Origin of the sequence: Mesorhizobium sp. M0018, assembly GCF_040323955.1 — a bacterium.
GTDB lineage: Bacteria > Pseudomonadota > Alphaproteobacteria > Rhizobiales > Rhizobiaceae > Mesorhizobium.
Genome location: NZ_JAMYVL010000006.1, coordinates 56,427 through 171,769 on the forward strand (window position 1 = coordinate 56,427; position 115,343 = coordinate 171,769).

Genomic DNA, 115,343 nt, shown 5'->3' on the forward strand with positions numbered 1-115,343 from the left:
AGCAAAATCGCCTTCGCCGGCCAGATGATCAGCCCGCCGGAATTGTTCGACATCTCCCCGCTGCGATACGACAGCGACACATAGGGAACGAAATAGACCACCATCAACGTCACGAACGGCATCAGGAAGAAGACGTGACCGAAAAGGTCGATCCAGTGCTGCACGCGGCGCGAGAACATGCCGTAGACGATATCGATGCGGATATGGTCGTTCTGCTTCAGCGTGTAGGCGGCGGCCAGCATGAAGGCGGCGCCGAACAGATACCATTGCAATTCCAGCCAGGCGTTCGAGGACATGTCGAACACCTTGCGGATGACGGCGTTGGCGGCGCTTACCAGGATCGCCAGCAGGATCAGCCACGAAACCCATTTGCCGATGAATTCGTTCAAACGGTCAATGGTTCTGGAAAGAGCGAGAAGCCCTGCCATGCATTCCTCCCTTGTGTCAGAGCGCGGCGGTTCCCTGTCCGTCGTGTCGCTGTGGACCAACGGTATGCAGTGCGTGGTCCGGCGGGTCAACACGGGACAGCCCGCATAAACACAGTTGTGAGATGACGGGCGGCAAAATGCTGCCGCGTCCTTTGCATGTCCAAGGACATGCGGCGCTTTCACCCAAGCAAAGTCGGGTGCGGCTCAGGCGATCTTCTGTTGGTCGCGGCCGGCGCCGATCAGCACAAGCATGGCGACGAGGAACAGGTACATCCAGCCGTCCCGCCATTCGAGCGGAAAATAGCCGGCCCATAGCGATTCGGCCATGCCGAAAGCGGCGGCGCCCAGTGCCGCCCGCAAAGGCGAAAGATAGCCGCCCACTGCGGTCACGAACAGGATTTTCAACCCGTAGACCAACCCTGTGCCGAAGCTGATGTTGCCGTAGTAGAAGGCGGCGAGCACGCCGGCCAGTGCCGCGCAAAGGCCGCCGAAAAGCACCGCACGCCGAAACACCGCACGGACATCGACGCCGCACATCGCAGCCGCCTTGGGATCGTCGGATACGGCGCGCCAGCTCCGGCCGAAGCTCGAATATGCGAAGCCCCAAGCAGCCAGCGCTATGGCCGCCAGTACGGCGGCGCAATCGAGCAATTGGATCAGCGTCAACGTCGCCTTGAAGCTGGCATTCTGCGCGAAGACGATGGTCTGGGCCAGCATTGGCGGCAACCATAGGTCATGGGTATCGGCGGCGATGCGGCTGGCTTCCGACAAGACCAGCAATATGCCGAGCGTCGTCACCACGATGGCGTTGGGCGAGCGGTCGGCCAGCGGTTCGAAGATACTTCGCGACAGGACATGGCTGAGCAGCGCCGCATAAAGGAATGCCGCAGCTACGCCGAGCGCGACCGATGCAAACAGCGTCAGCCACAGCGCCTGATAGCCGAACGCCGCAGTGAGGATCATCGTATGCCCGCAAAAGGCGAACAGCGCGCCATAGGCAAGATTGGTACGGTGCAGGATGCCGTTGGTCAGCACGTAGCCGAATGCAAGCAATGCGTAGAGCGCGCCCGAATGCAGCCCGTTCAGAACCTGCTGGAAGAAATAGAGCATGCAAGACCCTCTATGCATGCCCCGCAATCGGGGCAGAGGTTTGGGACGAACGATATTCTCAGTACGGCGATCGCCTCAGTGACAAGCGTTGCACCCGGAATCTAACTTGTCAAACGCGAGTTATCAGTTAGATTCGCCATATGACAGTATCCTGGACTCCGCACCGCTTTACCGGTGGCATGCTGGCGCTCGATACGGCGAACACCGTCGTTTTGCGGAACGATCCGGAGAAAACTTTCGACCGTTTCGACGATCCGGCCGAGATCGCCCGCTTTGCCGAAGCCGCGAGTGCCTTTCGCGCCGCCGAGCTCGGTGGCAGGCGGCTCGTAGCGCCGGCGCCTGAAAAGATCGCACCGGTGGTGCTGTCGATCCGGGAGACGACCGATCGGCTGTTTCGCGGCGCGGTATCGAAAGGTGCGATCGCGACCGGCGATATGCCGAAATTCTTGGAAGCCTGCGCCGATGGCCTCGCTCATAGCCGCACCGAAATCGGCACGCCTGGAAAACCGTTCGGTGATCCGGCGACGCCGATTGCCTTCGAGGCCGCGCTTGCGGTCTCGGCGTTGTCGCTGCTGCGTAGCGACACCATTGCCAGGCTGAGGATATGTCCGAACTGCAGCTGGCTGTTTGTCGACAAAAGCCGGAATTCCAGCCGCCTCTGGTGCGACATGGCGGTGTGCGGCAACCGCCAGAAGGCAAACCGACACTATCGCCGCCGGACCGCGGCCAGGGAGGTCACCAATGTCTAGAAGATTCTCACGCGCGATGATTGTCGTCGCGGCGTTGTTCGCGGCGGCCGCGCTCGGCGCCTGCCGTGATTCCGGCAAGGACCAGTTGTTCGCCATTTCCGGGAAGCTGTTCGAGTTCAACTACCGGCTGGGTATCGCCACCTATGTCATCACTCTCAATCCGCTGCGGCCGGTGGGTGAGGGGCAGGTCGCTGTGGTCTCCTTCCAGAACCCGGCCGACGGTGATCCGATCATCGTCACCCAGAAAATATGGCCGAAGCTGCCGCATGTGACGCTCACCAGCCCGCCGCTTACCTGCGTTGTCAAGGACAAGCCCTATGCGGTGTCGATCCGCATCGAGGATTCCAGCGGCAAGTTGCTGCAGAGTTTCGCGACCACTCTGACGTCCTCACTCGACCAGTCGGTCCTGCCCGACCGGCCTCTGGTGGTCGGGCCAGTCTACGAGCTCAACAAGGACCTGGCCGGCCATGTCGACGGCAAGCTGCCCGGTGAACCGAAGCCCAGTTGCCCAAAGGCTGCATGATGCATCACCAGCGGCACTGACCGCCGCCGGAATTTTTCATGCTCGGCCATCCTCCCCGACAGGCGTTTCGTGGCGCCACACGGCCGCGCACGGATCGTTTGTTGCGGACCGCCTGGCACCTTCGATTTTGTTTGACCTCCCCGGCAAGGGAAGAAAGACTGTGGGCACTCGACTCCGACGTTGGCCGCGCACCTCCAGGCGCGGCCTCCGCACAGGAAATGCCTGATGACGCTGCACAATGTCGCGCTCGACGACAAGTTCGACCTGGCAAAGGAGCGCATCTTCCTGTCGGGTGCCCAGGCAGTCATCCGCATGCTTCTGATGCAGCGCGAGCGCGACCGCCGGGCTGGCCTGAACACCGCCGGTTTCGTCTCCGGCTATCGCGGCTCGCCGCTCGGCGGCCTCGACATGCAGCTGTGGAAGGCCAGGAACCAGCTCGCGCAGTCGGACATCGTCTTCCAGCCCGGTCTCAACGAGGAGCTCGCCGCCACCGCCTGCTGGGGCTCGCAGCAGGCCGAATTGCTGGGCGAGGGTACCCATGACGGCGTTTTTTCGGTCTGGTACGGCAAGGGTCCGGGCGTCGACCGCTCCGGCGACGTGTTCCGCCACGCCAATCTCGCCGGGTCGTCGAAACATGGCGGCGTGCTGGCTCTGATGGGTGACGACCACATGGCCGAATCCTCGACCAACGCGCATGCCACCGAGTTCCTGTTCGTCGACACCATGGTGCCGATCCTTAATCCGGCCGGCGTCCAGGAGATCATCGACTACGGCCTCTACGGCTTTGCCATGTCGCGCTTTGCCGGCACCTGGGCGGCGATCAAATGCGTCAAGGACAACATCGAATCGACAGCCTCGGTCGATGCCGCGCTCGACCGGCTAGATATCGTCATCCCGGACTTCGACATGCCGCCCGGCGGCCTCAACATCCGTAATGAGATCGACATGCTCGGCCAGGAGGAGCGGTTGCATGAATACAAGCGCGCCGCCGCTTCAGCGTTCATCCACGCCAATGGGCTGAATCGGATCGTCTATTCGGGCGGCACCAGCGCCAAGCTTGGCATCGTCACCATCGGCAAGAGTTATCTCGATGTTCGCCAGGCGCTGGAGGATATCGGCGTCGACGAAGCGGCCGCCAGTCGTATCGGTATCAGGCTGTTCAAGGTCGGCTGCCCGTGGCCGCTCGACCTGCAACACATCGCCGACTTTGCTCGCGGCCTCGATACTATCGTCGTCGTCGAGGAGAAACGCTCGCTGATCGAGGTACAACTGCGCGAGAACCTTTACGGCACCGCGACGCAGCCGGTCATCGTCGGCAAGAAGGACGAGCGCGGCGACTGGCTGTTCCCGGCCAAGGGCGCGCTCGACCCCAACGATATTGCCATCGAGCTCGGCGAGAGGATTTTGCGAACGATCGGCCCGTCGGAAGAAATCGCCGCGCGGGTGGCGAAGTTGCGCCAGTTCCAGGCGATGCTGGCCGACACGTCAGACATCGCCTCGCGCACGCCGTTCTTCTGCTCCGGCTGCCCACACAATTCCTCGACCAAGGTTCCGGACGGCTCGCTCGCCGCCGCCGGAATCGGCTGTCATTTCATGGCGCTGTGGATGGACCGCAACACCGTCGGCTTCACCGCCATGGGCGGCGAGGGCGCGCAGTGGGTCGGCCAGGCGCCGTTCTCGAAGCGCGAGCACATCTTCCAGAATCTGGGCGATGGCACTTACAACCACTCGGGTGTGCTGGCGATCCGTTTCGCGCTGTCGACCGACGCCAACATCACCTACAAGATCCTCTACAATGACGCCGTCGCGATGACCGGTGGGCAGCCGCACGAGGGCGGCCTGACGGTAGACATGATCGCAAGGCAGGTGCGCGCCGAGGGCGTGGAGCGCATCGCCATCGTCACCGACGAGCCGGACAAATATACCGGCAAGGTGGAATTTCCCGCCGGCGCCACCATCCATCACCGCGACGACCTCGATCTCGTCCAGCGCGAGTTGCGTTCGGTCAAAGGCGTCTCGGTGCTGCTCTACGACCAGACCTGCGCCGCCGAGAAGCGCCGCCGCCGCAAGCGCGGCACCTTCCCCGATCCCGACAAGCGTATCTTCATCAACGAGCTGGTCTGCGAAGGCTGCGGCGATTGCGGCGTGCAGTCGAATTGCGTCTCGATCCAGCCGGTCGAGACCGAATTCGGCCGCAAGCGCAAGATCGACCAGTCGAGTTGCAACAAGGACTTCTCTTGCGTCAACGGTTTCTGCCCCTCCTTCGTCACCGTTCACGGCGCCAAAATCAGGAAAGCCGAAGGCATAGCCGGCGCGGCCGACCCGCTCGCGGGCGTGCCGGTGCCGGCGCAATTTACGCTCGGTGAACAAGGCTGGGCGGCGATTATCGACGGTGTCGGCGGCACCGGCGTCGTCACAATAGGCGCGGTGCTGGGCATGGCCGCGCACCTGGAAGGCAAGGGCTGCGGCATGATCGACATGGCCGGCCTCGCCCAGAAGGGCGGCTCGGTGTTCACCCATGTCCGCATCGCCCGCACGCCGGACGACATCCACGCCATTCGGGTATCGGCCGGCAAGGCCGATCTCGTGCTCGGCTGCGATCTCGTCGTTTCAGGTGCCAAGACGGTGTTGGCCGCGGTGCGCGAAGGCCATACCATCTTCCTCGCCAACACTGCCGAGATCATGCCGGGCGAGTTCGCCCGTTCGGCCGATTTCTCGCTGCCCGTCGAGCGGCTGAAGAAGGCGATAAGAACGGCCGCGGGCGACGACAGGACGCATTTCTTCGACGCTACCCGCACCGCCACTGCCCTGTTCGGCAGCTCGCTTGCTACCAACATGTTCATGCTCGGATTCGCCTTCCAGCATGGCGGCTTGCCGCTGTCGGCGGAGGCGGTCGAGAAGGCGATCGAGCTCAACGGCGAGGCAGTAGCGATGAATGTCGCGGCATTTCGCTGGGGCCGCCGCGCCGCCCACCAGCCGGATTTCGTCCGCAGCCTTCTCGCCCAGCCGGGCAAGGCCACGCAGCATGCCGCCATTGCCGAGACGCTGGACGATATCATTGCTCGCCGCGTCGGCTTCCTGACCGCCTACCAGAACGCCGCCTATGGCAAGCGCTATGCCGACAGACTGGCGGCGCTGCGCAAGGCCGAAACCAATGCTGTGCCCGGGTCGACCGTGGTGACCGAGGCTGCCGCAAAGAACCTGTTCAAGCTGATGGCGATCAAGGACGAATACGAGGTGGCGCGGCTTTATACGGACGGCTCCTTTGCCGCAGAGCTCGCAAAGCAGTTCCAGAGCTACGGCAAGCTTGAATTCCATCTCGCACCGCCGATCATGGGCAGGCGCGGCAGTGACGGGAAGCCGAAGAAATCGAGCTTTGGCCCGTGGATGATGAACGGGTTCCGCCTGCTGGCGGCGATGAAGGGCCTGCGCGGCACCGCTTTCGACCTGTTCGGCTACAGCGCCGAGAGGCGTATGGAGCGGCAGCTTCTTGCCCTCTATGAAGCCGACCTGGAACTTGTCGCCGGCGCGCTGGCGCCGGGCAAGATCGAGGTTGCTGCCGCGCTTGTTTCGGTACCGGCGCTCATCCGCGGCTTTGGCCACGTCAAGCAGGCCAGTGCCGAAAAAGCCGCCGGCGAACGCCAGCGTCTGCTCGACCGCCTCTCGACGGCGCCGCTGCGGCCGCAACTTCAAGCCGCCGAATAATTCAGCGCTGTGATACGCCTTGTTTACCTGAACTGTAGTTTCCCTGCTTCCGCGGCGTCACCAATGGATGCCGGCAGGGCTCGAAACGCCGCTCTAAACCTTTCTTAAGGCCAATGTGACACTGCTGGGTTCCCCAGGGTTGGGATCCAGGCGTGAATCTGAGACGAAAAAACGAGATTCCGGTCGACGTTTACATTCCGTTCGTGGAAACGCTGTTTCGCGACGGGTTCACGCTGTCGATCGGCCTTGTTGCGCAGACACTCCTCGTCATTCTGGTCTATTGGAAGACCATGGACTTGGCGTATCTTCTAGTTGCCGCTGGGCTCATCATTGTCGGTACTCTGCGCCTTCGCAACATCCGAAAATACGGGAGACTTCCTTCCCCGACGACGTGGGAAGAAGCCCATGATCGCGAAAACGATTACATAATTTTCGGTTCGATGCATGGTTTCATGCTTGGCGCGTTCTGTTTCGTCAGTATCTATCTGGCAAATGACAGCCACGACAACTATGCCGAAATAGCCTCTGTCTGCGTCACTCTGGCATCGGTCACGTCAATTGCCGGCCGCAATTATGGGTCGCCGCGCATGGTCATGATTTTTATCATAACCACCACATGGCCCATATCGCTTGGCTTTATCCTGCGCGGCGATATCTACCACATCATCCTCGGTCTGATGTCGGCCCCTTTTCTGTTTGCGATCAAGCGGTTCGCCGACATCGTCCGCGAAGTCCTGTTTACCGCCCTGTCGGAGGAAAAGAAGGCGAACCGCATCGCGCAGCGTTTCAACCGCGCGCTCAACACCATGTCGCATGGCCTTGTCATGCTTGGTCCCGACGGCCGGGTGGCGGTGGCCAATGCCGAAGCCGCGCACCTGATGTCGCTCAAATCGGCCGATGCGCTGCTAGGCCGCTCGATCCACGGTCTGCTGATGCGCGGCGCTGCAGGCGGCATGCTGGCGCCGAAAGATTGCCGTTACATCGAAGCCCAGCTGACGCGTGCGTTGCGCGAGGGCCGCGACCGCAAGGTCCTGGTCTCGCTCACCAACGGCCAGCACTATGAATTTTCGGCGCGCGAAGGCAGCCAGGAACTGGGCGTCGTCACTTTCGAGGATGTGACCGCCCGGGTCGAGGCGGAAGACAAGATCCGCTTCATGGCGCGCTACGACAGTCTCACCGGCCTGCCCAACCGCGCCTACTTCCACGAGTTGGTGGTGGAAGCCATGGCCTCAGGGGATCCCGAGCGTCTCTGCGGGCTGGTGGTGCTCGATCTCGATGATTTCAAGAGCGTCAACGACACGCTCGGCCATCCGGTCGGCGACGGATTGATCTACGCCGTTGCCGAGCGGCTGGCGGCAGTCGCTGGGCCAGGCATCACCGTCAGCCGCTTCGGCGGCGACGAGTTCATGATCTTCTTCGAGCGCATCGAGGATGAAAGCCACCTGACCGGCCAGGTTGACGAGATCTTTGTCAATCTACAGGGCGAGGTCGATGTCGCCGGCCACGGATTACGCATCCAGGCCTCCGGCGGCGCGGTGCTGTCGCGGGTCAAGGATACCGACGTTGACGCCATGATCGTCAAAGCCGACCTTGCACTCTACAAGGCCAAGGAGCTTGGCAAGAACGGTTGGCGGCTGTTCGAGGCCTCCATGGATGCTGCCTTCCGCAGCCGTCAGCTGATGAAGGCGGACCTGCGCAGCGCCGTGGAAAACAACGAATTGCGGGTGGTCTATCAGCCGATCGTCGCGATGAGCACGATGCGTATCGCCAGTTGCGAAGCGCTGTGCCGCTGGGATCATCCCGATCTCGGGCCGATTTCCCCCGGTATCTTTATTCCGCTGGCGGAGGAAATGGGGATTATTTCCGACATCAGCACCTTCGTCCTGCATGCGGCCTGCACGGAATGCGCCAAATGGCCGGCCCAGACCAGCGTGTCGGTCAATCTCTCGGCCAAGGATTTCCGCAACCGTGATGTCATCCAGAAGGTTCGCGACGCGCTGGCTGAATCCGGTCTCTCCGCCGGACGTCTGGAGATTGAGGTCACCGAGACGGCGCTGCTCGACGACAAGTCGCTGACACGCCAATATATAGAGGAGTTGAAGCGGCTCGGCGTGCGCATTGCGCTCGACGATTTCGGTACCGGGTATTCGAGCCTCAGCTATCTCCACAAACTGCCGCTCGACAAAATCAAGATCGACCGCTCGTTCCTGATGGATGTCACTCAGAACAGCCGGTCGCTCGAATTGCTCAAGGGCATCGTCAACCTGTCACGGCCGCTGGGACTTTCGGTTACCGTCGAAGGTGTCGAGACCTTCGAACAGCTCAAGATCCTGGCATTGCAGGTCAAGCCGGACCTGGTCCAGGGCTTTCTGTTCGGGTCGGCACTCAGCGCGTCCGGCATCGAGACGATGTCGAGCACCGTCTGGCCCTTTGCCAAGGACATCCAGACGGCAAGGAAGGCGCCGCGGCGCTGACTTCGCGCTGAAAACCCGCGTATTTTAGTATAATTTTATTAATTGTTAACCTTAACGAGCGGTAAACGAGCTCCTACTTATTTTCATCTTTACATCTCATGACCCGTCCGTAGTGTCGGCTGGTGGCGGTAATCGCGGGGAATAGAGTTCATGTGTGCCCAGTTGAGTTCGCTCGGCCATGCGGCGGGCGCTGGTGGGAAAGATGCGTCCGAGACCATGTCCAGCTTCGCGCAACATGTTTATGCGCTGCTTGACCGGACGGAGTACCGACGCTGTGAAAGCGGCGAGGACTTCGAAAACATTTACAGGCTGCGCTACAATTCCTATCGGATGAACGATCTGGTGCCCGAGAATGCGTCTCGTCAGGTCCATGACGAGTTTGACGAACTGCCCAATTGCCATACGTTCGGAATCTATATCGAGGGGCGGCTGGTCAGCACAATGCGCCTGCATAACGTGTCTGCTGATAACGCCACATCACCAGCGCTCAGCGTCTACAAGGACTTGTTGATGCCGCGTCTGGCGGCCGGCGAAGTCTTTATCGACCCGAGCCGTTTTGCCGTGGACGCCGAATGGTCACGGCTTTACCCGCAGATCCCGTATGTGACGCTGCGCCTTGCGGGCATGGCTTGCTTCCATTTCGGCGCGCCTTATTGCATATCCATGATCCGCGAGGACCATGCGGCTTTCTACAAGCGCATCTATCGGGCGCGACCGATTGGCGATGCGCGGCCCTATGCCGGCGTGATCAACTGTTTCGCGCTGCTTTATCAAGCCGATGTCCTGGCGATCAAGAATGAAACCTACGCTCGCTTTCCGTTCTTCCGTTCGACGCCAATGGAGCAGCGCATGTTGTTCGATACGCCCGGTGCCGGCGAACTCGCCCCGCTGACCATCCTGCCCACCGCCAAGTATTTTCGCGAAGCCGCCTGAACGAGCCCATGGAGCCTTCCGGTCGCTTCGGCGTTCTGGGCAAGGGTGCTGGTGGTAGGTCGGCATGGCCGGCATCCACCAAGCATCGCTTCGATAGCCATCCGATCAAAGGAACCGACATGACCATTTCCACGCTCGCCCTCACCCCGCTCATCGCCCTGATCGCAGGCGTGCTGATCCTGGTGATGCCGCGGCTGCTCAATTATATCGTCGCCCTTTATCTGATCGTTGTCGGCCTGCTCGGGCTGTTCCCGCATCTCGCCGGCTAACGGCATCGGCAATAGCGGACCTGCCATCCATTGTGATTGGTATCGCCGCGCTCCGCGCAGCGATTTCAAGTTTTACTTGAGATTGTTGGCTGCGGCGATGCGGCAATAGCGCCATTGCCCTTAACGCGGCTTTTCGCTATGTGCCTGAAAGATGTCTTCGAAGGGGTATTCCAATGGCTGAACACACGCCGACCGGTCCTGTCGAACTGGGCGCGAAGATGGACTATGCCGAGCACGACCGCACCTATGCCGGCTTTGTGATGCTGGCCAAATATGGGTCGCTATTTTGCGCCGCCGTGCTTCTTGCCATGGCGTTCGGCTTCTTTGTGGGCGGCTTCTTCTCGGCGACTATCCTCTTCGTGCTGATCCTGGCCATCGGCGCCTTTATTCTCCGATAACTCCTCCAACCTTTGTCGAAGGCGCCGCCGGGGTCGGTCGGTGTCTTGCGGTAACAGGGTTCCGGCCGAAAGGATCGTGCGGTGGGACAGACGGTTTTCATCCCTCGTGAGCTCGACGCAAACGAGCCTCGCGTCGCGGCCTCGCCCGATACGGTGAAGCGGCTGGCAGCACTGGGTTTCGACGTAATCGTGGAAACCGGCGCCGGCACGGCGTCGCGCGTTCCCGACGAGGAGTTTGCCAAGGCGGGCGCCGCGATCGGCAAGGCCGGCGATGCAGCCAGGGCCGATGTGGTGCTGAAGGTGCGCCGCCCCACGGACGCCGAGCTGAAGGGCTACAAGGCCGGCGCCGCTATCGTTGCGATCATGGATCCTTACGGCAACGACGCTGCCGTCGCAGCCCTTGCCAGGGCCGGTGTTACTGCCTTCTCCATGGAGTTCATGCCGCGCATCACCCGGGCGCAGTCGATGGACGTTCTATCCAGCCAGGCCAACCTCGCCGGCTACCAGGCGGTGATTGATGCGGCTGCCGAATATGACCGGGCGTTGCCGATGATGATGACGGCGGCGGGCACGGTGCCGGCTGCGAAGGCGTTCGTCATGGGCGTCGGGGTCGCCGGTCTGCAGGCCATCGCCACCGCGCGCCGCCTCGGCGCCGTGGTCACCGCCACCGACGTGCGCCCGGCCGCCAAGGAGCAGGTCGCCTCGCTCGGCGCAAAATTCCTGGCCATCGAGGACGAGGAGTTCAAGGCGGCCGAGACGGCCGGCGGCTACGCCAAGGAAATGTCGAAGGAATACCAGGCCAAGCAGGCGGCGCTGACTGCCGAGCACATCGCCAAGCAGGACATCGTCATCACCACGGCGCTGATCCCCGGCCGGCCGGCGCCGAAGCTGGTTTCGGCGGCGATGGTCGCCTCGATGAAACCCGGCTCGGTGATCGTCGACCTTGCGGTCGAGCGCGGCGGCAATGTCGAGGGCGCCGTGCCCGGGCAGGTGATGACCACCGCCAACGGGGTAAAGATCGTCGGCCATCTCAACGTTCCCGGTCGCGTCGCCGCCTCGGCCTCGCTTCTCTATGCCAGGAACCTCTATGCCTTCCTCGAGACGCTGGTCGACAAGGCGGCGAAGACGCTGGCCATCAACCGCGACGACGAGCTGGTCAAGGCAACCATGCTGACCGATGCCGGCAAGATCGTGCATCCGGCTTTCGCAAAGGCTGAGCAGGAGCCGCCAAAGGGCCAATATGTCGAGCCACCGGCCATTCCGGCCAGGACGATGGTTGCCGAGGCTTCGGCGAAGCCGGCTGCGAAGAAAACGGCCGCTGCGAGGAAGCCTAAGACCACCGGAGGGATCGCGTGATGGATAAGACGCTGCAGAAAGCCCTCGACCAGCTCGACCAGGCGACAGCTGCCGTGCGGCTCGCTGTGCAGAACCTGGCGGCCGCGCCCGGCACCGAGGCGGCGGGTGACGCCGCTCACGCGCTGTCCGGCGGTGCCATCGATCCCTTCGTCTTTCGCTTCGCCATCTTTGTCCTGGCGATCTTCGTCGGCTACTACGTCGTGTGGTCCGTCACACCGGCACTGCACACGCCGCTGATGGCGGTCACCAACGCCATTTCCTCGGTCATCGTCGTCGGCGCGCTGCTGGCCGTCGGCATCTCGGCCTCAGGGCTTGCCACCGGCTTCGGCTTCGTTGCTCTGATGCTGGTATCGGTCAACATCTTCGGCGGCTTCCTCGTCACCCAGCGCATGCTGGCCATGTACAAGAAGAAGGAAAAGTAGGCCGCTATGAACGCCAACTTCGCCTCCTTTCTCTATCTGGTCTCCGGCATCCTGTTCATCCTCGCATTGCGCGGCCTGTCGCATCCGACCACCAGCCGCCAGGGCAACATGTACGGTATGATCGGCATGGGCATCGCCATCGCCACGACGCTGGCGCTGGCGACCCCTTCGGCCGGGCGCTTCGGCCTCATAGTGCTCGGGCTGCTGATAGGCGGCTCGGCCGGTGCGGTCACGGCACGGCGCATTGCCATGACCTCGATGCCGCAGCTGGTCGCCGCCTTCCACTCGCTGGTCGGTCTTGCCGCGGTCATGGTGGCGGCCGCCGCCATCTATGCACCGGAAAGCTTCGGCATCGGCACGGTCGCCGATATTCATGCCCAGGCACTGATCGAGATGAGCCTCGGCGTTGCCATAGGTGCCATCACCTTCACCGGCTCGGTCATCGCCTTCTTGAAGCTTGACGGCCGCATGTCGGGCAAGCCGATCATGATCGGTGGCCGCCACTTCATCAACGCGGCCCTGGGCATTGCGCTGATCGTGCTGATCGTGCTGCTCGTCACCACCGAGTCCAAGGTGGTGTTCTGGCTGATCGTTGCCGCCTCGCTGGCGCTGGGTGTGCTTCTCATCATCCCGATCGGTGGCGCCGATATGCCGGTGGTCGTGTCGATGCTGAATTCCTATTCGGGCTGGGCCGCGGCCGCCCTGGGCTTCACGCTCGGCAATCTGGCGCTGATCATCACCGGCGCGCTGGTCGGCTCGTCGGGCGCCATCCTGTCTTACATCATGTGCAAAGGCATGAACCGGAGCTTCATCTCGGTCATCCTCGGCGGCTTCGGCGGCGAGACATCAGCCATTGCCAACGACGGCATCGAGCGCACGGTCAAGCAGGGCTCGGCCGAGGACGCCGCCTATCTGATGATGAATGCGCAAAAGGTCATCATCGTGCCGGGCTACGGCATGGCCGTCGCCCAGGCGCAGCACGCGCTGCGCGAGATGGCCGACAAGCTCAAGGCCAACGGCGTCGACGTCAAATACGCCATCCACCCGGTTGCCGGCCGCATGCCCGGCCACATGAACGTGCTCTTGGCCGAAGCCAACGTGCCTTATGACGAAGTGTTCGAGCTGGAGGACGTCAACTCTGAGTTCGCGCAGGCCGACGTCGCCTATGTCATCGGCGCCAACGACGTCACCAATCCCTCGGCCCGTGACGACAAGTCGTCACCGATCTACGGCATGCCGATCCTCGATGTCGACAAGGCCCGCACCTGCCTGTTCGTCAAGCGCTCGCTCGGCTCCGGCTATGCCGGCATCGACAACACGCTGTTCTACAAGGACGGCACCATGATGCTGCTCGGCGACGCCAAGAAGATGACCGAGGAGATCGTCAAAGCGATAGATCACTGAAACGGCGTCGCTGCCAACTCACTGCCGATCGTCGAATACAGCCCGGCTCCGCACCGGGCTTTTTCTTGGCTGCTACCGGTTCTGAAGCTACGATGCCGACCCGTCGTCGTGCTAACGGCGTCATCGTGGAGGTGCTGGTGCCCGACCCTGGTTCTGCTGCATTGCCGGCCGCCGATCTGACCGCAGCAGAGAAGGCGCCACGCAAGCGCAGCCAGGCGGTAGTGGTCGTGCACGGCATGGGCGAGCAGCGTCCCATGGACACGTTGAGGGAGTTTGTCCAGGCCGTATGGAGCCACGATCCGGCCCGTGCACCGTTCTATGCCCATATCCCCGATCCGGCCGACCCGATGGGTGCGAAGATCAACCAGAGCTGGATCACGCCCGACAGTCGGACCAATTCGCACGAACTCCGCCGGATCACCACGCCCTATGATGTCGATGGCCGCCGCACCGATTTCTACGAGCTTTACTGGGCCGACATCACCCAGGGCACGACCCGAAGCCGCCTTGCTGCCTGGGTGACGACCCTGCTCTGGCGCAAGCCGGCCGATATTCCGCGCGATGTGCTCAAACTCTATGTCGTCACGCTTTTGGCCACCATCGTCGTCCTCGGCGCGGCGCTGGCGCTCGCAACGTCGACCTGGCAAGGCTACATCTCCTGGACGACCGGTGTGCTTGTCACGGTTCTGGCGTCGTTCGTCATCTGGTCGGTGGACCAGTTTGGCTTGCCTTATTTCGGCGACGTCGCCGCCTATGTGCGGGCCGAAGCGGCAACGGTCGAGAAGCGGGCGCTGGTCCGCGAGCGTGGCCTCAAGCTGCTGAAGCGTCTCATGATGGACGATGCCTATGACCGCATCGTGCTGGTCTCGCACAGCCTCGGGTCGATCATCGCCTATGATCTGTTGCAGATATTGTGGGCCGATTTCAGGCCTAGAAAGTTGGAAGCCATTCGCGACAAAGCGAGGCTGAAGGCGATCCACGCCGTCGACAAGGCGACGCTGGCCGCCGATGCCTCCGCTTGGCCCGACAGCCTCGATGACCTCCCCGCATTCCGGCGCAGCCAATGGGAGCTCTACCGGCAGCTTCGCGTCGGCGACGCCGATCATCCGCTGCCGTGGAAGATCAGCGATTTCGTCACGCTCGGCAGTCCGCTGACCCACAGCGAGTTTCTGGTGACCTACAACCTCGCCGAATTCAGGCGCGGCATCGCCGAGCGCCTGTTTTCGGCATGCCCGCCGATCGCCGACAGGGCGGCGGGCGGGACCATGCTCTACCAGGAAGGGCGCAGCCATTCCGGCAAGCCGCAGCGGGCGGTGCATCATGGCGCGGTGTTTGCCGCGACGCGCTGGACCAATATTTTCGACAGGGGCAATGGCTGGCTGACCGGCGACCCGATTTCAGGGCGGATGACGGAAAATTTTGGTCCCGGCGTGGAAAACATCCAGGTCGAGCTGCGCGGCTCGGGCGGCCGCGTCTTCACGCACAGGCTCTACTGGTCGCTGACGGCGAGCGGCGTCGAGGTCAACGCGCCGGCCGGCGTACAGCCGCGCTCGCACCTTGCCGTGCTGCGCGATGCGGTCGATCTCGGCCGCAAACTGGAAGCTGAGCTGTAAGCGGCGAGCAGCGCACGACAATGCCGCGGCGGCAGTTCAAAGCAAGGTCCCCTTCGGGCGTAATCTTCCCGAAGCGGACCGAGTTCGCTTAGTCACCGATCAACGATTGGTCAGGAAAATCGCTTCCTCGTCGTCGCGCTGCCTGCCGCCAAGTGCTGCAGCCGCGCTGGCAATGAAGGCCCCGACGACCAGCGACAGCGCGCCAATCAGCGAGAAGGTGGCGCCTGCCTTTCTGGCGGTGTCGGCCGCCTGCTGGGCCTTGACCTTGGCGTCCTGCGCTCTGGCGATCACCGTATCGACGCGAGCGGTGGCATCCGCTTCGGACAGGCCTGTGCGGGCGGCCACCAGCCGCGACAGATAGGTCTTGTCGTCGGCCGATATTTCGCCTGCTGCGGCACTCGCGATTAGAATGCGCGATGCCTGCGCCGTTGCCGCAGCGTCGCTCTCCGGATTGGCGGCAGCGAGCCTTGCCGGATCGGCCGGGCGGAACAGCGTATCGACGAAATACGATGTGGCGTTGTCAGTCGAGGCGCTACCCGCGTTTGCAGCAGCACCTGCCGAAGCGCCCATTGCCGCGCCCGATGCCACAGTCGAAGCAGCCTGGACACCGGTACCTATCGCGGCCGAAAGCGCCGTGCCGAGCACGCCAGCGACGAGCAGCGTCGCCAGCGCCCAGGCCAGGAAGCCGTGAGCGGTATCGCGGAAGAAGACTTCATCGGTGTGGATGCCGACCCATTTGGTGCGCAGGCGCCCGGCGAGGTAGCCGCCCAGGGCCGACGACAGCCACTGCACGACGATCAGCCAGACGGCGGTGGAAACGGCGAAAGTGGTGACTGACGCACCCGAGCCGGACCATGGCGACACCATGCTCAGCCCAAGCCCGGAGCCGAGCAGCATCAAGATGAAGGTAAGCGTTGACGCAGCAAAGGCGCCGGCGACGATTGGCCCCCAGCTGACAGCAGTGGAAGCGGATTCCGTCGGGGCGGAAACGTCGACAGCTGTTACGGTGGACTGCATCGAAGCCTCCCTACCGTGCGAACAGCATGATCAGAATAATGATCGGAATTGGGACTCCGAGAAGCCAGAGCAAAATGCCACGTCCCATGGATGCCTCCTGCGGCGATTGTGATCAACTACAATGCCTTGAAAGCCTTTCCGTTCCGGCGGTCCTGGTGATCTTTGTTGCGTTGCAGCAGTCGTATTGGTGCGCCAAGGCGCACCAATACACTTCATGCCTGCTGGCTGGGTATCTGGATGGCGGCTCAGATGTCCAGATTGGCAACCGACAGCGCGTTCTCCTGGATGAATTCGCGCCTTGGCTCGACCTCGTCGCCCATCAGCCGTGAAAACAAGCTGTCCGCATCAGTCGCGTCATTGACCTTGACCTGTAACAGCGAGCGCACATTCGGGTCGAGCGTCGTTTCCCAGAGCTGCTCGGCGTTCATTTCGCCAAGGCCCTTGTAGCGCTGCATGGTCAAGCCCTTGCGGCCGGTGGCAAACACGGCATTGAGCAGTGCCAGCGGCCCCGAAATGGTTTCCGAGACATCCTTGCGGCGCAGCACCGGCGGCTCGCCGTAGATTTCCGCCAGGCGCGGCGCATAGCGGTCGAGCTGGCGTGCGTCGGCGGAATTGATCAGCGCCAGGTCGAGATGCGCGAACTCCTTGACGCTGCGCACCGTTCGCTCGAAGACATAGCCGCCAATGCCCTCGTTCGAGGTCGACATGCGGCCGATCCAGCCGCGCTCGGTATCCTCGGCGATAATGTCGAGACGACGGGCAACACGCTCGGCCGTCTCGTTGGCGCGGCGGAGGTCGGTGAATATCTCCGGGTTGAGCGCGCCGGCAATCGCTGCCTGCTCGACCACGCCTCTGTTATAGCGCGTGTGCAATCCGTTGATGAGCTGGCGGACAGCCAAGGCGTCGTCGATGGCACTGCGCAGGTCCTGCCCGGCCCGCACCTCGCCTGTGCTGAGCGCAAGCGACGCTTCTTCCAGCCCGGAGCCGATCAGGAATTCCTCGAAGGCGGCTTCGTCCTTGATGTATTGCGAGCTCTTCCCGCGCGTCACCTTGTAGAGCGGCGGCTGCGCGATGTAGAGATGACCGCGTTCGATCAGTTCCGGCATCTGGCGGAAGAAGAAGGTCAGCAGCAAGGTGCGGATGTGGGCGCCGTCGACATCGGCGTCGGTCATCAGGATGATCTTGTGGTAGCGCAGCTTGTCGGCGTTGAACTCGTCCTTGCCGATCGAGGTGCCGAGCGCGGTAATCAGCGTGCCGATCATGTCGGAGCCGAGCATGCGGTCGAAGCGGGCGCGCTCGACATTGAGGATCTTGCCGCGCAGCGGAAGAATGGCCTGGTTCTGGCGCGAACGGCCGCCTTTGGCCGAGCCGCCGGCGCTGTCGCCCTCGACGATAAAGATCTCGGATTTCGCCGGATCGCGCTCCTGGCAATCGGCCAGCTTGCCGGGCAGCGAGGTGACGCCGAGCGAACTCTTGCGGGTGATGTCGCGTGCCTTGCGCGCGGCTTCGCGCGCGGCAGCGGCCTGGATGACCTTCTCGATGACCGCCTTGCCCTCGGTCGGGTGCTCCTCGAGCCAGGTGCCGAGCGCTTCGTTGACAAGCCCTTCGACCACCGGGCGGACCTCGGACGACACCAGCTTGTCCTTGGTCTGCGAGGAGAATTTCGGGTCGGGAACCTTGACCGACAGCACCGCGGTCAGCCCTTCGCGGCAATCATCGCCGATCAGCGCCACTTTTTCCTTCTTGGTCAGGCCCGAGGAGTCGCCATAACCGGTTATCTGGCGCGTCAGCGCACCGCGGAAGCCTGCCAGATGCGTGCCGCCGTCGCGTTGCGGGATGTTGTTGGTGAAGGCCAGCACGTTCTCGTGGTAGCTGTCGTTCCACCACATGGCGACTTCGACCGTGATGCCGTCGCGCTCGGCGCGGATCGAGATCGGCTTGTCGAGCAACGGCTTCTTCGTCCGGTCGAGATATCGGACGAACTCTTCCAGCCCGCCATCGTAGTGCAGTTCATGGCGCACGATGTCGGCATGGCGGGCATCGGTCAAAACGATGCGCACGCCGGAGTTCAGGAAGGCGAGCTCGCGCAGCCGATGCTCCAGCGTACCGTAGTCGAATTCGACCATGGTGAACGTCTCGGACGACGGCAAAAACGTGATTTCGCTGCCGCTGCGCCCTTCATAGGTGCCGGGGACCTTGTCTTGTTCATAACTGCCGGTGATCCGCAGCGGCGCGTCGGCATTGCCATGCGTGAAACTCATCTCGTAGATCTGGCCGTTGCGGCGGATCTTCAGTTTCAGCCAGGCCGACAGGGCGTTGACGACCGACACGCCGACGCCGTGCAGGCCGCCTGAGACCTTGTAGGAGTTCTGGTCGAACTTGCCGCCGGCATGCAGCTGCGTCATGATCACTTCGGCCGCTGAAACGCCTTCGCCGGTGTGGATATCGGTCGGAATGCCGCGGCCATTGTCGATGACCGTCACCGATCCGTCCGGATTGAGCGTCACCGTCACCAGGTCGGCATGGCCGGCCAGTGCTTCGTCGATGGCGTTGTCGACCACCTCATAGACCATGTGGTGCAGGCCCGAGCCGTCGTCGGTATCGCCGATATACATGCCCGGCCGCTTGCGAACGGCATCCAAGCCCTTCAAAACCTTGATGGAATCGGCGCCGTATTCGGCTTCAACGCCGTTGGCGATGTCGGTCTGGTCGCTCATGAAAACCTGTCTGATTGATGCCGTGTGCAGAGCGCGAAAAATCGGCTTCGAATCGCGCATTTCTAATGTCGTAGATATAGGCGCAAAAGGCGGTTTTTCCAAGGTTTGCAGGCATTTCGGAACGGAATGACCATCGCGTGAGCAGGCTATCGGCGCCTGGCTTCGATCCTGGCCAGCCGCTCACGTAAAAACTTGATCATGAACTTGTGGCGCGGTGCCAACCGCCCGCTCCGGTCGAGCTCGAGCGTCATGTCGAGCGCCTTGGAAAGCACAGCCTTCGGGTCCTTTGCGACTTGGGCGTAGTCGATATAGGCGACCACCAGGTCGCGCTGCCAGGTGGCGTTGTCCGGATCGGACCGGGCAAGTTTCTCGCGAATGGCCAGACTGTCCTGAAGGGCTTGCCGGGCGCCCCTGACGTCGCGCTGCCTGAGGCGCAGCGTGGCGACTTCGGACAGCGTTATCGACAAGTCCCGCTGCCAGTCGGAATTGGCGGGATCGAGCTTGGCCAGCCTCTGCGCAATCGCGTAGCTGTCCAGATAGGCTTTCAGCGCGCCTTTGTGGTCGCCCTGTATCGCCAGGACGCCGGCGACTTTCTCGATGCACACGGAAAGGTCGCGCTGCCATTCGGTGTTGTTCGGGTCGCCGGCGGCGAGCGCGCTGGCCTGCGAAAGTGCCTCACGATAAGCCGAAAGTGCCGCCGGCCAATTCTGCTGGTCGCTCAGCGCATTGCCGATCTTGGCGTTGCCGACCGACAGGTCGCGCTTCAACTCGGTGTCGTCCGGATCGCGTTTCGCCAGTTGCTTGACGATCGCCAGACCTTCCTTGTAGGCCGCCAGCGCCCCGGCGGCGTCGCCGCGTTCGCGCAGCAGGTCGCCTATCGTATCGTGGCTGACCGAGACGTCACGCTGCCGGTCGGCGTCTCCCGGTTTGTCCGCCGCCAGCGCCAGCCGCACCTTCAGGCTCTCTTCATAGGCCGCCTGTGCGTTGTCCAGTTGGCCTGCGATATGGGCAAGGTGACCGATCTCATCGTAGGTGATGGTCAGGTCGCGCTGCAGTTCGGCACGGTCCGGCTCTCCGGCGGCGAGCTGCTTCTTGATCGACAGGCTTTCCTGGTAGACCTCTGCGGCGCCGGCCAGATCGCCTTGCGTCGCCAATACGTTGCCGATCTTGTCGTCGGCCATGGCGAGGTCGCCGAACCACTCCAGATTAGCCGGTTCTGCCTCGGTCAGGCCCTGCAGAATGGTCTTGGCCGTCTCATAATTCTGCAGCGCTGTCGGCAGATTGCCTTGCGCAATCCGCACGTTGCCGAGCTTGACGTGGCTGACGGCGAAGTCGCGCTTCACGTTGGGATCGGTTTCATGATGCGACCGCCGCTCAAGATCGGCTTGCAGCGCCTCGAACGCGCGGCCGGCCGCATCGATATTGCCGATCGTGGTATAGAGCTTGCCGAGCTCGTCCAGCGTGCGGATCAAGCGGTCGGCATCGTCGAGCGACAGCACCACCTGTCCGGCTTCGCCATAAAGCGCGAGCACGGACTCATAGTCCTTGATGGCTGTGGCGTAGTCGAGGTCGGCGCGCGCCGCCCCGCCGGACAAATAGCGCGTTGCGGCCTCGGAGAGCGTGCGGCTGACGAAATTGGCCTTCAAAGCGTTGCGAGAGACACTGTCGATCTCGGCTGCCTCGGCGAGCTTTTTCCGCGCCGCATCGAACGCTCCCAGCGAAAGCTGCTCTTCGGCCTGCCGGCGCAACGCCGACACTCTGAGATCGTCGGATCCAAGCGTCTGCATTTCGCTCCGCACCTTGACGAAGGCGTCGGCTGCCTCACGCAGCCTGGCGTTCAGACTGTCCGCGGAGAGGTGGCCGGCATCGGAACTGATCAACGCGCCATAGAGCGGTGCCAGCGGCATGTCGGCGTCGCTGGCGATCTTCTCCACTTCGCCGCGCATCTGAGGCGTCACCTCGGCCATGGCCAGCAACAGGCGTTCGCGTTCCGGCAATTTCTCCTTGGCCGAGGCGGCAAAGAACAGCTGCGGCAGGCCGCTCTCGACATAGGGCAATTGCTTACCGCGCGAGAGGTCGTAGACCTCCTGCTGCACGAGCGTCAGCACGGAGCGGATCTCGAGACCTTCGGTGCCGAGATATTTCGTCAACGCCGCGGTGAACGGCGAATTCTGGCCGGTCCCATCCACGGCGGTCTCGCCGGGCGCCGCCGAGAAGGCAAACAGGATGTTTTCTGCCCGCCCGATGCGGCCAAGACCCGGCCGGACCTTGTCGCTGACCTCTTTTACCAGCGCCGTTGCGCCGCGGCCTTCGCCGCCCGTAGCCGCAAACGGATCGCTGCGGCAGGCATCGAGCACGATCAGTCCGACCTTGCTGGTGGCGGCGACGGTCGCGCGGATCTCCTCCAGCGGCAGGCTGGTCCGTTCCAGCGTAGCGAGCGACGACGCGTCTGCATCGACCGGCAGGAGCCGATTCTCGCCGGCTATCTCGACGCCGTGGCCGGAGAAGAACACCAGTGCCACGTCGGCGCCTTTGGCATCCTCGCGGAAATCGTCAAGCGCCCGGCGCATGCGCCGCAGGTCGCGGTTGGTTTCGAGGAAGACCTCGAAACCGAGCTTCCTCAGCACCGTTTCCATGATCTCGCCGTCATTGACGGGATTGGCGAGCGGCCGGATCAGCCGGTAGTCGTTCTCGGCGATGACCAGCGCAGCGCGCCGTTCCGCCATTGCAGCGGAGGCCGTCGAGAGGATCAGCAGCAAGGCAAACAGAAAACGCAAATCGAACCGCCCCGGCCCGGTCATTTGCCGGAGCATTCCATCTCTTTATGGCATGAGCAAGTTTTGGCATCGGCCAGTTCGGCCGTTCGCGTTGTTAGCTGGCGCGCATTGGCCTCAGCGCTTCGCTCCAGCGGAACAGCTCGTCCAGCATGGTCCTGGCCCCGCCGAGCACCTGCTCGCTGGGCAGGAAGGCGCCGGTCTCGTCGAGCAGCTTCTGGTACATCGGCAGCGCCACGCCTTCCGGAATCGGCATGACACCGACGGCGGTCAGCAACGGTTTGACCGCCTGCGCCGCTCGCAAACCGCCGGAGACACCGCCGTAGCTGAGGATGGCGGCCGGCTTGTATCGCCATTCCCTGAGCAGGTAGTCGACCGCGTTGACGATCGCGGGAGCGGTGAAATAATTGTATTCCGGCGCTACGAAGACGAATGCGTCGGCGGCGTCGATTGCCTTCGACCACGCTTTCGTGTGGCTGTTTTCGTATTTGGCGAGTCTCGGATGATGCGGCTCGTCCAGCACCGGCAAGTTGAAGGCGGCGATGTCGGTGAGCACCGGCTCGAATTTCCCGTGCTCGCGCGCAAAGCTCTCCAGCCAATTTGCGAAAACCGGCCCGGCGCGGCCCGGCCGCGTGCTGCCGATGATGACGTTCAACTGGTGCTTCAAGGCAGGCTCCCGCCGGTTCTGACATCTGTGGTGCTGCCACCTAAGACACGCAGCCGGACACAGCAAGCAGGCACTTTCCGGTGCCCGGGTCACATTCCAGAGAGCGGATGCATCACCTTGTCGTCCGGTCACATGGACGCCTGCCTTGCCCGCCACTACATTGAGGTGTCAGCGGAGCAAGCCATGGACAGTCAGCCCGTCCCCTTCGTCCCGCCGGCGCCGAAGCCGCGCACCGCGCCGCCTTCAACGCTGGAGATGATCCGCATCGTCTACCGCAATCCGCTCGAACTGTGGGGTGAGGCGACCTACAACGAGCCCTGGATTTCGGTGAACGGCGTCGGGGGACCGCTGGTCATCGCCAACGATCCCGGCCTCATCCGCCATGTGCTTGTCGACAACGCCAAGAACTACAAGATGGCCACGGTGCGCCAGTTGATCCTGCGGCCGATCTTGCGCGACGGGCTGCTGACCGCCGAGGGCGAAGTGTGGCGGCGTTCGCGCAAGGCGATGGCGCCGGTGTTCACGCCGCGCCACATCTTCGGCTTCGCCGAGCCGATGCTGAAACGCACGCTCGAATTCGTCACCCGTTACGAGCAAGGTGGCACGTCGGATATCGCTCACGACATGACGCTGCTCACCTTCGATATCCTGGCCGAGACGCTGTTTTCGGGCGAGATATCGGGCGAGCCCGGTAGCTTCGCCAAGGAGATCGATCGCCTGTTCGAGACGATGGGCCGGGTCGATCCGCTCGACCTTTTGCGTGCGCCCGACTGGCTGCCGCGCCTGACCCGCATCCGCGGCCGCAAGACCATGGCCTACTTCCGCAAGATCGTTACCGACACGGTGCAGATGCGCGAGGCGCGGCTGAGGCGCGCTCCGGACACCGTGCCGCAGGATTTTCTCACGCTGCTGTTGAAGGCGGAGGGACCGGGCGGGCTGACCCGGGCCGAGGTCGAGGACAACATCATCACCTTCATCGGTGCCGGCCACGAGACTACGGCCAGGGCGCTCGGCTGGACGCTCTACTGCCTTGCCGAAGCGCCGTGGGAGCGCGAAAAGATCGAGCACGAGATCGATGCGGTGTTGGCGCGTGAGCCCGACCCGACGAAATGGCTCGACGCCATGCCGCTCACCCGCGCCGCCTTCGACGAGGCGCTCAGGCTCTATCCGCCGGCGCCGTCGATCAACCGCGAACCGATCGAGCCCGAAACCTGGAACGGCCTCTACATACCGCGACGTGCTGCGGTGCTGGTGATGCCGTGGGTCGTCCACCGCCATCGGAAATTGTGGGACCGGCCGGACGCTTTCATGCCGGAACGCTTCCATCCGGGAAACCGCGAAAAGATCGATCGTTTCCAGTATTTGCCGTTCGGCGCCGGCCCCCGCGTCTGCATCGGCGCCAGCTTCGCCATGCAGGAGGCAATCATCGCGTTGGCGATCATGCTGTCGCGCTACCGTTTCGACGCCACCGCGGAAACCCGCCCCTGGCCGGTGCAGAAGCTGACGACGCAGCCGCAAGGCGGCCTGCCGATGCAGGTCACCCGGCGCGCCTCGTAGGCAACCGGACGTCCGTTCGTATTATGCGGCGGACTTGCGTTGGAACTGGCCGGCGGCGCGGTAGCGCCAGAGATAGCTGGGCAGGATGGTTCCGATCGACCGTGGCTGGATCCCGAGGCCGGCGAGCGTCCGGTTGTCCTTGACGGCGGCTTCCGACACGACATTGTGCTGGCGCAACAGCAGGACCTGGTCCTTGGTCAACAACGGATTGGGCAACAGCCCGAGAATTGATGCCTGGAGGTTCGCCAGCCACCATGGCACGGGCAGCAAAAACCGCTTGCGTTCGATGATGATAAGCAGCTGTTGCATGCATTCCTTGAAGGTAAGCACTTGCGGCCCGCCGAGTTCATATATCCGGCCGCCCTGGACCTTGCCGTCGACCGAATGCGCCACCGCTTCGGCGACGTCGCCGACATAGACCGGCTGGAATTTCGTCTGCCCGCCGCCGATCAGCGGCAGCACCGGGGAAAAGCGGGCCATGTTGGCAAAGCGGTTGAAGAAACCGTCCTCTGGCCCGAAATTGATCGATGGCCGCAAGATCACGGCGTCTTGGACCGTCTCCAGAACGGCCTTTTCGCCGAGCGCCTTGGTACGCGCGTAGTCCGATTGCGCGTGGAGATCCGCTCCCAGCGCCGAGATGTGGGTGAGGCCGGCGCCGACGGCGCGCGCCGCTTCAGCGACAGCGCGCGCGCCGAATTCGTGGACGGCAGTGAATTTCTGCCGGCCGGCCTCATGCGCGATCGCAACCAGATTGACGACATGGTCCGCGCCTTGCACGGCGCGGTCGACCGACCAGCGCACCCGGACATTGGCCTGCACCGGCTGGATCTGCCCGACATTGCCGAGCGGCTGCAGGTGGCCGGCGAGATCGGGCCGACGGCAGGCAACCCGGATGCGGTAGCCGCGCTTGGCCAGCGCCCGCACGACATGACGACCGACAAACCCGGAGCCGCCGAACACGACCACGAGCTTTGGGGTCTGCAGGATTTCGGTCATGGCTGGCTCCGGCGGCTATCCAGATGGCTTGGTTGAAGCCGTTTCATAGTCGGTTTCGCGCCAAAGGCAAAGGGTGACCATCGGTCGCCCGGCATTGTTGAAGCATGATTTCCAGTATCCGTTGGAAACGGCAGAAAACCCGCCGACGCCGGGCTTTAGGTAACTCCATTCGGGACAGGAACCTTTGTTCCGGCCGGCGATTTTAGGATGTATGGTTTGATTCCGAATGGAGGATATTGCCGATGACGACAAAACGCGTTGCGATCTTCGCTCTGGCTTTCGCAACAGGCTGCAGCATTGGTGCCTCGGCATTCGGGGCAAACCGGCATCACCACCAAGCTCAACCCGAACGCTACGTTCCGGCCAACGGCAACATCATCGACATTCTGTTCGGTGGCCCGCGCTACTATGACAACCACCTGTTCACGACGGCCGCCGAACCCTGCTCCTACAACAGGGTAGGGCCGGACGCGAATGCGGCGAACGTCATCAACGATCATTATTGCGGGAAGTAGGCTCGCGCTGCCGGATCGGCCGGCGTTCTCAGCCGCTCATCGGACAAACGAATTTCTTCAGGACGAATAGCGGGCGGCGAATTCGGAAATGCGCTGCACCACGGCTTTCGGCGCGCTTATGCCGCGCGCCGCCGCCTTCTCCGCGGCCTCGGCCCGGGCACGCCCCGGCACATGCACGCCATAGCGCCGCCGCAGCCGGTCGAGTTGATCCTTCATCCGCTTTTCGAAGTCCGGATCGAGCAGCTTGGGCTCGACGGCAAGCACGAACAGGCCGGTCCCCGGACTGTCCGGCCCGCCGCTGAACCATGGCGCATCGAGCGACCAGTTGGCGCCCGACAGGCCCGCAGCCAGCACCTCGACCATCAGCGCGATGTTGGCGCCGCGCTGGCCGCCGAAGGCAAGCATGGCGCCCTTCATTGCAGCTGCCGGGTCCGTGGTCGGATTGCCGCTCGCATCCAGTGCCCAGCCTTCGGGGATCTTCTTGCCGTCCTCGGCCGCCTTGCGGATGTTGACGAAGGCGGTGGCGCTCGACGACTGGTCGATGACCAGCGCCGCCCCGTCCGCGGCGGGTGCCGCAAAGGACATCGGGTTGGTGCAGTAGACCGGCTTGACCGAGCCCGAGCCGGCAAGCACGGCCGGGCCGTTGGTGGCGGCGAACGACACCAATCCCTGCGCGGCCAGCCGTCCGGTGAAATAGCCGAGCGCGCCGCACGTATAGGCATTCTTCTGCGAAAAAATCGCGACGCCGAACAGCCGCGCCGCCTTGGCGAGTTCATCGATCGTGCGGTCGAAACCGGTATGCGCCAGTCCGCCGCGCGCATCGGAGAGATAGACCGCGAGCGCCGGCCTGGTGATCACCGGATCGGCGTTGCCGTCGATGCGGCCGGCTTCCAGCGCTTCGAGATAATCGATGAAGTGCGACAGCCCAACGGTCGACAGTCCTTCCGCCTCGGCCGCGACGATCGAGGCAGCCAGCGACTGCGCGGCCTCTTCGTTGGCGCCAGCGCCAAGTGCGGCCATCCGGCACAGCCCTGTCGCCTGGTCGAGACTGAGTTGCATCGTAGCTGCCCTGAAATTTCAGCGAGTAGCGAATAGGGAGTAGCGAGTAGGGAAATCAGCAAAACTATTCGCTATTCACTACTCCCTATTCGCTAACCGATCTTGTTCGGAATCCGCGCCTCGATCTTGCCCAGGGTGAAGACGAGGATGCCGGTGATCGCCATATAGATCAACGCCAGGAGCAGCAAGGGTTCATAGGTGAGGTAGGTATCCTGACGCACCTTTGAAGAGACGGCGAATATGTCGATCACGCTGATGGTCGCCACCAGCGGCGTCGATTTCAGCTGCAGCACGATTTCGCCCGTCAGTGTCGGCAGCGCGCGGTAGAAGGCCTGCGGCAGCCAGATTCGCCGGAAAATCCTCCAGCGGCTCATGCCGAAGGCGCGGGCGGCTTCCAATTGGCCTTTCGGTACGCCGGCAAAAGCGCCTCGCATCACCTCGCCCTCATAGCCGGCGAAGGACAGCGTCAGCCCGAGCACGCCATAGGGCCATGCCTGCCTCAGATAGGGCCACATCCAGGACTCGCGAATCCATGGATATTGTGGAAACAGCGAGCCCAGCCCGTAATAGAGCAACCAGAGCTGCAGCAGCAGCGGCGTTCCCCTGATGACCGTGCAGAAGGCCTTGGCGGGCGCCGCGAACCAGAAAGAGCCTGCGGCTTGTGCCAGTCCGAGCGGCATGGCGAGCAGGAAGCCCAGCGTGCAGGTGACGGCAAGAATCCACAGCGCGCGCCAGATGCCGAGCAATCCCATCCCGTAATATTTCGGCAGCCAGTCCCAGCGCATGAAGACGGCCGCCGCCAAAACCAGCCCCAGCGCGATCAGGATCAGCGCGATACGATGCGGCTTCAGCCACAGCGAAGCGCGTGCGGCTATCTCGACGGCCGCTTCGCCAGTCATCGCCGGGCCAGCCATCACCGGGCCTCCTTGAGCGACGGCATGCCGCGGCGGGCCCATGTCTCGATGCGGCCGATGATCAGGTTCGAAACCAGCGTCAACAGAAGGTAGATCGCGCCGGCGGCGATAAAGAATGTCAGATAGGCTTTGGTCACGCCGGCCGCCTGCCGTGTCGCCAATGTCAGCTCGAAAAAGCCGACGACCGCCAGCAGGGCTGTGTCCTTGGTGGCGATCAGCCAGAGATTGGCAAGGCCGGGTATGGCGAACGGCAGCATCGCCGGCAGCGTGATGCGCCGCAGCAGCAGGCCGGGAGACATGCCATAGGCGCGCGCGGCTTCGATCTGGCCCTGCGGAATGGCGAGGATCGCGCCGCGGATCACCTCGGTCGAATAGGCGCCCTGGACGAAGCCGAGCACGGCAATGCCGGCCGCCAGCCCGCTAATGTCCATACGCTGATAGCCCGTTGCCGTCAGCATCTGATTGATCAGGTCGGTGCCGGCGTAATAGAGCAGAAGGATCAGCACCAGCTCCGGCACGGCGCGCACGACGGTTGTATAGACTGCCAGGAGATCGCGCACCACCGGACCACCATACAGCTTGCCGGAGGCGCCGCCGATGCCGATCAAAAGGCCGAGACAGGTGGCGCCGACCGCAATCTCGATCGTATGGAGCAGCCCGACGATGAGCGTTCCACCCCAGCCCGGCGGCACGGGCGAGAGAAGCGCGATGGCAGAGGCGGCCCAAGCCGGAACAAATGCGTCGATCAGCGTCGCCCTCGAATTGCTGGCGCTAAAACCGCCGGCGATTTCCGCCCGCGGAAGCTCGCGTCGATGGATTTCGACCAACCACGCGGCTCTATCGGGGCCGCGTGGTTAATCGCTCATGGATGCGGCCGTCAGTTCGACTGCGTGTCGGAGCCGTAAATATCAAAGTCGAAGTACTTCTTCGAAATCTCGTCATATTTGCCGTTGGCGCGGATGGCCTTGATACCGGCGTTGATCTTTTCCTTCAACTCGGTGTCTTCCTTGCGGACGCCGGCGCCGACGCCGGGTCCGAGAATGGCCAGATCCGGCGCGACCATGCCTTTCAGATCGCAGCATTGCTTGCCCTGGTCCGATTTCAGGAAGGCGTCGAGGGCGATGGAATCGGCCTGCACCGCGTCGACCCGGCCGGCGGCAAGATCCTGGTTGGCCTCGTCCTGGGTCTGGTATTCCTTGATTTCCGCCGCGTCAGCGAAGTGCTTCTTGGCGTAGTCGGCGTGTACGGTCGAGACCTGGACGCCGATGATCTTGCCCTTGAGGTCCTCCGGTGTCGAGCCGAACTTCTGGTCCTTCGGCCCGATGATCGCAGTCGGGGTGTTGTAATATTTGTCGGAGAAGTCGATCGTCTTCTTGCGTTCGTCGGTGATCGACATCGAGCTGGCGATGACGTCGATCTTCTTGGTCGTCAACGCCGGGATGATGCCGTCCCAGGCGACCGGCGTGATGACGCAGTCGAGCTTCTCTTCGGTGCAGACAGCGTCGATAAATTCGATTTCCCAACCGACCCATTTGCCGGAAGCATCCGGCGAGGTGAACGGCGGATAGGGCTCGGCAGCGACACCGATCTTGACCGGATCGGCCTTGGCCACGCCCACGGCGGCAACGCCAAGCAGCAGCGCTGCCGCAAAGGTCTTGAGAATAATCTTCATCGTCATGACTCCCAGTTTGTTGTTGTTCCCGGTTTTCGTCCGCCCACGGTTTAACTGATGTTGCGGATGAACTGCTTCAGCCTTTCGGATTTTGGTGCGCCGAAGATCTGTTCCGGCGGCCCTTCTTCCTCGACCAGCCCATTGTGGAGGTAGACGACATGCGTCGCGACCTCGCGGGCAAACTTCATCTCATGGGTGACCAGCACCATGGTGCGGCCTTCGCGCGCCAGGTCGCCGATCACCTTCAGCACCTCGCCGACGAGTTCCGGGTCGAGCGCCGAAGTCGGCTCATCGAACAGCATGACGCGCGGATTGATGGCCAGCGCCCTGGCGATCGCGGCGCGCTGCTGTTGGCCGCCCGACAGATAGGCAGGATAGACGTCGCGTTTTTCGGCCAGGCCAACGCGGGCGAGCAATTTTTCCGCCTCGCCGATCGCCACATCGCGCTTGACGCCGAGCACATGCACGGGAACCTCGATGACGTTCTCGATCAACGTCATGTGGCTCCACAGATTGAAGTTCTGGAAGACCATGCCAAGCTTGGAGCGGATGCGTTCGATCTGCTTGCGGTCTGCGGGCACGGTGTGGCCGTAGCTGTCGGCCTTCAGCTTTATCTCTTCGCCATTGACCCGGATAATGCCGCTGGTCGGGTTCTCCAGGCAGTTGATGCAGCGCAGCAGCGTCGATTTGCCCGAGCCGCTTCCGCCAACGATGGCGATCACCTCGCCATCGCGCGCCGACAGCGAAACGCCCTTCAATACATGCAGCTTGCCGAAATTCTTGTGCAGGTTCTCGACGTGGATGGCTTCGGCAGCGCCGTTCTGCGCCGTATGCTTCAGGGCGGTGGCCGGCGCTGTCATCGTCGCGGTGCCCCGCGGAGCAGCCGAGGCAGTCCTTGCTGGAATTTTTTACCCATTACCCGTCACTGGACAGCGTTCCGATTCTCAAGATGGACCGTTCCGCTTGTCTCCGTCAACCGCAGTTTTTGGACCATTGATCACCGCCTGCCGAGTGGCTATTGGCAGGAGGGGCGCGTTTCAGGAGAATTTAGTGGGCAAAGCATACGGGTCGCAGTCGATGGCCGGGACGCTGCAGCGCGTGCTGATGCGCTCCGCTGCCGGCGCCATGCGTCGGGCCGAAGCGCTGGAGTGGCACTATGGCCCCGGCTTCAATTCGCAAAAAGCGGCGGTCCAGCATGATGCGCTGGCCAGGCTGATTTCGGCCTCAGGCGCTGAGATCGAATGGCTGAGTGACGCCGACGACGGGCTTGCCGATTCGGTTTTTACCCACGATCCCTCGCTGATGACCGATCATGGCGCGGTCATCCTTGCCATGGGCAAGGCGCTGCGCCGGCCCGAGCCCAGCCTCCACGAGGCAGCCTATGGGCGCATGGGCATCCCCGTCCTCGGCCGAATCGAGGCTCCCGGCCAGGTCGAGGGCGGCGACTGCGTGTGGGTGGATGCAAACACGCTGGCCATCGGCCGCGGCGTGCGCACCAATCAGCACGGCATCCAGCAGCTCTCCAACCTGCTTTCGCCCAAGGGCATCCAGGTCTATGGCTTCGACCTGCCGCTCTGGCAAGGCGAGGAGGCCTGCCTGCACCTGATGTCGGTGATCAGCCCGCTCGCAGACGATCTGGCGCTGGTCTATGCGCCCCTCCTGCCGGTCGCCTTCCACCAGATGCTGCGCGAACGCGCCATTCGGCTGGTCGAGGGCGACGCCGACGAATTCTTCGCCTCGAATGGGCTCAGCCTCAACGTGCTGCCGACCGCGCCGCGCCAGGTTATCGCCGTTGCCGGTTTTCCGAAGACGGCGGCTGCCATGCAAGCCGCCGGCTGTACGGTCTCGACATTCGAGGCCGATGCGCTGTGCATTGCCTGCGAGGGCGGCCCTACCTGCCTCACGCGCCCGGTGTTAAGACAATGACGACCATCGGCGAAGCGCTCATCACCTTGCTCGAAGCGCACGGCGTCGACACCGTCTTCGGCATTCCCGGCGTACACACGGTCGAGCTCTATCGCGGGCTTGCGCGATCGAAGATCCGTCACGTCACGCCGCGCCACGAGCAGGGCGCCGGCTTCATGGCTGACGGCTATGCGCGCGCCAGCGGCAGGCCGGGTATCGCCTTCGTCATCACCGGGCCGGGGCTGACCAACACCATCACCGCCATGGGTCAGGCGCGCGCCGATTCGGTGCCGATGCTGGTGATCTCGGGCGTCAACGCCACGCCGACGCTGGGCAAAGGCCTTGGCCATCTGCATGAACTGCCGGACCAGCGCGGCATGATGGAGAAGGTGGCGCTGTTTTCGCACCGTGTCACCGAGGCCGGCGAACTGCCCGGCGTGCTCGCCCGCGCCTTTGCGCTGTTCTCATCCTCGCGTCCGGGTCCCGTGCATATTGAGATCCCGACCGATGTCATGACCATGCCGGCCAACGGCATCGTGCCGCTGCTGCGGAATTCAGCGCCGCCCGAGCCGGATGTAGCGGCGATTGCCGAGGCGGCAAGGCTATGCGCGTCTGCCCGCCGGCCGCTTATCCTTGCCGGCGGCGGCGCCAAAGCTGCCGAAGCGCCGTTGCAGCGCCTGGCCGAGAGGTTGGGAGCGCCGGTCGTCCAGACTGCCAATGCGCGCGGCCTGCTCTATCGCCATCCGCTTGGCGTGCCGGCCAGCCCCAGCCTGAAGGCGGTGCGTGCGCTGATGGCCGGCGCCGACCTGGTCATTGCCGCTGGCACCGAATTCGGTCCGACCGACTATGATGGCTATGGCAACGGCGGTTTTGTCCTGCCTGCCAATCTGATCCGCATCGACATCGGCGCCGACCAGCTTGCCCGCCGGCCGGCTCGGATTTCGATCCAGGCCGATTGCGGTGCAGCGCTCGAGGCGCTGCGTGCCGAACTCGGCACGGGCCAGGCGCAATCGGTCGACGGCGCCGCTCGCGCCGCCGCGACGCGGCAAGCGGCCTTTGCCGAGATCGGCCCGGCTATGCAGGCGCAATTGCGCGCCGTCGAGACGATCCGCGATGCGCTGCCTGGCGCGATCATCGTCGGCGATTCGACCCAGCCGGTCTACGCCGCTAACCTCTATTACGATCACGACCGGCCGGGCGGCTGGTTCAACGCCGCCACCGGCTTCGGCGCGCTTGGCTATGGCCCGCCGGCGGCGATCGGTGCCGTCCTTGCCAGGCCTGAGGCACCGGTCGTTTGCCTCACCGGCGACGGCGGCTTCCAGTTCACCCTGCCGGAACTGGGCGCCGCGCTCGACGCGGCGGCGCCGGTGATCTTCGCCGTCTGGAACAATCGTGGCTACCGCGAGATCGAAACCTCGATGCTCGACGTCGGCGTCGAGCCGGTCGGCGTCTCCCCGGCACCGCCGGATTTCTGCAAATTGGCCGAAGCGTACGGCATTGCCGCCGAGCGGATTTCCGGCACCGGCGGCTTGGCGGACGCGCTTGGGCGCGCGCGGGCGACTGGACGACCTTACGTCATCGAGATTTCGGTTGAGTGATCGCGCGAAAGGCGCGACCTTCCGCATCGGCGGCGCGCAATGACGGAGCGGTCGAATATGACGGAAACACTGGACGGCAGACATATCGTGGTGACCGGCGGCACCGGTGCCCTTGGCGGCGCGGTCGTAGGAAAACTGCTGGAGCAGGGCGCGATCTGCCATGTGCCCAATGCCCACGCTGCCGCGCCTGCGCATTTTCCCTTTCCGGCGCATGACCGCGTCAGGCTGGCGCACAATGTCGCCCTTGCCGACCCTGCCAAGGTCGACGCCTTCTATGCCAGCGTTCCAGATTTATGGGCATCGGTGCATCTTGCCGGCGGCTTCACCGCGGCGCCGGTCGAGAAGATCGAACCCGCCTCCTTCGCCGAGATGATGGACACCAATGCCCGCACCACCTTTCTGTGCTGCCGCGCGGCGATACGCTCGATGCTGGGATCTTCCGTGCCGGGCCGCATCGTCAATGTCACCGCGCGAGCCGGGCTCGATCCGCGGCGCGGCTCCGGCAAGGTGGCCTACGCCGCCGCCAAGGCGGCAGTCGCCGCGATGACCGTGGCGATAGCCGAAGAGCTGAAGGGCAACGGCATCCTGGTCAACGCCGTGGCGCCTTCGACGCTCGACACGCCGGCCAACCGGGCTGACATGCCGAACGCAGATTTCAGCAGATGGGTCAGCCTTGAAGCGGCGGCCGAGGCCATTGCCTACCTTGCCTCGCCGGCCAACATGGCGATCAGCGGCACGCTGGTGCCACTCTACGGCCGGGCCTGAGCCTGCGGTCCGTTCGCAAGCAAAGGGTCACAAGCAAAAGCCCCGCCGGATCGTTCCGGCGGGGCTTTTTGTTTTGTTTTATAACCCGCGCGTTATAACCCGCGCGAGGCGCGGTGTTGGCTTAGCTGCCCTGCTTCTTCAGCGCGGCACCCAAAATATCGCCCAGCGAAGCGCCGGAATCGGTTGAGCCGTACTGAGCGACCGCTTCCTTCTCTTCGGCGATTTCCAGCGCCTTGATCGAGACCTGCAGCTTGCGGGTCTTCTTGTCGAAGGCGATGACGCGGGCGTCGACTTTCTGGCCGACGGTGAAGCGCTCGGGGCGCTGCTCGTCGCGGTCACGGCTGAGGTCGGAGCGCTTGATGAAGGTCTCGATGCCGCTGTCGACCAGCCGCACTTCCAGACCGCCATCCTTCACGCCGATAACCTCGCAGGTGACGACTGCGTTCTTGCGCAGTTCGCCTGACGTCGCTGCTTCGCCGACCGTGTCCTTGGCCAGCTGCTTGATGCCGAGCGAGATGCGCTCCTTGTCTATGTCGACGTCGAGCACCTGCGCCTTGACCATGTCACCGCGATTGTACTCCTCGATCACCTGCTCGCCCGGACGGGTCCAGTCGAGGTCGGAAAGGTGGACCATGCCGTCGACGTCGCCTTCGAGGCCGATGAACAGGCCGAACTCGGTCTTGTTCTTGACCTCGCCCTCGACCTGGCTGCCGACCGGATGGCTGCGCGCGAAGGCCTCCCACGGGTTCTCCAGCGTCTGCTTGAGGCCGAGCGAGATGCGGCGCTTGGCCGGATCGACTTCGAGCACCACCACGTCGACTTCCTGCGTCGTCGACAGGATCTTGCCGGGATGCACGTTCTTCTTGGTCCACGACATTTCCGAAACGTGGATGAGGCCTTCGATGCCCGGCTCCAGCTCGACGAACGCGCCGTAGTCGGTGATGTTGGTGACGGTACCCTTGATCTTCTTGCCGATCGGGAACTTGGTGCCGATCTCGGACCACGGATCGCTCTCGAGCTGCTTCATGCCGAGCGAGATGCGGTGGGTTTCCTGGTTGATGCGGATGATCTGCACCTTGACCGTCTGGCCGATGTTGAGGATTTCGGTCGGATGATTGACGCGGCGCCAGGCCATGTCGGTGACGTGCAGCAGGCCATCGATGCCGCCGAGGTCGACGAACGCACCATAGTCGGTGATGTTCTTGACGACGCCTTCGACCACCTGGCCTTCTTCGAGATTCTGCACGATTTCCGAACGCTGTTCGGCGCGGCTCTCCTCGAGCACGGTGCGGCGCGACACCACGATGTTGCCGCGGCGGCGATCCATCTTGAGGATCTCGAAGGGCTGCGGGTTGTGCATCAGCGGCGAGACGTCGCGGATCGGACGGATATCGACCTGGCTGCGCGGCAGGAAGGCCACGGCACCGTCGAGGTCGACGGTGAAGCCGCCCTTGACCTGGTTGAAGATGACGCCTTCGACGCGTTCGCCCTTGGTGAACTTCTCTTCGAGACGGACCCAGCTCTCTTCGCGGCGGGCCTTTTCGCGCGACAGCATGGCTTCGCCAAGCGCGTTCTCGATACGCTCGACATAGACCTCGACCGTGTCGCCGACCTTGAGCGTCGTGTCCTTGCCCTTGACGCCGAATTCCTTCAGCGGCACGCGGCCTTCGACCTTGAGGCCGACGTCGATGATGGCCATGTCCTTCTCAATGGCGGTGATGATGCCCTTGACGACCTGGCCTTCGCCGGAATGGCCGGCGGAAAATGATTCTTCGAGCAGGCTCGCGAAATCATCGCGAGTGGGATTTGCAACTGACATAGTTTCTCCTGGAATGCCCCGCAATCTGTCGCGGGGCGGGCGCCGTGGGTTAGCGTTGCGTTGGCCTGCCGGCGTTCCGGGCAAAAAGCCCTTGGCCGCCCTTGAGCGGCAATTCCGGCGCATGAAGAATGCTAGCAGGCTGGTTCATACCCGATATGGGAAGTCTTTTTGTCGCCGGCAATCGGCGGCGGCAGGAAAACCCGGCTCAGGCTTCGTTTCTCTTGGCCAGGACATCGTCGATGATCGCCCGAGCTGCCAGAAACGCGGCTTCTATAGCCATTTCCGACGTGTCGAGCAAGTGCGCATCGGCGGCCGGCTTCAAGGGCGAGTCCATGCGGCCCATGTCGCGCTCGTCGCGGCGCACGATATCGGCAAGGATTTCGTCGAAATTGGCAGTGCCGCCGATGCTCTCGATTTCATCCAGCCGCCGCTTTGCCCGCACCTCGGCACTGGCCGTGACATAGAGTTTTACGTCGGCATCGGGACAGACGACAGTGCCGATGTCGCGGCCGTCGAGCACCGCGCCAGGCGGTGTTTTTGCAAACTCGCGCTGTTTCTCGACCAGGATGCGCCGCACCGACGGGATGACGGCAACTTTCGAGGCGGCCTCGCCGACCGCATGCGCCGACAGGACCGCCCGGTCGAGCTTTGCCAGGTCGACCTGGCGCGCCGCGGTCTCGGCAGCCGAGACATTGTCCAGCGGTAGGCCAAGCCGAAGCAGCGCATGCGCCACTGCGCGATAGGTAAGGCCGGTATCGAGCAGGTTCAGCCGGTAGTGATCGGCGAGCCGTCGGGCGAGGGTGCCTTTGCCGGCGCCGGCAGGGCCGTCGATGGCGATGGTGAAGGTTGGGGTCATTGGCCGCCCACCGGAATCGAAAAGCGCAATGATCCAGATAGGCGTGGCGATCCTTCGCGCCCCCCTCTGTCCTGCCGGACATCTCCCCCGCTTGGGGGGAGATCGGCGGCCATCGCGGCTTTCGCCAATTGTCTACGTCGCAGGATTGAGCGGAGCGCCGAAGCTGCCAATCTCCCTCCTTGTGGGGGAGATGTCCGGCAGGACAGAGGGGGGCGCTGTCCCGCCGACGTTCCAGTTTGGCCCCAACCCCCAAGGCTATTGATTGCCATCAAGCTACTCGATCTTCGCGCCCAGCCCCTTCATCAGTCCCATGAATTCCGGAAAGCTCGTTGCGATCATCGCCTGATCGTCGATGGTCACCGGTTTTTCCGTCGCCAGCCCCATCACCAGAAAGCTCATGGCGATGCGGTGGTCGAGATGGGTCTGGACGATGGTGCCCTGTCCGTTGGGATGCTGGCCGAGGCCCTTGCCGCCGGGTTTTCCGCGCACGACAAGCGAGGCCTCGCCTTCGCTGCAATCGACGCCGTTGAGCTTCAGCCCTTCGGCCACTGCCGACAGCCGGTCGGATTCCTTCACGCGCAGCTCTTCCAGGCCAAGCATCAGCGTTTCGCCCTCGGCGAAGCTGGCCGCCACGGCAAGCACCGGATACTCGTCGATCATGGTCGGCGCCCGTTCCGGCGGTACGGTGACGCCTTTCAGTTCGGAGTAACGCACGCGCAGATCGGCAACATCCTCGCCGCCTTCGTTGCGCGGATCGATTATATCGATCCGGCCGCCCATTTCCTGCAGCGTCAACAGAAGTCCAGTGCGGGTCGGGTTCATCAGCACGTTTTCGATTGTAATGTCCGAACCCGGCACGATCAGCGCCGCCACCAGCGGAAAGCCGGCCGAGGAGGGGTCGCCAGGCACCGCGATCGTCTGCCCCATGAGCTTGCCCTGGCCTTCGATGAAAATGTGGCGCACGCCGCGCTCGTCGGTCTCGACCGACAGATTGGCGCCGAACCCCTTGAGCATTTTTTCGGTATGGTCGCGCGTCATAACCGGCTCGATGACGGTGGTGATCCCCGGCGTGTTCAGCCCGGCCAGCAGCACCGCCGACTTGACTTGTGCCGATGCCATCGGCACGCGGTAGGTGATCGGCGCGGCGTGCTTGGGCCCATGAAGCGTGATCGGCATGCGGTCGCCGGGCGTCGCCTTCAGCACCTGCACGCCCATCTGGCGCAAAGGTTCGAGCACGCGGCCCATCGGCCGGCCGGACAGCGAGGGGTCGCCGATGAAGGTGGTTTCCATGTCATAGGTGCCGACCAGGCCCATGGTGAGGCGTGAGCCGGTGCCGGCATTGCCGAAATCGAGCGGGCCTTCCGGCTGCAGCAGCGCGCCGTTGCCGGTACCGCGGATCACCCACTCAGCGCCATGCTTCTCGATATGGGCGCCCATGGCCTTCATGGCAGCGCCCGTACGCATCACGTCCTCGCCTTCCAGCAGCCCGGTGATACGGGTTTCGCCGGAGGCCAGGCCACCGAACATGAACGAGCGGTGCGAGATCGACTTGTCGCCCGGCACCCGTGCCGCGCCTGAAAGGCCAGATGATTTGCGGGCGGTGGCCTGCTTCGGGGCGGCAGTGTGCGACATGGTTCTTTCCTGGAAACGCCGGCGGCCGGCCATTTTCTGCTGGTTTGCGGGGTCTCCTATCATGGCGTACCGAAATGGTCATCCCCTTGGTATGAAGGCCTTCGAATTCAAGCTTTTTGGGACGCCGGCTTTTCGCTTTGACAGCGCCGTAAACTCTGGTTAAGGGGACCAAACTTTCATCGACGAGGCTTGCTGTGGCAAAACCCGAACTTGGCACCAAACGCATCGACCCGGAGACAGGTCGAAAATTCTATGACTTGAACAAGGACCCGATCGTCTCGCCTTACACGGGCAAGAGCTATCCGCGCTCCTATTTCGAGGAAGGCAAGATCGCCGCCCTCGAGGAGGAAGAGGAAGTTGCCGAGAAGGAAGTGGACGCCGAGGAGGAAGAGGGCGTCGAGGTCGTCTCGCTCGAAGAGGCGGACGAGGACGCGAAGGCCGACGAGCTTCCCGATCTCGGCGATGACGAAGACGACGTTGACCTTGGCGATGACGAGGATGACACGTTCCTCGCCGACGAGGAGGAAGAAGACGACGACGTTGCCGACATGATCGGCGTCGGCGAAGACGACGACGAAGTCTGAGCGAACCGCATTCGCCGGCTTTCGCGGCGCTGCCTAGAAAAAGCGGTTGTTGAAGGCTTGATATTGACTGAAGGCGGGGTTAGAAGCCGCCTTCACTAACGGCGCGGTCTAGAACCCGCGCCGGATCTCTTCGCCGGAAACGGCGCCGGTGAACTGCCGGAGTGGGGCCATAGCTCAGTTGGGAGAGCGCTTGAATGGCATTCAAGAGGTCGTCGGTTCGATTCCGATTGGCTCCACCAGTTCTCTCCGCGAAAATCAGCAGAACGCCCGCCCGTCCGGGCTGGCCGCCGCCTATCGCAGAACCCAGCTGAGATTAGTGTAATCGGCCGCCCTACTTGGGCTCGCCGATCCATTCAGAAGTAATGAGCCCCTGCCCGGTCTGTGCATGTTTCTGGCTGTGGTTTGAACCGCGAGCACCGGTCTGGACCAGGCAGCGGGCTGAAATGACCGCTGCGCAAAACGCCGTTACTTGTTGCAGTTCTGCATATCCGACGTCATGGCGCCGCTGGGGGTATTGTTGTCGGTATCGCTGCTCGCCGTATCCTTACAGCGGTCCTCCATACCGTTTGTCTGCGGCGTGGTGGCGCTCGTTGCGTTCGGATCGATCGTGTTCGGGGTAGTTGCGCTGCCAGTCCCGGTGTTGCCGCCGGAAGTGCCTGTGTTGACGCCGGTATTGCCATCGGCGCTACCGGTCCCGGAGCCCATGGATTGTGCCATGGCAGATGTGGCCAGGCCGATAGCAAGTAGGGATGCAGAGAGAATTTTCATCATCTTAGTGTCTCCATCGAGTTGCATCGCTGGATCGCGATCTATACCAACGAGAGTTTTTTCGAGATGTTCCGTTGGGCAGAAATATTGATCGATACAATCATTATGGATCTTTGTTGATCGTCGTTTCGTGAATGCGGCTGCGAAATTCCTGCCGCATAGCGGCAATTTCGTCTGGAACCAAATCGAGCATGCCGCGTTCTTGCGCTTGCGGGGAGTTGTGTCGGCCGCAGGGGACAGTTTCACCAGGACATTCAAGAAATCCGTGAGCTGGGAGGGGCGCTGTGAGCGTGCTTGCATCCACAAGGCAATTGGACCGTCGTCAAATACTGAACGCGCTGAAGGCTTTTCGGAGCGGTGATTTCTCCGTTCGTATCGACAATGTCTACGCCGGCCTTGATTCCGAGATCGCCGACACCTTCAACGAAATCGTAGAACTCAACGATCAGGTCACGCGCGAGTTCGAACGCCTCAGCAAGGTCGTCGGCAAGGATGGCCGGATCGGCGAACGCGGCCGTGTCCGCAACGCCACCGGCAGTTGGGAATCGAGCGTCCGTTCCGTCAACGATCTGATCGAGGACATGGTTCAGCCGACGGCCGAAGTGGCGCGCGTCATCGGCGCGGTGGCCAAGGGTGACCTGTCGCAGACGATGATGGTCGAAATCGACGGCCGGCAGCTGCGCGGCGAGTTTCTGCGCATCGGCAAGATCGTCAACACCATGGTCGGGCAACTGGCCTCCTTCGCCTCGGAAGTGACGCGCGTGGCGCGCGAGGTCGGCACCGAAGGCAAGCTGGGCGGCCAGGCTCGCGTGAAAGGTGTGGCCGGAACCTGGAAGGACCTGACCGACAACGTCAACGCCATGGCGACGAACCTGACCGGGCAGGTGCGCAACATCGCCGAGGTGACGACCGCCGTCGCTTCCGGCGACCTGTCGAAGAAGATTACCGTCGACGTGAAAGGCGAAATCCTCGAACTCAAGAACACCATCAACACGATGGTCGACCAGCTCAATTCCTTCGCCTCGGAAGTGACGCGCGTCGCGCGCGAAGTCGGTACAGAAGGCAAGCTCGGCGGTCAGGCGCGCGTCGAAGGTGTCGGCGGCACCTGGAAGGACCTGACCGACAACGTGAACCTGATGGCCGAAAATCTGACAGGCCAGGTGCGCAATATCGCCGAGGTGACCACGGCCGTGGCGCTTGGCGACCTGTCGAAGAAAATCACGGTCGACGTCAAGGGCGAGATCCTCGAACTGAAATCGACCATCAACACCATGGTCGACCAGCTGAACTCATTTGCCGGCGAAGTGACGCGTGTCGCCCGCGAGGTCGGCACCGAGGGCAAGCTCGGCGGCCAGGCTCAGGTGCGCGGCGTCGCCGGCACCTGGAAGGACTTGACCGACAACGTCAATTCGATGGCCGAGAACCTGACCGGCCAGGTCCGCAACATCGCCGAGGTGACGACTGCGGTCGCTTCGGGCGACTTGTCGAAGAAGATCACCGTCGCCGTGCAGGGCGAAATCCTCGAGCTCAAGGACACCATCAACACGATGGTCGACCAGCTCAATTCCTTCGCCTCGGAAGTGACGCGTGTGGCGCGCGAGGTCGGAACCGAAGGCAAGCTCGGCGGCCAGGCCGAGGTGAAAGGGGTCGGCGGCACCTGGAAAGACCTGACCGATAACGTCAACCTGATGGCCGCCAACCTGACCGGCCAGGTCCGCAACATCGCCGAGGTGACGACCGCCGTTGCCCGCGGCGACCTGTCGAAGAAGATCACCGTCGACGTCAAGGGCGAAATCCTCGAGCTCAAGGACACCGTCAACACGATGGTCGACCAGCTCAATTCCTTCGCCTCGGAAGTGACGCGTGTGGCGCGCGAAGTGGGGTCGGAAGGCAAGCTCGGCGGCCAGGCGCATGTCGAGGGTGTCGGCGGCACCTGGAAGGACCTGACCGACAACGTCAACGCCATGGCCGGCAATCTGACGGTGCAGTTGCGCGACGTCTCCAAGGTGGCGACGGCAATTGCGACCGGCGATTTGACCCAGAAGATCACCGTCGATGCATTGGGCGAGATCCTGCAGATCAAGGACGTCATCAACACGATGGTCGACCAGCTGAATTCCTTCGCCTCGGAGGTGACGCGCGTGGCGCGCGAAGTCGGTTCGGACGGCAAGCTCGGTGGCCAGGCGCAGGTGCGCGGCGTCGCCGGCACCTGGAAAGACCTGACCGACAACGTCAATGCGATGGCCGCCAACCTGACCGGCCAGGTGCGCAACATCGCCGAGGTGACGACTGCGGTGGCGCTGGGCGACCTGTCGAAGAAGATCACGGTCGATGTGCGCGGCGAGATCCTCGAGCTCAAGGACACCATCAATACGATGGTCGACCAGCTGAATTCCTTTGCCTCGGAGGTGACGCGCGTGGCGCGCGAGGTCGGCACCGAAGGCAAGCTCGGCGGCCAGGCGCAGGTGCGCGGCGTTGCCGGCACCTGGAAGGATCTGACCGACAATGTGAATTCGATGGCCGAGAACCTGACCGGCCAGGTCCGCAACATCGCCGAGGTGACCACCGCTGTGGCGCGCGGCGACCTGTCGAAGAAGATCACCGTCGACGTCAAGGGCGAGATCCTGGAGCTGAAATCGACGATCAACACCATGGTCGACCAGCTGAACTCCTTTGCCGGCGAAGTGACGCGTGTCGCCCGCGAGGTCGGCACCGAGGGCAAGCTCGGCGGCCAGGCGCGGGTCGAGGGCGTCGCCGGCACCTGGAAGGACCTGACCGACAACGTCAATCTGATGGCGACGAACCTGACCAACCAGGTGCGCGGCATCGCCGATGTCGTGACCGCGGTCGCGCAAGGCAATCTCAAGCGCAAGCTGACGGTCGATGCCAAGGGCGAGATCGCCTCGCTCGCCGACACCATCAACGGCATGATCGAGACGCTGGCGACCTTCGCCGACCAGGTGACCAACGTCGCCCGCGAAGTGGGCATCGAAGGCAAGCTCGGCGGCCAGGCCCGGGTGCCCGGCGCTGCCGGCCTTTGGCGCGACCTGACCGACAACGTCAATCAGCTCGCGGCCAACCTGACCACCCAGGTGCGCGCCATCGCCGAGGTGTCGACGGCGGTGACCAAGGGCGATCTGACCCGCTCGATCAGCGTCCAGGCCTCCGGCGAGGTGGCGGCGCTGAAAGACAACATCAACGAGATGATCCGCAATCTGAAGGACCAGACGCTGAAGAATGCCGAGCAGGACTGGCTGAAGACCAATCTCGCCCGCTTCTCGCGCATGCTGCAGGGCGAGCGTGACCTGGCCACGGTCTCGCGCCTCATCATGTCCGAACTCGCCCCGCTGGTGAATGCGCAATATGGCGTGTTCTATGTGACCAACCGCGACGAGGATGAATTCTATCTGGAGCTCGCCGCCTCCTATGGCGCCGAAAGCAAGGCGGAAATCAAGCAACGCCTCGATCTGCGTGAAGGGCTTGTCGGGCAGAGTGCCGCCGACAAGCGCGCCATCATGCTGGACAATGTGCCGCCGAATTTCCTGCGCGTTACCTCCGGCCTTGGCAATGCCGCGCCGGCGAACGTGATCATTCTTCCGGCTCTGTTCGAGGACGAGGTGAAGGCCGTCATCGAACTCGCCTCGTTCAGCGAATTCCGCGACACGCACCAGTCCTTCCTCAACCAGCTGATGGAATCCGTCGGCATCGTTCTCAACACCATCGCCGCCACCATGCGTACCGAAGGCCTGCTCAAGCAGTCGCAGCTGCTGACCTCGGAATTGCAGGCGCGTCAGACCGAACTGACCAAGAAGCAGGAGGAGCTGCACGCCACCAACGAGGAGCTGCAGGAAAAGGCGCAGCTGCTCGAGAACGAAAAGAAGCAGGTGGAGAACAAGAACCTGGAAATCGAGATGGCGCGGCGGGCGCTGGAGGAGAAGGCCGAGCAGCTGGCGCTTACCTCGAAATACAAGTCGGAATTCCTCGCCAATATGAGCCACGAACTGCGCACGCCGCTGAACTCGCTGCTCATCCTTTCAAACCTGCTCGCAACCAACCAGCAGGGCAATCTCAACGACAAGCAGGTCGAGTTCGCGCGCACCATCAATTCGGCCGGCACCGACCTTTTGAGCCTGATCAACGACATCCTCGACCTGTCGAAGATCGAATCGGGCACCGTCTCGATCGACATCAACGACATGCCGGTGGTGCATCTTCGCCAGCACATGGAGCGAACCTTCCGGCAACTGGCGACCGACAAGGGACTTGGCTTCACCATCAACGTCGATCCCGAGCTTCCGGAGACCGTCCGCACCGACGAGAAGCGATTGCAGCAAATCGTGCTCAACCTTTTGTCGAACGCGTTCAAGTTCACCTCGCAAGGCGAGGTCCGCTTGAATTTCCGGGCCGAAAAGGCGGGCCGTCACAACGGTTCGGCGCAACCCATGGAGGCGCTCGCGATCGTCGTCAGCGATACCGGCATCGGTATTCCGCAGGACAAGCAGAAGCTGATCTTCGAAGCCTTCCAGCAGGCCGACGGCACCACAAGCCGCAAATATGGCGGCACTGGGCTTGGGCTTTCGATCAGCCGGGAGATTGCCCGGCTGCTTGGCGGCGAATTGAGGGTCGAGAGCACGCCGGGCAAGGGTTCGACGTTCACTCTGGTCATTCCATTCGACGGACCCCGGATGGCCTTGGCCCCGCAAGCGGCGTTGCTGCCGGCGATGGAGGTGGCCGCGACGACGGCGCAGCCGAGCCCGCCGTCCTCCGAATTGCTCGATGACCGCGACACGATCTCGTCGGAAGATCGGGTCGTGCTGATCGTGGAGGACGACCCGACCTTCGGCGGTTTGCTGCTCGGCCTTGCACGTTCGGCCGGGCTGAAAGGCGTCCTGTCGACCGCGGGCTCCGGCACGCTGGCTTTGGCACGCAAGCTGGTTCCCGACGCGATTACGCTCGATCTCGGACTGTCGGATATCGACGGCTGGGTGCTGTTCGATCTGCTTCGCCATGACCCGAAAACCAAGGACATTCCCGTTCATGTCATCTCGGGCGCCGAAGACATCGAGGTGCTTGCCCGCAAGGGTGCATCCAGCATTTCAACCAAGCCCGTATCGTCGGACGAACTGATGAAGGTCTTCCAGGATATTCATTCCAGAAAGCTCCGCGTCCAGAGCCGCGTCCTGATTGCCGATCCCGATCCCGAGCGCCGCCTTTCGCTGATCGAGGCGATCCGCGACGGCGTCACCTCGGTCACCGCGATCGGCCGCGTCGCCGCGAATGCGGACGACATCGGCATCGCCAACTATGATGCCGTTGTGCTCGGCTTTGGCCGCTCGGCCAAGGACAACGCCCAGATGCTGGATGAGATTGCCGTCCTGTTCGGACAGTCGGTGTCGCGGCTGCTGTTCTTTGCGCCTCATCCGGAAGCGCTGCAACAGTCGCTCGCCTTGCATCCGGCATTGGCGGACGTTCCGCGGGCGGAGAATTTCGCGCAGCTGGCTCTCCTGATATCCGCGACGCTCCCGGGGCGAGGCCACGACAACAATAGTGCGGCAGCCGAACAGCCGGACAAGTTCGACCTCGCCGGCGCAAAGGTCCTCATCGTCGACGACGACATCCGCAACATCTATTCACTCACCAGCGTTCTCGAGACCTATGACATCCAGGTGCTGCATGCGGAGCGTGGCCGGGAAGGTATCGCGCTTCTGGAGCAGAGCCCGGACATCGATGCGGCACTGATCGATATCATGATGCCGGAAATGGATGGCTACGAGACGATGCGGCAGATCCGCAGCATGCCGGCGATCGCCCATATCCCGTTGATCTCGGTCACAGCCAAGGCAATGAAGGGCGACCGGCAGAAGTGCCTCGACGCCGGCGCCTCCGACTACATCGCCAAGCCTGTCGACCTTGATCTGCTGCTGGCATTGCTGCGTGTCTGGATCGGCCGTTCGCGATCCCGTGTTCATGGTCCGGAAAAGACGCTCATGGCAGTGAACTGACGGCCGCTCGATGCAGAAACTGTCGAGAAACGGAGCAAGGAAGCTGGAGGTTATGGCGCCGGCAGCAGGGCCGGCAAAGGCGCGCATCCTGGCCGTGGATGACGACGAGCGCAATCTGCTGGCGATCGGCGAGGTTCTGGCCCCTATCGGTGAAGTCGTCTGCGTGCAGTCGGGCGAAGAGGCGTTGCGCGCACTGCTGAAGGAGGATTTCGCAGTCATCCTGCTGGATGTGCTGATGCCCCGGCTGGATGGCTACGAGACCGCGGGATTGATCCGCCAGCGCGAGCAATCCAGGCGAACGCCGATAATTTTTCTCACCGCCATCAACAAGGAAGACGCGCACATGCTGCGCGGCTACGACGCCGGCGCGGTCGATTACGTGTTCAAGCCTTTCGACCCGGCCATGCTGCGTTCCAAGGTCGCCGTGTTCGTCGAACTTCATGAGAAGACGCTGGAAATCCAGCAAAAGGCGGCTGCCGAGCAACGGCTGCTGGCCCAGGCACTGCAGGCGCAGAAGGAAAAGCTCGAGGCCGAGCGAGCCCTGCGCAGCGCCCAGGAGCGGCAGCATGCCATTTTGAGCTCTCTTCCGGTCTGCTTCCACGCAAGGGCGGCGGAGCCGCCGTTCGGCGCCAGCTTTGTCACCGAAGGGGTCGAACGCCTGACCGGCTTTCCTCCCGAACGCCTGACATCCGATCCAGGCTTCGGCCTGAGCCGGGTTCATCCCGACGATCTGCCGAGAGTGAGGGAGGTCCTGCTCGCAGCCAAGGCCGCCGGCTCCTACACCTGCGAATTCCGCTGGCAATGCGCCGACGGCAATTACCGGATTTTTCTCGACCAGGGCGTCCTGTCGAATGGCTCCGACGGCAAAGAGCCTGAGATCCTCGGCACGTTGCTGGACGTTACCGAGCGGCGCGAGCTTGAGAACCAGCTGCTGCAATCGCAGCGCCTCGACGCGATCGGCAAGCTTACCGGCGGGCTGGCGCATGATTTCAACAATCTGCTTGCCGCAATTCTCAGCGGATTGGGATTGCTCGAGCGCCACGCCGAGTTCGATGGACAGACCAGGCAGGTTCTGGAACTGACACGCCGGTCGGCAAAACAAGGCGCCGAGCTCGTCAACCGCATGCTTGCGTTCTCGCGCCGCCAGACGCTGAGGCCGCAGGCCGTGCGCCTCGCCGCGCTCGGCGATACAATGAACGGGTTGGTGGCCCCGGTCCTGGGCGGCCTGATCCGTTTCGATTGGCTTGTCGACGACACTGTGTGGCCGGCGCATATCGATGCCAGCCAGCTGGAGCTCGCGCTGATGAACCTGGTCTTCAACGCGCGCGATGCCATGCCGTCCGGCGGCACGATAATCGTGGAGGCGCAAAATCGAACGCTAGGCCGTGCAGCCGAGGATATTTCGGCGGGCGACTATGTCGTGGTCACCGTCAAGGACACCGGGTCGGGCATACCGGCTGACATTCTCGCCAAGGTCGTCGAACCGTTCTTCACCACAAAACCGGTCGGCAAGGGCACTGGCCTCGGTCTGAGCACGGTGCATGGTTTCGTCAAGCAATCGGGCGGCACGCTTCGCATTGAAAGCACCGTCGGCAGTGGAACATCCGTCCAGCTCTGGCTGCCGCGTTCAATCGAGCGTCCGGTCGAAATCCCCGAGAAATCCGATGCCGACGACAGCGTCGTGAATGCCGGCGAGGACTATCCATCGGTCCTGCTGATCGACGACAGCAACGTACTGCGGGAACTGACGGCGCAATCGCTTCGCCAACACGGCTTTGCGGTTACCTGTGCCGCGGGCGGTGCCGAAGCGCTGGCGATGATCGAGCGCGCGCCGTACGATTTCGATGTCATCGTCACCGATTTTGCCATGCCGCTCGTCTCGGGCCTGGAGGTCATTCGGTTCGCCCGCAATCTGCGGGCCGATTGGCCGGCGGTGATGATAACCGGATATGCCGATGCCGACGCGATCGCCGGCCGGCCCCCCGACGTGCCGCTGCTCGGCAAACCGCTGCGCGACAAGGATCTGGTGGAGAGCATTCTTGCAGCGGCCGCGCGCGCCGGCTCGCAGAAAGCCAGGCAGGCCCAGCCGGTGAAAGGCGGGTACCGGTTTTCGACCTGAGGAGACAAGCCTCATCGAATCGAAACGGTACGTTCCGTATCCTCGATCGTCCGCGACATCCAGCCTGTGCGCAACACGGAGCGCCGGCCATGCCGCGCTCGACGGGCTGTGATGCGATTGATAAGCCCTCTCCGCAAGGAGAGTCGAGACATGACCGTTGCGATCGAGATGGGCCAGACGAGCGCAGGCGCCCCGGCGGCGCTGGATCTCGAGGAGCTGCTGGCGACCCGCCTTTTGGTGCAGGGCAATTCGGGCTCCGGCAAGTCCCACCTGCTGCGCCGGCTCTTGGAGCAGAGCGCGCCCTGGGTGCAGCAGACCATCATCGACCCCGAAGGCGACTTCGTGACGCTGGGCGACCGTTTCGGCCACCTGGTGATCGACGCCGAGGAGCATACCGAGCGCGGCCTGCAGAGCGCCGGCGAGCGGGCGCGCATCCACCGCGTCTCCACGGTGCTCAATCTCGAGGGGCTCGACGCCGAGAACCAGATGCGGCGCGCCGCCGCCTTTCTCGGCGGGCTTTTCGAGGTCGCCCGCGACCACTGGTACCCGATGCTGGTGGTGGTTGACGAAGCGCAGCTGTTCGCGCCGGCTGTCGCCGGCGAGGTTTCCGACGAGGCGCGCAAGCTCTCGCTCGGCGCCATGACCAATTTGATGTGCCGCGGCCGCAAACGCGGGCTGGCCGGCATCATCGCCACCCAGCGGCTGGCCAAGCTTGCCAAGAACGTCGCCGCCGAGGCTTCCAATTTCCTCATGGGCCGGACCTTTCTCGATATCGACATGGCGCGCGCCGCCGACCTGCTCGGCATGGAGCGGCGCCAGGCGGAGGCTTTTCGCGACCTCGAGCGCGGGCAATTCATGGCGCTCGGCCCGGCGCTGTCGCGCCGTCCGCTGGGCTTGCGGATCGGCCCGACCGATACAAGTCCGCGCAACGCGACCCCGCGCCTGATGCCGCTGCCGGAATCGGCGTTGGAGGACGCGCGCGCGATCATCCTGGCGGCCCCGCCGCCCGAAACCGTCCGGCCGCAGCGCCGGTCGTCGCCGGACCTGCTCGACCAGCTGATGGCGGCGAAATCGGCGGCGCTGGAAATCCGCCCCCAAGCGGTGGAGCCGCCGATCAGCGCCGAGGATTTGGCGGAGCGCCGCGAGCGCGTCGACCGGGTGCTGCGCGCCGTGCTGGCGCAACCCGATGCCGGCTTCCGGGTCATCGGCGTGCTTTATCAGGAGTTCGTGGTCCGCTGCCGCATCGAGGGCCTCGCCTCGGTCGTGCCGGACCTGCCGGAGTTCCGCCGCATGCTGACCCGCGCCCGCGCCGGCCTCGGCTCCGACATGGCAGGCGATGACGCTTGGCAGGACGTCTCGGCGCGCGCCTCGCTGCTCCCCGAGGACATGCAAGGCGTGTTCATGATGATCGCCCGCGCCGCCAAGGAAGGCTGGCCCTGCCCGAGCGACGCGGCGATCGCCCGCGCCTACGGCTCGCACTCGCTACGCCGCGCCCGGCGCCTGCTGATATATATCGAGGAGCAGGGGCTGATCGTCTGCCAGCTCGACGGGGTTGGAAGGCGGACGGTGACGCTGGTGGAGCTCGCCTGGGCGACCGCGCCGGGCGATCCCAATGCAGAGGACGCGGAGCAGGGGAGTTTGGCAGTGTAAGGGCTGATGCGGTTCCGATAGCGAAATGGCGGCTTTAACGTTTGAAGAAGGATTGCGGACGTTCAGCCCGACGGGACCAAGGTCTGTTCCCAGGTCTAGCCGCCCCTCTCAATGGCATCCCCGGACCGCCCGGTGGATCTGCATCGCAAGTGGCGGGTGGCGGGGCAGCCACAGGGTGGACATTTCAGCCCACATCGAAAATGATCATGTTGCCATGCACACACTGTAGTGCTCTGATTTCGACGAAAAGCCTGAGCGTAGAAGCGGATCAACCGACCTCCGGGTCCAGCGAGCGAGGACGCAAATGGACACCCAAGAGAATGGGCAATTGCATCGCGACGCGGGCGGGCGACCCTGTCGATCGGCCGGCTGGCTTACCCGCGCCGCCGTGTTGGCGGCATTCGTGCTCGGCATGGCTTTCAGCAGCACTGCGTTTGCGCAGGACCAGCAGTTACCCGTGGTGACGGCGGCCAAGCCGGTGGTCCGTGAAATCGTCGAAGACGACGAGTTCGTCGGGCGCTTCGAAGCCCTCGACCAGGTCGCCATCCGTTCGCGCGTCAGCGGCTATCTGGACAAGGTCAGCTTCCAGGACGGCGCACTGGTCAACAAGGGCGACCTGCTCTTCACCATCGATCAGCGTCCGTACCAGGCGGCTTATGATGCCGCCAAGTCGCAAGTGGACGTCGCCAAGAGTCTGCTCGAATTCTCCAAGATGCAGCTGGATCGCGCCGACGAACTCGCCAAGACCGGCAATATCTCAACCGCGACGGTCGACGACCGCCGGCGGGAATACCTTTCGGCGCAGGCGCAGATGCAGGGCGCGACGGCTGCGCTGACGACGGCCAGACTGAACATGGAATTCACCGAGATCAAGGCGCCCTTGTCCGGCCGCATCGACCGCCGGCTGGTGTCGGTCGGCAACCTCGTGCAGCCGGATTCCACCTTGCTGACGACCATCGTTACGCGCGATCCGATCGACTTCTATTTCGACGTCGATGAGCGCCTGTATTTCAGCTACGCCCGCGACGCGAAGGAGCGCGGCGGCAGCATGCAGGAAGGCGCCGGCGGGCTTGAGGTGGTGGTTCGCGTCGCCGACCGCGCGGAGGCGGTATTCAAAGGCAAGCTCGATTTTGCCGAGAACCGGATCGACAACGCGACCGGCACCATGCGGGTGCGTGCAAGGTTTCCCAACGCCGACGGCATTCTCCAGCCAGGCATGTTCGGGCGCATCAACGTGCCGGGGTCGCTGCCGCATAGCGGCGTGCTGGTGCCCGACGAGGCGATCGGCGCCGATCAGGATCGCCGCATCGTGTTCCTGGTGGATGAGGCCGGGATGGTGTCGGCGAAGCCCGTGCGCACCGGCCCGCTTCTCGACGGCTACCGGGTGATCCGCCAGGGCCTGACCGGCGATGAGACGATCATCGTCAACGGGCTGATGCACGCCAGGCCCGGCACCAAGGTCAAGGTCGAGATGGTGACGTTGCCGCCCAGGGCCGAGACCGCCGAGTTGCAGCAATGAGGTTCGCACATTTCTTCGTCGACCGTCCGATCTTCGCATCGGTCGTTTCGATCGTCCTGCTGATCCTCGGCGGGATTGCTTATACCCAGCTGCCGGTCGCGCAATATCCCGAGATCGCGCCGCCGACCATCGTCGTTCGCGCCCAGTATCCGGGCGCCGACGCCGAGACGGTCGCAGCGACGGTGGCAACGCCGATCGAGCAGGAGATCAACGGCGTCGAGGGCATGCTCTACATGTCGTCCTATTCGTCGGGCGACGGGGCGATGGCGCTGACCATCACCTTCAAGCTGGGCACCGATCTCGACCAGGCGCAGGTGCTGGTGCAGAACCGCGTGTCGGTCGCCGAGCCGCGCCTGCCCGAAGAAGTCCGCCGCCTCGGCATCACCACCACCAAGACCTCGCCCGACCTGATGATGGTCGTGCACATGCTGTCGCCCGACAATACCTACGACCAACTCTACGTCTCGAACTACGCCCGCTCGCGGGTGCGCGACATACTGCTCAGACTAGACGGCGTCGGCGACCTCATCATCTTCGGCGAACGCGAATATTCGCTGCGCATCTGGCTCGATCCGGAAAAACTGTCCGCCCTGGGGATGACCTCGGGCGATGTGGTGCAGGCGCTGCGCGACCAGAATGTCCAGGTGTCGGGCGGCTCGATCGGCGCGCCGCCGACCAGCACCGGCACGGCGTTCCAGTACACGGTCACAACGCAAGGCCGCTTCAACGACGCACGCGACTTCCGATACGTGATCGTCAAATCGACCGACGACGGCCGCCTGATCTCGCTCCAGGACGTGGCGCGCATCGAGCTCGGCGCCAAGGATTACGTCACCAACTCCTATCTCAACGGCAAACCGGCGGTGGCGCTCGCCATCTTCCAGCGGCCGGGCACCAATGCGCTCGCCGCAGCCGCGGAGATCCAGGACAAGATGAAGGAGCTTTCCCGCGACTTCCCGAAGGGGTTGAGCTACGACATCGTCTACAATCCGACCGAGTTCGTCGCCGAGTCGATCCAGGAGGTCTACAAGACGATCCTCGAGGCGATGCTGCTGGTCATCATCGTCATCATCGTCTTCCTGCAATCGTGGCGCATGGCGATCGTGCCGATCGTGGCGATTCCCGTGTCGCTGATCGGCACGCTGGCGGTACTTTACGCCGCCGGCTTCTCGCTCAACATGCTGACGCTGTTCGGCCTCGTTCTGGCGATCGGCATCGTCGTCGACGATGCGATCGTCGTGGTCGAAAACGTCGAGCGCAATATCGCCAGAGGGCTGGCGCCCAGTCCGGCGTCGCACCTGACCATGGACGAAGTCGGAACGGCCGTCATCGCGATCTCGCTGGTGCTGATAGCCGTGTTCGTGCCGACAGCCTTCATCCCCGGCATTTCTGGGCAGTTCTATCTGCAGTTTGCTATCACCATCGCGGTGTCGACGGCGATCTCGGCATTCAATTCGCTGACGCTTTCGCCGGCGCTGGCCGCACTGCTGTTCAAGCCGCATCACGCCGCGGCGGCGCCGCCGCGCTTTTTCCTGGCGCGGTTCGGACGGGCGCTCGCCGACGGCTTCAATCGCGGCTTCGACAGGGTCGCCCATTGGTATTCGAGCATTATCCGTGTGCTGGTCGGCTCGTGGATAACGATGGCCGCCATGCTGGCCGTTTTCGCGGCCCTCATCTACGCCACGGTCTACATGGTGCAGGCGGTGCCGCGCGGTTTCATTCCGTCGCTTGACCAGGGCTATGCGATCGTCGTCGTCCAGTTGCCGGACGGCGCTTCGCTGTCGAGGACCGATTCGGTCATCCAGCAGGCGTCGCAGATCATCCAGAAAACGCCAGGCGTCGATTACGCTGTCGCCTTCGCCGGCTTCTCCGGCGCGACCTTCACCAACGCCAGCAACGCGGGCGTGATCTTCGCCAGGTTCAAGCCGTTTGACGAGCGACTGAAAGCCGGCCAGTCGGCGACCCAGGTCATCGGCAATCTGTTCGGCAGCCTGCAAAGCATCAAGGAAGCCTTCATTATCGCACTGCCACCGCCGCCGATCCGCGGCGTCGGCAATGCCGGCGGCTTCAAGCTGCAGATCCAGGAGCGCAACAGCGCCGACATGCGGCAGATCCTGGCGCTTGCCTACGAAATCGCCGGCAAGGCCAACAAGACGCCGGGGCTGACGGGCGTGTTCACCACCTTCTCCGCGTCGAGCCCGCAATTCTTCCTGGCGATCGATCGCGACAAGGCGCGCATCCTGAACGTGCCGATCCCCAACATCTTCGAGACGCTGTCGATCAATTTGGGCACCGCCTACGTCAACGACTTCAACGCGTTCGGGCGCGTCTACCAGGTGCGGGCGCAGGCCGACCAGGCGTTCCGCCTCGATCGCGCCGACATCTTGAAACTGAAGGTGCGCTCGGCGACCGGCGCGCTGGTTCCGCTCGGCACGTTGATCGAGATCCGCGACGTCACCGGCCCGGCGCTGGTCCAGCGCTACAACATGTACGTCTCAGTGCCGCTGCAGGGCAACGCCGCGCCCGGCGTTTCCACGGGCGACGCGCTGGCATTGATGGAAGGGATCACGGCAAAGACGCTGCCGGCCGGTACCTCCTATGAATGGACCGAGCTCGCCTATCAGGAGCGCAACACCGGCAATGCCGCTGTCTATATCTTCGGACTGTCGGTGCTGTTCGTGTTCCTGGCGCTGGCGGCGCAATATGAAAGCTGGGTGCTGCCGTTCGCCATTGTGCTGGTGGTGCCGCTCGGCGTGCTCGCGGCGTTGCTCGGCGTGTCTTTCCGAGGGCTGGACAACAACATCCTCGTGCAGATCGGCCTCATCGTGCTGATCGGGCTTGCCGCGAAGAACGCGATCCTGATCGTCGAATTCGCGCGGCAGGCGCAGGAACGCGGGCTGTCGGCCGCCGAGGCTGCCGTCGAAGCCTGCCGGCTCAGGCTGCGGCCGATCCTGATGACCGCCTTCTCGTTCATCCTCGGCGTCGTGCCGCTGATGATCGCAACGGGACCGGGCGCAGAAATGCGCCAGTCGCTCGGCACCGCGGTATTCTCCGGCATGCTCGGCGTCACCTTCGTCGGCCTGTTCCTGACGCCGGTGTTCTACGTCACGCTCAGGTCGCTGTTTTCACGGCGCAAGCCCCGTGCCGAGGCCGAACCTTCGGGGCCGGCAGAGGCGCCATCGGAGACGGCCGCCGAGTAGGGTTACGAATTCGCCGCGCGAGCGCGGTTATCACTCCAGAAAATCGGCGCGGCGCGGCAACGGCTACGATCTGCGCAACCTCGGCGTCGAGGTGCCGCGGAGACCCTGCTCGGTCTGATCCAGCCTGACAGCCGCATCCAGTTCAGCGAGACGATGCCGGGCGGAGAGGCCAATGCGATCTTCTATCTGGTCGACCAGGCGGGGCTTGAGGGCGCAACCGCGACCTCCGGAGTCCTCGCTTGCGATGTCCGCTTCCGCCCGACGCGATCACCGTGCGCCGACAGACCTGCAGGCAACTGATCAGGCGGGTGCCGGCGCCCGCGGCGTCAAGTTCGTCGCGCCGGCCGTCGTCCAATTCCTCAGGCGGCGCCTGGACGCCGGCTTTGTTTCCGTGAATCTCGCCATGCCGCATTGCACAATCGTCTCGCCTGCGCAAAATGCGGCATGATCCGCAAATCCCTCACTGTTCTGGTGATCGATGAAAACCACATCCGCGCTTCGATAATCGAAGCGGGATTGCGGGAGGCCGGGCATCAGCAGGTCACGGTCATCCACGACGTCGCCGGCATCGCGCGGCGGATCGCCGAGATCGAACCCGACGTGATCGTCATCGATCTCGAAAATCCCAACCGCGACATGCTCGAAAACATGTTCCAGCTTTCGCGCGTGGTGAAGCGGCCGATCGCCATGTTCGTCGACCGCTCGGATCAGGCTTCGATCGAAGCTGCGGTGGAAGCGGGGGTATCGGCCTATGTCGTCGACGGCCTGCGCCAGGAGCGGGTCAAGCCGATCCTCGACATGGCGATCAGCCGCTTCAACGCCTTCTCGCGCATGGCGCGCGAACTGGAAGAAGCCCGCAGCGAGTTGGAGAGCCGCAAGGTGATCGATCGCGCCAAGGGCATCCTGATGAAATCGCGCGGCCTGTCGGAGGACGCGGCCTACACGCTGCTGCGCAAGACAGCCATGAACCAGAACCGCAAGATCGCCGAAATCGCGCAGAGCCTGGTGACGGCGGCAGGGCTTCTGGATCCCGAGGAGAGTTGAGAATGGCGGCCGAGCACCGGATCAATGCTGGCTTCATGCCGCTCTTCGACAGCGCCATCCTTGTCGCGGCGAAGGAAATCGGCTTTGCTTTGCGCGAAGGCATCGACCTCACCCTCAACCGGGAAACGTCCTGGGCCAACATCCGCGACCGCATCGCCATCGGCCACTTCGATCTGGCGCACATGCTGGGGCCGATGCCGATCGCCTGCAATCTGGGGCTGACGCCGCTCGCCTCCGATACCGTCGTGCCGTTCTCGCTCGGCCTCGGCGGCAATTGCGTGACGGTTTCGAACGCGGTCTGGGCCGGCATGGCCGCGCACGGCGCCCAACCCGATCTCGATCCGGCGCGGGCCGGCAAGGTATTGCGAGCGCTGATTCGCGAACGGGCGAATGGCGGCGGCGATCCGCTGCGCTTCGCCGTCGTCCATCCGCATTCCGGGCACAATTACGAATTGCGCTACTGGCTCGCCGCCTGTGGCATCGACCCGTCGCGTGAAATCGAGATCGTCATCGTGCCGCCCCCCTTCATGGCCGACGCGCTCGCCGCCGGCAGGATCGACGGCTACTGCGTCGGCGAACCCTGGAACAGTGCCGCGGTCGTCGCCGGCACCGGCCGCATCGCCACGGTCAAGGCGGCCATCTGGAAGACCAGCCCGGAGAAAGTCGTTGGCGTGCGCAAGGCATGGGCGGAAAGAGAGCCGGACGCGCTTTCAGCCCTGCTGCGTGCGCTTCATCACGCGGCGCGCTGGTGCCAGGATCCGGCAAACCGTGACGAACTCGCGGCCCTGATGGCGCAGCCGGCCTTCCTCGGGCTTGCGCCGGCGCTGCAGATGCCGATTCTCAGCGGGCATCTGGCGCTCGGCGGCGGCGCCGAACTCACCGTCGGCGACTTCTTTCTGCCCTTCAACAAGGCGGCGAACTTCCCGTGGAAGAGCCATGCGCTGTGGTTCTACACGCAGATGGTGCGCTGGGGGCATGTCGCGCACACGCCGGAAAACCTCGCTATTGCCCGCGACTGCTACCGCCCCGATCTCTACCGCTCGGCGTTGAAGCCGCTTGGCGTGGCGCTTCCCGGTGCCAATGCCAAGGTCGAGGGCGCGCTGAAGGCCGCGACTCCGGTCGGTTCGGCGGGGGCAAGCCTGGTGCTCGGTCCCGATGGCTTCTTCGATGGCCAGATATTCGATCCCGACGAGATCGACGCCTACATTGCCGGCCAGAAATTGGCGCGCGCTGAGGCCTGATCATTTCTCCGGCATTCTTGTGCGCTGCACAAAAAATGTGCGTGCAACTGCGCTAATGAACAATCCTTGGCTTGCTCGCCCAGCGGGCCGGCGCGCCGAAGATTGTGGCATGCCGTTGATCTCATTGATGTTTGTCACCCATTCCGAAACTGGCACGGTTCCTGCTTTGTAATAGGCAGACTCTTCTCGGGTCACGGAATAGGCGTCCAATGGCGGGCGCTACAGGCAAAGCTGCCGCTCAGGTCAACACGCGATCCCGGATGGACGGACGCGCGCGGCCTGGCCGGCGGCTTTTTTTGTTTTGGTCGAACACGCAATCGACGGCGCCGATCCCAAGCCGCGCCCAACCGGAGATGACGATGACGAAAAGCACCAATAGCCATTCCGCCCAAACGGCGATCAGCCGCCGGGATTTCCTGAGGATCAGCGCGGCCACCGCGGCAACGCTGGCCGCGGCGCGTGCGCTGCTGCCCTCCGGCGCCTATGCGGCGCCCGCCGCGCCGGAAGTCACCGGCGCCAAGCTCGGCTTCATCGCATTGACTGATGCAGCACCGTTGATGATCGCCAAGGAGAAAGGCCTGTTCGAGAAATTCGGCATGCCCGATGTCGAGGTGCTCAAGCAGGCCTCCTGGGGGGCGACGCGCGATAATCTGGTGCTCGGCGGCGAAGCCAACGGCATTGACGGCGCCCATATCCTGACGCCGATGCCTTATCTGATGCACACCGGCAAGGTGACGCAAAACAAGCAGCCACTGCCGATGGCGATCGTGGCGCGGCTCAACTACGACTGCCAGGGCATTTCCGTCGCCCAGGAATATGCCAGCACCGGCGTCGGCCTCGACGCCTCCAAGCTGAAGGACGCCTTCGCTGCGAAAAAAGCCGCAGGCAAGGAGGTGAAGGCCGCCATGACCTTCCCGGGCGGCACGCACGATCTTTGGCTGCGCTACTGGCTGGCTGCCGGCGGCATCGATCCCGACAAGGACGTCTCGACCATCGTCGTGCCGCCGCCGCAGATGGTCGCCAACATGAAGGTCGGCAACATGGACGTGTTCTGTGTCGGCGAGCCGTGGAACGAGCAACTCGTCCACCAGGGCGTCGGCTTCACCGCCGCCACCACCGGCGAACTGTGGAAGGGCCATCCGGAAAAGGCGCTCGGCCTGCGCGCCGCCTTTATCGACAAGTACCCGAACGCCACCAAGGCGATCCTGATGGCCGTCATGGAAGCCCAGCAATGGTGCGAGGCAAAAGAAAACAAGGACGAGATGGCCGCCATCATCGGCAAGCGGCAGTGGATGAACGTGCCGACTGCCGACATCATCGGCCGCCTCAAGGGCGACATCAACTACGGCAATGGCCGCGTCGCCAACGGCACCGACCTCTATATGAAGTTCTGGAAGGGCGGCGTGTCCTATCCCTTCAAGAGCCACGACAGCTGGTTCCTCGCCGAAAATATCCGCTGGGGCAAGTTCGCGCCGACCACCGACATCAAAGCACTGGTCGGCCAAGTAAACCGTGAGGATCTGTGGCGCGAGGCGGCCAAGGATCTTGGTGTCGCCGCGGCCGATATTCCGGCGTCTACGTCGCGCGGCACTGAAACCTTCTTCGACGGCAAGATATTCGATCCGGAGAACCCGTCGGCCTATCTCGACAGCCTGAAAATCAAGGTGTCGGCCTGAGCCTGACAGGGATGCGCGGCAGGCGGTGGCAGCGCCGCCTGCCTTGCACCTGCCGCCAAGGAGTTTTTCGAGAAATGTCTATCCAAGCCATCGAGGACCGCAAGGTGAAGCCGTTCCCCGCACCGGCCAAGCCCGCCGAGGTCATCGCCTTGACCGCCAGGGCGCGGCGCCGCTTCGACCCGGCCGCGGTCGCCGCCAAGCTGGCCAGCACGCTGGTGCCGCCGGTCATCGTCATCACCATTATGCTCGTCGTCTGGCAGGTCGCCTGTTCGTCGCCCACAGCCAGCCTGCCACCGCCGAGCCAGGTGTGGAACGAGGCCTATGACCTGATCGCCCACCCGTTCTTCGACAATGGCCCGCAGGACATCGGACTCGCCTGGCGGGTGCTGATGTCGCTGCAGCGCGTCGCCATGGGCTTCGGCCTGGCAGCAATCGTCGGCGTCGCGCTCGGCGCGCTCGTCGGCCAGTCGATCTGGGCGATGCGCGGTCTCGATCCGGTCTTCCAGATCCTGCGCACGGTGCCGCCGCTCGCGTGGCTGCCGCTGTCGCTGGCGGCGTTCCGCGATTCCAGCCCGTCGGCGATCTTCGTCATCTTCATCACCTCGATCTGGCCCATCATCATCAACACCGCGGTCGGTGTCCGCAACATCCCCGAGGACTACCGCAACGTCGCCCGTATCCTCCGGCTCAACCAGTTCGAGTTCTTTGTGAAGATCATGGTGCCGGCGGCCGCGCCCTACATCTTCACCGGCTTGCGGATCGGCATCGGCCTGTCCTGGCTCGCCATCGTCGCCGCCGAAATGCTGACCGGCGGCGTCGGCATCGGCTTCTTCATCTGGGACGCGTGGAACTCGTCGCGCCTGCCCGACATCATTGTCGCGCTCGCCTATATCGGCGTCACCGGCTTTTGCCTCGACCGCCTGGTCGCGGCGGTCGGCGTCTTCGTCACCCGCGGCACAACGGCAAAGTGAGGAGAGGGACGATGACGGCCTATCTGAAACTCGACCACATCGACAAATCCTTCGCCCGCGGCAGTCAGGTCAGCGACGTGCTGAAGGACATCCGGCTGACCATCGACAAGGGCGAATTCGTCTCGATCATCGGCCATTCCGGCTGCGGCAAGTCGACCTTGCTCAACCTGATTGCCGGCCTGACCAAGGTCTCGGCCGGCGCCGTCCTGCTCGAAGACAAGGAGGTCGACAGCCCCGGCCCGGAACGCGCCGTGGTGTTCCAGAACCACAGCCTGCTGCCATGGCTCACCGTCTACGAAAACATCAGCCTCGCTGTATCCAAGGTCTTCGGCGGCAAAAAGAGCCGGGCCGAGCGGCATGAATGGATCATGCGCAATCTCGATCTCGTGCGGATGGCGCATGCCAAGGACAAACGTCCGGCCGAGATTTCGGGCGGCATGAAGCAGCGCGTCGGCATCGCCCGGGCGCTGGCCATGGAGCCGAAGATCCTGCTGCTCGACGAGCCCTTCGGCGCGCTCGACGCGCTGACCCGCGCGCATCTTCAGGACGCGGTGATGGATATCCATTCGAGGCTCGGCTCGACGACGATCATGATAACTCACGATGTCGACGAGGCGGTGCTGCTGTCCGACCGCATCGTCATGATGACCAACGGGCCGGCGGCCACCATCGGCGAGGTTCTTCCCGTGCCGCTGGCCCGGCCGCGTCGGCGCATTGAGCTTTCCTCCGACCGCACCTTCCTGCGCTGCCGCGAGGCGGTGCTGAAATTCCTCTACGAACGCCACCGCTTCGTCGAAGCGGCGGAGTAAGGCCATAATTGGAAACTCGTCATCATCATTGGCAAATCTGCATCGGCAATGGGCAATCTACCGCATTGCACAAATATTATGCTGCTGTGCAAGGCATTTTGACTAATCTTTGATCCGCTGCCGAGCTTGGTCAAAAGTCGCGCGGCTGCGGTTCATATTGATTTCATTCTATAATTAAGAGCGCTGTCGAATTGGCACGCTTCCTGCTTTCCAAAATGTACGGTCCGCAAGGGCCAAGTGACACGGCGTCCAATGGCGGGCGCCACAGGCAAAGCTGCCGCTCAGGTCCACACGCGCTCCCGAAATCCCGGACGCGAAGACCTGGCCGGCGGCTTTTTTGTTTTGACGCAATCGACACGCTGGTCCCAAGCGGCGCCAACCGGAGACGACGATGACGAAACGGATCGGAACTGGCGCGTCCCTCGCGGACTTCACGCGCCGCGATTTTCTGGCCGCCAGCGCGCTGACGGCGGCGCTGTTCACCGCCGCGCTCCTCCTCTTTCCCGCCGGCGCCAAGACTGACGGCAAGGGTCTCGAAGTGACCGCGCAAAGGTCGGTTTCAACCAGTTCGCCGATGCTGCGCCGCTGACAGTCGCGAACGAACAGACAAGGGCGGTGCCTCCCACGCCGCAAACCGGAGCCAGAAAATGACCGCAAATCTCCCAGCCGCGCCCAGCCAGGACAGCGCTCCCCGGCAGGCGCTTGCCATGTCCACCATCGCCTTCACCGTCTGCTTCGCGGTGTGGACGATCTTTTCAATCATCGGCGTGCGCATAAAGCAGGAGTTGGGGCTGAACGAGACGGAGTTCGGCCTGCTCGTCGGCACGCCGATCCTCACCGGCTCGCTCGTGCGTATGGTGCTCGGTGTCTGGACCGACCGTTTTGGCGGACGGCTGGTATACACCGCGACCATGCTTGCGGCGGCGGTCGCGACCTTTCTGCTCGCTTTTGCGCACACCTACGGGCAGATGCTGGTCGCCGCATTAGGCGTTGGGCTCGCCGGCGGTTCCTTCGCCGTCGGTGTCGCCTATGTCTCGCGCTTCTTCCCGGCCGGCAAGCAGGGTACGGCGCTTGGCATTTTCGGTGTCGGCAATGTCGGCGCCGCCGTCACCAAGTTCCTGGCACCGTTCGTGCTTCTCTCCTGGGGCTGGCAGTCGGTCGCGCTGATCTGGGCGGCAGCACTCGTCGTCATGGCCGCCGTCTTCTGGTTCACGACTGGCGACGATCCGGTCATCCGCGAGCGCCGCGCCGGCAAGGCAGCGCCCAAGAGAAGCTTCTTGCAGGAATTCGCGCCGCTCAAGAACCTGCAGGTCTGGCGCTTCGCCTTCTATTATTTCTTCGCCTTCGGTGCATTCGTGGCGCTCTCGCTGTGGCTGCCCCGCTACCTGATCGGCGTCTACGGCTTCGGGCTTGCGACCGCCGGCATGATCGGCGCGGCCTATTCAATACCGGCAAGTATTTTCCGCGCCTATGGCGGCGTGCTTTCCGACCGGATCGGCGCCCGCACCGTGCTCTACTGCACCTTCGCTGTCAGTGCCGTCGCGACTCTCGTTCTGTCTCTCCCCTCGGCAGACTACGTCGTGCGCGGTATCAGCGGGCCGATCGCCTTCCATTTCGAGATCGGCCCGCTCGCCTTCATAGCCGTTGCCTGTGTGCTCGGCTTCTTCATGAGCCTTGGCAAGGCCGCCGTCTACAAGCACATCCCGGCCTACTATCCGCAGAGTGTCGGCGCGGTCGGCGGCGTTGTCGGCATGATTGGCGGGCTCGGCGGCTTTGTCCTGCCAATCGCCTTCGGCGTGCTCAACGACCTCACCGGCGTCTGGTCGAGCTGCTTCATGCTGCTCTTCGTCATCGTCGCCACCTGCTTTGCCTGGATGCATCTTTCCATCCGGCGGATGGAGCGCACGGCGCCTGCCGAAGCTTCAGGCCTTTCCTACGCGGCTGAGTGAGAGCGGAGTGGATCAGGACATGACCGAGAAACTCGTCATCATCGGCAACGGCATGGCCCCCGGGCGCATGCTGGAGCATCTCCTGGAAAAGGCGCCTGGGCGCTACCAGGTCACCATCTTCAACGCCGAGCCGCGCGTGAACTACGACCGCATCATGCTGTCGCCGGTTCTGTCGGGAGAAAAGGCCTATGAGGAGATCATCATCCATGGCGACGGTTGGTACATCAAGCACGGCATCACCCTCTACAAGGGCCACAAGATCGTCGCCATCGACCGGCAGGCAAAGACCGTCACCTCCGATCATGGCGTGACCGAGCCCTACGACAAGCTCGTCATCGCCACCGGCTCGGTGCCGTTTATCATTCCGGTGCCAGGCCATGACCTGCCGGGCGTGCTCACCTATCGCGATCTCGACGACGTCCGGGCGATGATGCTTGCCGCCCAGTCGCGGGCCAAGGCTGTCGTCATCGGCGGCGGCCTGCTCGGCCTGGAAGCGGCTGCGGGTCTGAACGCGCAGGGCATGGACGTCACCGTGCTGCACGTCATGCCGACGCTGATGGAGCGTCAGCTCGATCCGGCCGCCGGATATCTCCTGCAGCGCGCCGTCGAGCAGCGCGGCATCAAGGTCATCACCAAGGCCAACACCCAGGCGATCACCGGCAACGGCAAGGTCGAGCGGGTGGAGCTTGCCGACGGCACAGTCATTCCCGCAACGCTCGTCGTCATGGCGGTGGGCATCAGGCCGAATGCGGCGCTGGCGAAGGAAGCCGGCATTGCGGTCAATCGCGGCATCGTCGTCGACGCCGGCATGCGCAGCAACGATCCCGATATCTACGCAATCGGCGAATGCGCCGAGGTCAACGGCCAGGTCTACGGGCTGGTCGCGCCGCTCTACGAGATGGCGCGCGTCGCCGCCAGCCATCTGGCCGGCAATGAGGCGGCGGCTTTCGTCCACATGGACACGCCGACTAAGCTCAAGGTCACCGGCATCGAGCTGTTCTCTCTCGGCGACTTCGCCGAGGGCGATGACCGTCAGGAGATCGTGCTGCGCGATGCCGCGGCCGGCGTCTACAAGCGCCTCGTACTCAAGGACGACCGCATCATCGGCACTGTGCTCTATGGCGAGACGGCGGACGGCGCCTGGTTCAACGACCTCAAGAAGAAGCAGACCGACATATCCGAGATGCGCGATACGCTCATCTTCGGCCAGTCCTACCAGGGAGGCGCCCCCCTGGACCCTATGGCGGCCGTTGCAGCCTTGCCGGATGATGCGGAAATCTGCGGTTGCAACGGCGTATGCAAGGGAAAGATCACCGGCGCGATCACGGCCAAGGGCTTGACCTCGCTCGACGATGTGCGCGCCCACACCAAGGCGTCGGCCTCCTGCGGCTCCTGCACCGGGCTGGTCGAAAAGCTGATGGTGCTGACCATCGGCGACAAATACAACCCCGCGGCGGTCCAGCCGATGTGCAGCTGCACCGCGCTTGGCCATGACGAGGTCCGCCGGCTGATCAAGGCCAAGGGCCTGAAGACCATTCCCGCCGTCATGCAGGAACTGGAGTGGAAGACCTCCTGCGGCTGCGCCAAATGCCGGCCGGCGCTCAACTATTATCTCGTCTGCGACTGGCCCGACGAATACGCCGACGATTACCAGTCGCGCTTCATCAACGAGCGCGTCCACGCCAACATCCAAAAGGACGGCACCTATTCGGTAGTGCCGCGCATGTGGGGCGGCGTCACCAACGCGGCCGAATTGCGCGCCATCGCCGACGTCGTCGACAAGTTCGAGATCCCGATGGTCAAGGTCACCGGCGGCCAGCGCATTGACATGCTCGGCATCCGCAAGGAAGACCTGCCGGCGGTATGGGCCGATCTCGGCCAGGCCGGCTTCGTCTCCGGCCACGCCTATGCCAAAGGACTGCGCACGGTGAAGACCTGTGTCGGCTCGGACTGGTGCCGCTTCGGCACGCAGGATTCGACCGGCTTGGGCATCCGTATCGAAAAATTCATGTGGGGCTCGTGGACCCCGGCCAAGGTCAAGATGGCGGTGTCGGGCTGTCCGCGAAACTGTGCCGAGGCGACCTGCAAGGATGTCGGCGTGATCTGCGTCGATAGCGGCTACGAGATCCATTTCGCCGGCGCCGCCGGTCTCGACATCAAGGGCACCGAAGTGCTCGGCCTGGTCAAGACCGAGGACGAGGCGCTGGAGCATATCGTGGCGTTGACGCAGATGTATCGCGAGCAGGGTCGCTATCTTGAGCGTATCTACAAATGGGCCAAGCGCGTCGGCATAGCTGAGATCAAGCGTCAGATCATGGACGATGGCGAGAAGCGCAAAGCCTATTTCGACCGCTTCGTCTTTTCGCAGAAATTCGCCCAGGTCGACCCATGGTCGGAACGTGCTTCCGGCAAGGACAAGCATGAATTCCGGCCGATGGCTTCGGTCGGCTTTGCCCAGGCGGCGGAGTAGGCGCGTGTTGCCGAAAAGTGGAATGCGGTTTTCGGACAAGAACACGCGCAAAAGAGGAATGGCCACATGAATTGGGTATCGATCGGCACGCTCTCGGACATTCCGCGTCGCGGCGCGCGCTGCGTCGCCACGCCGGAAGGAAAGATCGCCGTCTTTCGCACGGCCGACGATCAGGTCTTTGCCATCGACGACCATTGCCCGCACAAAGGTGGGCCGCTCAGCCAGGGCATCGTCCATGGCACGGCGGTGACCTGTCCCTTGCACAATTGGGTGATCTCGCTGGAGACAGGCAAGGCGCTCGGCGCGGACGAGGGCGCGGTGCGCACCATTGCGGTGCGGATCGACGGCGAGCGGCTGTTCATTGCGCTGGAAGCGCTGGCCAGCCGCGCGGCGTGAACCATGCAGATTGATGAAGCGCGCGAGGTGAGGACCACCTGCCCCTATTGCGGGGTGGGTTGCGGCGTGCTGGCGAAGGTCGCCGCGGACGGTGAAATAACCGTTCGCGGCGACCCGGACCACCCGGCGAATTTCGGCCGGCTCTGCTCCAAAGGCTCGGCGCTGGCTGAGACCATCGATCTCGACGGCAGGTTGCTATACCCGGAGATCCACGGTCGCCGCACCGACTGGGACGAAGCGCTCGACCTTGTCGCTTCGACCTTCTCGCAAACCATTGCCGAACACGGCCCTGGTTCGGTCGCCTTTTATGTTTCCGGCCAGTTGCTGACCGAGGACTATTACGTCGCCAACAAGCTGATGAAAGGCTTTATCGGCTCGGCCAATATCGACACCAATTCGCGCCTGTGCATGGCCTCGTCGGTCGCCGGCCACCGCCGCGCCTTTGGCTCGGACACCGTTCCGGGAAATTACGAGGATCTGGAACTTGCCGACCTGATCGTGCTGGTCGGCTCCAATCTCGCCTGGTGCCATCCGGTACTCTACCAGCGCATAGCCGCCGCCCGGGAAAAGCGGCCCGAGATGAAGGTGGTGCTGATCGACCCTCGCCGCACCATGACCTCAGACATCGCCGACATGCATCTGGCGATCGCGCCTGATGGCGACGTCGCTTTGTTCACCGGCCTGCTCGCCTATCTCGGCCAGCACAATGCGCTGGACCGCACCTATATCACGGCGCACACGACCGGCTTCGGGCAAGCGCTTTTCGCCGCCTCGGCGCTCGATCTTGCCGGCATCGCGGCTGCCACGGGTCTCAGTGAGGACGAACTGGCCCGCTTCTACAGCCTGTTTGCCGCGACGGCGAAGACGGTGACCGTCTACAGCCAAGGCGTGAACCAGTCGTCTGCGGGCACCGACAAGGTCAACGCCATCATCAACTGCCATCTGGCCACCGGCCGCATAGGCAAGCCCGGCGCCGGGCCGTTCTCGGTGACCGGCCAGCCCAACGCCATGGGCGGCCGTGAGGTCGGCGGCATGGCCAACATGCTGGCCGCCCACATGGAGATCGAAAACCCCGAGCACCGCGAACGCGTGCAGCGCTTCTGGAATGCCCCAACCGCCGCCGAAAAACCCGGCCTGAAAGCGGTCGAGATGTTCCAAGCGGTGGCCGACGGACGCATCAAGGCGCTGTGGATCATGGCCACCAACCCCGTCGATTCGATGCCGGACGCCGATGCCGTCGAGGCGGCGATCAAGGCCTGCCCGTTTGTTGTGGTGTCGGACGTGCTGGCCAAGACCGACACGGTCCGCCACGCCCATGTCCGGCTGCCGGCCACCGCATGGGGCGAAAAGGATGGCACCGTCACCAATTCGGAGCGCCGCATCTCGCGCCAGCGAGCCTTTTTGGCCACGCCCGGTGAGGCAAGGCCAGATTGGTGGATCATCGCTGAAGTCGCCAAGCGGATGGGCTTCGGCGAGGCTTTTTCGCATGTGTCGCCGGCCGACATCTTCGCCGAGCATGCCGCGTTGTCGACATTCGAGAATGACGGGGCACGCGATTTTGATATAGGCGCGTATGGCGATATCGGTGCAGAGGCCTATGAGGATCTTCTGCCGTTCCAATGGCCAGCGCCGGCCTCACCCTCCCCCTTGAGGGGAGGGTCGGCACGCGCGTTGAGCAAAGCGAAACAAGCGGGACGGGGTGGGGTCGGTGGTGAAGTCTCGACCTCTCCGGGTCGCCCCACCGAGGTGGAGGCCGTCGCAGATGACCCCCTCTGGCCTGCCGGCCATCTCCCCCTCAAGGGGGGAGATCAGCCTGCTGCTCGGCTATCGCCAGTCTCCCAGGTTGATGAGTGGGCGCAGCCGGCAAAACTGTCAATCTCCCCCCTTGAGGGGGAGGTGGCCGGCAGGCCAGAGGGGCGCGCGCGGCGCCAGCCGGAGGACAAAAGCACCCGCTTCTTCGCCAACGGCAATTTCTACACACCCGACGGCAAGGCACGCTTCATTGCCATCCGCCCAGCCGCACAAACCCGCACCAGCCCGGACTTCCCGCTGGTGCTCAACACCGGGCGCGTGCGCGACCATTGGCACACCATGACGCGGACCGGCAAGAGCCCGCGCTTGTCGCAGCACATGGCCGAACCGTTCGTCGAAATCCACCCGTCGGATGCGCAGCACTTCGGCATCGGCGATGCCGAGATCGTCCGCGTCTCGACTGCCCATGGCGAGGTGCTGGTCCGCGCCCTGGTGACGGTGCGCCAACGCCAAGGCTCTGTATTCGTACCGATGCACTGGACCGATCAGTTCTCCGCCCGCGCGCGCGTCGATGCACTGGTCGCGCCGACGACCGATGCGATTTCAGGCCAACCGGCCTCGAAGAATGTTGCCGCACGCATCGAGCGGTTCGCCGCCACAGCCTTCGGCTTCGCCGTGCTTGCCGAACGGCCCGCATCGATCGACGCCGATTACTGGAGCCTCGCCCGCGGCCCCGCCGGCTGGCGGCTTGAAATTGCGCTGCAGGACAGCCGCGACTGGACCGGGTTTGCCGCCGCGCTATTAGGCATGGAAGGCGAGACGCTCGCCTATCACGACATCGCCGGCGGGCACCATCGCTTCGCCCGTTTCGCAGGCAATAGGCTGGTCGGCGCGCTCTATCTTGCGCCTACCCCGGTGGCGGTGTCGCGCGGCTGGGCGGTCGAACAACTTGGCGCTGACCATGCCAATCGGCAGGCGCGGCTGGCGATTGTCGCCGGGCGGCCGGGCGGCAACAGCGTCGACCGCGGTGCCATCGTCTGCGCCTGTTTCGGGGTTGGTGCCAACCAAATCGCGGAAGCGGTACGCGGCGGCTGTACCAGCGTCGCGGCAATCGGCGCCGCCCTTCACGCCGGCACCAATTGCGGCTCTTGCCGCGCCGAGATCAAGACCATTATCGACGGGCGGCGTCTGCAAGCTGCGGAGTGAATGCGCCGAGGAACTCTGCCGTGCCGCTGCATGATGCTTACTAGCAATTTACAAACCATGGGCTACCAACGTTCTGACTTCGATTCGCTCGGAACGGGAGCCTCATGAGCAAAGCCCTGACCTCATTCGCGCTTGCCGCCGCGCTGACGGCCTTGCTGATGGCGCTCTGCCTGATGGTGGCCAGGCATGGCTATCCCTATGGCGCGATCGGTGCCAAGCGCTTGAGCGACATCGCCGATGCGGGGACGTTCATTCCGCTCGCGGCGATGTATTTTTTCAGCGCACTGCTGATGATGGTTCTGCCGATCAGGCTCGCTGGCATCGTCCTGACACATGCCGCCGATGCGATCTTCTGGACGGTCATCGTGTTGTTTGCGGTCATCGTTGGATGTCTCGCCGCGAGATTTGCTTTCGGTCAGCGCGATGTGCTCCCGCCACTGCTGAACTGGCGGTTCCTGTTTGTCGCAGCCGTCGTCGGATGCCATCTCTTCATCAACGAGCTGCGCCGGAACATCCTGTTGCGAAGCCTGTTCTTCGTCGTCTTCGCCGCAGCGACACTGGCCTGCCTGTTTTGGTCCTTCACCATCTGAGCATGTGCGACCCGTCGGGCAGACGGCCTAATTCTTGTCGACCGGCTTCGAACGCATTCGCGAAACGGTCTCACGCTCGGCCCGCTTCGAACGCATCGGCGGCAGGCCGCGGTCGACCAGGTCCATGTCTTCCAGCACCATGTCGCCCATCCGCTTGAAAGCGATGTCGAGCGCACCGGCCCGGTGGGCGGAGCGCAGGAACCCCGGCAATGTGCGGACCGGGTGATCCTGGGCAAGCGGCTCCTCAGGAAAAACATCGCTGGCGGCGACGATATGGCCGCTGCGGACGATGTCCATCAGTGCCGGGAAATCGACCACGCCGGCTCGGCTGAGCAGGATGAAAGCGGCTCCCTTGCGCATCCTGGCAAACGCCTCGGCGCCGAGGAAGCCCTGGTTTTCGCTAGTCACGGAAGCGACGACGAAGACGAAATCGCTGTTCGACAGAACGTCATCGAGAGAGGCCGGCTCGACGCCGTTTTCGATCAGGATCGACGGCGGCAGCCACGGGTCGAAGACCTTTGTCCGCGTGCGAAAGCCTGACAGCAGCCGGTTGAGCGCACGGCCAAGATCGCCGAAGCCGATAATGCCGACATCCGCGCCGGAAAGAAGGCGTGCCGTCCGGTTGCCGGCGCCGCCCCACAGCTCCTTGCCCTGACGAAATGCGAGATCGGCGTCGACGATGCCGCGGGCGAGGTTGAGCGCCATGGCAAGGCCGAGCTCGGCCACCGGTTCGGCAAACACCAGCCCGGTGGTGACGACATGGATGCCGCGCGAAAACAGCGTCTCGTAGGGCATGTTGTTGATGAGGTTGCTCTCGACATTGAAGATGCAGCGCAGCGCCTTCATTCTTTCCAGCGTCTCCGGCGCGATAGGTGGCTGGCCGACGATGTAGCGCGCCTCGGCAAGGATATCGGCCGGCAGCGCCGCCACCGCTTCGGGCGATATTTCGATGATGCGGTATTTCGATCGAAATTTCGCCAGCGCAGCCGGCGTGAAGATCAGGTCGAGCGTGCGCGGTTCGGGTGCGCTGATCACCAGTGGCAAGGCGCTGTCGGACATGATGATTTCCTCCCGTGCGATCCGCGTCGCACCACACTAGAATCGTCTTCCCCGCCCCGACACCTATCACATGCCTGTCGAGGAGGAGAAGTTTGCCTGGCTTCGGCCTTGCGGTGCAGCGGTCGGTGGTCCAGATAGACGGCGATCGAAGGACGACAAGGAAGACAGCGACATGATCCCGTTTCGAAAGAACCTCATCGATGGAGAGTGGGTAGGCGATGCCGGCTCCCGTAACATCAACCCGTCCAATCTCGACGACGTGGTCGGCGAATATGCATCGGGAGGCGCCGAGCACGCCCGGCAGGCCATCGCGGCGGCGAAGGCGGCATTTCCCGCGTGGTCCCGATCGGGCCTGCTGGCCCGCCATGCGGTGCTGAGGAAGGCGTCGGACGAGATCACCGCGCGGGAAGATGAAATCGGCCGGGCGTTGGCGCGCGAGGAAGGCAAGACGCTGGTCGAGGGCATCGGCGAGACTGTCCGCGCCGCCCAGATATTCGACTTCTTCGCCGGCGAGACGCTGCGCCTGTCGGGCGAGCTGGTGCCGAGCGTGCGGCCCGGCGTCGGCGTCGAGATCACCCGTGAAGCGGTCGGCGTCGTCGGCATCATCACGCCGTGGAATTTTCCGATCGCCATTCCGGCTTGGAAAATCGCTCCGGCGCTGGCCTACGGCAACACCATCGTCTTCAAGCCGGCGGAACTCGTTCCGGAGAGCGCCTGGACTATTGTCGACATCCTACACCGCGCCGGGCTGCCCAAGGGTGTGCTCAACCTGGTGATGGGCAAAGGTTCGGTGGTCGGCCAGGCCATGCTCGACAGTCCTGACCTCAACGCGATCACCTTCACCGGATCGGTCGGCACCGGCAAGCGCGTCGCCGCCGCCAGCGTCGAGCACATGCGCAAGTTCCAGCTCGAAATGGGCGGCAAGAACCCGCTTGTCGTGCTCGACGATGCCGACCTTGCCGTCGCTGTCGACTGCGCCATCAACGGTGCCTACTTCTCGACCGGCCAGCGCTGCACGGCGTCGTCACGGCTGGTGGTGACGGACGGCATTCACGACCGCTTCGTCGAGGCGCTCAAGGACCGCATGGCCAAGTTGGTCGTCGGCGACGCTCTCGATGCCAAGACCCAGATCGGGCCGGTTGTCGACCAGAGCCAGTTGAAACAGGACGAGGACTATATCGCCATCGGACGTCAGGAAGGTGCCGATCTCGCCTTCGGCGGCGAGCGGCTCGATCGTGAAACCCGCGGCTTCTATTTGCAGCCGGCGCTGTTCACCGAAACCACCAACGCCATGCGCATCTCGCGCGAGGAGATTTTCGGACCGGTCGCCAACGTCATCCGCGTCAAGGATTATGACGAGGCGCTGGCGGTGGCCAACGACACGCCGTTCGGCCTGACCTCCGGCATCTGCACCTCGAGCCTCAAGCATGCCACGCACTTCAAGCGCAATTCGGAAGCCGGCATGGTCATGGTCAATCTGCCGACGGCGGGCGTCGACTTCCACGTGCCTTTCGGCGGGCGCAAGGGATCGAGCTACGGCCCGCGCGAGCAGGGCCGCTATGCCGCAGAGTTCTACACCACGGTGAAGACCGCTTACACGTTTTCCGGCTAAGAAAAGGCGGCAGACCAGCCAGGCAGCGAGCAAGTCGATGGCATCTGAGAATACGGACCTGACCTGGCTCAATCCGCCGCCGCACCACGCCTTCGGCAACAATACGGTGCATGTACGGACCGGCGAGGAGACCGACTTCTGGCGCGAGACGTTCTACGGCTTCTGGCGCGACAATGGCCATTTCCTCTATCGTGAGGTCGAGGGCGATTTCAGCGCCGAAGTCACGGTCAAGGGGCACTATGAGGTGCTTTACGATCAGGCCGGGCTTATGGTCCGCCTGAGCGAGACGCACTGGATCAAGGCCGGCATCGAATACACTGACGGGCTGATGTATTTTTCCGTCGTCGTCACCAACGATGCCTCCGACTGGTCGCTGGCCAGCATACCGGCCGATCCGGACGGGGTCAGGATCCGCCTGACCCGCCATGCCGAGACGGTCCGCGTCCAGTATCGCGACGCATTCGACAAGCACTGGAAACCGGTGCGGCTTGCCTATTTCCCCCCGTCGAAAACGGTCGATGTCGGCATGATGTGCTGTTCGCCGCAGCGCGAGGGCTTCGAGGTGACATTCAGCGATTTTTCGATCGGCCCGCCGATCTCGCGAGAACTTCACGACTAAGGCGCCGCGATCCGGTCGCGCGGTTTGCGTCCGGCCTGCCTCAGTAGGTCGCCCGGCCGCCGGAGACGTCGAAGACGGCCGCCGTTGTGAACGAGCATTCCTCGGACGCGATCCAGCAAATCAGCGCCGCCACCTCCTCGACCTCGCCGAACCGCGCCATTGGTATTTTGGACAGCATAAAGTCGATGTGTTGCTGGCTCATCTGCTGGAAGATCGCGGTGCGCACGGCCGCCGGCGTGACGCAGTTCACCGTTACTTTGGTCTTGGCCAGTTCCTTGCCGAGCGATTTGGTCATGCCGATCACCGCCGCCTTGGAGGTGCTGTAGGCCGAGGCGTTCGGGTTACCTTCCTTGCCGGCAATCGAGGCGATGTTGATGATCCTGCCGTAATTGCGTTCGAGCATATGCGGGACCAGCGCCTTGTTGCAGAAGAAGACGCCGTTGATGTTGATGTCGGTGACCCGGCGCCAATCCTCCACCGAATACTCCCAGGTCGTCATGTTCGGCCCGGTGATGGCAGCACTGGTGACAAGGACATCGACCGCGCCAAGCGCTTCGATCGTCTCTCCGGCGGCGGCTTCGACCGCTATGGGGTCGGCGACGTCTAAGGTGACGCTGTGCAGGCCTGGAACAATGGCCTTGGCCTGCTCGATCTGGGCGGCATCGCGATCCCAGACCGAAACACGCCCGCCTTCGCCAGTGATCCTTTGCGCGACGGCCAGGCCGATGCCTGAGGCGCCGCCGGTGATAACAGCAGATCGTCCGGCAAATCGTCCCGCGAAACTCATCGGCATGTGGTCTTCCTCCCAATTGGCGGCGAATGTGAAGTCAACGGCGGACAAGTTCAAGCGCGGACTTGCAACCTCAGAACAGCTTATGATGGGCCAGCACCGGTCAATTGTACGGCACTGCCTTCTGGCCAAATCGTCTCGCCCGGTATGGAGAGAACGGCTGGAACGACGCGCCCGGTTGGCATCCGGGTGACAGGCGGCGCCGGATGGGTTATATTGCACTGCACAATGCGAGCGCCTGCCGGCGAGGCTCCCATCGATCCGACGAATCGGCCCACGAGCGGCCCATGAAATCGGCATTGAGCTGCAAGGACGGAAAACCGCTATCGAGATGAAGATTCCAAAATCTCTGTTGATCGATCCGGACAAGAACACGGTCTATGGCAGCTTTGCCGTTGCCGTCTCGATCTGGGCGTTTTCCTACTCGACCATTTTCGGCCAGGCCATGATCCTGGCCTACTATGCAGTCTGGCTACCGCTCATCCTGGTCGACTACCGCAAGATATTAAGGCACGCTTCCAGCGCCTGGCTTCCGCTGGCCTTTGCAACCTATGTCTGCTTCTCGGTGTTCTGGTCGGCGGCTCCCGGCACCACGGCAAGAACGGCCGTCCAATATTGCTCCCATATCGCCTGCGCCTACATTGCCGCGCGCACCGTCAGCGTCCGGACCTTGACCATAGGCGCCCTGATCGGGATTTTCGTCGTCCTGCTCTACTCGCTCAAGGTCGCGAGCTATTCCTACGATGTTCTCGATGGGACGTATAATTTCGTCGGCGCGTTCAGCTCCAAGAACCAGATCGGCTTTGTCGCATCGCTTGGCATCTATTTCTGCGTTGTCTACCTGGCCTTTCTCAGGCGCGGCCGGATAAGCTGTTTGTTGATCGTACCGATTGTCCTTCTATCGGGCTATCTGCTGGTGGTGTCGCATTCCGCCACTTCGATGGCATCTACCCCCGCGGTTCTCGCTCTGGTCGCCCTGCTTTCCATCGGCAAGCTGCTTTCGCTCCGCCATCGCCGGGTAATTTTCATAATCGGTGCGGGCGGGCTGGTCTCCTGCACCGTGATTGCGCTGAATCTCGGGCTGATGGACTTTGTCCTTGGCCTTTTCGGCAAGGATTCGACGCTCACCGGACGAACCTACCTCTGGCAACAGGGCTGGAATGCCGCGCAGCAATCGCCCATCCTCGGCGTCGGCTACGCGGCTTATTGGGTGCAGGGCTTCTCCGAGGCCGAGCGGCTGTGGAACGAATTCTATATCGCCGCGCGAAGCGGCTTCCACTTCCACAACACCTACATCGAGACCTTGGTGGAACTCGGCTTCGTCGGCGCGACACTGCTTTCGCTGATCATCCTGCGCACGCTCTGGGGTCACGTCTCGGCGCTGATATTCAGGACATGGCAAGCCGACTCCGTGATTCTTGCCGGCGTCATGGTGCTTCTGTTCATCCGATCCTTCGTCGAGGTCGAGACCCTCAATCCCTACATCATGGGATCGTTCCTGCTGTACTACAGCTACTTCAAGCTGGTGAGGGTGCCGGCCGTCGCTCCTTCCCGGTGGAGCGCCGTGAACCATCTTGAGGAACCGGACGCCGTGCGAGGCTAGAGCGGGCGGATCCAGGCGGTTCGTTGCCCGAAGGCCGCCTTGTTTTCTGACCCATAAGATCCCAAACGCAAAAACCCCGCAGACCGCTGCCTGCGGGGTTGGTGCTTTGCTCCGGTGGAAAGAAGCTACTGGATGGCCAGGGGCGCCGGTTTGACCTTGATCACGTCCCCTGGCAGCACCGGCGTGTCTTCATCGGCGGTGATTTCGCTGGTCTTGCCGTCGACCACCCGCACCAGGGAAAATGATAAGGCCGCTGGTTCGTTGTTGCCGTAGAATTGCGGCATGGGGCTGCCCGACAAGGCTTCGGACATCAAGGCCTTTTCCATATTCAGCTTCAGCGTCACCTCGTTGAGATCGGCTTCCGTCTGTTGCCGGTCGGTCGCGAGGCTGGAGTTCTGGGTATTCTCGAGATCGATGGCGTCCTGGGTGGCCTTGCTGATCGACTGCTTGGCCGTGAGAATCGCCGTTTCGTAATCCAGGATCTGGCCCTCGAGATCGGCGATGGTTTGCTGCGAGTTCAAAACCCGCGTGTTGACGACCAGGCCCTTTTGCGCCAGCGAGCCGATGCCGTTGAGCTGCTCCTTCGCCAGATCAACCTGCTTCTGCTGGTTGACGATCTTTTTCTGCAGCGAATCGATCTCGCTCTGCAGCAGCGCCTTCAAATCGTCGAGCGCCTGCAAGCGCAGCTTGAGTTTCTTCTGGTCGGCCGCCAGGATCGCCGTCTCATCGGCAACGATGCTGGGCAGCTTCGGATCGTCGGCCACCTCTTTCGGCACCGCGAATGCCGGCTTGTCCGCCAGTTCCGCTTCGATGCGGGCGCGCTTGACGGTCAGCCTGACCAATTGGTCTTGTAATACGTCGAAATTGCCCTTCGCATTGATCAGGTCGCGGTCGTAGCGCTGCCCGCTCTCCGGGTTCCGCCGGGCTCCGCCGGCAATGCTCATCGCTTTCAGCACGGACAACCCAGGCACACAAGGATACTGGCCGGGCGATTGCACCTCGCCGGAGATGTAGAATGGCCGGTACTGTGCCATTTCGACGGAAGCCTCCGGCTTGTCGGCCAGAGCGAGCTTGCGCTGCAGCGCCTCGCCGAGCGATGCGGCGATCTCCGAAGTCGTCTTGCCGGATGCGGGCATCTCGCCGACGAAGGGAACCGACAAGGTTCCAGCGGGCCCGACCGTGTATTCTCCATTGATGGCCGACCAGTCACGGAACGTGCCTTCGACGGTCTGCCATTCCGCCACGCGAATGGTCAGCTTGTCCTGTGCTCCTAGGCGATAGTCGTCGGCGAAGGCAAACTGTGGCAAGGCGAGCGACAGCGTCAGGCCGGTCGCCATTGTAAGGCAAGTCGTCAAAAGCCGTACTCGCCGCATGCGTCTGGAGAGAATACCGGTGCAAAAAATATCGATTATATCTGCTTTCAACTGAGCGTTTCCGATCTGGTTTGCCCCGCCCGATGAGCTGCCGATGCCTGAGTTAGGGGCCTGAGTTCCAGGCCCGAATTCTGGACAGTCGCTCCTCGATGCACGGCCAGCAAGCGGCCGTCAGTAGCAGCCTCGCGACATCCAGACCGCGGGTACGGTCTTGATGATGATGCGGATGTCTTCGAACATCGACCAGTTCTCGACATAGTGCCTGTCGAATGCGACGCGGCTGTCATACGAAACATCGTTGCGTCCGCTGACCTGCCACAGCCCTGTCAGGCCGGGGCGCGATTTAAGATAATAGACGGCCGAATTGCCATAAATCTCCAGCTCATCGCGCACCACGGGACGAGGCCCGACCAGGCTCATATCCCCCTGCAGGATGTTGATGATCTGCGGCAACTCATCGAGGCTGAGCTTCCTCAGCACCGCTCCGACGCGCGTGATCCGCGGGTCGTTCTTCAACTTGCGGGTCGCTATCCATTCGGCGTTGGCCTCCGGATTCGCGGCGAGATAGGCAGCAAGCACCCGCTCGCCGTCTGGAACCATGGTGCGGAACTTGAGGCACGGAAAAATCCGTCCTCCGCGGCCGATCCGGCTGTGACCATAGAAAATCGGCCCGCCATCGGAAAACCTGACAAGCAGCGCTATCATCACGAACAGCGGGCTGAGAGCGACCAGGCCGATCAGCGAACCGACAATATCGAAGCTGCGTTTGAGCAGGCCGCCAATCGGTGGCGGAAAATCGACGCCGGCCTGCGAAAAATCCGCATCGGCCGGCTTGGCTACGTCCCTCATGCGTAAACTCCATACGTTGAACGGATGGTTTACCGCACGATACCAAAAAAATGTTGCAGCGCAACACACAATTTCCCAGACGGCTGTAATAGTCGCGTCATGAACTGACTAAATAATAAACTCGTCCTGCACAAAATTTCGCCTTTATGTCGCAAAAGAGACAGATTATGGGCAATTTTGGAAAAACTAGTCCTATTTTGGGGCTGATTTTAGGCGAATCGCTCTTTATACCCTCCTGTGGAGCTTTGCCGTCATTTAGAATTTCAAGATAATGACTGATGTTATGCTAAAATACTATTCAATATTATAAATCTTACTGGAGTGAGTCGATATCCGGCAATCAGTGTGATGCCGACGTGTGCGTTGCACCATGGCAGAGTCGATCCCGAGGATTCGTTTAAAATTTATTGCGCAGCTGCCCTTGCCGCCTATTGCGCGGCTCAATAGAGTTGCAAATTGTTTCTGTCGGACTATGGACAGATTGGGCTAGGCCGGAAGCAACCGGCCAGAAGCGGGCAACCTAAATAAGCTCGCAGAGTTTAAGGGAGGTGCTCGGGGTGGGCTTGTCGACATTTTTTCCCGAGCCGGTTGATGGGCTATCGGGTATGTCACTGCCAAAGTTCATTATCGGAATGTGTTTTGCGCTGGCGATCGTGATCGTCTGGTCCTATTTAGGCGGCGCCTCGCTCGGTACGACGCTGTTTCGTGTCATCGGCTGCGCTATAGTCATCCAACTGGGTTATTTTCTGCTGGTCTTTGCCATGGTTGCCAGAAATGCCCCGACCCCGGCCGACAAAATCCGCGACGCTGAACGAAAGCTGAGTTCGAACGAAGCGGCCGAAGCCGAGAAACTCAGCGCCAGGAGAGGCCTTCACTGATTTCGGGCCTGGCCGCGGTCTGCGATGTCCATGTGACCTGTGGTTAAGCTCGCCGGTCCCCTGACGAATTGCTCACCTCAACGACACGGGCAGTCGGCATTCCTGTTCTTTCAATTCCTTGACACTGCGGGCCTCGACGCGCTCGCTCCGCCCCGCCGCCGTCCGGTCGGCGAGGATCAGCAACTGGTTTCTGCCAGTTGAGCGCTCTGATGGAGCGTGTAGGAACGGCTCTGCCAAGCGGCGCATTTCTGGAGCCATCCCGATTGAGGCTCGCCGCCTACCCAACCGGGCCATGACACCCAGCAAAATGAAAAACTGGACGGCGCCGATGATTTTGGCGATGCTTGCTTCGCACTTGCAGCATAGGCGTTTGGGCCGATGCATTTCAGGATGGGCGGTGGGGCATTGAGCGGACGGGGCGAGGAAATCCGCAACGGCTTCTGCAACCGAGAGGCATGTCTATGACATCATTCCAGGTCTGCGTGATCATCGCCGCCCGCAATGCGGCGCGGACAATCCCGGCTGCCATTGCATCGGCATTACGCGAGCCTGAGGTTGCGGAGGTTGTCGTCGTCGACGACGCGTCCACCGACGATACCGCGAAAGTCGCCCACGCGGCCGGCGACGGCACGGGCCGTCTTTCCGTCATCCGCTTCGATGCCAATCGCGGCCCATCCTTTGCACGCAACGCCGCGATTGCCGGTTCCAGGTCGCCGTTCATCAGCATTCTGGACGCTGATGATTTCTTTTTCGAAGGCAGGTTTCACAGACTGTTCGCCAGCACCGATTGGGATTTCGCCGCAGACAACATCATGCTTGTCAGGGATGACGCGGCAACCGACGTTTCGAAAATCGTGGCTCCACCGTTCTCGCCCGAGCCGGAATTCCTCGATTTCGAGGGTTTCATCGACGCCAACATCTCCAGGCGCCGTGTGCAACGAGGGGAACTGGGGTTCCTCAAACCCGTGATCAGCCGCGCCTTCCTCGATCGGCATGGGCTGCGCTACGACGAGAAGCTGCGCCTGGGTGAAGACTATGAACTCTATGCGCGCGCGGTTGCCCTTGGCGCGCGCTTCAAGGTCATCAAATCCTGTGGCTACGGCGCGATCGTGCGCGCCGATTCGCTGAGCGGACGGCACAAGACCCAGGACCTGAAGCATCTGGCCGATGCCGACCTGGCACTGCTTGCGATCGACAGTTTGCCGGAGGCATCGAAGGCTGCGCTGAGAAGGCACGAGCGGCACATCCGCGACAAATACCGGTTGCGGAAGTTTTTAGACGTGAAGGCTGAGCGCGGGTTGGCACCGGCCGCGGCCTACGCCTTGGCCGGCTCGTCCAACCTCACAGCCGTCGTCCGCGGCGTTGCCTCCGACAAGCTGGATGCGCTGTTTCGCCGCGCTGGTCTCGCTGCGAAGCGTCAGCATGTGCCGCCGCTGCGCTTCCTCATGGCCGGAACCAGCACGGCCAACGAAAGCTAGGCACGTCAACGTGCGATGGCGGTAGCCACTCCCTTACCCTTCGGTCGGCTCGCACCATTTCAACGAGATTCATGAGTTTACGATCTAGGTGGTTGCCTATGCGCGCAGGGAATGGCAATCTATGTTGCGGTGCAGCAATTTTGGACGGCCAACCGAACTGGCCCGAGACATACCCTGTCGGAGGAGCTGGACGATGCAAGAAATGTCTTTTGAATGTGGACGGGCACTAAGGCCGTTCACCAGCTCGACGATGATGGGGCGCTGACTGCATGGCCTCGATCTTTCGCTTCCGGTCGAGAGATCCGGCGCGCGACACGCAGACCGACACCTCGCGCCTTGATCGGTTGGCAAAGCTGCTGGACCAGATCTCGGCCGAAGTCGAGGCGGAGAAGAGCGGCCTTGAGAACCGCTACAGGACAACGGCTACCAATGCCGCCTTTCTGGTTGAGGCGATGGAGAACGGAGCGGTCTCCTCTCGCAGGTCTTCCGAAGTCGGCGAACTGACCAGGTCGATTCTGAATTGCGAGCGGCGCATCGCAGCGCTGTCGCGCCAGATGCAGAAGATGAAGGATCTCCGTCATTCGCTGGATGAAATCTTCGAAGAGAAGCGGCAGAACGGTCCCGACATAAGGACCGATTTGTGAAGCCCGCCGATTCCGGCACAGGCTGAGCGAACACCCGGGTCGGCGCAATGGTTTTAGGCACAAGACGGAGCTTGGGAGCGACAGAGGTCAAGATCAGGTTGTTTCGTCACGGTTCGAACGATCGCTTTGGGGGCGCACAGCACAAGGTGAGTTTGATATGAACGCAGATCTTAAAAGCACGCCCGCCCCGGCAACCGGAGGCACCCCGTTCACGCGCCCGATCCCAGGCAAGCTGCGGCGGCTCCGTTCAGACGGCGCGTTTCTGCTGGTCGTTCTCGGCAGTCTGGTTGCGGGCCTGGTGCCCGCCGGCGCGCAGGATCTCCCAACCGCGCCGTCCTTTGTCGATGATTTCACCAGCCTCAGTCGCGCGCGCTGGTACATTTCCGACGGCTGGACGAACGGCAAGCATCAGAACTGCACCTGGTCCAAAAACCTGATCGGGCTTTCCGACGGCATGCTGACGCTCGGTTTCGAGAAGCGCAAGCTGAAGGATCGCGAATTCGCCTGCGCCGAGATCCAGACCAAGCAGCGCTTCGGCTACGGTACCTACGAGGCGCGGATGAAGACCGACACGGGCTCTGGCGTCAACGCGGCATTCTTCAGCTTCGTCGGCGATGCCGACAAGCAGCCGCATGATGAAATCGACTTCGAGGTGCTGACCAAGGACACGTCCAAGGTTCAGGTCAACGCCTACATAGCCGGCAAAGGCAAGAACGAGAAACTGGTCGACGTCGCCGGCGGCACCGACAAGGCCTTCAACGACTACGCCTTCGTCTGGGAAAAGGACCGGCTGCGCTGGTACGTCAACGGCAAGCTTGTCCACGAGATCACCGATCCGGCGAAGCTGCCCACCCATTCGCAAAGGATCTATTTCAGCCTGTGGGGCAGCGATACGATGAAGGGCTGGATGGGGCCGTTCTCGGATCCGGGCCGCAAGCTCACCATGCAGGTGGATCGTGTTGCATTCACTGCACTTGGCCAGCCCTGCCAATTCCCCGAATCGCTGGCATGCAAGACAAACTAGAAGCGCATCTGAACCGGCCGGGCCGAAGGTGGTCGGAAAACCGAAGCTAGAACAGGCCCGAAGCCTTGAACAGGGATGAAACCGAATGAATTTGACTGTCTTTGGAATCGGCTATGTCGGTCTTGTACAGGCGGCGGTGCTTGCCGAAGTCGGCCATCAGGTGGTCTGCGTCGACATCGATGCAAAAAAGGTCGAGCGGCTCAACCAGGGTCATGTCCCGATCTTCGAGCCTGGGCTCGAAAACATGGTCAAGGAGAACCATGCCGCCGGCCGCATCAAGTTCACCACCGACGCCGCCGCGGCGATCAAGCATGGCCAGATCCAGATGATCGCCGTCGGCACGCCGCCGGGCGAGGATGGTTCGGCCGACCTCAAATATGTGCTGGCCGTCGCCGAGGCCATCGGTCGTGAGATGGACGAGCCCAAGATCGTCGTCGGCAAGTCGACCGTGCCCGTCGGCACCTGCGAAAGGATAAAGGCCAGGATCGCCGCAACGCTGAAGGCGCGCGGGCGCGAGGATCTGGCTTTCGACGTCGCCTCCAATCCGGAATTCCTCAAGGAAGGGTCCGCTGTGAGCGACTGTATGAAGCCCGACCGGATCATCGTCGGCACCAGCAACGAGGACACCGAGGCGGTGATGCGCGAGCTCTACGCGCCGTTCAACCGCAACCACGAAAAGATGATCGTCATGGATGTGCGCAGTGCCGAGTTCACCAAATACGCGGCCAATTGCATGCTGGCGACCAAGATCAGCTTCATGAATGAAATGGCCAACCTGGCCGAGCAACTGGGCGCCGACATCGAGGAAGTCCGCAAGGGCATCGGCAGCGACCCGCGGATCGGCTACCACTTCATCTATCCGGGCCTCGGCTATGGCGGCTCGTGTTTCCCGAAGGATGTGCGTGCCCTGATCAAGACCGCCGAGGCCGTCAAGTTCGACGCCAAGCTGCTGCGTGCCGTCGAGGAGCGCAACAACCAGCAGAAGTCGGTCCTGTTCGAGAAGGTGGACCGCTATTTCAAGGGCAATCTCAAAGGCAAGACATTTGCGCTGTGGGGCTTGGCCTTCAAACCCAATACCGACGACATGCGCGAGGCCCCGGCCCGCACGCTGATGGAAGCGCTCTGGGCCGCCGGTGCCAATGTCCAGGCCTACGATCCCGAGGCGATGCAGGAATGCCAGGCGATCTACGGGCTCCGCGATGACCTGCAACTGTGCGGCACCAAGGAGGCCGCGTTGCGAGGCGCCGATGCGCTCTTGATCGTGACCGAGTGGAAAAGCTTCAGCGCGCCGTCTTTCGATGCGCTGAAGAACGCGCTGACCACGCCCGTTATCTTCGACGGACGCAATCTCTACGACCCCAAGGTCATTGCCCGCCACGGCATCGAATACCACAGCATCGGCAGAATGGCGGCGTGACGCTAGGGCGGTCCAGCAAGGAGCCAGGTCCATGAAAGTTCTGTTTGCGGGCGGTAACGGCTACACGCCGCAGTTCAGCGGTGGCGTTCAGTCGAGCACGCATCATCTGGTCGAGCAGCTGCGCGAGCACGGTCATGACGCCTCGGTTCTGGCGGCGCTGTTCGGTGACGGCATGTTCGGCTTGAAGGCGCGCGCCAAGATGAAGCTGCTTCGCCAGCGAGCGGTCATCGACAGCTATCCCGGCTATCCGGTCGTGCGGGCATGGTTTCCCTGGGAGGCGGCGCGCTTCGCGGTCGAACGGCTCGATCCCGATGTCGCCGTCGTGCAGTGCCACAAATCGGTGCCGATCGGAAAGGCGCTGCAGGCGCTCGGAATACCGCTGGTGGTCTATCTGCGGAACGTCGAATTCCACGAATTGGCCGGCGACCTGCGCGAATTGCATTCGGCGCTTTATATCGCCAATTCCGAATTCACTGCGCGCACCTATAAGGAAAGGTTCGGCATCGACTCGACCGTGATCCCGCCGACCATCAATCCCGGGCTCTACAGCACGCCGACCACCGGTGAATTCGTCACGCTGATCAATCCTTACAACGAAAAAGGGTTCGAACTCGCCGTGCGCATCGCCGGCCAATGCCCCGAAATTCCGTTCCTGTTCGTCGAAAGCTGGAAGCTCGACGACGACCATCGGGCGCAGATCGAACAGATCATCGCCCCGCTGCGCAACGTCAGGCTGGAAAGCCGCACCAGCGACATGAAGACGGTCTATGGCCGCACCAAGATCCTGCTGGCGCCCAGCAAATGGGAAGAGGCCTGGGGGCGGGTGGCATCCGAGGCCCATTGCAGCGGCATTCCAGTCGTCGGGTCCCGTCGCGGCGGCCTGCCGGAAGCGATTGGCGCCGGCGGCGTGGTGCTCGACTATGACGCACCGCTCGACAACTGGGTCGCCGCGGTCAGGCGACTATGGAGCGACAAGGCCGAGTACGACCGTCTGTCGGCGGCGGCGCAGCTGTTTTCGGAGCGGCCGCAAATGAACCCCGACAGCCAGTTCGCGACTTTTCTCGGCGTTCTCGACCGCGCCAGGCAAGGCGCGCTGGAGCGTGCCGCCTGATGTATTTCGTCCAAAGCCATGCATGTCGCCTAAAAGCCGGCTCTCGCGCCTGACCAGGGTGGGAGCTGCTTTGGGACAACGACACGCACAACACCAGACGCTTGAGGCGCCTCGCACGGCGGCGACGGGCGTCATCCCTCATCCGCGCGAGCAGATCGCCGACCGGCCTCGAAAGATCGTCCATTCGATGAAGATTTGCTTCGTAGTTGATAAGTTCCCCTCTTTGTCGGAGACCTTCGTCCTCGACCAGATAGAAGGGTGCCTCGAGCGCGGCATGCAAGTCGGCGTCGTCTGCAACGAGACGTCCTTCGGCAAGGACAGCAACATCGACGATCGCCGCTGGCAGGGTCTCCCTGGCAAGGTCGTCTGCTGGTGGGGCGGGCTGGGGCGCTTTCGCCCGACGCTCAGGAGATGGTCGGGCAGGTTCTGGGATAAGCTCTCGACCGCTGTCGACATCGCTTTTGCGCGCAAGTTGCAGAACGCCGATGTGATCGTCGCGCATTTCGGCAATAACGGCATGCGCGTCGCCCGCGCCATGAAACGAGGCCGGATTTCCGCTCCGCTGGTGACCATATTCCACGGCCGCGATGTCGGCGAACCGCTGCATGACAACACGCTCACGCGCTACAAGGTTGTCTTCGACAAGGGCGTTCTCCAGCTCCCGGTGAACGCGTTTTTCCGCGATGCCCTGATCGGCGTCGGCGCACCCCCGGCGCAAGTCATGGTTCACCATATGGGCGTGCGGCCCGGTGAGATCGGCTACCATTGGCGTTCCTGGGACCGGGACACGCTGTCCTTCATCTCGGTCTGCCGGCTGACCGAAAAGAAGGGCATCGAATTCGCCCTTCGGGCGCTCGCCAGCCTGCCGCGGCGCGACTGGGTCTATTCGGTGATTGGCGGCGGCGAATTGCTGGAAGAGTTGAAGAAGCTCGCCGCAAATCTCGGCATTGCCGACCGGGTGACTTTCCTCGGGCCGCGTCCGCATGCCGAGGTCAAGCAGCGCCTGCACAATGCCCACGTATTCCTGCTGCCTAGCGTAGCCGCGCGAGACGGCGATCTCGAGGGTATTCCGGTGGCGCTGATGGAAGCTATGGCCGCCGGGCTGATCGTCGTCAGCACCTATCACTCGGGCATCCCCGAACTGATCGAGGATCAGGAGACAGGCTTCCTCGCACCGGAGCGAGACGTTGCGGCGTTGGCCCGCAAGCTTGTCTGGGTGGCAGAGAACCCGGACAAATGCGAGCGCATCGCATGTGCGGCGCGCCGCAAGATCGAGCAGGATTTCAACGCGGACGTACTCAACGAACGTTTTGCGCAGATCGTTGCTCAACTGGCCGAAGCCAGGCAGCCGGCATGAACGCCAACCCGCCCCCCCAGTTCGGTCGCGTCGCCCTGCGCGGCGGCATGGTGACGATCGGCGCGCAAGGCTTCAAGATGGCGATCCAGTTTCTCTCGGTCATCGTGCTTGCCCGTCTGCTCGTGCCCGAGGATTTCGGCCTAGTGGCTTCCGTCGGGCCGATCGTGGCCTTTGTCGGGCTGCTTCAAAATCTTGGCCTGCAACAGGCTGTGGTCCAGCGCAAGGATATCAGCACCGAGCAGCTCAACCAGGTATTCTGGATCAGTGCGCTGGTGGGGATGGGCAGTGCCGTGGTGGTTGCATGCCTGGCGCCCGCCATCGCTGCCTTCTATGGCGATCAACGCATGGTCGGGATCACCATCGGCTCTGCCTTGCCGCTGCTGCTTGGCAGCCTCGCCGCGGTGCCGCTGGCGCTGATGAACCGTCACTTGCGCTTTGGCCAACTCGCGCTGAACGACGTGATAACCGCCGCTGCCGGACTTGCGACTACCGCAATCGCCGCCTATGCGGGGCTGGGCTACTGGTCGCTGGTCATTGGCCCGGCGGTTTCGGCTGTTGTCGCGCTGGCCGCGGCATGGCAGGTGGCGCGCTGGACGCCGTCGCGGCCGGACCTGAAGGTCGATACCGACATATTGTCCTTCGGCGCCAATCTGACCGGCTTCAATCTGGCCAACTTCTTCTCGCGCAATCTCGACAACATCCTGATCGGAAAATATTCGGGCGCGATCGAGCTCGGCTATTATGACCGCGCCTACAAGCTCCTGCTGTTTCCGCTGCAGAATATCAACCAGCCGCTGACACGCGTGATGGTGCCGCTGCTGAGTCGCATCCATGAGGACAAGGCGCGGTTTCGCGACATCTATGTGCGAACCAATTGGATGCTGGCGGCCATCACTATGCCCGGCATCGCGGCGCTGACGCTGACGTCGGACCAGGTCGTCGGGCTTCTCTTCGGCGAGCGCTGGACGGCGGTGGCGCCGATCTTCGCCTGGCTGGGCATCGCCAGCCTGATCCAGTCCGTCTCGAGCACCACCGGCTGGATCTTCATCTGCCAGGGCAAGACCAAGACCATGTTCCACTGGGGCATCTACTCGTCGCTGACGACGGTCGCCGCCTTCATCATCGGCCTGCACTGGGGCGCCGTCGGTGTCGCGGCGGCCTACGCGATCAGCGGTTATGTGCTGCGCGTCCCGGTACTTGCCGTTCTTGTCCACCGGGTCGGCCCGGTGACCGCAGCCGACTTCCTGGTCATGCAGGGACTATTCATCGCGTCGTCGCTGCTTGCCTGGTCCGTGTACCGCGAGTTGCCGGCATCGCTGACCAGCCAGTCAGACCTGCTCGCGGTGGTCCTGGCGGGTGCCCTCAATTATTCGATCGGCCTGGTCCTCATGCTCGCCCTTCGCCAGTCGCGCAGCGCCCTGTTCACCACGCTTTCCAGCGCCATGCGCAACGCCCGCTAGGCCGGCAATCACCGGCCTCAAAAGCTCACCTGCCGACATCGCCGACGCATGCTCCTCAAGCACTGCCTGAAGGCTCGTCCTGCGATAGAGGTCGAGATTGGCGGTAAGTCTGCCGAGCTTCGCGCTCGCTTCCTCGGGCGTCACCGTGTCGATGTCGAGCAGCAGGTCGGCGACGCCGATCCGCTTGGCAAGTTCCTTGGTCTTGAATTCATAGGCAATCGGCAGCACCGGCGTGCCGACGCAGAGCGACATGATCATCATGTGCATGCGCGTTGCGACGACGAAGTCGAAGCCTTTCACCAGTGCCATCAGTTGCTCCGGCGTGTGGAACGAAGCGTCCACGCTGACATGCTTGGCGATCTCCGGATCGAGTTCGGCAACGATAGCCCGCGCCGTCTTGGAATCATCATGGGCGTATTCCGGCACGCCCTGGCAGGTGGAGACGAAGGTGACCTCCTTGGCGTGGTCCCTGACCAGGATGGTCGCGATCGCGCGGATCGAGTCGATGTAGCGGCGCATGCCGCCCTCGCCGTCGCTGACATAGTTCCAGTGACGGACGGAAATGGCGACGCGGCCGGTGACGGTCGCCGACTGGCCGGAGGCCAGAAAACTTCCGATCCTGTCGGTATCGGCCAGCGCAAAGACGGCGTCGGCCACGACATGGCATTTGCCGGGGTCGTTCACCATTTCCACAATGTGGCCTCGCGAACGTTCGTCGCGCAGCAGGATGAGCGGGCTCCGGTCGAAGATCGGGCTCAACTCCTGGCGATTGTAACTTTTGTTGAACGGGCCGAGCGATTGCGTGAAGAAGACCGGGTCCTTGCCCAGAATCGCGTCGATCCGGAATTGATTAAGTCGCCGTTCCAGATTGTAAGTCTCGACAAGATAGGTTCCGCCTGTCGTGACCACGAGGTCGGCGTCTTTGTAGATATCGAGACCACGGCGATTGCTTGAACTGAACAAACGCCCGAGAACGCCGCGGAAGCCGAACCGCCGCAGGGCATTGAGGACGAGCCGATTGTAGATCGGCTTGAACAGGTTCTTCAGCCCGCTGCCGTATTTGTAGCGGAACAGCGATTCCGACAGCAGCTTGTGGAATTCGAGATCAGGATACTCTTTCTTCGTGTAGAGCCTCGCCGCCACCTCCGGCTGGCTGTCGAAGACGTAGAACTGGATATCGTCTAGCACGATCGTCTTGAAAACATGGCGGATCGCCAGGAGAATCGCTGCATCCCCGGTATTCAGGCAGACGGTGTTTTCAACCGCGATCTTCATGGAATGACCTCATTTCGTGAGTAGTCCCGTGCTTCCATCGACGGGTGCGAAGGGGCGGATTGCAGGCGGGTTGGCCGAAAATGCTGCACGCCAAGGATGGTCCTCGCGTCGTGATTATTGGCGCGCAGCCCGATGGCAGGCCAACGCGCGGTCCATGTGGCCCAAGCAGAGCGAGATTAACCCATCGATTTTGCAGTGCAACAAAAAACGGGGATCTTTGCTACGCTGCAACCAAAAATGTTGCGATGCAGCAAGAGCTGTACTAGCATTGTCGCGGGCGGGCCAACAGCGGTCGAGTTTTCATGCTGCATGTCTTGTACTTGGTACACGACGTCTCCGACCCGGCAGTGCGCCGGCGGATCATAATGCTCAAGGCAGGCGGCGCCCAGGTTACGCTGGCGGGCTTTCGTCGTACGGCAAGCGCAGTTGCTGATGTCGAGGGCTTGCAGCCGATCGATCTCGGCCCGACTCGTGATGGCCGATTCGCCCAACGTCTGGCCGCGATCATGAAGGCAGTTGTCTCGACCGGCTCGAAGCTGGGCTCAATGCCACGGCCCGACCTCATTGTCGCGCGCAATCTGGAAATGCTGGCGCTTGCCCGCCGCGCCAGATCGGCTTTCCAGGCAACGGTGCCGATCGTCTACGAGTGCCTGGATATCCATCGCCTGCTGCTTCGCGACGATCCACTGGGATGGGCGATGCGCGGCGCAGAACGCTTCCTGGCTAGGGATGTGAAGCTTCTGGTGACCAGCTCTCCGGCCTTCATCGCCAACTATTTCAAGCCGTTCGGGCAGATTGCCGCCCCAGTCGAACTGCTCGAAAACAAGTATTTCGAGCCAGCCGCGGCCTCGCTGGATGACCGCGCGGCGCCGGAGAACCCCGTAGCGCCGCCTTGGCGGATCGGCTGGTTCGGGGCGCTCCGCTGCCGCCGTTCCCTGGAGCTTCTGGCCGAATTTTCGCGCCGCCTCGACGGCCGCTTTGAAATCGTCCTCAGGGGCCGCCCGGCGCTGTCCGAATTTCCCGATTTCCACGGTTTCGTCGAATCGGAACCCTGGCTCTCGTTTGGCGGGCCCTACCGCAATCCCGAGGATATGGCGGCGATCTACCGCGAGGTCCACTTTTCCTGGGCCATCGACTTTTTTGAGCAGGGCCTGAACTCCGAATGGCTGCTGCCCAACCGGCTCTATGAGGGCTGCCGCTTCGGAGCCGTGCCGATTTCGATGGGAGCCACCGAAACCGGCCGGTTCCTCGACCGGCAAGGCATAGGGGTTCTTTTGCCAGAAGCCACGCCCGAGGCGCTCGAAGTCGCCGTCGGCACGATGGAGCAGCATCGGTTCGGGACATTGAGGGCGCGTGTTCTCGCCCGCAATCCGCGCACCTGGAGCTACGACCGCGCCGATTGTCGGGCGCTCGTCGAAAAGCTCCGCGGGCTGACTGCGGCTCCCGGTCCATATGCTGCCGAAGCATTGGCATAGAAGGACTGCCGATGACGCAAACCGAAATTCCATCCTGCACGATCGTGGTTCCGTGCCTGAACGAAGCGGCCCATATCGGCGCGTTGCTTCGAGAGCTCCGCCCTGCGGCCGAGAGGCTGGGCGCCGTGATCATCGTTGCCGATGGCGGCAGCACGGACGGCACCAGGACGATCGTCGCGGACATCGCCGCAAAAGATCAGCGGGTGATCCTACTGCACAATGAAAAGCGCTTGCAGAGCGCGGCAATCAATCTCGCCGTCGCCAGGTTCGGGGAAGGCGTCGACTATCTCATTCGCATCGACGCGCATGGCGGCTATCCTGCGGATTATTGCGACCGGCTGGTCGAAGAAGCGCAGGCCACCGGTGCGGATTCGGTCGTCGTCTCGATGCTGACCAGTGGCAGCGGCATGGTTCAGAAAGCAGCGGCAGCGGCGCAGAACTCCAGGCTCGGCACCGGCGGCTCCAAGCACCGGCATCTTTCGGCGGGAGAATGGGTCGATCATGGCCACCACGCACTGATACGGATATCGGCCTTCACCGCGGTCGGCGGCTATGACGAAACGTTCAGCCACAATGAGGATGCCGAACTCGACTATCGGCTCCGCCAGGCCGGTTACCGCATCTGGATGACCGGCAAGACGCAAATGGTCTACTACCCGCGTTCCTCGCTGAAGGGCCTCTATTTTCAGTATCTCGGCTATGGCCGTGGCCGGGCGAAGAACGTTCTCAAGCACCGCATGATCCCGAAGATCCGGCAGATGATGCCGCTTCTAGTGTTCCCCGTGGTTCTTCTCGCCGCCTTTTCCTTCGTCCACTGGCTGGCGGCCGTGCCGCTTTTGCTATGGGCGTCGGTCTGCCTCGGCTACGGCTTTTGGACCGCTCTCAGCCAGCGCAAAGCCGACATTGCCCTTGCCGGCGTCTCGGCAATGGTCATGCATTTCGGCTGGTCGGTCGGTTTCTGGCTGCAACTGCTCGCACCGCGACCGCAGCGCAGGGTAGCGTGATGGACCCGGTCAGGAAAAATCGAAGCATCGATATCTGCGTCTGCACATTTCGCCGGCCGGAGCTTGCCGACACGCTTCGCTCCATAGCGGCCATGGATATGCCCGCGGGATTCGACGTCGGTGTTATCATCGCGGACAACGACGATACGCCGACGGCCGAACAGATGGTGACGACGCTGGCTGCGGAGTTGAAGCTGCCGGTGACCTACCGGCACGCCCCGGCCCGAAACATCTCGATCGCGCGCAACGCTTGCCTCGATACCAGTGCGGCGGATTTCGTCGCCTTTATCGACGATGACGAGACGGCCACCGCTGGCTGGCTTGCCGAACTGGTGGCGACGGCGGAAGCAACAGGTGCTGCGACGGTGCTTGGGCCGGTGCAAGCCCGTTACCTGCCGGATGCGCCCGCCTGGATGCGCAAAGGCGATTTCCACTCGACCTTGCCGGTCTGGGTGAGCGGCGAAATCCGCACCGGCTACACCTGCAACGTCCTGCTCAGGATTGGCGCTGAGAGCCTGCGCGGCCGGCGCTTCAGCCTGGCACGTGGCCAGACCGGCGGCGAAGATACGGAATTCTTCGACCAGATGGTCAAGGCCGGCGGCCGCATCGCCTTTTCGCCGGAGGCTTGGGTCGACGAAGCGGTGCCACCTGCCAGGGCGGCATTCGACTGGCTCGGCCGCCGCCGGTTCCGCGTTGGGCAGACGCATGGTCATCTTCTGGGGCGCAACGCACACGGCCTTGCCCGGCTCAAGCAGGTCGGCATTGCCGCGGCAAAGGCCGCCTACAGTTTCCTGTCGGCAATTCCGGTCGCCATCGACCCCGTACGTCGGAACCGCAGCGTGCTTCGCGGCATTATGCATGTCGGCGTCGTCAGCGGCCTCGTCGGGGTTCGTGAAATCCGCCAATACGGCCTGTCTTCGCCGCAGCAAGGGGGCAAGCGTGCAGCCTGACGTGAGCTTCGTGATTGCCGCCTACAATGCCGAGGCGACCATCGATCGGGCGATTGCCAGCGCCGTCGCCCAGCGCAATATCAGCGTCGAGGTCATCGTCGTCGACGACAAGTCGCGCGACCGGACGCTCGACCTGGCGAGATCCTACCCCGAAGACATCGTACGCGTTGTCGCGCTTGAGCAAAACCGTGGCCCCGGCGGCGCCAGGAATGCCGGCCTTGAGCTTGCCCGCGGCAGGTGGGTCGCGGTCCTAGATTCGGACGACGCGGTCTATCCCGGGCGAATCTGCACCATGATCGAGCGCGCGGAGAAAGCGGGCGCCGAGATCGCGGTCGATAATCTGCAGGTCGTTCGCGAGGATGGCGTTGCCGAAGAGACGATGTTCCCGGCCGACTATCTGGAAGGCCTCGGTTCAATCTCGCTGGCGGATTTCATCGGCGGTAACGTCCTCTTCGAATCGAGCTTCAATCTCGGCTACCTCAAGCCGATCTTCCAGCGCCGGTTCCTGAACGAGAACGGGCTTCGTTACGATGAAAGCCTGATCATTGGCGAAGACTATATCCTCCTGGCCAGTGCTCTGGCTAAAGGCGGCAAATGCATGGTCGAGCCGACGACGGGCTATATCTACCACATTCGCACCGGTTCCATCTCCCGGGTGCTCGAACTTCATCACGTCGAGGCGATGCGCAGGGCCGATGCCACCTTCGCCGCGACCCATTCCATGGATGCTGCGGCCGAGGCGGCGTTCGCCAGGCGCGCTCGCAGCCTGCGGCGGGCGGCATCATTCCTGTCGCTGGTTCAGCACATCAAGGCGCGGTCGCCGCTCAAGGCGATATGGACGGCGCTCAGCGATCCGGCGGCGGTTCGGCATATGAGCATGCCGATCGCCGTCCGGCTGCGAAGGGTAGCGGCACAGTTTGCCGTAGTGGCGGGGAGGTGAAGGGCTGCAGGTGAATGAAGACAGTTTCGCCGCCTGCGACAGGGTTGAAATCGATCTCCTCAGAAGGAACATGCAATGAAAAAAGTCAGGAAGGCAGTCATACCGGTGGCGGGGCTCGGAACGCGGTTCCTGCCGGCGACCAAGTCCATGCCGAAGGAAATGCTGCCGGTGGTCGACAGGCCTGTCGTGCAATATGCGGTTGACGAGGCGTTCGAGGCCGGCATCGAGCACATCGTCTTCGTCACCGGCCGCAACAAGGCGGTGATCGAGGACTATTTCGACCTGCATCCTGAACTGATCGGAACCCTGGAGCAGAGCGGCAAGAAGGCGCAACTCGAATCGCTTGAAAGCCTGCTTCCCGTCGCCGGCGCGACGAGCTTCATCCGCCAGCAGTCGCCGCAAGGCCTCGGCCATGCCGTCTGGTGCGCGCGCGAAGTCATCGGTGACGAGCCCTTCGCATTGCTTTTGCCGGACATGGTGTCCTTCGGCGGGCGTGGCTGTCTCGCCGAAGTCGCTGATCTTTACGCACGGACTGGCGCAAACGTCATCGCCGTCGAGCGTTGCGATCCGACCGAGACCAGCAAATACGGCATTGTCGGGCGCGGCGCTGATGTCGGCACGGGCTTCGAGGTAACGGCCATGGTCGAAAAGCCGGCTCCTGCCAACGCGCCGTCGAACTTCTACATCAACGGCCGCTACATCCTGCAGCCCGAGATATTCTCGTTGCTTGCCAGCCAGCAACGCGGCGCCGGAAACGAGATCCAGCTGACCGACGCAATGGTGCGTCTCGCACAGACCCAGGCCTTCTTCGCCCAGCCTTTCGACGGCCGCATGTTCGACTGCGGTTCGAAGGAGGGGTTCATCCAGGCCAATATCGCTTTCGCGCTGGCGCGGGAGGACATGAAGGGCCCGATCTTCGAGATGCTGCAGGAATTCGTCCGGTCGCATCAGCGTCGGGAAGAAGCCGCATAATGTCCATTTTTTCGAGGCATTGTGGGTGCGGCTGATGACGCAGGACAGGCCGTTGCGCCGCGCGTAACGCGCACTGTCCGCCGCAAGGTTTGCACCCTATGTCCCGACCTTCGAGGCGGTAGCGCCTGCAAACTAGAATTGGACCGAAGATGAACTATGCCAATTTTCCTGTCGACAAGAGGACGCCATTGCCGGCTTCTAATGCGGCAAACGCCGAAGACTTCATCGACATCGAGCGCCTGCTTGGCATGGCCGCGCGGCAGGCGAAAGTGGTTGCCGCCTGCGCCGTCATCGGTCTCTTTCTCGGCGTGCTCTATTTGCAGACGACGCCTCCTACCTATGTGGCGACGAGCAGCGTGCTGATCGACGAAGGATTGAACAAGGTCGTCGACGACATTTCGGCGGCGTCGGTCAGCATGCAGACCGACTCCGCCGTTCTGAGCCAGATCGAAATACTACAGTCGGCCAGGCTGGCTGGGGTGGTCGTCGACAAGCTGAAGCTCGATCAGAACGACGCTTTCATGAACCCTCCGACGTCGGCCCTGTCGAAGGTTGCTGGCTTTGTGCGCGGTATCGTCCAGTCTGTCCGCCCCAAGCGCGCCGCTAGCACAACCGATGTCACTCAGCTTGATGCTGCGACGCGTGACGCGATCACCGCATCCTCATCGCCCCGTGACTACGCAATCTTCAAACTGCAGACCCAACTCGATGCCGAGCGGATCGGCCGGAGCTTTGTCATCAGCATCTCCTTCCAGGCGACGGATCCGGCGCTTGCGACCGCCATCACCAAGGCCTATGCCGATGCCTATCTAGCCGATCAACTCGATGCCAGCTTCGACGCGACCGAGCGGGCGGCGGTCTGGCTGCAAGGCAGGCTGACCGAGCTTCGTGAGAGCTCCCAGGCGGCTGCACTGGCGGTCGAAAAGTTCAGGGCCGAACACGGATTGGCCGTCAATGACGGCCAGCTGATCAGCGACAAGCAATTGTCCGATCTCAACACCCAGTTGATCGTCGCGCAGGCCGATACAGCACGTGCCGGCGCCCGCTATCAGCAGTACAAGTCGATCGTCGAAAGCGGCTCGGACAACGCGTTCAAGGACGCTGCGATATCGAACGACCAGCCGAGCAGCTCGGTCATCACGACGCTGAAGAACCGCTATCTCACCGTATCCAAGCGACAGCAGGATGTCGAAGCCAATTTCGGCCCGCAACATCCGCAGGCCGTCGCGCTCGCCAAGGAGAAGGCCGACATATCGGCGCAGATTTTCGGCGAGCTGAAGCAACTGACCGAAAGCTACCGCAACGAATACGAGGTCGCTCTGGCGCGCGAAACCGCGCTCCGCGCAAATGTCGCCTTGGCGGCTGGCAAGAGCTCCATCGACAACCAGTCGCAGGTCAAGCTGCGTGAGCTGGACCAAAAGGCGACGGCGCTGTCGACGCTCTACCAGACGTTCCTGAACCGCTATGAGGAGGCCGCCCAGCAGCAATCCTTCCCGGTCGGCAAGATCCGGGTCATCTCGGACGCGACGATGCCGCAGTCGGCCGCAACCCCCCGCACAGCCATCGTGCTGGGGCTTTCGCTGGCGCTTGGCATGATGCTGGGGGCAGGGGTTGGTGGCCTGAATGAATTCAGGGAACGCTTCTTCAGGACCGGCGAGGATGTGCGCGACCGGGTCGGCCTCAAATTCCTCGGCTACCTGCCGGTCATCGGCAAGGCTGGCAAGGATGACCAGCGCAATGGCGGTCAGCCTGACGTCAAAGTCGTTGAATCCAAGACCGCCAAGTCCTCCAAGTCCCAGCCCTCCAAAACATTGTCGGCAGCCGAAAAACGTGCGCGGATGCGGGTAACCGTCGATGCCCCGGCATCGATGTTCTCCGAGACGCTGCGCAACGCCAAGATCGCCTTCGATGTCGTCATGGAAGGCCAGGGCAGCCGGGTCATCGGCGTGGTCTCGGTGCTTCCCGGCGAGGGCAAGTCGACGGTGGCGGCCAATCTTGCCGGGCTGCTTGCCGTCAACGGATCGAAAACGCTGCTGATCGATGGCGACCTGCGCAATCCCGGCCTCAGCCGCAGCCTCGGTATGGAGGCCGAGCAGGGCCTGATGGAAGCTGTGGTGAGCGGGCAGACATGGCAATCGGTCGGCAAGATCGACCGGCAGACCAAGCTGGCTATCATTCCGGCCGTCCTGCGTGGCCAGTTTTCGCATACCAGCGAGCTTCTGTCTTCAGCCGGCATGCGGCGTTTCATCGATAACGCCAAGGAAACCTTCGAATACATCATCGTCGATCTGCCGCCGCTCGGGCCTGTCGTCGACGCCAAGGCCTTCGCTCCGCTTGTCGACGGCTTCGTGCTGGTCACCGAATGGGGACGCACGCCGCGTGCGATGGTGCAATCCATGCTCAGCTCGGAGCCCTACATCGCCAAGAAGATCATTGGCGCGGTGCTGAACAAGGTCGAACTGAAGAAGCTGGCCAAATATGGCGCGATCGGCGGCTCGGAAAAATTCTTCGACAAATATTCGAGCTACTATCTGGAAAAATCGGAAGCGCGCACCAAGGCAGCCGCCTGAGCGACGACATCGCGCTCAGGAAAATATCAACCTGGCGCGGTTGTCGACGATCCTGAGGGCGGTCAGCTGGCCGGTTTGGAAGGCGCCGGTGTCTATGCCAAGCCGGCGTCCCTCGAGCTTCGGAGTGTCGACCGGCGTATGTCCGTGCACGACATAGCGGTCGAGAAGATGCGCAGCGTCGAAGAAGTCCGAACGGATATTCAGCAGGTCGTCCTCGTCCTGCGCGGCGAGGTCGATGCCGGGCCTGATGCCGGCATGGACGAACACGAATTTCGCCGAACAGACCATGACCGGCAGCGCGCGCATGAAGCTAATGTGGTCGGCTGGAATGACTTCCCGAATGCGCTTGTCGACCTCCTCGCTTGACCCATAGAGATCGGCCATGCGCGACGGGTCGACGCCGTAGGAAAACAGCGTTTGCAGGCCGCCTATCGCCAGCCACGACTCTCTCGAAATGATCCCGTCGACGTAGTTCAGCATCACGACTTCGTGGTTGCCGGCAAGGCAGATGCGCTGGAAATCACGGAGCGGTGGCGCCAGCAGATGATCGAGCACACGCGCCGACTGGGGTCCACGATCGACGTAGTCGCCAAGCATGATTATGAGCTTGCGCCCTTCGAAGGGCGCCGAATCGAGCACGATCTTCTGCTCCAGGGCGCGGAGTTCCTTGTAGCAGCCATGCACGTCGCCGATCGCATAGACGACTGCGCCCCGCATATCGATCTCCAGCCGCTGGCGTGCCGCGGCCTGGGGCTTTCTCGATCGCTGGAACAGGGTCACGTATGGCGTCTCGCATGGCTGTGGGTGCGTCTCGATTCCGAAACAACATGACGACACCGCGCGTGGATACCACGTCCGGCGCCGGTCGTTCCATACCGGAGCTTCGGACGCAACTCGGCTTCGGCGCCCATTACAGGCCGATGCCGCGGCGGTTCAGCGCGGCGGTGATCTCGTCGAGGATGGCCGGGTCGTCGATCGTTGCCGGCATGGCCCATTCCTCCTTGTCGGCGATCTTCTGCATGGTGCCGCGCAGGATCTTGCCGGAGCGCGTCTTCGGCAGGCGCTTGATCGTCACCACCGTCTTGAAGGCAGCGACCGGGCCGATCCGTTCGCGCACTAGGGTGACAACCTCGTTTTCGATGATGCCGGCGTCGCGGTCGACGCCGGCATTCAGCACGACGAAGCCGAGTGGAACCTGGCCTTTCATAGCATCGGCCATACCGACGACGGCGCATTCGGCGACGTCGGGATGCGCGGCCAGAATCTCCTCCATGGCGCCGGTCGATAGCCGGTGGCCGGCGACATTGATGATGTCGTCGGTGCGAGCCATGACATAGAGATAGCCGTCCTCGTCCATCATGCCGGCATCCGCGGTTTTGTAGAAGCCGGGGAACTCGTCGAGATAGGCTTGGCGAAACCGCTCGTCGGCATTCCACAGCGTCGGCAGGCAGCCGGGGGGCAACGGCAATCTCACCACGACATTGCCAAGCGTACCACGCTTGACCTCATGCCCGGCATCGTCGAGCACGCGGATGTCATAACCGGGCATCGGCACGCCGGGCGAGCCGTATTTGACCGGCAACAGGCCCAGTCCGGCGGGGTTGATGGTCATCGGCGAGCCGGTCTCGGTCTGCCACCAATGGTCGATCACCGGCAAGGTCAATTTCTGCTCCGCCCATTTGATGGTTTCGGGATCGGCGCGCTCGCCGGCGAGGAACAGCGTCCGGAATTTGGACAGGTCGTATTTCGGGACGAATTCGCCCTTCGGGTCCTGTCCTTTGATGGCGCGAAAGGCGGTTGGCGCGGTGAACAGCGCGACGACGCCATGCTCGGCGATCACACGCCAATAGGTGCCGGCATCGGGCGTGCCGACCGGCTTGCCCTCGAACAGGATCGTTGTGCAGCCATGCAGCAGCGGGCCGTAGACGATATAGGAATGGCCGACCACCCAGCCGACATCGGAAGCCGCCCAGAACACTTCGCCCGGTTTGACGCCGAACTCGTTTTCCATCGACCATTTCAGCGCGACCATATGGCCGCCATTGTCACGCACGATTCCCTTCGGCTGGCCGGTCGTGCCCGACGTGTAGATGATGTAGAGCGGATCGGTGGCAAGCACCGGAACACAGTCGACATTGGCACCCGCGGCCCGCTCCCGCGCCACGGCGTCGGCATAGTCGATATCGTGGTTTTCCCTGAGTTCGCAGCGCAGTTGGTCGCGCTGCAGGATAAGGCAGCTTTCCGGCTTGTGCCGCGACATCTCGATCGCCTTGTCGAGCAGCGGCTTATAGGCAACCACGCGCCCTGGCTCCAGGCCGCAGGAAGCGGAGATGATCAGCTTCGGCTTGGCGTCGTCGATGCGGGTGGCGAGCTCATGCGAGGCAAAGCCGCCGAAGACCACCGAATGCACGGCGCCGATCCGCGCACAGGCAAGCATGGCGAAGGCTGCTTCCGGCACCATCGGCATGTAGATGATGACGCGATCGCCTTTTTGGATGCCACGATTCTTGAGCACCGAGGTCAGCGCGATCACCTCGCGCTTCAACTCGGTATAGGTGAACTTCCTGATTGTGCCGGAAATCGCGCTGTCATGGATCAACGCGATCTGGTCGGCACGGCCGCCCGCCACATGACGATCGACGGCATTGAAGCAGGTGTTGCACGAGGCGCCAATGAACCACCTGCCATAGACGCCGGCATTGGCGTCGAACACCGTCTCGAAGGGCGAGAACCAGTCGATTGCGCCCGCGGCATCGGCCCAGAATTTTTCCGGGTCGCGTTTCCAGCCGTCGTAGACCTCGTGGTAGCGTGACGCCATCCAGCTTCCTCCCCAGGAATGTTTGCTGTCCTTGAAATAGCGTATGCTGGTTTGTGTAACCATGTATTTGTGCGTTTCGTTTGCCGTCGTTCTAACTTGGCCGCAAGTGCGGGTCATGGTGGTCTGGGGGCCGGTATCGTTCGAATTTTCGGCACTAGGGGCAGGGCGCGATGAAATTGCGATATGAGCTTGGGTTTGCCGCGGTTGCGACGCTGGCGGTGGTGCTCGCTTCAGCTGCTCAGGCAGGCGACGCGGCGGCTCGGCGCGTCATCGGCTTTTCGCCAGACGGCAACTACTTCGCCTTCGAACAGTACGGCACGCTCGATGCCGGTGCTTCGGATTCGGGCTGGTCGGAGATCGACATCATCGACACGCGGACCGATGAGTTCGTCGGCGGCAAGCCGATCGTCATCGCCGACGAGACGGAGGATTCGACATTGACGCTTGCGCAGGCGAGGGCACAGGCCGCCGAACTGGCGGCGCCCTTGCTGGCCAAATATGCCATCGCGCCGCGCGGCGAGCGGACTGCCTTGGACAGGTTCACCTTTCCCGACGACATGGTCGCCTACAATGACATTGCGCGCCTCGAGCAGGTTTCGCAAAAATGGCTTTCGCCGGCCTATGACGAGCTTGGCACCATCCAGCTCGAGCAGATCCGTGCCGACAGCACGGCGGATTGTTCAGCGAGTTTCGACGCGACGCTGCAAGGCGAAACGACCGGCAAGGCGCTCGGCTTTCGCCTGACGCTGCAGGGTCAGGACGGCAAGCCGATCAAGCTGCTGCATGAGGACAAGGCGGTGCCCGGTTCGAGGAATTGCCCGACTTCCTACAGCCTGTCGGAATCTTACGCATTCACCCCGGATGGAAAACCGGGCGTGCTTGCGGTGCTCGTGCAGCGCTTCAGCCAGGGATTTGAAGGGCGCGACCGCCGTTTCATCGCCGTGACTGGCCAGGCGCACTGAGGCAACGCGCTGAGACGTAGTCCGCTACCCGAGTTTGTTGTCCCTAAAGCGGGAGGGCAGCGAGCATAAGTCCGACCCCGCCGACGATCAGCAAGGCGGCTGCCAGCACCTTTCCATGGCGCTCGAAACCCGTCGGCGCCCGATCCCAATTGTAACGCATGCTCGAACTCCCCAAACCCGCAGATTCTTTATCTTACGCAGGGTGAGGAGGGCAACCTGTCTGGCGATGCGCGGCGTTGCCGATACCGGTCTTGTCACCGACTATTTCTGGGGCATTCTCCGCCGCTACATGCCCCAGCGCAGCGCGGCCGTATGTACCGGTGCATCCCACCAAATAGCCGCCTCGTCGTCGAGCATGCTCAGCGTGATCGAACAGCCGGCCATATCGAGCGAGGTCACATAGGACCCGACCAGCGACCGGATCACCGTCACGCCGTGCTTCTCGAAGATTTTGCGGGCGCTGTTGTACATCAGATAAAGCTCCATCAACGGTGTGCCGCCAAAGCCGTTGACGAAGAGTAGCGCCTGGCCTCTGGCACCGTCGCCCAGGTCACCCAGGATTGCGGTACAGATCTCCTCGGCGATAGCATCGGCGCTTTTCAATGTGTCGCGCCGCCTCCCAGGCTCGCCGTGGATGCCGACCCCGAACTCCATCTCGCCGTCGCCGATATCGAAGGTCGGCTTGCCCGCCGCCGGCACGGTGCAACTGGTCAGCGCCACGCCCATCGAGCGCGTCGCGCCGTTGACGCGCTCGCCGAGCGCCTTCAACGGCTCCAGTGCCATGCCTTGTTCGGCCGCCGCGCCGACGATTTTCTCGACCACCAGCGTGCCGGCGACGCCGCGCCGGCCGGTGGTGTAGGACGAGTTTTCGACCGCAACGTCGTCATTGGTCACGATTTGCATCACGCCTTCCGACATTTCAGCGGCCATGTCGAAATTCATCACGTCGCCCTCGTAGTTCTTGACGATGAACAGGCAGCCGGCGCCCGTATTGACGACTTCGGCCGCCGCCATCATCTGGTCAGGCGTTGGCGAGGTGAATACCTGGCCGGGGCAGGCCGCATCCAGCATGCCGTGCCCGACGAACCCGCCATGTAGCGGCTCGTGACCCGAGCCGCCGCCGGAGATCAGCGCCACCTTGCCCGGTGTGAGCAGCTTGCGGCGGACAAATCTGTGTTCCGCGCCAAGCGCCAGGATATCGGCATGCGCGGCAACGAAGCCGTCGAGGCTCTCGGTCAGCACCGTATCGACCGAATTCAAAAATTTCTTCATGGCCGTCCTCCCGAAATAGCCCAGCGTCAGCTGCCCTTGCCGGCAATGCTGGTGATCTTCTGGATGAAATCGTTGACCGCCCGGTCGAGCGCCGCGTTCTGCTTGTCGTCGCCGAAATCGGGAACGATCAGCGAGACATGGCGTGTCTTGCGCAAGCCTGCGGCCAGCGACATCTTTCCCGGATGCGCCCGATGGTAGGCCTCAAGGAAATGATCGCGTTCGGCCGGGCTGAAATGGCAGACGGAGAAGATAGCCGGCAAATGCTTCGACGGGATCGGCGTCGAATAGGCCGGGCTGGAAATCTGCGTGACGAAGCTGCGATGCTTGCCCAGCGCATCGGCGAGGCGCTGGCGCATGCCGGACGGGCGCTGGTCGATCACCTGCGACAGGATCGTCTTGTAGGCGCGGATCGCCTCTTCGGGGCCGGATTGCGACGCCTTGTCTGCCATACCGGGGCCTAGATCGAAACGTCCGCGATGGCCGCCTTGGCCATCGCGAGTTGGGCGGGAGCGACGGAGAGGTCACGCAGGCCGGTTTCGAGCAGCGCCGGGATCGAGGCGGGGTCGCCGCCGGCATCGCCACACAGGCTGACCGGGATATTATGCTCGCGGCCGAAGGCGGCAACCGAGGCGATCAGCCGGAGCACGGCCGGATGCCTGACGGAATTCAAATGTGCGACCGACGCATTGTCGCGCGCGGCGGCCATCACGTATTGGGTCAAATCATTCGAACCGATCGAGAAGAAAGCGGCCTTGGCGAATGCCTCCGGTGCGATGGCCACCGACGGCACCTCGACCATGATGCCAAGCGGCGGCATTTTGTGCGCGATGCCGCGCGCCAAAAGGTCAGCCTGCTCCTCAGCGAACAGCGCGGTGGCGTGTTCATACTCTTCCGGAACGGCGATCATCGGGAACATCACCTTCAGATTGCCGTGCATGGCGGCACGTAGCAAGGCGCGGATCTGCACACCAAAGATCTCCGGACGCATCAGCGACAGCCTGATCCCGCGCAGGCCAAGGAATGGATTACCTTCCTCGACGGTCAGGCCCGGCACAGGTTTATCGCCGCCCGCATCGACAGTACGGATCGTCACCGGCCTGTCGCCTGCCCATTCCAGCACTCTACGGTAGGCGCGATATTGCGTCTCCTCGTCCGGCAGCGTCTTGCCGAACAGGAATTCGGTCCGCATCAGCCCGACACCGTCGCACGCCGCAGCATCGATGCGGTCGACATCGGACGGATCGGCAATATTCACCTGCACGTGGACCGCTATGCCGGTCTTCGTTGCTGCCGGCCTTGTCAAATAGGCTGCCGCTTTGTCGCGATGCGCCGCGAAAGACGACGACGATCGCCGGAATGCGTCGATCTCCACTTTCGAAGGCGCCAACACGATGCCGCCATGTTCGGCATCGAGCAGTGCGATTCCGGCAAGGTGAGCCGGCGAAGCACCGGGCCCGGCTACCCCACGCGCTACGAGCCCCAACCCCACCACCATTGGCACGCCGCGTGAGCGTGCCAGCATTGCGACATGACTTGCGGCACTTCCGGCCGTAAGTGCTATGCCGCCGCCGGCACTCCAGTCGGTTTCGAGGAAGCGCGTCGGTGCGATATCCTCGCCGTAGAAGATCGCACCTGCCGGCGCGGCAATGTCGCCACCCCCGGCAAGCGCGCGTAGCACCTGGTCGCGTATGTCGCGCATGTCGGCCGCGCGCGCCCGGAAATAGTCCTGCTCGGATGTTTCATAGCCGGCTATCTCGGCGTCGAGCGCTTTTCGCCAAGCCGCATCAGCAGCCATGCCCTCGGCAATTCGCGCAAAGGCCGGGCCGGTCAGCGAGTCGTCCTCCAGCATGGCGAGCTGGAATTCGAGGATACCGGCCGCCTCGCTGTCGCTGGTTTCCATCAATGTCGCGAGCCGGCCTGCGGCAATGGAGATGGCGGCCTCAAGCGCCGCCTTCTCGTCCGCGGCAGTCGCCTTGCGGACATAACGCACAGCAGCCTGGTCCAGATTGAACAGCGGCCCCTCGGCATAGCCGGCCGATGCCGAAATGCCCTGCAGCCTAAGCGGTTCGGGCATGGTCCTTGCCTTCGTCGAAATCGCGCCGCACCAGCTCGACCAGTGCGCCGACCGCCTCGCCGGCGCCGTCCCCTTTGGCTCTGATATGCAGGACAGTGCCTTTCGGCGCTTTCGCCGCCATCACCTTGACGATGCTCTTGGCGTCGAACCATGGCCCGTTGGCGGCGAGCGCAATCTCGACGTCGGCCGAAAACGTCTTGGCAAGCTTGGTGAACTTCACCGAAGGACGCGCATGCAGTCCCACCTCATGGGTGATCAGGACGCTGGCTTCGGCTGCTGCGGACATGCTTGTCAAAATTCCCGTTCGTTCACGACGGCGACAATTCGTGCGCCGTCGCCACCACTTCCCTGAGCGAGGCGCCGCCGGAAGCCTCGGTCGCCGCCATCACCGCGCCTTCGACGATCGGCGCATTGCAGACGATGATCTTCTGGGCGCGTGGTTCGCCGATCATCTCGACCGCCATCTCGCTATTGGTCTCGGCACCGCCGAGATCGACGAGGATCGCGACCCCCGCCTCCGACCAGGCCTTGTCGATGGCGTCCATGATCGCCTCGACATTGGTTCCCAGCCCGCCATGGCCGTTTCCCCCGCACCATGCAAGCGGCACTTCGTTGCCGACCATCTGCCGCACCATGTCGGCGGTGCCTTCGGCGACCAGCGGCGAATGCGATACGATGACGATGCCGACATTGCTCATGCGCGCCTCTCGATTGCCTCGGCTACGGCCCGCACCAGAAGCGCAGTCGAGCGTGCGCCGGCGTCCATATGACCGATCGAACGGTCGCCAAGGAACGAGGCGCGCCCACGCAGCGCCTTCATCGGCACGGTCGCGTCGGCCGCGTTGTCGGCGATCTCGACGATGTCCGCTGCCGTCTTTCCCTGCAGCAGGGCCTCATGCACCGGCTGCAGCACGTCTAACATGGTTTTTTGCCCGGCCTGCGACTTGCCTCTGGCGGCAACCGCTTCGATCGCCTTGCCGAAGGCCGCCGCCAGGTCGGCGCGACCCGGCGCGGCGGAAATCTCCTTGCCGAGCGCCATGAACAGCGTGCCGAACAACGGACCGGAGGCTCCGCCGACGGTCATCACCAGTTTGGTGCCGATCGCCTTCAGCGCCTCGGGCAACGGCTTTGTCGCAAACGCGCCGGCCTCGGCCCGCACTGCCTCGAAGCCGCGTCTCATGTTGAGCCCATGGTCGCCGTCGCCGATGGCCTGGTCGAGACTGGTCAGCTCGTCGGCATGTGCGGCGATCGTGTTTGCCGCCGCCTCGATCAGCCTGGAAATATCCGCTGCCGCCATGTCACCCATGCTCCTGGCCCCTGCGCTGCCGGCAGTACGAGAAAATTGCATATCCGGCAATTGAAGCATTCTTTTCCCCAGTCAAGCGGGTTCGAGCAACGCAGCGAGGGCAGTGAAGACCTCGGCGACGGCAAAGGCGCCGGGGTCGACCACGCCGTCGAGCTGGCTGCCAATATAGGCGGACCGCCCGGCCTTGGCCTTGCGCATGGCAGCGGTGGCCTCGGCTCCGCGTTGCGCCGCGACCGCCGCATCTTCCAGACTCCCCCTATCCAGCGCCCTCAAGGCGGGTTCCAGGGCATCGATCATCGTGCGATCGCCGACCCTCGCTCCACCATAGAAGGACATCCGATCGAGGCCGGCGAGAAGCGCCTTGGGAAGCGTTTCGCCAGACTCCAGCGCCTGCGCGGCGGCGGTGAAGAAGATCGACAACAGCACGCCGCTAGAGCCGCCCATGCTGGCGCTCAGGATGTCGCCGACGACGGCGAGCGTTGCGGCAGGCTCAGCGAGCGGCAGTGTCGCAATGCGGCCAAGCACGCTGCGCGCACCGGCCGCCACAGTCGATCCGGTGTCACCGTCTCCCGCCTTGGCATCCAGTCCGTTCAACGCGCCTTCAAGCGAGATCAGCCGTTCGCAGACCGCGACAACCAACCGGTCGGTGCGTGCGTCCTGGCTGGCTTTCGACGCGTTGTTCGGGCCGGCGGCTTTGGCCATCGGCACGACGCTGGCTTGGCGAACGGCTCTTGCCGGCAGCCAGGCGTGGGGGCCTACCGGCGCCCGCAACGCCGCTTCGCGCGACGCATCGAGCCGGATCAGCGACAGGGAAAAGCCGTTCATGTTGAGCGCGGTCATAAGCTGCCCGGGCCCGATTGTCAGCGTCACCTTTTGCGCCAGCGGTGAAGCCAGTACCGCATTGGCGACAAGCAACATTTCCAGCGGTGGCACCGAACCGAGATTATTGATCAGCAAGGCGTAGTGGCTGACCGGATCAAGCCGCGCGGCAAGGCGCTCCGACATGATCGCAACCAGCCTTTCGGCACTTTGCACCGCAATCCGCTCAACGCCCGGTTCGCCATGGATGCCGAGGCCGAGTTCGGCATCGTCCGCCCCGAATCTTTCTTCATGGCTCTGGCCGGGGATCGAGCAGGATGACAGCGATATGCCGAGCGAAACGATATCCGCCGCCACTGCCCGCGCCGCCCCGGCAATCGCCGCCAGGTCAATGCCGGCTTCCGACTGGTGGCCGGCGATCTTGTGCACGAACAAGGTGCCGGCCAGGCCACGCGGCTGGGCAATGTCCGGCAGGGCGATATCGTCGGCGACAATCACCATCTCGACCCGGAAGCCTTCGGCGCGCGCCTTCTCGGCTGCCAGGCCGAAGTTGAGGCGATCGCCGGTATAGTTCTTGACGATCAGCAGACACCCGGCGGGACCGGTCACCGCGCGGATGGCGGCCAATACCGCTTCCACGCTCGGCGAAGCAAAGATCTCGCCCGAAACCGCCGCCGTCAGCATGCCAATGCCAACAAAGCCGGCATGGGCAGGTTCGTGCCCGGCCCCGCCGCCGGAAATGACCGCAACCTTGGTCTTATCCCAGTCCGCGCGGAGAATGACCTTGATCTCGGGATAGCCGTCGAGGCGAGCGAGATCGCCGGCGCCGGTAGTATCGAGGAAGCCGTCCAGGGCCTCAGTTACGATCGTATCCCTGCGATTGAAAAAATGCTTCATCGAATTGGTCCAGTCCGGTGCCCGAAATTGCCGGTTGAAAGGTGCCAGGAAAACACTCGCGCAGCGCTCACATCAGCCGTCGCCCATCGGGGCCGAAATACAGCGGCGAGCGATAGCGGATCATGATCTTGTCGCCCTGAGCCAGGTCGGTGTCGGGGTCGGTTAGCGTCACCAGCTTCCTGGTCCCCACCGTCACATGCAGATGGTTCTGGTCGCCGAGATGCTCGACCCAATCGACGACGCCGTCGGCATGGCCGTTCGCCGCCTTCTCGATCGAAAGATGTTCGGTGCGAGCACCGATCGTCTTTGTTCCCGCCGGCGCGCCGCCATCCGGCAGCAGTCCGACCGGCAACAAATTGATTGCCGGTTGGCCGAGCCGTGCGGCGACGTGTAGGTTTGCCGGCTCAGAATAGATCGCGCGCGGGGAACCGATCTGCACCAGCACGCCGTCGGCGAGAATGCCGATGCGGTCGGCCATGGTCATCGCTTCGATCTGGTCGTGCGTGACGTAGAGCATTGTGGCGCCGAGTTCCGCCTGGATGCGCTTCAGCTCTAGCCTGAGATCGGCGCGCAGCTTGGCGTCGAGCGACGACAGCGGCTCGTCCATCAGGTAGATCGACGGCTTGCGCACCAAGGCGCGGCCGATGGCGACGCGCTGCATCTCGCCGCCAGAGAGTTTGGTCGAGCGATTATTCAGCTTGTGGTGGATGCGCACCATCTTGGCCACGTCCTCGACGCGGCGGCGGATCTGATCCTCCGGCATTTTCCGTGCTGGCGAGCGCAGCGGAAAGGCGAGGTTGTCGTAAACCGACAGATGCGGATAGAGCGAATATTGCTGGAATACGAAAGCGGTGTCGCGCTCGGCCGGCGACAGCGTCGTCGTGTCGTGGCCGGCAATATGGATCGAGCCCGCTTCCGGACGCTCCAACCCGGCGATCAGCCTGAGCGTCGTCGTCTTGCCGGCGCCGGTCGGCCCGAGCAGCACGACGAATTCCCCGTCGGCGATATGCAGGTCGAGATTGTCGACGGCGACATGCTCGCCAAAAGCCTTGGTCACGCTTTTGATGTGAACGTCAGCCATGATGTGCTCTCCCCTGGGAGGCCGAGTCATGGATTTCGGTGCGCACCGCACGCCCGGATCCTTTTGCGAACAGCGACAGCCGCGCGCTGCTCAGCGCCAGGCCCACATGATCGCCCGGATTGAGCCGGATTTCGGCCGGCACCCTGGCCTTGATGATGCCGTCCGCTGTCTCCACCGCGACGATCTGAGTGGTGCCGAGATATTCCGTGCCGTAAATAGCACCGCGCAGCTTCGAAGCGTCATCGAAGCGGATGTGCTCCGGTCGGATGCCAAGCGCCATCTCGGCCGGCGCGACGTCCTCGCGGATCTCCGGCACGGCCACCTTCGCGCCTTGCACAACAATTTCCCTGGCGCCCTTTGAAAGCCCGCCGCCGAAGCCGAGGAAATTCATCGGCGGCGAGCCGATGAAGTCGGCGACGAACATCGTCGCCGGCCGGTCGTAGATCTCGCGCGGCGTGCCGAACTGCTCGATGACGCCGTGGTTCATCACCGCGATCTTGTCGGCCATCGACATCGCTTCCATCTGGTCATGCGTGACATAGACGGTGGTGGCGTGAATGCGGTTGTGCAGTTCTCGCAATTCATGGACCATCAGGTCGCGGAATTCGGTGTCGAGCGTGCCGAGCGGCTCATCCATCAGGAAGCATTTTGGCCGCCGTACGATGGCGCGGCCGAGCGCCACGCGCTGGCGATCGCCGCCGGCAAGCCCGGAGACCGATTTGTTGAGCAGATGGTCGATCCGCAAAAGCTTCGCCGTCTCCTCCACTCGGCTCCGGATTTCAGCGCCTGGCACGCCTTGCGCCAGCAGTGGAAAGCCGATGTTCTTCCGCACATTCATGTGCGGATAGAGCGCGAACAGCTGGAAGACGAAGGCGATGTCGCGCTCGCGGGCACGCCGCATGGTGACGTCCTCGCCGCCAAGCAGGATCTTGCCGCCGGTTGGCAGTTCGAGCCCGGCGATCATGCGCAACGTCGTCGTCTTGCCGCAGCCGGACGGCCCCAGCATGACGAAGAATTCGCCGTCCTCGACGACGAAGTTGGAATCTTGCACGGCGACGAAATCGCCGAATGCCTTCCTCAGATGTTCGACCCTGATCTCGGCCATCGTCTACTCCGGAAATTTCGAGACGATGATGAACATCGCCGTGCCCGCAAGCATGGTGATGAAGGAATAGGTGTAGAGCACCAGTGCGAAGGGCTGGAACAGCATCAGGAAGCCGATGGCGATGATCGCGGTGGCTACGTTTTCCATCAGCCCGCGCCTGGCCCAGACGGGCCAGCGCGATTTGCGTTTTGCGGTCATGCTCATTTACGCACCGCGCCAAAGGTGATGCCGCGCAGCAATTGCTTGCGAAGCAGGATGGTGAAGACCAGGATCGGCACCAGAAAGATCGTCGTGCCGGCCGCGACCGCCGGCCAGTCCTGACCGCCTTCGCCGATGATGGTCGGAATGAAGGGCGGCGCGGTCTGCGCCGTGCCCGAGGTCAGCAGCGCAGCGAAGGCATATTCGTTCCAGGCAAAGATCAGGCAGAAGATGGCGGTTGCGGCAATACCGGTGGTCGCCTGCGGCAGCACCGTGCGCCAGAACGCCTGCAGCCTGGTGTAGCCGTCGATCATCGCCGCTTCTTCATATTCGCGCGGGATCTCGTCGATGAAGCCTTTCAGCAGCCACACCGCCAAGGACACGTTGACCGCCGTATAAAGCAGGATCATGCCGAGAGCCGTGTCCGACAGGCCAAGCTCCCGGTACATCAGGTAGATCGGGATGGCGACCGCGATCGGCGGCATCATCCGCGTCGACAGGATGAAGAACAGAAGGTCGTCGGCGAGCGGCACCTTGAAGCGCGAAAAACCATAGGCCGACAGCGTGCCGAGGAAAACCGCGCAAAACGTCGAGCCGAACGCGATAATCAGCGAATTGACGAAGCGCGGCATGAAGTTGGACGGGCCGGCGATCACCATATTGCGCTTGCGCACCGTCTCGTCGCACAGGCCCGTCGCCGGTCCCAGCGAGTTGATGTATTCCGGTGTTTGCCGAGTCCGGGTCGAGAACAAATTGCAGTAGCCCTCGAGGCTGGGCTGGAACAGGATCTTCGGCGGATAGGCGATCGAATCCGGCGGCGTCTTGAAGCTGGTGGCGAAGATCCACAGCAGCGGCACGATCGAGATCAGCGCGTAGGCGACGATGATGGCGCCGGCGACGCGCTTCGACGTGGCCGACGGCGCGACAACGGAATGGGCTGACGTCAGGCTCATCTCTGCTTCACCTTGTTGAGCGCCTTGACGTAGATGTTTGCGAGGCCAAACACTGCGACGAACAGGATGATGGCGAAAGCCGAGGAATAGCCCGTCCGCCAGCTTTCGAAGGCCTGCCGCTTCAGCGTGATCGAGGCCACTTCGGTGGTCGATCCCGGCCCGCCGCCGGTGAGCAAATTGACCATGTCGAACATCTTGAAGTTCTCGATGCCGCGAAACAGCACCGCCAGCATGATGAAGGGCAGCGCCATCGGCAGCGTGATCGACCAGAACTGCCGCCAGTTGGAGGCGCGGTCGACCTCGGCCGCTTCGTAGATGTATTCGGGGATCGAGCGCAGGCCGGCGAGGCAGATCAGCATTACGTAAGGCGTCCACATCCAGGTGTCGACGATGATGATCGACCATGGCGCCAGTGACACGTTGGAGAGCATGCTGATCTCGGTTGCCGGAATGCCGGTGACGAACGAAACGGCGTAGGCGAACAGCCCGATCTGCGGCTCGTAGAGAAAGCGCCAGAAATTGCCGACCACCGCCGGCGATAGCATCATCGGCACCAGGATGATGGTCGTCCAGAAGGCGTGGCCGCGGAACTTGCGGTCGATCAGCCAGGCCAGAGTGAAGCCGATCAGCGTCTGCAGCAGGATGGTCCAGAACACGAAATGCGCCGTCGTCTGCATGGCGATCCAGATGTCCTGGTCGGCGAGGATGCGCTTGTAGTTGGCCAGCCCGAGGTTCTTCACAACCTCGTTGGGCCGATTGGCGCGAAAATTGGTGAAGGACAGATAGATTGCCCAGAACAGCGGAAAGATGTTGATAGCTAACAGCAACAGGATCGTCGGCGAGATGAACAGCCAGGCGAGGCCCTTGTCGCTGATGCCCCGGACCTTGCGGGCCAACGGCTCGGGCGTAGCCCGGGCAACGCTGTCCGCCGTCCGATTGAGCATGGTCAGTCCTGCTTCGGTCACTTGGCTCGTCTCGACAATGGAATTTATCTGAACTGTGTCCCGTGCCAAGTGGCACGGGACGGTTCGGTCATGGGCTCGGGAGGAGCCGTTTACATCTTGCCATCGTCCTGGAAGACCTCGGTCCAGTCCTTGACGAGGCCGTCAAGCGCATCCTTGGCGGAGCCTTGCCCGGCAACGACATAGTCGTGGAAGCGCTTCTGCGATGCCTGCAACAGCGGGGCATAGCTCGGCTCGGCCCAGAAGTCCTTCACGATGGCCATCGAGTCGAGGAAGGTCTGCGCATAGGGCTGGCTGGCCGGGAAGGCCGGGTCCTTGACGACCGCGTTGAGGCAGGAATAGCCGCCGAGCGACCACCATTTGGACTGCACGTCCTTATTGGCGAACCATTTGATGTATTTGAGCGCGGCTTCCTGCTTGTCGGAATAGGAGACCACCGAGATGCCCTGGCCGCCGAGTTGGGCGAACTGGTCCCCGTCCGGACCTTTGGGATTGACGAAATAGCCGATCTTGTCGCCGCCGACATTCTCGTCCTTCTGCAGGCCTGGCCAGGTGAAGGCGAAGTTCATGTGCATCGCCACCTGGCCGGATTTGAAGGCATCAACGCCTTCGCCCATGTAGCTGTTCGAGGCGCCGGGAGGGGTGCAGCAATCGTAGAGGGCTTTGTAGAACTCCAGGCCCTTCACCGATTTATCGGAGTTGACGAAGCCTTCCATCTCGTAGGGCTTTTTCGGGTTTTCGTACTGGAAGCCGAAGCTGTAAAGCACGTCCATGGCGCCCATGGTGATGCCTTCCGAGCCGCGCTCGGTGTAGATCGACGCGCCATAGACGGTCTTGCCGTCGATGTCGCGCTTCTGGAAGAATTCGGCGATCTGCTTCAATTGGTCGAAGGTCGTCGGCGGGCCGAGATCCCAGCCGTACTTTTCCTTGAATTCCTTCTGCAGCTCCGGCTTGGAGAACCAGTCCTTGCGGTAAGTCCAACCGACGACGTCACCCATGGCCGGCAGCGCCCAGTAATTCGGCGAGTTCTTCGGCCATTCCGAATAGCCGACGACGGTCGCCGGCACGAAATCATCCATGCTGATCTTCTCCTTGTCGAAGAAGTCGTTCAGCTTGACGTAATGGCCGTTCTCGGCGGCACCGCCGATCCACTGGCTGTCGCCGATGATGAGGTCGCACAGCTTGCCGTGCGAATTCAGCTCGTTGAGAAAGCGATCGGCATAGTTGGTCCACGGCACGAATTCGAATTGCATGCCGATGCCGGTTTCCTTGGTGAAGTCCTTGGACAATTCCACAAGCGCGTTGGCCGGGTCCCAGGCTGCCCAGCAAAGCGTCAGATCTTCTGCCTGCGCGACATTCGAAACGGCTGTCGACGCAAAGAGTGTCGATGCCAGTCCCAACGCCAATTTCAAGGTCGATTTCATGCCTTCCTCCCATTTGCGAAACGCGTCCGGATGACGGTTTCAAGAGCCCGCTAAACCCCTCCTCGGGGGCCCAAACACAACGACGCGGCGGCGCACCGGATGTTTAGTAATTTGTTTAGTGATGCAATTTTTACTAAACAAGGCAAGCGAATTCGTTGCTGCACCGCAGCATGCTGGACAGGAAAGCAACGTGAGAAGTTGCGACGACCTGTCTAGGTCACCGTCTTGTTGCTGACGGCCACCGGACGGATCACTGGGGCCGGCGGCAAAAGCGCGCGGATATCGGCGAAGGGGAAGACTGGCTCGAAGCGGAACGCCTCGGCAAACGATCCGGCTGGGCCGTTGCACTGGCCGGCGCGAAAGGCGTTCTGCGTGCGCGCCGCGTCGACGAAACGCTCGGGATCCTGCGACTGGTGCGCCCGGATCGCCTCCGCCTTGAGATCGAAATGCCTGGAGGTGTCGACGTAGTGCGTTGGCGAAAACCCGGTGCCGCCGAACGTGTCGGCATGTAGCACCGGCACCGAGAATGACGCTGCGATGCGCACACCATCCGACAGCGCGCGGTGGTCGCCATGATAGTCGTTCGGCGCATGCGTTATCACCAGATCCGGCACTATCTCGCCGATCAGTGCTTTGAGCGCCCCGATCAGCGCGGCATCCGCGACCAGCCCGCCATCGGGAAAGTCGAGGAAGCGCGGCGTCACGCCAACCAGGCCGGCCGCCGCCGTCGCCTCCTTGCGGCGCGTGCGGGCCAGCGCTGACGGATCGCCGTAGCCGCCCCTGGTGCCATCCGTGGCTATGGCAAAAAAGAGTTCTGCGCCTTGCGCGGCATAGGCCGCCATCGTACCGAACATGAAGATCTCGATGTCGTCCGAATGCGCGCCAAGCGCCAATATCTTCACTCTCATCTCTCCCGGAAATGGAAAAACGTGCCCAACGGAATTCTGCTCGCACTCATCGCCTATGCAAGCTATTCGTGCAGCGACGCCGTTGTCAAAAGCCTGGGCGGGCAGTTCAACGTCTTCGAGATCGGCTTCTTCTCGACATTGTTTGCCGGCTGCTTTCTGCTCTTTGCCAGGCCGGCAGGCGAGCGCTGGCTCGATTTCTGGCGCACCAACCGGCCCTGGGCGGTACAGGCCCGGGCCTGGGCCGGCATCGCCTCGGGCGTGCTCAGCGTCTATGCCTTCACCACCATCCCGCTGGCGGAAGTCTATGCGCTCATCTTTCTGGCGCCGCTGTTCGTCACCATCCTAGCCACGCTGGTCCTCAAGGAGAAGGTCGGCCCGTGGCGGTGGCTGGCGGTGGTCGCCGGCTTTGCCGGGGTCATGCTGGTCGTCAGACCGGGGTTTCGCGAATTGCATCTTGGTCATCTGGCGGCGTTCATCATCGCCTTCCTGGCCGCCACCAATGTGATCCTGATGCGTTCGCTCGCCGCGCAGGAAAAGCGCACGACGATGCTCGGCGTGCTGATCGGCTACGGCCTGCTCTTCAACGGCGCCGGTGCGGCGGCTACCTCGTTCTCGTTGCCGGATGGCAGGCAATGGGCCTGGCTGGTACTGGCCGGCGCCTTCACCGCCGGCGGCCAGCTGTTGCATCTGCTGGCGGTCAAATACGCACCGGCCAACCGCATCGCGCCGACGCATTACTCGCAGATCGTCTGGGCGGTGGTTCTGGGTGCGCTGTTCTTCAGGGAATATCCGGATTTTCTGTCGCTGGTCGGCTTGGCCGTGGTCGGCGGTTCCGGCCTGCTGACCATGGTGCGCGAGGAGGTGCGGCTCGGCACGGTGCGCTGGAACCCGTTTTCGCGGACCAGGCTTTGAGTCGGCGCCGAGGTTGCGCCGCGACCGCCACCGCTGATATGCGGTTGCTGCCAACTGGCTGCACAGCATAGCACAATGACGACAAAACCCTTGCCGGACCTGCCGGTCTCCGTTGTCTTGCCGGCGCTCAATGAAACGCTGAGCCATGGTAACAGCGCCGTGCTGGTGGCGCCACCCGGTGCCGGCAAGACGACGCTGGTTCCACTGGCGCTGCTCGACGCTGAATGGCTCGGCGCCGGAAAGATCATCCTGCTCGAGCCGCGCCGCCTCGCCGCCCGCGCTGCCGCCCGCCGCATGGCCGAATTGCTCGGCCAAGAGCCCGGCGAAACCGTCGGCTATGCCATGCGCATGGAAAACCGCAGTTCCGCAAAGACCAGGGTTCTCGTCGTCACCGAAGGCGTGCTGTCCCGCATGATCCTCGACGACCCGGAACTGCCTGGTGTCGCGGCGGTGCTATTCGACGAGTTCCACGAACGCTCGCTCGACGGCGATTTCGGGTTGGCGCTGGCGCTTGACGTGCAGGGTGCGCTGAGGCCCGAACTCAGATTGCTGGTGATGTCGGCAACGCTCGACGGCGCGCGTGTCGCAAAATTGCTGTCCGGCGCGCCGGTGATCGAGAGCGCGGGCCGCGCCTTCCCGGTCGACATCCGCTATGACGAGCGGCCGGCCGGCGTCACGATCGAGGACGCCATGGCCAAGGCGATCCGCTCGGCGCTTGCCGGGGAGAAGGGCAGCGTGCTCGCTTTCCTGCCCGGCCAGCGCGAGATCGAGCGCACCGCCGAGCGGCTGGCGGGCAAGGTCGGCGCCGATACCGACATCGTGCCGCTCTATGGTATGCTCGACAACAAGGCGCAGGACGCGGCGATCAAGCCGGCGCCGCTCGGCCGCCGCAAGGTCGTGCTGGCGACGTCGATCGCCGAAACCTCCATCACCATCGACGGCGTCCGCGTCGTCATCGATTCCGGCCTGTCGCGGCTGCCGCGCTATGAACCGGCGAGCGGCCTGACGCGGCTGGAGACGGTACGTGCTTCCCGCGCTTCCGCCGACCAGCGCGCCGGCCGTGCCGGACGCACGCAGCCGGGCGTCGCCATCCGGTTGTGGCGGGCCGAGCAGACGGCGGCCCTGCCGGCCTTCACGCCACCGGAAATCCTCGAGGCCGATCTTTCCGGCCTGTTGCTCGATAGCGCAGCGTTCGGCGTCGCCGATCCGACCAGTCTATCCTTCCTCGACCCCCCGCCGGCTCCGGCGCTCACCGAGGCGAGGGTACTGCTACGTGCGCTCGATGCTGTCGATGCGGCAGGACGCCTGACGGATGCCGGTGCCGCGATGCGTAGGCTGGCGCTACCGGTGCGGCTTGCCCATATGGTCGCCGAGGCGGCAAGGACCGGAGAGGCGCTCGAGGCGGCGATGCTCGCCGTATTATTGACCGAGCGTGGCCTTGGCGGCGATGGTGCCGATCTCGAAAGGCGGCTGCTGCGCTTTCGCGCCGAAAGATCGCCGCGCGCCACCGCCGCCCGGCAGCTGGCTGAGAGGCTGGCAAAGCAGGCTTCACCCTTCCCCTCTAGGGGAGGGTCGGCGAGCGAGCCGAGCGCAGCGAGACGAGCGAGACGGGGCGGGGTCGTCGATGGCGTGCCCGAAGCGGCCCCACCCCTATCCGCTACGCGGATCGACGCGCCGGGGCGAGCCACGGGTCTCGCCCGTCCTTCCGACCCCCTCAAGGGGGAGGGCAGCACAGCCGGCGCTCTCCTCATCCATGCCTGGCCGGATCGGGTCGCCAAAGCGCGCGGCGAGCGTGGCCGCTTCGTGCTTGCCAACGGCTCGGGCGCCATGCTCGACGCCTCCGATCCGCTGGCCGGCGAGACCTGGCTCGTCGTCGCCGACCTGCAGGGCAAGGCGCAGAACGCCCGCATCACCGCAGCGGCAGCCATCGATGAGGCCGACATCCGCACTGCGCTGGCGGAAAAGATCGAGGCCCGCCGCGAGGTGAGCTTCGACCGCGACAGGCGCGCGGCGCGGGTGCGCGAAACGGTTCGCCTCGGCGCCATCACGCTGTCCGAACGCATGCTGCCGGCGCCGACCGGTGCCGACGCGGATCGCGCCATCCTCGACGCCTTGCGCGAACACGGCCTGTCCCTGTTGCCGTGGAACAGGGAGGCGGAGACGTTGCGGCAGCGGCTCGGCTGGCTGCATCGCGGCCTCGGCGTACCATGGCCCGATGTCTCCGATGCCGCGCTCCTCGAGCGCCTCGACGACTGGCTGCTGCCGTTCCTTTCCGGGGCGGCATCCTTTGCGGCAATCGATCCCAGCGTGCTTTCGCAAGGCCTGATGACGCTGGTGCCGCACGAATTGCAGCGCAAGATCGCCACATTGGCGCCGACCCATTTCGACGCGCCGTCGGGCAGCCGGCTGCCGATCCGCTATGACGGCGAATGGCCGGTGCTGGCGATCCGCGTGCAGGAACTGTTCGGCCTCGACCGGCATCCGGCGATCGCCAACGGCACTGTGCCGCTGACGCTCGAATTGCTGTCGCCGGCGCACCGGCCGATCCAGACGACGCGCGACCTGCCCGGCTTCTGGCGCGGCTCCTGGGCCGATGTGCGGGCAGAGATGCGCGGCCGCTATCCCAGGCATGTCTGGCCGGAGAACCCGCTTCTCGCCGCCGCCACCAGCCGCGCCAAGCCGCGCGGTACCTGATGCTTCCAGACTGTCATCCCGAACCGAGGCCCAGCTTCGACGGTTTTCGGAAAAGACCTCCGGCTGTTTCCCCTCTATAATCACTGGCCATGATAAACATCCTGCACGCACCCGACTTCCAGCAAAGCCAGCGGCTGCGCCTCAACACGCTGATCAGGTTGCGCTGGCTTGCCATCGTCGGCCAGAGCCTGACCGTGCTTGTGGTCGCTTACGGGCTGAAATTTCCGCTACCGGTCAGCATGTGTTTTGCGCTGATCGCCTGTTCGGCCTGGATGAACCTTTTGCTGACTTTCCGCTATCCGGCGGCGCATCGGCTTACCCCGTTCTCGGCCTTCGCCATCCTGACCTTCGACAGCCTGCAGCTTGCCGGCCTGCTCTACATGACCGGCGGCCTTACGAATCCGTTTTCGCTGCTGATGACGGTGCCCGTCGTCGTCTCGGCGACGTCGCTGCCGCTGCGGCTGACCGCCATGCTCGGCGCGCTGGTGATCGTGGCGGCGACGCTGCTGGTCTTTTACCACCTGCCGCTGCCCTGGCATGAGGGGGCGCCATTGGCGATGCCGTTCATCTATGTCGCCGGCATGTGGATGGCCGTGTTCTGCTCCATCGCCTTTACCGCGATCTATGCCTTCCGGGTGGCCGAGGAGGCGCGGCTGCTTGCCAACGCGCTTGCCGCCACGGAATTGGTGCTGCAGCGAGAACAGC

General features: G+C 63.1%; 91 protein-coding genes, 1 tRNA gene and 1 pseudogene (2 of these 93 cut by a window edge). 56 read left to right on the plus strand and 37 right to left on the minus strand.

Annotation, left to right across the window (positions count from 1 at the left end; translation table 11 throughout):
• Together NKJ81_RS10360 and NKJ81_RS10365 are read right to left on the minus strand one after the other, a co-directional pair.
• On the minus strand, positions 1-428 hold the 5' portion of the coding sequence (locus NKJ81_RS10360) for a TRAP transporter small permease subunit (protein WP_023676252.1). The gene continues 157 nt to the left of window position 1, outside the view; the window shows 428 of its 585 coding nt (coding positions 1-428); its start codon is at positions 426-428; its stop codon lies off the left edge, out of view.
• A gap of 204 nt (positions 429-632) precedes the next feature.
• Complete coding sequence (locus tag NKJ81_RS10365) at positions 633-1,538, minus strand: branched-chain amino acid ABC transporter permease (protein ID WP_023676253.1); 906 nt, start codon at positions 1,536-1,538, stop codon at positions 633-635.
• A 140-nt stretch (positions 1,539-1,678) separates the two neighbouring features.
• Here NKJ81_RS10365 and NKJ81_RS10370 point away from each other — a divergent pair, with 140 nt between their 5' ends.
• From NKJ81_RS10370 to NKJ81_RS10420, 11 genes are all read left to right on the plus strand, one after another.
• Entirely contained in the window at positions 1,679-2,287 is a 609-nt protein-coding gene (locus tag NKJ81_RS10370; protein ID WP_352469881.1) for a CGNR zinc finger domain-containing protein, read from the plus strand.
• The gene (locus tag NKJ81_RS10375; RefSeq protein WP_352540378.1) at positions 2,280-2,810 is read left to right on the plus strand and encodes a hypothetical protein; all 531 of its coding nucleotides are present in this window, start codon (positions 2,280-2,282) and stop codon (positions 2,808-2,810) included. The genes NKJ81_RS10370 and NKJ81_RS10375 overlap by 8 nt, the downstream gene beginning before the upstream one ends.
• Before the next feature lie 225 nt (positions 2,811-3,035).
• On the plus strand, positions 3,036-6,515 hold the full coding sequence (locus NKJ81_RS10380) for an indolepyruvate ferredoxin oxidoreductase family protein (protein WP_352540379.1): 3,480 nt from the start codon (positions 3,036-3,038) through the stop codon (positions 6,513-6,515).
• A 152-nt stretch (positions 6,516-6,667) separates the two neighbouring features.
• Positions 6,668-8,989 carry a putative bifunctional diguanylate cyclase/phosphodiesterase gene (locus NKJ81_RS10385; RefSeq protein WP_352452207.1) on the plus strand — a complete coding sequence of 774 codons (2,322 nt, stop codon included), beginning with the start codon at positions 6,668-6,670 and terminating at the stop codon, positions 8,987-8,989.
• Between the two features lie 150 nt (positions 8,990-9,139).
• Positions 9,140-9,922, plus strand: coding sequence for an N-acyl amino acid synthase FeeM domain-containing protein (locus NKJ81_RS10390; RefSeq protein ID WP_352469883.1), 783 nt, complete (start codon positions 9,140-9,142; stop codon positions 9,920-9,922).
• Between the two features lie 119 nt (positions 9,923-10,041).
• Positions 10,042-10,191: a DUF3096 domain-containing protein gene (locus NKJ81_RS10395; protein ID WP_352469885.1), complete on the plus strand. Its 150-nt coding sequence runs from the start codon at positions 10,042-10,044 to the stop codon at positions 10,189-10,191.
• A gap of 173 nt (positions 10,192-10,364) precedes the next feature.
• The gene (locus tag NKJ81_RS10400; protein ID WP_254816044.1) at positions 10,365-10,589 is read left to right on the plus strand and encodes an aa3-type cytochrome c oxidase subunit IV; all 225 of its coding nucleotides are present in this window, start codon (positions 10,365-10,367) and stop codon (positions 10,587-10,589) included.
• 81 nt (positions 10,590-10,670) lie between these two features.
• Positions 10,671-11,945, plus strand: a complete 1,275-nt coding sequence (locus NKJ81_RS10405; RefSeq protein ID WP_352469886.1) for a Re/Si-specific NAD(P)(+) transhydrogenase subunit alpha — start codon at positions 10,671-10,673, stop codon at positions 11,943-11,945.
• Positions 11,945-12,367, plus strand: coding sequence for an NAD(P) transhydrogenase subunit alpha part 2 (locus NKJ81_RS10410; protein WP_502902692.1), 423 nt, complete (start codon positions 11,945-11,947; stop codon positions 12,365-12,367). Before NKJ81_RS10405 ends, NKJ81_RS10410 begins: the two co-directional genes overlap by 1 nt.
• A gap of 6 nt (positions 12,368-12,373) precedes the next feature.
• Positions 12,374-13,771 carry an NAD(P)(+) transhydrogenase (Re/Si-specific) subunit beta gene (locus NKJ81_RS10415; protein WP_352469888.1) on the plus strand — a complete coding sequence of 466 codons (1,398 nt, stop codon included), beginning with the start codon at positions 12,374-12,376 and terminating at the stop codon, positions 13,769-13,771.
• A 92-nt stretch (positions 13,772-13,863) separates the two neighbouring features.
• Positions 13,864-15,384 (plus strand): hypothetical protein, encoded by a 1,521-nt coding sequence (locus NKJ81_RS10420; protein WP_352469889.1) that lies wholly within the window; start codon positions 13,864-13,866, stop codon positions 15,382-15,384.
• Positions 15,385-15,483: 99 nt separating this feature from the next.
• Here NKJ81_RS10420 and NKJ81_RS10425 read toward each other — a convergent pair whose 3' ends face one another.
• From NKJ81_RS10425 to NKJ81_RS10440, 4 genes are all read right to left on the minus strand, one after another.
• Positions 15,484-16,401, minus strand: a complete 918-nt coding sequence (locus NKJ81_RS10425) for a hypothetical protein (protein WP_352501122.1) — start codon at positions 16,399-16,401, stop codon at positions 15,484-15,486.
• A 245-nt stretch (positions 16,402-16,646) separates the two neighbouring features.
• The gene (gene gyrB / locus NKJ81_RS10430) at positions 16,647-19,118 is read right to left on the minus strand and encodes a DNA topoisomerase (ATP-hydrolyzing) subunit B (RefSeq protein WP_352540380.1); all 2,472 of its coding nucleotides are present in this window, start codon (positions 19,116-19,118) and stop codon (positions 16,647-16,649) included.
• Positions 19,119-19,264: 146 nt separating this feature from the next.
• The gene (locus tag NKJ81_RS10435) at positions 19,265-21,931 is read right to left on the minus strand and encodes a caspase family protein (protein WP_352469891.1); all 2,667 of its coding nucleotides are present in this window, start codon (positions 21,929-21,931) and stop codon (positions 19,265-19,267) included.
• A 58-nt stretch (positions 21,932-21,989) separates the two neighbouring features.
• Positions 21,990-22,559 carry an NADPH-dependent FMN reductase gene (locus NKJ81_RS10440; protein WP_352469892.1) on the minus strand — a complete coding sequence of 190 codons (570 nt, stop codon included), beginning with the start codon at positions 22,557-22,559 and terminating at the stop codon, positions 21,990-21,992.
• Between the two features lie 183 nt (positions 22,560-22,742).
• On the opposite strand from NKJ81_RS10440, the gene NKJ81_RS10445 reads away from it, so the two are divergent.
• The gene (locus tag NKJ81_RS10445) at positions 22,743-24,116 is read left to right on the plus strand and encodes a cytochrome P450 (RefSeq protein ID WP_352469893.1); all 1,374 of its coding nucleotides are present in this window, start codon (positions 22,743-22,745) and stop codon (positions 24,114-24,116) included.
• A gap of 21 nt (positions 24,117-24,137) precedes the next feature.
• On the opposite strand, the gene NKJ81_RS10450 is transcribed toward NKJ81_RS10445, so the two are convergent.
• Positions 24,138-25,112: a complex I NDUFA9 subunit family protein gene (locus tag NKJ81_RS10450; RefSeq protein WP_352501121.1), complete on the minus strand. Its 975-nt coding sequence runs from the start codon at positions 25,110-25,112 to the stop codon at positions 24,138-24,140.
• Positions 25,113-25,354: 242 nt separating this feature from the next.
• Here NKJ81_RS10450 and NKJ81_RS10455 point away from each other — a divergent pair, with 242 nt between their 5' ends.
• Positions 25,355-25,627: a hypothetical protein gene (locus NKJ81_RS10455; protein WP_352540381.1), complete on the plus strand. Its 273-nt coding sequence runs from the start codon at positions 25,355-25,357 to the stop codon at positions 25,625-25,627.
• Positions 25,628-25,684: 57 nt separating this feature from the next.
• On the opposite strand, the gene NKJ81_RS10460 is transcribed toward NKJ81_RS10455, so the two are convergent.
• The 5 genes from NKJ81_RS10460 to NKJ81_RS10480 form a co-directional block, all read right to left on the minus strand.
• Positions 25,685-26,686, minus strand: coding sequence for an Ldh family oxidoreductase (locus NKJ81_RS10460; protein ID WP_352540382.1), 1,002 nt, complete (start codon positions 26,684-26,686; stop codon positions 25,685-25,687).
• 92 nt (positions 26,687-26,778) lie between these two features.
• Complete coding sequence (locus NKJ81_RS10465) at positions 26,779-27,585, minus strand: ABC transporter permease (protein ID WP_352470176.1); 807 nt, start codon at positions 27,583-27,585, stop codon at positions 26,779-26,781.
• A gap of 14 nt (positions 27,586-27,599) precedes the next feature.
• Complete coding sequence (locus NKJ81_RS10470; RefSeq protein WP_352470177.1) at positions 27,600-28,265, minus strand: ABC transporter permease; 666 nt, start codon at positions 28,263-28,265, stop codon at positions 27,600-27,602.
• Between the two features lie 212 nt (positions 28,266-28,477).
• Positions 28,478-29,272 (minus strand): transporter substrate-binding domain-containing protein, encoded by a 795-nt coding sequence (locus NKJ81_RS10475; RefSeq protein ID WP_352540383.1) that lies wholly within the window; start codon positions 29,270-29,272, stop codon positions 28,478-28,480.
• Between the two features lie 50 nt (positions 29,273-29,322).
• Positions 29,323-30,132, minus strand: a complete 810-nt coding sequence (locus NKJ81_RS10480; RefSeq protein ID WP_352540384.1) for an ABC transporter ATP-binding protein — start codon at positions 30,130-30,132, stop codon at positions 29,323-29,325.
• Between the two features lie 217 nt (positions 30,133-30,349).
• On the opposite strand from NKJ81_RS10480, the gene NKJ81_RS10485 reads away from it, so the two are divergent.
• The 3 genes from NKJ81_RS10485 to NKJ81_RS10495 are packed head-to-tail and all read left to right on the plus strand — an operon-like array spanning position 30,350 to position 33,540.
• Positions 30,350-31,198 carry a dimethylarginine dimethylaminohydrolase family protein gene (locus NKJ81_RS10485; protein ID WP_352540497.1) on the plus strand — a complete coding sequence of 283 codons (849 nt, stop codon included), beginning with the start codon at positions 30,350-30,352 and terminating at the stop codon, positions 31,196-31,198.
• Positions 31,195-32,775, plus strand: coding sequence for a 5-guanidino-2-oxopentanoate decarboxylase (locus NKJ81_RS10490; protein ID WP_352540385.1), 1,581 nt, complete (start codon positions 31,195-31,197; stop codon positions 32,773-32,775). Before NKJ81_RS10485 ends, NKJ81_RS10490 begins: the two co-directional genes overlap by 4 nt.
• A gap of 57 nt (positions 32,776-32,832) precedes the next feature.
• A complete protein-coding gene (locus NKJ81_RS10495; protein WP_352540386.1) occupies positions 32,833-33,540 on the plus strand; it encodes an SDR family NAD(P)-dependent oxidoreductase in 708 nt (235 codons plus the stop codon).
• A 121-nt stretch (positions 33,541-33,661) separates the two neighbouring features.
• Here NKJ81_RS10495 and rpsA read toward each other — a convergent pair whose 3' ends face one another.
• The 3 genes from rpsA to aroA all read right to left on the minus strand — a co-directional run bounded on the left by rpsA (position 33,662) and on the right by aroA (position 37,847).
• Positions 33,662-35,359 carry a 30S ribosomal protein S1 gene (gene rpsA, locus NKJ81_RS10500; protein ID WP_023676278.1) on the minus strand — a complete coding sequence of 566 codons (1,698 nt, stop codon included), beginning with the start codon at positions 35,357-35,359 and terminating at the stop codon, positions 33,662-33,664.
• Between the two features lie 205 nt (positions 35,360-35,564).
• The gene (gene cmk / locus NKJ81_RS10505) at positions 35,565-36,215 is read right to left on the minus strand and encodes a (d)CMP kinase (protein ID WP_352540387.1); all 651 of its coding nucleotides are present in this window, start codon (positions 36,213-36,215) and stop codon (positions 35,565-35,567) included.
• 273 nt (positions 36,216-36,488) lie between these two features.
• The gene (gene aroA, locus NKJ81_RS10510; protein WP_352540388.1) at positions 36,489-37,847 is read right to left on the minus strand and encodes a 3-phosphoshikimate 1-carboxyvinyltransferase; all 1,359 of its coding nucleotides are present in this window, start codon (positions 37,845-37,847) and stop codon (positions 36,489-36,491) included.
• A 194-nt stretch (positions 37,848-38,041) separates the two neighbouring features.
• On the opposite strand from aroA, the gene NKJ81_RS10515 reads away from it, so the two are divergent.
• Both NKJ81_RS10515 and NKJ81_RS10520 read left to right on the plus strand, forming a co-directional pair.
• The gene (locus NKJ81_RS10515) at positions 38,042-38,431 is read left to right on the plus strand and encodes a TIGR02300 family protein (RefSeq protein WP_023676282.1); all 390 of its coding nucleotides are present in this window, start codon (positions 38,042-38,044) and stop codon (positions 38,429-38,431) included.
• A 163-nt stretch (positions 38,432-38,594) separates the two neighbouring features.
• A tRNA-Ala gene (locus NKJ81_RS10520) sits at positions 38,595-38,670 on the plus strand.
• A gap of 226 nt (positions 38,671-38,896) precedes the next feature.
• Here NKJ81_RS10520 and NKJ81_RS10525 read toward each other — a convergent pair.
• Positions 38,897-39,445 (minus strand): hypothetical protein, encoded by a 549-nt coding sequence (locus NKJ81_RS10525; protein ID WP_352540389.1) that lies wholly within the window; start codon positions 39,443-39,445, stop codon positions 38,897-38,899.
• Between the two features lie 44 nt (positions 39,446-39,489).
• On the opposite strand from NKJ81_RS10525, the gene NKJ81_RS10530 reads away from it, so the two are divergent.
• From NKJ81_RS10530 to NKJ81_RS10610, 17 genes are all read left to right on the plus strand, one after another.
• Positions 39,490-45,201, plus strand: coding sequence for a HAMP domain-containing protein (locus NKJ81_RS10530; RefSeq protein ID WP_352501159.1), 5,712 nt, complete (start codon positions 39,490-39,492; stop codon positions 45,199-45,201).
• A 52-nt stretch (positions 45,202-45,253) separates the two neighbouring features.
• Positions 45,254-47,320, plus strand: coding sequence for a PAS domain-containing hybrid sensor histidine kinase/response regulator (locus tag NKJ81_RS10535; RefSeq protein WP_352540390.1), 2,067 nt, complete (start codon positions 45,254-45,256; stop codon positions 47,318-47,320).
• 150 nt (positions 47,321-47,470) lie between these two features.
• On the plus strand, positions 47,471-48,970 hold the full coding sequence (locus NKJ81_RS10540; RefSeq protein WP_352501119.1) for a helicase HerA domain-containing protein: 1,500 nt from the start codon (positions 47,471-47,473) through the stop codon (positions 48,968-48,970).
• Between the two features lie 412 nt (positions 48,971-49,382).
• Positions 49,383-50,489, plus strand: coding sequence for an efflux RND transporter periplasmic adaptor subunit (locus NKJ81_RS10545; RefSeq protein ID WP_352470181.1), 1,107 nt, complete (start codon positions 49,383-49,385; stop codon positions 50,487-50,489).
• On the plus strand, positions 50,486-53,689 hold the full coding sequence (locus tag NKJ81_RS10550) for an efflux RND transporter permease subunit (protein WP_352540391.1): 3,204 nt from the start codon (positions 50,486-50,488) through the stop codon (positions 53,687-53,689). Before NKJ81_RS10545 ends, NKJ81_RS10550 begins: the two co-directional genes overlap by 4 nt.
• A gap of 244 nt (positions 53,690-53,933) precedes the next feature.
• Positions 53,934-54,137, plus strand: a complete 204-nt coding sequence (locus NKJ81_RS10555) for a hypothetical protein (protein WP_352540392.1) — start codon at positions 53,934-53,936, stop codon at positions 54,135-54,137.
• On the plus strand, positions 54,134-54,733 hold the full coding sequence (locus NKJ81_RS10560; RefSeq protein WP_023676288.1) for an ANTAR domain-containing response regulator: 600 nt from the start codon (positions 54,134-54,136) through the stop codon (positions 54,731-54,733). The genes NKJ81_RS10555 and NKJ81_RS10560 overlap by 4 nt, the downstream gene beginning before the upstream one ends.
• Positions 54,734-54,735: 2 nt before the next feature.
• Complete coding sequence (locus NKJ81_RS10565; RefSeq protein WP_352540393.1) at positions 54,736-55,974, plus strand: CmpA/NrtA family ABC transporter substrate-binding protein; 1,239 nt, start codon at positions 54,736-54,738, stop codon at positions 55,972-55,974.
• Positions 55,975-56,333: 359 nt separating this feature from the next.
• Positions 56,334-57,650 carry a CmpA/NrtA family ABC transporter substrate-binding protein gene (locus NKJ81_RS10570; RefSeq protein WP_352540394.1) on the plus strand — a complete coding sequence of 439 codons (1,317 nt, stop codon included), beginning with the start codon at positions 56,334-56,336 and terminating at the stop codon, positions 57,648-57,650.
• A gap of 74 nt (positions 57,651-57,724) precedes the next feature.
• Complete coding sequence (gene ntrB / locus NKJ81_RS10575; protein WP_352469907.1) at positions 57,725-58,621, plus strand: nitrate ABC transporter permease; 897 nt, start codon at positions 57,725-57,727, stop codon at positions 58,619-58,621.
• A gap of 11 nt (positions 58,622-58,632) precedes the next feature.
• Positions 58,633-59,430, plus strand: a complete 798-nt coding sequence (locus tag NKJ81_RS10580) for an ABC transporter ATP-binding protein (protein WP_352540395.1) — start codon at positions 58,633-58,635, stop codon at positions 59,428-59,430.
• Positions 59,431-59,821: 391 nt separating this feature from the next.
• On the plus strand, positions 59,822-60,019 hold the full coding sequence (locus NKJ81_RS10585; protein WP_352469909.1) for a twin-arginine translocation signal domain-containing protein: 198 nt from the start codon (positions 59,822-59,824) through the stop codon (positions 60,017-60,019).
• Between the two features lie 58 nt (positions 60,020-60,077).
• Complete coding sequence (locus NKJ81_RS10590; protein ID WP_352540396.1) at positions 60,078-61,379, plus strand: MFS transporter; 1,302 nt, start codon at positions 60,078-60,080, stop codon at positions 61,377-61,379.
• A 19-nt stretch (positions 61,380-61,398) separates the two neighbouring features.
• Positions 61,399-63,849 (plus strand): nitrite reductase large subunit NirB, encoded by a 2,451-nt coding sequence (gene nirB, locus NKJ81_RS10595; RefSeq protein WP_352540397.1) that lies wholly within the window; start codon positions 61,399-61,401, stop codon positions 63,847-63,849.
• A gap of 66 nt (positions 63,850-63,915) precedes the next feature.
• Positions 63,916-64,245 carry a nitrite reductase small subunit NirD gene (nirD, locus tag NKJ81_RS10600; RefSeq protein ID WP_023676297.1) on the plus strand — a complete coding sequence of 110 codons (330 nt, stop codon included), beginning with the start codon at positions 63,916-63,918 and terminating at the stop codon, positions 64,243-64,245.
• A 3-nt stretch (positions 64,246-64,248) separates the two neighbouring features.
• On the plus strand, positions 64,249-67,203 hold the full coding sequence (locus NKJ81_RS10605; protein WP_352540398.1) for a nitrate reductase: 2,955 nt from the start codon (positions 64,249-64,251) through the stop codon (positions 67,201-67,203).
• Positions 67,204-67,307: 104 nt separating this feature from the next.
• Positions 67,308-67,793: a hypothetical protein gene (locus NKJ81_RS10610; RefSeq protein ID WP_352540399.1), complete on the plus strand. Its 486-nt coding sequence runs from the start codon at positions 67,308-67,310 to the stop codon at positions 67,791-67,793.
• A 27-nt stretch (positions 67,794-67,820) separates the two neighbouring features.
• Here the strand turns inward: NKJ81_RS10610 and NKJ81_RS10615 are convergent, their stop codons facing one another.
• A complete protein-coding gene (locus NKJ81_RS10615; RefSeq protein ID WP_352540400.1) occupies positions 67,821-68,852 on the minus strand; it encodes a hydroxyacid dehydrogenase in 1,032 nt (343 codons plus the stop codon).
• A 175-nt stretch (positions 68,853-69,027) separates the two neighbouring features.
• Here NKJ81_RS10615 and NKJ81_RS10620 point away from each other — a divergent pair, with 175 nt between their 5' ends.
• Together NKJ81_RS10620 and NKJ81_RS10625 are read left to right on the plus strand one after the other, a co-directional pair.
• Complete coding sequence (locus tag NKJ81_RS10620; RefSeq protein ID WP_352540498.1) at positions 69,028-70,464, plus strand: aldehyde dehydrogenase family protein; 1,437 nt, start codon at positions 69,028-69,030, stop codon at positions 70,462-70,464.
• A 37-nt stretch (positions 70,465-70,501) separates the two neighbouring features.
• Positions 70,502-71,083 carry a DUF1349 domain-containing protein gene (locus NKJ81_RS10625; RefSeq protein ID WP_352540401.1) on the plus strand — a complete coding sequence of 194 codons (582 nt, stop codon included), beginning with the start codon at positions 70,502-70,504 and terminating at the stop codon, positions 71,081-71,083.
• Between the two features lie 40 nt (positions 71,084-71,123).
• Here the strand turns inward: NKJ81_RS10625 and NKJ81_RS10630 are convergent, their stop codons facing one another.
• A complete protein-coding gene (locus tag NKJ81_RS10630) occupies positions 71,124-71,876 on the minus strand; it encodes an SDR family NAD(P)-dependent oxidoreductase (RefSeq protein WP_352448445.1) in 753 nt (250 codons plus the stop codon).
• Between the two features lie 328 nt (positions 71,877-72,204).
• Here NKJ81_RS10630 and NKJ81_RS10635 point away from each other — a divergent pair, with 328 nt between their 5' ends.
• Positions 72,205-73,476, plus strand: a complete 1,272-nt coding sequence (locus tag NKJ81_RS10635) for an O-antigen ligase family protein (protein ID WP_352540402.1) — start codon at positions 72,205-72,207, stop codon at positions 73,474-73,476.
• A 125-nt stretch (positions 73,477-73,601) separates the two neighbouring features.
• On the opposite strand, the gene NKJ81_RS10640 is transcribed toward NKJ81_RS10635, so the two are convergent.
• Both NKJ81_RS10640 and NKJ81_RS10645 read right to left on the minus strand, forming a co-directional pair.
• Entirely contained in the window at positions 73,602-74,813 is a 1,212-nt protein-coding gene (locus NKJ81_RS10640) for a polysaccharide biosynthesis/export family protein (protein WP_352540403.1), read from the minus strand.
• Between the two features lie 207 nt (positions 74,814-75,020).
• A complete protein-coding gene (locus tag NKJ81_RS10645; RefSeq protein WP_023676307.1) occupies positions 75,021-75,698 on the minus strand; it encodes a sugar transferase in 678 nt (225 codons plus the stop codon).
• A gap of 557 nt (positions 75,699-76,255) precedes the next feature.
• On the opposite strand from NKJ81_RS10645, the gene NKJ81_RS10650 reads away from it, so the two are divergent.
• From NKJ81_RS10650 to NKJ81_RS10685, 8 genes are all read left to right on the plus strand, one after another.
• Positions 76,256-76,576: an exopolysaccharide production repressor protein gene (locus tag NKJ81_RS10650; RefSeq protein ID WP_352469919.1), complete on the plus strand. Its 321-nt coding sequence runs from the start codon at positions 76,256-76,258 to the stop codon at positions 76,574-76,576.
• A 455-nt stretch (positions 76,577-77,031) separates the two neighbouring features.
• Complete coding sequence (locus tag NKJ81_RS10655; protein ID WP_352469920.1) at positions 77,032-78,054, plus strand: glycosyltransferase family 2 protein; 1,023 nt, start codon at positions 77,032-77,034, stop codon at positions 78,052-78,054.
• A 269-nt stretch (positions 78,055-78,323) separates the two neighbouring features.
• Complete coding sequence (locus NKJ81_RS10660; protein ID WP_352540404.1) at positions 78,324-78,698, plus strand: hypothetical protein; 375 nt, start codon at positions 78,324-78,326, stop codon at positions 78,696-78,698.
• A 157-nt stretch (positions 78,699-78,855) separates the two neighbouring features.
• Complete coding sequence (gene exoK, locus NKJ81_RS10665) at positions 78,856-79,722, plus strand: endo-1,3-1,4-beta-glycanase ExoK (RefSeq protein ID WP_352540405.1); 867 nt, start codon at positions 78,856-78,858, stop codon at positions 79,720-79,722.
• 85 nt (positions 79,723-79,807) lie between these two features.
• Complete coding sequence (locus tag NKJ81_RS10670; protein WP_352448451.1) at positions 79,808-81,139, plus strand: UDP-glucose dehydrogenase family protein; 1,332 nt, start codon at positions 79,808-79,810, stop codon at positions 81,137-81,139.
• A 31-nt stretch (positions 81,140-81,170) separates the two neighbouring features.
• Complete coding sequence (locus tag NKJ81_RS10675) at positions 81,171-82,250, plus strand: glycosyltransferase (RefSeq protein ID WP_352540406.1); 1,080 nt, start codon at positions 81,171-81,173, stop codon at positions 82,248-82,250.
• A gap of 70 nt (positions 82,251-82,320) precedes the next feature.
• Entirely contained in the window at positions 82,321-83,607 is a 1,287-nt protein-coding gene (locus NKJ81_RS10680) for a glycosyltransferase (RefSeq protein ID WP_352540407.1), read from the plus strand.
• Positions 83,604-85,067, plus strand: a complete 1,464-nt coding sequence (locus NKJ81_RS10685; protein WP_352469926.1) for a lipopolysaccharide biosynthesis protein — start codon at positions 83,604-83,606, stop codon at positions 85,065-85,067. The genes NKJ81_RS10680 and NKJ81_RS10685 overlap by 4 nt, the downstream gene beginning before the upstream one ends.
• 222 nt (positions 85,068-85,289) lie before the next feature.
• On the opposite strand, the pseudogene NKJ81_RS10690 reads toward NKJ81_RS10685, so the two are convergent.
• Positions 85,290-86,342, minus strand: a pseudogene (locus NKJ81_RS10690) (polysaccharide pyruvyl transferase family protein); the annotation flags it as partial.
• A gap of 302 nt (positions 86,343-86,644) precedes the next feature.
• On the opposite strand from NKJ81_RS10690, the gene NKJ81_RS10695 reads away from it, so the two are divergent.
• From NKJ81_RS10695 to NKJ81_RS10720, 6 genes are all read left to right on the plus strand, one after another.
• Entirely contained in the window at positions 86,645-87,817 is a 1,173-nt protein-coding gene (locus NKJ81_RS10695) for a glycosyltransferase family protein (protein ID WP_352540408.1), read from the plus strand.
• Positions 87,818-87,828: 11 nt separating this feature from the next.
• Positions 87,829-88,821: a glycosyltransferase family 2 protein gene (locus tag NKJ81_RS10700; protein ID WP_352540409.1), complete on the plus strand. Its 993-nt coding sequence runs from the start codon at positions 87,829-87,831 to the stop codon at positions 88,819-88,821.
• Positions 88,821-89,771, plus strand: a complete 951-nt coding sequence (locus tag NKJ81_RS10705; protein WP_352540410.1) for a glycosyltransferase family 2 protein — start codon at positions 88,821-88,823, stop codon at positions 89,769-89,771. Before NKJ81_RS10700 ends, NKJ81_RS10705 begins: the two co-directional genes overlap by 1 nt.
• The gene (locus NKJ81_RS10710; RefSeq protein ID WP_352540411.1) at positions 89,761-90,711 is read left to right on the plus strand and encodes a glycosyltransferase family 2 protein; all 951 of its coding nucleotides are present in this window, start codon (positions 89,761-89,763) and stop codon (positions 90,709-90,711) included. The genes NKJ81_RS10705 and NKJ81_RS10710 overlap by 11 nt, the downstream gene beginning before the upstream one ends.
• Before the next feature lie 75 nt (positions 90,712-90,786).
• The gene (locus NKJ81_RS10715; RefSeq protein WP_352540412.1) at positions 90,787-91,683 is read left to right on the plus strand and encodes a UTP--glucose-1-phosphate uridylyltransferase; all 897 of its coding nucleotides are present in this window, start codon (positions 90,787-90,789) and stop codon (positions 91,681-91,683) included.
• 149 nt (positions 91,684-91,832) lie between these two features.
• Positions 91,833-94,253, plus strand: a complete 2,421-nt coding sequence (locus NKJ81_RS10720) for a polysaccharide biosynthesis tyrosine autokinase (RefSeq protein WP_352469932.1) — start codon at positions 91,833-91,835, stop codon at positions 94,251-94,253.
• A gap of 15 nt (positions 94,254-94,268) precedes the next feature.
• On the opposite strand, the gene NKJ81_RS10725 is transcribed toward NKJ81_RS10720, so the two are convergent.
• Both NKJ81_RS10725 and NKJ81_RS10730 read right to left on the minus strand, forming a co-directional pair.
• Positions 94,269-94,970, minus strand: a complete 702-nt coding sequence (locus NKJ81_RS10725; RefSeq protein WP_352469933.1) for a metallophosphoesterase family protein — start codon at positions 94,968-94,970, stop codon at positions 94,269-94,271.
• A gap of 193 nt (positions 94,971-95,163) precedes the next feature.
• The gene (locus NKJ81_RS10730) at positions 95,164-97,071 is read right to left on the minus strand and encodes a propionyl-CoA synthetase (RefSeq protein ID WP_352540413.1); all 1,908 of its coding nucleotides are present in this window, start codon (positions 97,069-97,071) and stop codon (positions 95,164-95,166) included.
• A gap of 170 nt (positions 97,072-97,241) precedes the next feature.
• On the opposite strand from NKJ81_RS10730, the gene NKJ81_RS10735 reads away from it, so the two are divergent.
• The gene (locus tag NKJ81_RS10735; protein WP_352454688.1) at positions 97,242-98,033 is read left to right on the plus strand and encodes a DUF2259 domain-containing protein; all 792 of its coding nucleotides are present in this window, start codon (positions 97,242-97,244) and stop codon (positions 98,031-98,033) included.
• A 285-nt stretch (positions 98,034-98,318) separates the two neighbouring features.
• Here the strand turns inward: NKJ81_RS10735 and dhaK are convergent, their stop codons facing one another.
• The 14 genes from dhaK to NKJ81_RS10805 form a co-directional block, all read right to left on the minus strand.
• A complete protein-coding gene (dhaK, locus tag NKJ81_RS10740) occupies positions 98,319-99,305 on the minus strand; it encodes a dihydroxyacetone kinase subunit DhaK (RefSeq protein ID WP_352469935.1) in 987 nt (328 codons plus the stop codon).
• A 26-nt stretch (positions 99,306-99,331) separates the two neighbouring features.
• Positions 99,332-99,754, minus strand: coding sequence for a hypothetical protein (locus NKJ81_RS10745; protein WP_023676327.1), 423 nt, complete (start codon positions 99,752-99,754; stop codon positions 99,332-99,334).
• Positions 99,755-99,762: 8 nt separating this feature from the next.
• A complete protein-coding gene (gene ptsP, locus NKJ81_RS10750) occupies positions 99,763-101,379 on the minus strand; it encodes a phosphoenolpyruvate--protein phosphotransferase (RefSeq protein ID WP_352540414.1) in 1,617 nt (538 codons plus the stop codon).
• The gene (locus tag NKJ81_RS10755; protein ID WP_023676329.1) at positions 101,363-101,665 is read right to left on the minus strand and encodes an HPr family phosphocarrier protein; all 303 of its coding nucleotides are present in this window, start codon (positions 101,663-101,665) and stop codon (positions 101,363-101,365) included. The genes ptsP and NKJ81_RS10755 overlap by 17 nt, the downstream gene beginning before the upstream one ends.
• A gap of 22 nt (positions 101,666-101,687) precedes the next feature.
• Positions 101,688-102,077, minus strand: a complete 390-nt coding sequence (gene dhaM / locus NKJ81_RS10760; RefSeq protein ID WP_352469937.1) for a dihydroxyacetone kinase phosphoryl donor subunit DhaM — start codon at positions 102,075-102,077, stop codon at positions 101,688-101,690.
• Positions 102,074-102,676, minus strand: a complete 603-nt coding sequence (gene dhaL, locus NKJ81_RS10765) for a dihydroxyacetone kinase subunit DhaL (RefSeq protein ID WP_352469938.1) — start codon at positions 102,674-102,676, stop codon at positions 102,074-102,076. Before dhaL ends, dhaM begins: the two co-directional genes overlap by 4 nt.
• 81 nt (positions 102,677-102,757) lie before the next feature.
• Positions 102,758-104,401, minus strand: coding sequence for a dihydroxyacetone kinase subunit DhaK (locus NKJ81_RS10770; protein ID WP_352540415.1), 1,644 nt, complete (start codon positions 104,399-104,401; stop codon positions 102,758-102,760).
• Between the two features lie 67 nt (positions 104,402-104,468).
• Entirely contained in the window at positions 104,469-105,482 is a 1,014-nt protein-coding gene (locus NKJ81_RS10775) for an ABC transporter ATP-binding protein (RefSeq protein WP_352448469.1), read from the minus strand.
• Positions 105,475-106,587 carry an ABC transporter ATP-binding protein gene (locus NKJ81_RS10780; RefSeq protein ID WP_352448470.1) on the minus strand — a complete coding sequence of 371 codons (1,113 nt, stop codon included), beginning with the start codon at positions 106,585-106,587 and terminating at the stop codon, positions 105,475-105,477. Before NKJ81_RS10780 ends, NKJ81_RS10775 begins: the two co-directional genes overlap by 8 nt.
• Positions 106,588-106,590: 3 nt before the next feature.
• On the minus strand, positions 106,591-106,791 hold the full coding sequence (locus NKJ81_RS10785; RefSeq protein ID WP_023676334.1) for a hypothetical protein: 201 nt from the start codon (positions 106,789-106,791) through the stop codon (positions 106,591-106,593).
• Positions 106,788-107,738: a carbohydrate ABC transporter permease gene (locus tag NKJ81_RS10790; RefSeq protein ID WP_352448471.1), complete on the minus strand. Its 951-nt coding sequence runs from the start codon at positions 107,736-107,738 to the stop codon at positions 106,788-106,790. Before NKJ81_RS10790 ends, NKJ81_RS10785 begins: the two co-directional genes overlap by 4 nt.
• Positions 107,735-108,682 (minus strand): carbohydrate ABC transporter permease, encoded by a 948-nt coding sequence (locus NKJ81_RS10795; RefSeq protein ID WP_031211681.1) that lies wholly within the window; start codon positions 108,680-108,682, stop codon positions 107,735-107,737. Before NKJ81_RS10795 ends, NKJ81_RS10790 begins: the two co-directional genes overlap by 4 nt.
• A 110-nt stretch (positions 108,683-108,792) precedes the next feature.
• Positions 108,793-110,124, minus strand: a complete 1,332-nt coding sequence (locus NKJ81_RS10800) for an ABC transporter substrate-binding protein (RefSeq protein WP_352540416.1) — start codon at positions 110,122-110,124, stop codon at positions 108,793-108,795.
• Between the two features lie 212 nt (positions 110,125-110,336).
• The gene (locus NKJ81_RS10805; RefSeq protein ID WP_352469943.1) at positions 110,337-111,026 is read right to left on the minus strand and encodes a PIG-L deacetylase family protein; all 690 of its coding nucleotides are present in this window, start codon (positions 111,024-111,026) and stop codon (positions 110,337-110,339) included.
• Positions 111,027-111,053: 27 nt separating this feature from the next.
• On the opposite strand from NKJ81_RS10805, the gene NKJ81_RS10810 reads away from it, so the two are divergent.
• From NKJ81_RS10810 to NKJ81_RS10820, 3 genes are all read left to right on the plus strand, one after another.
• Positions 111,054-111,944 (plus strand): DMT family transporter, encoded by an 891-nt coding sequence (locus NKJ81_RS10810; protein ID WP_352448474.1) that lies wholly within the window; start codon positions 111,054-111,056, stop codon positions 111,942-111,944.
• A 75-nt stretch (positions 111,945-112,019) separates the two neighbouring features.
• Positions 112,020-114,638, plus strand: coding sequence for an ATP-dependent helicase HrpB (hrpB, locus tag NKJ81_RS10815; protein WP_352540417.1), 2,619 nt, complete (start codon positions 112,020-112,022; stop codon positions 114,636-114,638).
• Between the two features lie 89 nt (positions 114,639-114,727).
• Positions 114,728-115,343, plus strand: the 5' end (the start) of a protein-coding gene (locus NKJ81_RS10820; protein WP_352448476.1) for an ActS/PrrB/RegB family redox-sensitive histidine kinase. Its footprint extends 710 nt past the window's final position; the window shows 616 of its 1,326 coding nt (coding positions 1-616); its start codon is at positions 114,728-114,730; its stop codon lies off the right edge, out of view.

Excerpts from the sequence above, each read along its gene's own strand:
- NKJ81_RS10365 (WP_023676253.1), bottom strand. The coding sequence starts at position 1,538 with ATGCTCTATTTCTTCCAGCAGGTTCTGAACGGGCTGCATTCGGGCGCG.
- NKJ81_RS10370 (WP_352469881.1), top strand. The coding sequence starts at position 1,679 with ATGACAGTATCCTGGACTCCGCACCGCTTTACCGGTGGCATGCTGGCG.
- NKJ81_RS10375 (WP_352540378.1), top strand. The coding sequence starts at position 2,280 with ATGTCTAGAAGATTCTCACGCGCGATGATTGTCGTCGCGGCGTTGTTC.
- NKJ81_RS10380 (WP_352540379.1), top strand. The coding sequence starts at position 3,036 with ATGACGCTGCACAATGTCGCGCTCGACGACAAGTTCGACCTGGCAAAG.
- NKJ81_RS10390 (WP_352469883.1), top strand. The coding sequence starts at position 9,140 with ATGTGTGCCCAGTTGAGTTCGCTCGGCCATGCGGCGGGCGCTGGTGGG.
- NKJ81_RS10395 (WP_352469885.1), top strand. The coding sequence starts at position 10,042 with ATGACCATTTCCACGCTCGCCCTCACCCCGCTCATCGCCCTGATCGCA.
- NKJ81_RS10400 (WP_254816044.1), top strand. The coding sequence starts at position 10,365 with ATGGCTGAACACACGCCGACCGGTCCTGTCGAACTGGGCGCGAAGATG.
- NKJ81_RS10410 (WP_502902692.1), top strand. The coding sequence starts at position 11,945 with ATGGATAAGACGCTGCAGAAAGCCCTCGACCAGCTCGACCAGGCGACA.
- NKJ81_RS10415 (WP_352469888.1), top strand. The coding sequence starts at position 12,374 with ATGAACGCCAACTTCGCCTCCTTTCTCTATCTGGTCTCCGGCATCCTG.
- NKJ81_RS10420 (WP_352469889.1), top strand. The coding sequence starts at position 13,864 with ATGCCGACCCGTCGTCGTGCTAACGGCGTCATCGTGGAGGTGCTGGTG.
- NKJ81_RS10425 (WP_352501122.1), bottom strand. The coding sequence starts at position 16,401 with ATGCAGTCCACCGTAACAGCTGTCGACGTTTCCGCCCCGACGGAATCC.
- gyrB (WP_352540380.1), bottom strand. The coding sequence starts at position 19,118 with ATGAGCGACCAGACCGACATCGCCAACGGCGTTGAAGCCGAATACGGC.
- NKJ81_RS10435 (WP_352469891.1), bottom strand. The coding sequence starts at position 21,931 with ATGCTCCGGCAAATGACCGGGCCGGGGCGGTTCGATTTGCGTTTTCTG.
- NKJ81_RS10445 (WP_352469893.1), top strand. The coding sequence starts at position 22,743 with ATGGACAGTCAGCCCGTCCCCTTCGTCCCGCCGGCGCCGAAGCCGCGC.
- NKJ81_RS10450 (WP_352501121.1), bottom strand. The coding sequence starts at position 25,112 with ATGACCGAAATCCTGCAGACCCCAAAGCTCGTGGTCGTGTTCGGCGGC.
- NKJ81_RS10455 (WP_352540381.1), top strand. The coding sequence starts at position 25,355 with ATGACGACAAAACGCGTTGCGATCTTCGCTCTGGCTTTCGCAACAGGC.
- NKJ81_RS10460 (WP_352540382.1), bottom strand. The coding sequence starts at position 26,686 with ATGCAACTCAGTCTCGACCAGGCGACAGGGCTGTGCCGGATGGCCGCA.
- NKJ81_RS10465 (WP_352470176.1), bottom strand. The coding sequence starts at position 27,585 with ATGACTGGCGAAGCGGCCGTCGAGATAGCCGCACGCGCTTCGCTGTGG.
- NKJ81_RS10475 (WP_352540383.1), bottom strand. The coding sequence starts at position 29,272 with ATGAAGATTATTCTCAAGACCTTTGCGGCAGCGCTGCTGCTTGGCGTT.
- NKJ81_RS10480 (WP_352540384.1), bottom strand. The coding sequence starts at position 30,132 with ATGACAGCGCCGGCCACCGCCCTGAAGCATACGGCGCAGAACGGCGCT.
- NKJ81_RS10485 (WP_352540497.1), top strand. The coding sequence starts at position 30,350 with ATGGCCGGGACGCTGCAGCGCGTGCTGATGCGCTCCGCTGCCGGCGCC.
- NKJ81_RS10490 (WP_352540385.1), top strand. The coding sequence starts at position 31,195 with ATGACGACCATCGGCGAAGCGCTCATCACCTTGCTCGAAGCGCACGGC.
- NKJ81_RS10495 (WP_352540386.1), top strand. The coding sequence starts at position 32,833 with ATGACGGAAACACTGGACGGCAGACATATCGTGGTGACCGGCGGCACC.
- rpsA (WP_023676278.1), bottom strand. The coding sequence starts at position 35,359 with ATGTCAGTTGCAAATCCCACTCGCGATGATTTCGCGAGCCTGCTCGAA.
- cmk (WP_352540387.1), bottom strand. The coding sequence starts at position 36,215 with ATGACCCCAACCTTCACCATCGCCATCGACGGCCCTGCCGGCGCCGGC.
- aroA (WP_352540388.1), bottom strand. The coding sequence starts at position 37,847 with ATGTCGCACACTGCCGCCCCGAAGCAGGCCACCGCCCGCAAATCATCT.
- NKJ81_RS10535 (WP_352540390.1), top strand. The coding sequence starts at position 45,254 with ATGGCGCCGGCAGCAGGGCCGGCAAAGGCGCGCATCCTGGCCGTGGAT.
- NKJ81_RS10540 (WP_352501119.1), top strand. The coding sequence starts at position 47,471 with ATGACCGTTGCGATCGAGATGGGCCAGACGAGCGCAGGCGCCCCGGCG.
- NKJ81_RS10545 (WP_352470181.1), top strand. The coding sequence starts at position 49,383 with ATGGCTTTCAGCAGCACTGCGTTTGCGCAGGACCAGCAGTTACCCGTG.
- NKJ81_RS10550 (WP_352540391.1), top strand. The coding sequence starts at position 50,486 with ATGAGGTTCGCACATTTCTTCGTCGACCGTCCGATCTTCGCATCGGTC.
- NKJ81_RS10555 (WP_352540392.1), top strand. The coding sequence starts at position 53,934 with ATGTCCGCTTCCGCCCGACGCGATCACCGTGCGCCGACAGACCTGCAG.
- NKJ81_RS10560 (WP_023676288.1), top strand. The coding sequence starts at position 54,134 with ATGATCCGCAAATCCCTCACTGTTCTGGTGATCGATGAAAACCACATC.
- NKJ81_RS10565 (WP_352540393.1), top strand. The coding sequence starts at position 54,736 with ATGGCGGCCGAGCACCGGATCAATGCTGGCTTCATGCCGCTCTTCGAC.
- NKJ81_RS10570 (WP_352540394.1), top strand. The coding sequence starts at position 56,334 with ATGACGAAAAGCACCAATAGCCATTCCGCCCAAACGGCGATCAGCCGC.
- ntrB (WP_352469907.1), top strand. The coding sequence starts at position 57,725 with ATGTCTATCCAAGCCATCGAGGACCGCAAGGTGAAGCCGTTCCCCGCA.
- NKJ81_RS10580 (WP_352540395.1), top strand. The coding sequence starts at position 58,633 with ATGACGGCCTATCTGAAACTCGACCACATCGACAAATCCTTCGCCCGC.
- NKJ81_RS10585 (WP_352469909.1), top strand. The coding sequence starts at position 59,822 with ATGACGAAACGGATCGGAACTGGCGCGTCCCTCGCGGACTTCACGCGC.
- NKJ81_RS10590 (WP_352540396.1), top strand. The coding sequence starts at position 60,078 with ATGACCGCAAATCTCCCAGCCGCGCCCAGCCAGGACAGCGCTCCCCGG.
- nirB (WP_352540397.1), top strand. The coding sequence starts at position 61,399 with ATGACCGAGAAACTCGTCATCATCGGCAACGGCATGGCCCCCGGGCGC.
- nirD (WP_023676297.1), top strand. The coding sequence starts at position 63,916 with ATGAATTGGGTATCGATCGGCACGCTCTCGGACATTCCGCGTCGCGGC.
- NKJ81_RS10605 (WP_352540398.1), top strand. The coding sequence starts at position 64,249 with ATGCAGATTGATGAAGCGCGCGAGGTGAGGACCACCTGCCCCTATTGC.
- NKJ81_RS10610 (WP_352540399.1), top strand. The coding sequence starts at position 67,308 with ATGAGCAAAGCCCTGACCTCATTCGCGCTTGCCGCCGCGCTGACGGCC.
- NKJ81_RS10615 (WP_352540400.1), bottom strand. The coding sequence starts at position 68,852 with ATGTCCGACAGCGCCTTGCCACTGGTGATCAGCGCACCCGAACCGCGC.
- NKJ81_RS10625 (WP_352540401.1), top strand. The coding sequence starts at position 70,502 with ATGGCATCTGAGAATACGGACCTGACCTGGCTCAATCCGCCGCCGCAC.
- NKJ81_RS10630 (WP_352448445.1), bottom strand. The coding sequence starts at position 71,876 with ATGCCGATGAGTTTCGCGGGACGATTTGCCGGACGATCTGCTGTTATC.
- NKJ81_RS10635 (WP_352540402.1), top strand. The coding sequence starts at position 72,205 with ATGAAGATTCCAAAATCTCTGTTGATCGATCCGGACAAGAACACGGTC.
- NKJ81_RS10640 (WP_352540403.1), bottom strand. The coding sequence starts at position 74,813 with ATGGCGACCGGCCTGACGCTGTCGCTCGCCTTGCCACAGTTTGCCTTC.
- NKJ81_RS10645 (WP_023676307.1), bottom strand. The coding sequence starts at position 75,698 with ATGAGGGACGTAGCCAAGCCGGCCGATGCGGATTTTTCGCAGGCCGGC.
- NKJ81_RS10655 (WP_352469920.1), top strand. The coding sequence starts at position 77,032 with ATGTCTATGACATCATTCCAGGTCTGCGTGATCATCGCCGCCCGCAAT.
- NKJ81_RS10660 (WP_352540404.1), top strand. The coding sequence starts at position 78,324 with ATGGCCTCGATCTTTCGCTTCCGGTCGAGAGATCCGGCGCGCGACACG.
- exoK (WP_352540405.1), top strand. The coding sequence starts at position 78,856 with ATGAACGCAGATCTTAAAAGCACGCCCGCCCCGGCAACCGGAGGCACC.
- NKJ81_RS10670 (WP_352448451.1), top strand. The coding sequence starts at position 79,808 with ATGAATTTGACTGTCTTTGGAATCGGCTATGTCGGTCTTGTACAGGCG.
- NKJ81_RS10675 (WP_352540406.1), top strand. The coding sequence starts at position 81,171 with ATGAAAGTTCTGTTTGCGGGCGGTAACGGCTACACGCCGCAGTTCAGC.
- NKJ81_RS10685 (WP_352469926.1), top strand. The coding sequence starts at position 83,604 with ATGAACGCCAACCCGCCCCCCCAGTTCGGTCGCGTCGCCCTGCGCGGC.
- NKJ81_RS10695 (WP_352540408.1), top strand. The coding sequence starts at position 86,645 with ATGCTGCATGTCTTGTACTTGGTACACGACGTCTCCGACCCGGCAGTG.
- NKJ81_RS10700 (WP_352540409.1), top strand. The coding sequence starts at position 87,829 with ATGACGCAAACCGAAATTCCATCCTGCACGATCGTGGTTCCGTGCCTG.
- NKJ81_RS10705 (WP_352540410.1), top strand. The coding sequence starts at position 88,821 with ATGGACCCGGTCAGGAAAAATCGAAGCATCGATATCTGCGTCTGCACA.
- NKJ81_RS10715 (WP_352540412.1), top strand. The coding sequence starts at position 90,787 with ATGAAAAAAGTCAGGAAGGCAGTCATACCGGTGGCGGGGCTCGGAACG.
- NKJ81_RS10720 (WP_352469932.1), top strand. The coding sequence starts at position 91,833 with ATGAACTATGCCAATTTTCCTGTCGACAAGAGGACGCCATTGCCGGCT.
- NKJ81_RS10725 (WP_352469933.1), bottom strand. The coding sequence starts at position 94,970 with ATGCGGGGCGCAGTCGTCTATGCGATCGGCGACGTGCATGGCTGCTAC.
- NKJ81_RS10730 (WP_352540413.1), bottom strand. The coding sequence starts at position 97,071 with ATGGCGTCACGCTACCACGAGGTCTACGACGGCTGGAAACGCGACCCG.
- NKJ81_RS10735 (WP_352454688.1), top strand. The coding sequence starts at position 97,242 with ATGAAATTGCGATATGAGCTTGGGTTTGCCGCGGTTGCGACGCTGGCG.
- dhaK (WP_352469935.1), bottom strand. The coding sequence starts at position 99,305 with ATGAAGAAATTTTTGAATTCGGTCGATACGGTGCTGACCGAGAGCCTC.
- NKJ81_RS10745 (WP_023676327.1), bottom strand. The coding sequence starts at position 99,754 with ATGGCAGACAAGGCGTCGCAATCCGGCCCCGAAGAGGCGATCCGCGCC.
- ptsP (WP_352540414.1), bottom strand. The coding sequence starts at position 101,379 with ATGCCCGAACCGCTTAGGCTGCAGGGCATTTCGGCATCGGCCGGCTAT.
- NKJ81_RS10755 (WP_023676329.1), bottom strand. The coding sequence starts at position 101,665 with ATGTCCGCAGCAGCCGAAGCCAGCGTCCTGATCACCCATGAGGTGGGA.
- dhaM (WP_352469937.1), bottom strand. The coding sequence starts at position 102,077 with ATGAGCAATGTCGGCATCGTCATCGTATCGCATTCGCCGCTGGTCGCC.
- dhaL (WP_352469938.1), bottom strand. The coding sequence starts at position 102,676 with ATGGCGGCAGCGGATATTTCCAGGCTGATCGAGGCGGCGGCAAACACG.
- NKJ81_RS10770 (WP_352540415.1), bottom strand. The coding sequence starts at position 104,401 with ATGAAGCATTTTTTCAATCGCAGGGATACGATCGTAACTGAGGCCCTG.
- NKJ81_RS10775 (WP_352448469.1), bottom strand. The coding sequence starts at position 105,482 with ATGGCTGACGTTCACATCAAAAGCGTGACCAAGGCTTTTGGCGAGCAT.
- NKJ81_RS10780 (WP_352448470.1), bottom strand. The coding sequence starts at position 106,587 with ATGGCCGAGATCAGGGTCGAACATCTGAGGAAGGCATTCGGCGATTTC.
- NKJ81_RS10785 (WP_023676334.1), bottom strand. The coding sequence starts at position 106,791 with ATGAGCATGACCGCAAAACGCAAATCGCGCTGGCCCGTCTGGGCCAGG.
- NKJ81_RS10790 (WP_352448471.1), bottom strand. The coding sequence starts at position 107,738 with ATGAGCCTGACGTCAGCCCATTCCGTTGTCGCGCCGTCGGCCACGTCG.
- NKJ81_RS10795 (WP_031211681.1), bottom strand. The coding sequence starts at position 108,682 with ATGCTCAATCGGACGGCGGACAGCGTTGCCCGGGCTACGCCCGAGCCG.
- NKJ81_RS10800 (WP_352540416.1), bottom strand. The coding sequence starts at position 110,124 with ATGAAATCGACCTTGAAATTGGCGTTGGGACTGGCATCGACACTCTTT.
- hrpB (WP_352540417.1), top strand. The coding sequence starts at position 112,020 with ATGACGACAAAACCCTTGCCGGACCTGCCGGTCTCCGTTGTCTTGCCG.